Below are 115343 nucleotides of genomic sequence, written 5' to 3' on the forward strand. Positions count from 1 at the left end.
ATCTTCCACTTGAAAGAGATAATCGGCCACCTTATCTAAATCCTCTTGCCTCATACGAAACTGGTTGTCTCGCTGACAAATCAAGCCCTGCATCAAAATCCAATTCAGCTCATAGTAAAGAGGCGTGCTACTAGCTTGGGCCTTTTCCAACTGCTCCGCTTGCAAGTCTTGAAATCCCTTGATGTCATTTGAGTAGTAAAGAGGGATAATCTTACCCATCATGGCCACGTGTTCATGCTGCTGGAAATTCCGAGCTTTGTCCATAAAATTTTCAAGGGTCACATGAATATTATCCAAGAGATCTAAAAATTTCGAGAGGGTCATGTCCGACTCACCCAGCTCAAAACGAGACAGCTGAGAGGTCGAGCAAACCTGACCCGCCGCTTCCTTCAAAGAATAATGCCCATTTAAACGAAAATCGCGAAAAACTTTGCCTAAATTTTCCATTTGTTTACCACTTAAATTCTTTCAGTTGCTGTTCTGCTTCCCTAGTCGCTCTTTCAAAACTACCTTCACTGCCCCTTGTTCGGATTTTATTTTCAGACGAGACTCTTTTCGTCAAAATCTTATCGGCTGAAAATCGGAAAAGGCAGATTCTGCTAAAAGAACTCGTCAGAAAACAGAAAGTTCGGGATTTGCTCTCAGAGCAACCGTCAGAAAATCTGACAGAGCCATTTTGCTCCAAAATAGCTTTTCAGAAAATCTGACGGACTGACTTGTCTTTAAAAGAACTTAGATTACATGAAGAATAGTTTATTTTCCTCGAAAAAATAGAGATTGCGCATGCTGTCCAGAGAAATTTCCCTATGGAAATAAATAATTAACGGTATGAAATCTCGGATCGAGTTACCTCAATTTTCCTATCAATGTGTTTGATATATGGAGCAACAAAATCAATATCATCGCATTTAGGACCTAGTTTGATTTTGGAGTATTTTAATTCTTTGTCAATATAGACATATAGACCAGGAATCACACTATTAGAACTATCGCTAGTAAAAATTTCACTCTCCTTACCTTCATAAGATTTAATAATCCTATACTCATTTTCATAACTATAATCCTCCTCTTTAAATAAATAACGAATATCATCTATTAAATTCATCGCTGAAGAGAAGTATTGTTGTTTTTTAGCAGATCTATACTTTTTAATTTTATTAAATGCTGATTTTATTTTCTTGATTTCCTTTTTTAGTGATTTTGACTTAACTTTATAACAAACTTTATAAATTTCTATTCCATCATCCATTAAACTTTTAATGTAATCTGAATGATAAGTTAAATTAATTCCCTTTGCATCATCACCGTATTGTTTCCACATTGGAAGACTGTCATTTAGCTTTTGATTTTTTCCATTTTCCGTCATAGAAGCAAAGAAGAACGGCGAGGTAGCATAATCAGTTTCAGGTAGATCCTTTTTTTCAATTCCTATGAGATTAAACAAGGTATATCCTTCGTTCGGATCATTCATCTGTCTGGCATTGCTTAGCCGTAATCTAGGATAGTTTATATTCTCATCAGATTTGTTAGAATCCTTTTCCTTATTGTCTGTTTTATTAGAATCTTTTTTATTTCCATCTGATTTATAAAGCAAAAATTTTAATGTACCTAAGGAAGTATAGTGAATGAATTCTTTATCGTTTGAAGTGTATCTTAATTCTTTCTTAATCTTCTCTACACTAGTTGAGATCTCTTTTAATTCCTTATTTTCAATAGTTTCTAGTTCTGACTTTAATTGTTCAAAATCAGTCTTATCAAGTAATAACTTTAATAATTCGTCGCTTTTATCAGAGTTCGACTTATGATCTTTTTCTATACGAGCTCTAACTAACTTACTCAATGAATCAAAAGATAAATCATAATCAAAATCATAATCTTTAATAATTTTAGAAAAAAGTTCTATTTTCTCATCAGTTAATTGATCATCGTCTAATCTTTCTAAAATAAAAGATATATAATTCCCAACATTCAAACCTTCATCAATTTTTTTAAGTTGTTGACTCAGCTCTATAATCTCTGCACTTTTTGTTATGCCATCATTTCTTAATAGAGCGTGTTTAACACCCTCATTTTCTTTTATGTCATCAGGTAAGTCTATAACTGTTAAATCTCGAAATACCTTCAAATATTTGTCATAGTATTCTGCTCCGAGTTTATATAATTCTTGATAAAAATTAATATCCCAAGCCAATGAATAGTATGTATCTTTTATACTTTCAATATTACCATCATTATCTTTTCTATAGAAACTATCATTATCTAAATCTTGATCTATCAGGATAGAAATACTCTTTGGTAAAGACTTATCCTCAATCTCTGGATTGTAAATTCTATAATTTCCTAAAAGTGTCTCCTCTAAAGCTTGATTATAGAAACAAACTGTATAAGTTAAATTATAACCGTAGTCATCCCATTCGTCTTTATAGAACACAAAAGTATTCGGAGCTTTTTTACTTTTTCCCAAATTTTTATAGTATAATACATTATCCCAAGCAATATTTAACATAGTATCTATTCCTTTTCTTCTTCTACACCTTCTCCGCCAGCTCTTCCCATTCTAGCATGGCTTCGTCTTGGGCGGCGGTCAGCTGGTCGATTTGCTGCTGGCTTTCCATGAGTTCGGCGGCGTCATTGGTTGCCTGCATGGCTTCCTGAAGCTGACTGATCTGGCTGTCCAAGTCCTCGATTTGCGCTTCCAATTGCTCTAAGCGGCGGGCCAGCCGACGCTGTTCTTTCTGGTTTTCCTTTTGGATTTGATAGTCATTGGCAGGGGCAGGCTTATCAGAATCAACCCGCTCCGTCTCCTCACGCAAGGCTTCCTGCTCTGCCTTTTTCTCCAGATAGTAGTCATAATCACCCAGATAAAGGGTAGAGCCTGTCTCAGAGAGCTCGATAATCTGAGTGGCCACGCGATTGATAAAGTAACGGTCATGACTGACAAAGAGCAGGGTTCCGTCAAAGTCAATTAGGGCATTTTCCAGCACTTCCTTGCTGTCAATGTCCAGGTGGTTGGTCGGCTCGTCTAGGATGAGGAAATTGTTGTTTTCCATAGACAACTTGGCTAGAAGCAGGCGCGCCCGCTCTCCACCTGATAGCATGCCGACAAACTTCTTGACATCGTCTCCCGAGAAGAGGAAAGCGCCTAAGCGATTGCGAATCTCGACCTCTGGCGTCAGCTTGAAGTCATTCCATAGCTCATCAAGTACCGTATTGCTGGGAGTCAGTTTACTCTGGGTCTGGTCATAATAGCCCACTTCCACATTAGCTCCCAACTGCTCCTTGCCTCTGATGAAGGGCACTTGACCGATTAGTGATTTGATCAAGGTCGTCTTTCCAATCCCATTTGGCCCGACAATAGCTACCGCATTGAACTTGCGAATGTCAAGGTTAATCGGCTCCGACAGGACTTCCTCTCCGTAGCCAATAGCCCCGTCTTCCAAGGTCAGAACAACATTGCCTGAAACCTTATCCGATTTGAAGGTCATAGTAGCCGAGCGACTGCCGGCCTCCGGTCTGTCCAAACGCTCCATCTTTTCCAGCTGCTTACGGCGGGACTGAGCCCGCTTGGTTGTGGAAGCCCGAACTAGATTGCGATTGACAAAGTCCTCCAGCGCAGCGATTTCTTTCTGTTGCTTTTCATAGTTCTTGGCTTCAGTGGCCAGCTTCTGCTCCTTTTGGACCACGAAGCTAGAGTAATTGCCCACATAGCGATCCAAGGAATGCTTAGTCAAGTCCAGCGTGATGGTCGCAACCTTGTCTAAGAAATAGCGGTCGTGGCTGACGATAATCAGGGCACCGCTGTAGTTAATCAAGTAAGTCTCCAGCCAGGCAATGGTCTCGATATCCAAGTGGTTGGTTGGCTCGTCCAGTACCAGCAACTCTGGCTTTTCCAAAAGCATCTTAGCCAGAGCCAGACGGGTATTCTGCCCGCCTGACAGCTCAGAAATCTTCATCTGCCACATGGACTGGTCAAACTTGAAGCCATTCAAAATCGCTCGAATATCGGCCTCATAGGTAAAACCGCCTTTCTGGCGAAAATCCTCTGACAGCTGATCATATTGGGTCATGAGAGCAGTCAGGTCTTCCCCTGACAATTCTCCCATTTGCAGCTCCATCTGTCGCAGTCGTTTCTCCTGCTGACGCAGACTATTAAAGACCAGCAGCATCTCGTCGAAGATAGTATTCTCCGACTCAAAGCGGCTGTCCTGAGCCAGATAGGATAGGGACAGGTCTCGTTTTTTATTGATCTGACCAGAAGTAGGCTCCTCCTCGCCCACCAAAATCTTGAGCAGGGTTGACTTCCCAGCTCCATTTTTACCAACCAGGGCAATCCGATCGCCCTCATCCACCTGCAGGTTAATATTGTCAAAAAGAAGCTCCCCTGCAAAAGAGCGCTCAATCTTGCTTGCTTGTAAAATAATCATAAGACCATTATAGCAGATTTGCTTCTCTCCTGCTATCTACCAGATTTTAAAAAAGTTTCAGCAGATTCATTATCCCAGAGATTTCTCTGAACTTATAGCTTTGATATGGAAAAATTAGTAGAAGAAAAAAACATCTCAAAACTTAGATCTTTCAACTAAGTTTCAAGATGCACTATAAATTTTCGAAAGTAATAAGCAAGAAACTCTTCCAATATTGACTTTACAATCACTTAATCTTTTCCCGGCTGACCCCCAATCACGACTTTTTTAGCTTTATTATTGTTATCAAAAAGAGTAAAATAATACAACTTTTTTCTATGAGTCTCAAAAAAATGATTCTCTTATCCTATATAATATCCCTTTCGGGCGCCGGGTTTCGTTTCGTAATCAAATTCACCATAACGCTCCACTATCTCCCATTCTCTTTTACCGATAATCCACTGATCATCGTATTTCCAGTAAATGCGCCTGGAAAAATAGAGAAAAACTGAAATAGCAATCATTACCAAGAGTAAAAGAAATAGTGTAAGCTTAGCTTTCTTTCACATCGATCTTCCTTTTTAGCATTTTTTGAATAATTAAAACAGCAGTATCTCATCTTCCAGGGATTAGTCAAGGCTAGCTAGATTCTTTATTAAACCTTATTAAACCCATTTCTCCATCTAAGTAGCAAAACAAACTGCTTTACTTATGATTTCTGTCTCAAAATTTCTAATGAGTATTTCCCCTACTCCACTACAACAAATTCGATAATTCATCTTTCAAAACTGTCTTTCACTTATGATGATTTTATACAAAAAAAGACAAGCCTGTCAACGAAAAACAGGTTGCCTATAAATGGTTTTAATAGATCGCACAAGCTTTTTAAAGCTTTATCGAACTTGAGTCAGTACCCCGTCTTGCATCTCATAAATCTTATCAACCTCATCCAGCAGGCGAGTATCATGGGTAATCATGACCACGCTCTTATTGAATTTCTGAGTAACCTCTTTAAGCAAATGAACCACGCGCTTGGCCCGCTCCGTATCCAGACTAGCTGTCGGCTCATCAGCCAAGATAATATCCGGGCTATTGTAAAGCGCTCTAGCGATAGCAGCTCTCTGCCGTTCCCCACCGGACAATTCTTTCGGATATTGCTTGAGAGTTCCTTTAAGATCCAGCAACTCAATCAGACTGTCTAGATCCGTTCTTTCCTTCTTAGATAAGCGGTCAATCAGCTGGAACTGGTCTTCAATTTTCAAAAAAGGAATGAGATTGGAGGCCTGCAAAATGAAGCCGAAATCATTGAAACGCAGAGCCGCACGTTCCTTTTCCTTGAGCTGGGAAGTATCTTTCCCATGCAGCAGAATCCGTCCTTTTGAGGGAGTTTGCAAATGCCCCAGCAAGGTCAGAAAGGTTGTTTTCCCCGAGCCTGACGGCCCAATAATAGCTACAAACTGCCCCGCTTCCAGTTGGAAATCAGTTGGTTTCAGGGCTTGAACCAGCGTATGCCCCTGGCCGTATTCTTTGGTAACCCCTTTTAATTCTAAGATTGGCATTTACTCACCTCCTATTGCTGTGATAGGGTCAATTTTTAGAACCCTACGAATGGACAAGAGTCCTCCAGCCAGTGACATGAGAACAATCAAGGCAATCAGTCCTCCATAAGCTCGCCAATCACTGTAAAATGGCACAGAAGCCGGCAATACTAACTGGGTTCCTAAAAGCAACAAAACAGCTAGACTTATTCCCAGACAAGACAGGATGAAAATCTGCCAGAAAATAGAAGCAATAATCTTTCTACTGGCAATTCCTTGGGCACGCATAATACCATAAAGATGCGTCTTTTGTATGGTAATGATGTACATGAAAATTCCCAATACCAAAAATGTAATCAGAACCATGGCCCCAATCATGAAGGAAAAGGTCAGTACCTGAGCCTGATAACCTGGAATATTTTCTATCAACTCCCTCATAGAGAGTTGACTCAGGCCAGCTTCTTCAATCTTCTGATCATCTTTTACTACAAGTGCGCTGATATTCTTAACCTGACTAGAGCCGTACTTTAATTCCCTGAAATCATCTAGAGTCATAAAAATTACAGGTTGCGTAAAGAAGCTATTATCCTCTGTAAAACCAACAACCTGATAGAGGCGTTCACTACCATTGAGCTGAAGCTGGTCGCCTATTTTTACACCTTTTTGCTGTAGGCGCTTGTCAGCAATGATTTCATAAGCATTATCAGCTGATCTCCCCTCACTCAGTTTTGGAGCTAAAAAACTATTCCATGACAGACCAAAGACTTGGGCATTAATTTTTTCTTTCCCATCTTCATGATTGGCCACTACTGCCATCTGTCCCAAAGCTGCTATTAAGTCACCTTGAAGCAGGCGGCTGTACTCTTCTTCCTTGAGAGTCGACGAAACCAGATTCTTATTGGCATACTCAGATAAAACAACTGACTGCGCTCCCCACTGATCTATTGCCAAGCGATTAAGCCGAGCCAGACCAACTGAGAGACTAGATAAAAAGAAAACCATATAGGTGATGAGAAAAACCACAGCAACAACCATACGGTAACGTCCTCGACTGTAGACAATCTCTTTAAAAGCTAAAAACAAAGCTATCCTCCTTTGAAAGATTCCAAACTATTATATCATAAAGAAACAAGATACAGAAAATATCCCATCAGTCTCCCCGCATGTGCTCTCTAACAAAGCCTGCTAGACCGACAGTGGTCACCTTAGTATGAAAATCACTCATTTGTTGAGACTTATAATGAGGATGAGTCAACCAGTAAGTCAGTGTTCCCATAAAGGAAGCAGCCTGATGATTCAGGAGCAAGTCCACTTCTACCTCCTCTAAATGTGGATCAGCCAAGGAAATACTCTGCGAGAAAATCCCTCTCAAAGCTTCCTGCAACCGCCTCGAACTAGTTGGACTGCCATTTGGCCCTAAAAGAATGGCTAATTTTTCCAAGTAAGGCTCAAAAAAATGAAAAAGATTTTGTTCTTCATGGATATAGTCCTCCACTTTAAAATCCTTTTCTAACTTGAATAGTCGGTCAGATTCTAGAGCCTCTTGATAATAGGCCTGTAAATCATCTAGCAAGCGGTTTTCAATCTTCTCTAGCAGATCATACTTGTCCAGATAATGCCGATAAAAAGTACTGCGATTCACCTCTGCCAAATCAATCAATTGGCGAATGCTGATTGTCTCAAAAGTCTGCTCTTTCATCAGCTGCAGCAAGCTAGTCTCTATCCGCTTTTCTGTCTCTCTTCTTTTTTTCTCATACATGCCATTCACCTCAAAATGCAACAGTCTCTCTAAAATTGATGCTTGTATACCATCCAGCTCCCACTATATAATAAATATAAGCAGAAGACAAGAACAAGAGGATTAAAAGATGAAGATTATGATCAATCAAAAAGAAGTCAGTCAAGAAAGAATCGAGCAATGGCGGAAGCAGAGAATCCATAAAGCAGCTAAGATACTTAATCTACAGCTGCCTAATACTGACAAGACGGAGATTTTAGACCAAGCTCTACTGGAAGCAAAAATGAAGCTGACATACGAAGAGCTAATCCAAAAAATCGGAACCAAACTCAAATGGAGTCAATATTTGATGAAATTGGCAGCAAAATGGTCAAAGAAACCACGAAAAAGAGCTGTTGTAACGATTTTTGCAAGTGGACTGACTGCCGCTTCTTTCAGTAAAAGGCTAGAAAAGTTGATGTTAGAAAATACAGATGCTCATAAAAGAGCCAATCTCGGTGCCTGTCCAGACCATTATGCCTTGCAGCGGCGCGGCGACATACTTGAAGTCATTGAAACAGCAGGAAACAGCCCCCTGCCGACACAGTTTTTTCTTGATCTTGGTGGTGAGGCTGAGATAGAGGAACCTCGTGATGCGTCTTATCCCTTCCAATCTGTCGGTGTCGCCAGACTAGCGAACGGTTGCAATGTCGGTGGTATTCGCCATCAGTTTCGCGACACAGAAAAAAGCTTGGAAGCCCGATTCTGCGTCGAATTCCCCAGCCTTTGTCCAGACAGCCTTATCAAAGAACACCAGTTCCATCTAGCTACCGAATGGTCAAGGTGGATAGCCTGGTGTAGAGAACAAAAAGAATGAATTTCCTTCCACACAAAAACAGCCTACTGCCATCTTAAAGAGACCGCAGCAAGGCTGTTTTTCTTCTACATTTAATCAAAGACAATCATGGACTTAATGGTCTTGCTCTTACCCATGAGTAAATGAATCAATAGCAAGATCTTCAAGTTTAACAGTTGTTCACTTCAGTATAAATCTTTCAACAACTCCAATAGGTTCATATCTACTGTTTTTATGTCACTTTGGAATTTTCCTGAGATCCGTTTTTGTCTACTGCAGGTTGTTGCCTAACTTACTGTTTCGTAAAGTTTAGAGTATCTGGATCGTCATCCAGTTCGCTGACAGTTAACTGATTGCCATTTACTTGATAGGTTTTAACATCGTCACCAACAATCAAACGCTGATTAGCTGCATCAACCTGAACTTGCTTAATTTCCTTACTTCCATCTACTTCTGTCTCTGTCCATGTCCCAGAGGCTCCATTAATTTGAAGAAGATGTTGATCTCCATCGTGGTCAGTTGCCTTATAACTACCATCTAGATTCGAAGTTTGGGTTGGCTTAGAAGAGTTTGCTTGACTAGAAGAAGATTCTGTATTAGAACTAGATGCTGATTGGGAACTTTGACTTTTGACATCTTGAGATTGAGAGTTAGCATTGGTCCCTTGGTTGTTATTTCCTGAGCAAGCTGTCAAGAGAACAGCTGCTGTAAGGGATACAATTGCTAAAATTGTTTTCTTCGGAATAGACATATCGATTCCTCCTTTTCTACATTTGTAGTTTATACTTATATTCTACACTTGTCTGTTTTATTTGTCAAGAGAAAGAATTTTGTTTTCTATTAAGAATTCTATATTACTGATGCAATCAATCAGATCTAGATCTTTTCTTTTAAACATAAGAAAAATCCCCAGTCTAATTTGACTGAGGATATAGATTATTGTTCTTATCATATGTAATCACTAAGCCACTAGCAGAACAGGTATACGATGTCTCCTTGATAGCAAGGCATCATTCCTCATTCTGAAATAAGAGAGTCGATTTTTGCAAATATGGGTTGGGGTACTTGAGGAGCAGGTCTTTAACTGCTGTAACCAAATCTTTCTGCTCAGCCTGACCGGATTGGTAACGAAGCAAGAGTAGCATAAAATTATCTTTTTCAGCTGGGCTGGCTTTCTTCTTAAAATATCCCCAGATATGCTGAAAGGCATTGCAGACCTGACCTCGATTTTCTGGTAGGGTAACAGCTTGGTCAATCAAGGCTTGAACATGAGCTACTTCTACCGATTCACTTTTTAAATATTGACGAATTTCCAGATAGATATTACTGGAATGACTGAGGACTAGATATTTATTCCGAGCCCAAAGAGTCTGACACAGAGACATTTGGTTTAAATCTTTCATACTTACTTTTCCTGCCAATCCTTAATATTGAATTCCTTCATCATCATTCAAATCATTAGTCACATATCCTAATTCTCAGATTTTCAAAATATAAGCCCAACCACAAAACTCAACATGATTGGAAAAGAAGGATGATTTGCTAGTCTTTCTTTTATTCTGGAAAAATCCATTCGATATGAGGTGCCTGACGACTAATTTCCTTGTAAATATCATTAAAATCAGCACCAGATAAGTTATTTAAGTCAATGGAGTCTAGAGAACTACCATTCTGATCATAAAAGTAAAGCATACGATTTGTTTTCTGCATATCATCAGAACTATAGGTTTTGATTTTATATTCAATCTTCTTGACATTGTCCAGATCAAGTTCATTCATATCTTGGAAAATCGAAGATTTAATATCCAGTCTCCCTTCTGAGATTGTCATTGCTGGAGGTTGTTTAGACTTTATAAAAATAGAAATCAACAATAAAGAAACCCCAACTGCTGAACCAATCAAGACAGTTGTAGCAAAATCGTCATCTCTTTTCTTTTCCTCTTCTTTTTCCCTTTTTATCTTATCCTGTTCTTTCTTTAATTGATTATTATAAGTATCTACAACGCTTTGGAGCCTGGCTTCTTTTTTCTCTGGAGTCTCATCTTTGGGACCATCTTCTGAACCAAACATTAGTTCTGCATCTCGGATAGTTATCGGTCTTTCTTCTAGTTTGTATTCATCCATCTTGGCGTCAAAACTCACTTCAGGATCTTTAGAGTTACTTGCACTAAAGGTAGAAGACGAATTTGACCATACAGCAAAGATTGCAAAAATAGTAATCAAGATAATACCAACAATTTCACCTGCATAACTTCTCTTATACTGCATCAGACACCTCTTTAATAAATTTTAATATGACTAGAATACCATAAATCAAGCCTTTTATAAAGCTTCTTTTAGCAATTAAAAAAAACAGCCTGTAAAGACTGCTTTTTTCGACTCTTCTAACGCACCTCTGCGCCGAGTTTTTCGATCAGAGATTTTTCGATTTTTTCCATGTATTTAGCCACTTCTTCGTCAGTCAGGCTAGCTTCTGGATTTTGGAAAGTCAGGCTGTAAGCCATAGATTTGAGGCCAACACCCAGCTTGTCACCAGAGAAGATATCAAAGAGTTTAATATCGGTCAAGCGCTTGATACCAGCTGCTTGGATGGCATCAAGGACCTCTTGGTGAGTGATTTCAGCCTTGAGCAATAGTGCCACATCACGGCTGACAGCTGGGAATTTAGTGATTTCTGTAAATGGCTGTGCTGGTTGGAGCTGCTCTTCGATGGCAGACAGGTTGAGCTCAGCAACATAAGTTTCAGGAATATCGTAAGCCTTGGATGTCGCAGGATGGACTTGGCCAACAAAACCGACAGGCTGGCCATTGATAGAGATTAAAGCAGTCCGACCAGGATGCAGGCTCTTAATCTGGTTGCTAGCCACGTATTCAGCTGCCAAGCCCAACTTAGCAAAGAGTGCTTCCACTACACCCTTAGCATAGAAGAAATCAACTGCTACTGGCTTGGTCTGGAAGTCTTTTTCATTAACCAGACCTGTCAAAGCAAAGGCAAAGCTATTGATTTCATTTGGCAGGTCTTCCTTAGGATTGCCAGTCTGCTCAAAGACCTTTCCAATCTCATAGAGGGCTAGATTCTTATTTTTACGAGCTACATTGTAGGCTAGAGAGTCCAAAATGCCAGAAACCATGTTCTGACGAAGAACAGAACGCTCCACTGTCATCGGCCACATAAGCTCAGTCAAGTTGCTAGGATTGAGAGTGAACTCAACCGCCTTTTCTGGCGTTGTCAAAGCATAGGTAATGATTTCTGTCAGTCCAGCTCCCTCTGCTAAAGTCCGCACTTGACGGCGCAGTTGCTGCGTCGCAGTCAATTCACCAGCAGTCCCGTCATCTTTTGGCAGGCTAGCTGGCAATTTGTCATAACCGTAAATGCGGGCAATTTCTTCATAGAGGTCTGCTTCGATTGAAATATCCCAGCGACGACGAGGGACACTGACAGTGAACTGTTCAGCATTTCCTGATAAGCCAAAGCCAAGTCTACGGAAAACATCCTCAATATCTGTATAAAGCAAGTCTGTTCCCAGCACACGGTTGACATCCGCTAGACTAGACACCACTTCTACATCGCTAGTATCTAAACTACCAGCTGATACGATACCAGCCTGAACAGTCGCTCCTGCCAAGTTCGCAATCATACTTGCTGCTACGTCCAAACCTTCATTGACAGTTGCCACATTGATGCCTTTTTCAAAGCGGGAAGATGATTCTGAGCGCAGGTTAAGGCGACCGCTGGTCTTGCGGATTGATTTCCCATCAAAGACTGCTGCCTCTAGAACAACACGAGTGGACTTACCGGAAATTTCAGTCGTTGCTCCGCCCATGACACCAGCCAAAGCCACTGGCTTATCTGCCACAGTAATGACTAAATCGCTGACTTCCAGCTCGCGCTCTTCGCCATCCAGCGTCACCAGTTTTTCACCAGCACGCGCTTCCCGCACAACGATCTGGTCACCCTCAAACGTATCCAGATCAAAGGCATGCATAGGCTGACCAAAGTAGAGCAGGATGTAGTTGGTCACGTCCACTACATTGTTAATCGGACGGATTCCTTCGTTCATGAGGAGATTTTGCAGCCACTGAGGGCTTGGGGCAATAGTGACATTTTCCAAGATACGAGCCGCGTAGTAAGGGGCTTTCTCTGTCTCAAGGGCTACTGAAAGGCTGTCAGCTGCCTGCTTTTCATTTTCCACCAGCGGAAAATCTTTGAACTGTACTGACTTGTCATAAATCGCAGCCACTTCATGAGCCACCCCACGCATAGACAGAGCATCAGCCCGATTTGGTGTGATGGAAAGTTCGATAATCTCATCGTCCAAGTCTAGATAAGAGAAGACTTCCTCACCTGGCACTGCTTCTTCAGGCAGGATTTGAATGCCATCCGCAAATTCCTTTGGCACGACAGAATCAGAAATGCCCAGCTCACCCAGAGAGCAAATCATGCCCAGTGACTCCAAGCCCCGGATTTTCCCTTTTTTAATCTTATAATTGTCGGCAATGCGAGCACCCGGCAGAGCCACCATGACCTTGATGCCGGCGCGAACATTTGGAGCACCACAGACAATCTGACGGTTCTCCTCTTCTCCGACATTGACTTGACAGACATGCAGGTGAGTATCAGGAACATTCTCACACGATATTACCTCACCAACAACAATTTTTGACAAGCCAGCAGCTGGTGATGTCACACCTTCCACTTCAATTCCTGTCGTTGACATTTTCTCAGCCAGCTCAGCGCTCGCCACATCAATGTCTACTAACTCTTTTAACCACTTATAACTTACTAGCATATTTAAGATACCAAGGGCGTCAAAAACGACTGAAAAATAGGAGATTTGCTAAGCATTCGATGAATGATCGCAAGTCTATCTTTTTTCCGAGTTTTTAGCCCGGGTTCAATTCCTTTCTCTAATTCTATCGCTGAGGAACTCGACTTGCCAAAATTTAGGGATTTGTCTCTGAAATCCTGATTTCAGAGACAAATCATCTAAATTTAAAGCTTTTAGGTCGTATCATTTCCTCTCTTTAAATTTTCTTTTTTATTTCAATTTCTTGCGCAGTAGCCAGTCTGTGTCCACTGTCTCGCCTGTGATATAGTCATGCTGACTGAATTTTTCAAAGCCATATTTGAAGTAAAAATCTTGGGCTCTAAAGTTCTTCTCCCAGACGCCCAGCCAGACCCAGTCAAAGCCTCGTTTCTCGGCTTCATCTAAGGCAAATTCAAACATCTCCTTGCCCAAGCCTTGACCATGATAGGCTTTTAAGACATAGATTCGCTGAACCTCAAAGGCTTGTGATAGTTCTTGCTCCGTTTGAGCCTGTCCCAAGTTAAACTTGAGAAAACCAGCAATTTCACCGTCTTTGACAACAAAATAAGTCTCTGACTCAGGATCTTCCAGCTCCTTTTCAATAGTTGCAAGCGACAGCTCATTGTCAAAATAATGAGCCATATCAGCTTCTTTGATAAAAGGACCAAAAGTTTCTTGATAAGTCGCGACCTCCAACTCTCGCAAGAGACTCGCTTCTTCTTTCTTAACTCTGACTAGCATACTGCACTCCTTTCTCAGAAAAGCTGCATCTATGAATACAGATTTCTACTTAAACTGCTGAGAAAAACGAATATCTCCTTGGTAGAAGCCACGAATATCGTTGATACCGTAGCGGAGCATAGCTACCCGCTCTTGACCAAGACCAAAGGCAAATCCAGAGTATTTCTCCGCATCAATGCCACTCATTTCCAACACGCGCGGATGTACCATACCAGCTCCCATAATCTCAATCCAGCCGGTCTTCTTGCAGACATTACAGCCAGCACCGCCACACTTGAAGCAGGAAACATCCACTTCAACAGACGGCTCTGTGAATGGGAAGTATGACGGACGCAGACGGATACTGCGGTCTTCACCAAACATCTTCTGTACAATCAGCTGCAGTGTTCCTTGCAGGTTGGCCATGGAAATATTTTCCCCAACTACCAAGCCTTCAATCTGATGGAACTGGTGGGAGTGAGTCGCATCATCGGTATCCCGACGGAAGACACGCCCTGGTGAAATCATCTTGAGCGGTCCTTTAGAAAAGTCATGGGCATCCATAGCTCGCGCCTGTACCGGACTCGTATGAGTTCTGAGTAAGATTTCCTCTGTAATGTAGAAAGTGTCCTGCATATCCCGTGCTGGGTGGTCCTTAGGCAGATTCATCCGCTCAAAGTTGTAATAGTCCTTCTCCACTTCAAAGCCGTCCACGACCTGATAGCCCATCCCGATGAAAATATCTTCAATTTCTTCACTAGTCTGACTAAGAATATGACGGTTCCCTACCGGAATTTGACGGCCTGGTAAGGTCACGTCTAAGGACTCCTCAGCCAGTTTCAGAGCGACTAATTGCTCTTCCATCTCTTGTGCAGTCTTTTCAAAGGCTGCTGTCAGAATGTCTCGCGCTTCATTGACGTGCTTCCCGATAATCGGTCGCATTTCAGCTGAGATATCTTTCATCCCTTTCAGGACTTCAGTCAGCGAACCCTTTTTACCCAATACAGCTACACGCAAATCTTGCAGTTCTTTTTGATTCTCCGCCTTAAGCTGCTTGAGAGAAGCTAGAGTCTCTTCACGCAGGCTTTTCAGTTGTTCTTCAATCGTTTTCGTCATTTTCCCTCCAAAATAAAAAGCGCGCCAATCTCCATAAGCGGAGCGTTGACACGCGGTACCATCCGTTTTTTATCTGGCAAGCCAGACCTTACTTATCAATCCCAGAGCAAGTGAATTCGCCTAGCTTTCATCTAGAGAGCTTTCAGTCGATGGCTCCCCTCCCTGTTAAACTTCCCCTAGGTTACTGGTCTTGCGGATTGCTATTCAGTTACTTAATATTCTAGCAAATTTACCCTATTTTGGCAACAAAAATAAAAAGCTCCTGGCGTCCATTTAAAACGGAATAGCCAGGAGTGCGTCTTGTTTACTGATTACTAACGAAGCAACTTGAGTAGCTAAAAGCTACAGACAAACAACTTACTTAATGATTGATTCAATCTTTTATAGCCCTAAAGAATGATTTTCTTTTATATCGATCTAATAAGAAAATATATTTTATCGTACAAAAGCAATGACGATTGTATTATTCGAAGTCCGAAAACCATTGAAAAGCTTCTCTCTTCATTGTCGCTCACTGAAGTTTTTTTCTCATTTTAAACTCTTATTTTCCATAGCAACAATCTACAATCGTCACAAGAGATAATTCGGTTCAGATATTTTTTAACAATACCTCCAACTAAGACGAACAACAAATCAGTAAACAAGGACATAAGCTAAAATATAGATAACTTAAAACAGATTTGAATTTCTGAAACCCATTGGAATCAGTCCTTTCTATTTGCTAAGCCATGCATCCCTTATCAAAGGAACGAAACGTTTAAAGAAGGAAAGAAGAATATCAAAATCCTTAATTTCCCACCTATCTTTATCTACTATTAGTGTACTCCTTTATCTTTGAAAAAGCAAGCGTTTACATTGTTTTTTTATAATATTTTTTTGCAAAACAAAGAAATAAAAAAAGCCAATAGGACAGCCATTTAAAGCTCCTTATTAGCTTTGTTTCTATTCAAATAAACTATAATAATCTGAAATAGTCATTTGAGCTTTTTCTTCTTGCTTGAGATCCTGAATAATCTGACCATCCTTCATAACAATCAAGCGATTGCCGTACTTAAGTGCATCTTCCATATGATGTGTTATCATGAGAGCAGTCAGACGGTCCTTTTGAACAAAATCATCTGTTAACTCCATTAAAGCCACGCTAGTCTTGGGATCCAAAGCTGCTGTATGCTCATCTAGTAGCAAAAGTTCAGGACGTTTGAGCGTTGCCATTAAAAGACTTAGGGCCTGTCTTTGACCACCTGATAGGAACTCAATTGCTGTATCCAAATGCTTTTCCAGACCATTGCCAATTTTATCAATAGTCGCTTGGAATTCTTCTTTATAATGGTTCAATCGGCGAGGAAAAAGACCTCTTCTCTCTCCTCGAAATTTTGCGATCAAGAGATTTTCAGCAACTGTCATACGAGGCGCTGTCCCCATCTTTGGATCTTGAAAAACTCGAGAAAGGTATTTTGCTCGTTTTTCTGGTGAGTAATGAGTCACATCTTCACCCAAGATATGGATACTACCACTGGTTAAAGGTAAGGTCCCAGCAATTACGTTAAAAAGGGTTGATTTTCCGGCTCCATTTCCACCTAGAATAGTAATAAAGTCATGCTCATGGATTTGGAGAGACACATCATTCAAAATGACTTTTTCTTCATCTAAACCATTATTTACAACTTTTGTGGCATTTTTTAATTCTACAATGACTGTCATTTGCTTAATGTGACTCCTTTAAAGAATTTATTTTTAAGCGTGGGAATCATAAGGCAGATAGCCAAAATCACCGCACTGTAGAGACGTAGGTAGCTGGTATTAAAGCCTAAAGCGATAACCGCCCAAATCAGAAATTGATAAGCAATCGCACCTACCACAATTGTGATCAGTCTTTCAGCCAAAGTAAGACTCTTAAAGAGAACCTCTCCAATGATTAAGCTGGCCAAACCAATAACAATGACTCCAATCCCTCTTGAAGCGTCCGCATAACCTTCCTGCTGGGCAATCAAAGCTCCAGCTAGGGCGATCACTCCGTTGGACAGCACCAAGCCCATCAGCTCCATCCGACCAGTATTAATCCCAAAACTTCTAGCCATATCAGGATTGTCCCCAGTAGCAATATAGGCCTGACCTAGCTTGGTATCAAGAAAGAATAGCAAAGCTAGAATTACAAGAGCTACAAAAATTAAGCCTAGAAAGATTTGATTCATTTCCTCTGAAAAAGGAAGAAAGTCTTGAATTTTTTTAGCCCCCAATAAGCCCAGATTGGCTCTTCCCATGATCATAAGGATTAAGGAATGGCATGAGGTCATGACCAAAATTCCAGACAGCAGAGTCGGAATTTTTCCTTTGGTATAAAGCAAGCCCGTTGCAAAACCAGCCAAACATCCAGCTAAAATAGCAATCAAAGTTGCAATTAGTGGATTAACGCCCTTAGTAATCAAAGTGACAGCGACAGCCCCTCCCAGAGGAAAGCTGCCTTCTGTCGTCATATCTGGAAAATTCAAAATCCTAAAGGTCATAAAGATTCCTAGGCCCAAGATAGACCAGAAAAGACCTTGTGAAATAATCGAAATAATCATATTCTATCCTAACTTTGTATTAAAACTTGCCATTCAACTGAGGCTTGAGTTTTTATGTCTCCTTCCTTATTCAATCACTTGTCCAGCTTCTTTCAAGACATCATCTGGAAGAGTAATCCCAAGTTCTTTGGCATTCTTCTTATTGATGACTGACTTACCTTTGTTAAAAATTTCAACTGCTGTTTCTTCTGGTTTTGCGCCTTTCAAGATTTTAGCAGCCATTTTTCCTGTTGCAACTCCAAGGTCATGTTGATCAACAACAACTGATGCTAGTCCACCTTCTTCTACCATAGCAGTCGCACTTGGGTAGATAGGTTTTTTAGCGTCTTTATTGCTAGATACTACAGTCGCAAACGCTGATGCAATTGTATTATCAATCGGAATCCAGATAGCATCAACCTTTCCAGTCATGACATTCATGGTTGAAGCAATTTCATTGGTTGAAGGAACAGAGTATTCTTCTACCTTATAGCCTGCCTCTTCAGCTAATTTTTTGAACTCTTCTACCTGAGATTTAGAGTTATCTTCACTGCTAGAGTATAGTGCACCGATAGTTTTTACATTTGGCGTCAATTTTTTAATCAGCTCCAACTGTTGCTTAGCTGGATTGCGGTCAGAGACACCAGTGATATTGCCACCTGGTTTTTCAAGATTTTTTACTAGATTAGCTCCGACTGGATCTGTGATAGCTCCCATGACGACGGGCTTGTTCTTAGTAGCTGAAGCCAGTCCTTGAGCAGACGGAGTCGCAATCCCAATCAGCACATCATTGTCATTAGACACCAATTGCTTGCTCATAGTAGCAACCTTACTCTGATCACCCTCAGCATTCATAAAATCAATTTTAATATCATCGGCCTTGTAACCTTCTTCAGCTAATCCATCTTTAATGCCTTTATAGATTAAATCAAGTGAAGGATGACTGACATACTGTAAGACTCCGACTTTGACTGTTTTCTTATCTGTAGTAGACTTCGCCCCACCACCTTTATTCAAGCTGGAATAGATCAAAGATCCTCCAACCAAGACTACTAATACTGCTAAAACAGCGAGTAAACGTTTATTCTTCATATTTTTTCTCCATTTCTATTTTTAAGCTTTCTCATTTCAATCCCTAGGGACGCCATCGTTTAAACATGGGGAACTCTCCTTCTCTTTTTTCCAACAAAAAACCTCACACAGATATTCTGTGTGAGGGCGTAAATCGCGGTGCCACCTCAATTATGGAAAAATAAATAGCATTCTCCCATATCTCTGCCTTGTCTACCAACAAGTTGCACTGTAAGGTGTGCCAACCGAATTCTTATTGTTTCGAATTCATTTATTCTTTTAGCTTATCAGTAAATTACCAAAAGACACTCTAATCATTAGCCCAATTTCGCAAAGATTTGCTACTTGTTTTCACCACCCACAAGCTCGCTTAAAACAAAGTCGTTTGCTACTTTTCTAATTTCCTATATTTTATGTTTTTCCTGAAAGGATGTCAAGACTTTTTTGACAATTTTTGTAAAATGTTCGGATTTTTATTGTCTAGTCCATTTTCGATTAAAACTCAAATAATTTGATATCTCATTGGGAGCTTTTACCTTGGTTTTTTGTTATAATTTTCTATAGTAACTTTCAAGGAGAAAAGCATGTCTTTCGACGGATTTTTTTTACATCACATGACTGAGGAGTTGCGCCACGAATTAGTAGGCGGCCGCATCCAGAAGATTAATCAACCTTTTGAACAGGAGCTAGTTTTACAGATTCGCAGCAATCGCAAAAGCCTCAAGCTGCTCCTATCAGCCCACTCGGTCTTTGGACGCGTCCAGCTGACAGAGACCACGTTTGAAAATCCAGCTATTCCCAATACCTTTATCATGGTGATGCGCAAATACCTGCAGGGTGCTGTCATTGAAGCAATCCAGCAAGTTGAGAATGACCGGATTTTGGAAATCAGCGTCTCCAATAAGAACGAAATCGGCGATAGCGTGGCTGTGACTCTGGTCATCGAAATCATGGGCAAGCACAGCAATATCATTCTCTTGGATAAGGCTAGCGGTAAGATTATTGAAGCCATCAAACATGTCGGATTTTCGCAAAATAGCTATCGAACGATTTTACCTGGCTCAACTTATGTCGCACCGCCTCAGACAGGCAGTCTCAATCCTTTCACTATGGGAGATGAAAAGCTCTTTCAAATCCTGCAGACTGAGGAAATAGAGCCCAAACGCCTTCAGCAAATTTTTCAGGGATTGGGTCGGGATACGGCTACCGAACTCAGTGGTCGTCTGACAACTGATAAACTCAAAACTTTTCGTGCATTTTTTGCCAGTCCGACTCAGCCTAGCCTGACCGAAAAATCCTTCTCTGCTCTGCTATTTTCTGACAGTAAGACCCAATTGTCCACACTATCCGAGCTTTTGGACACTTTCTATAAGGACAAGGCTGAGCGCGATCGAGTTAACCAGCAGGCCAGCGAACTCATCCGCCGAGTAGAAAATGAGTTGGAAAAGAACCGGAAAAAGTTGGGCAAGCAAGAGGAAGAGCTCCTAGCAACGGAGAATGCAGAAGAATTCCGCCAAAAAGGGGAACTTTTGACCACCTTTCTCCATCAGGTACCTAACGACCAAGATCAGGTGGAGCTGGACAATTACTACACAGGTGAAAAGATCCTCATCACACTTGACAAGGCCCTGACCCCCAATCAAAATGCTCAGCGTTATTTCAAACGCTACCAGAAGCTCAAGGAAGCCGTCAAACACCTGACTAGCTTGATTGAGGAGACGCGGACTACGATTCTCTACCTAGAGAGCGTGGAAACAGCCCTTGCTCAGGCCAGTCTTAGTGAGATTGCGGAAATTCGGGAGGAACTAATCCAGACTGGTTTTATTCGCCGCCGCCAGAGAGAGAAAATCCAGAAAAGAAAGAAACCGGAGAAATATCTGGCAACAGATGGCCAAACCATTATCCTGGTTGGACGTAACAATCTACAAAATGATGAGCTGACTTTTAAGATAGCCAAAAAAGACGAGCTTTGGTTTCACGCCAAGGATATTCCAGGCAGTCATGTGGTCATCACAGGAAATCTTCAGCCCAGTGATGAGGTTAAGACAGACGCTGCCGAGCTAGCGGCCTACTTTTCCAAGGCCAGACTCTCCAATCTTGTCCAAGTAGACATGATTGAGATTAAAAAGCTAAATAAGCCCACTGGTGGAAAGCCAGGATTTGTCACTTATACAGGACAGAAAACCCTTCGCGTTACACCTGACGCAGAGAAAATCAAGAGTATGAAAATTCAATAACCAAAAAAGCGATTCGGATATTCCGAATCGCTTTTAAACTTAACTCAATCTGTCGAATGCGGAGACATTGATCTCTCTTAATCTTCTTCAGATTTCTTCTTCCGATTTGCTAAACCAAAGAATGTTAAGCTGGCAATGGCTGCTAAGAGGCCTGAAGCAGTCTGATCACTTGTCTGACTTCCTGTTTTTGGAAGAACTCCCTTTTCATCTTTTGGATCGACATAAACAGGTTCAACTCTCTCTTCAGCTTTTGGTGTTTGAACTGCTACCGCAGGTTCAGCTGGAATTACTGGAACCTTTGGTTGTTCTGGAGTACTTGGTCTGTTTGGAACGACCGGAATTTCTGTCACTCTCGGTGTGTAGCTTGCAGAAATTGTTTGACCATTGCGATCCTTACGGATTACAACGACTCCTTTAGCTGTACCAACAAAGTTTGGCTCTGGAACAAAGGTTACAACACCGTCTGGTGAGATGGTATAAGTGCCTTCTCCTGGAACAACTTTTTCAGTTGAGCCATCCTCAAAGGTTGGTGCTACTGTTAAGTCTACATCACCTTCAAAGATTGGTTTACCAGTCTGTGTTTGACCCTTGAGTCCATCTGAGGTTACATCTTCTACTCGTGTTTTGCCGATGACCGTTGGTGTATACTGCGCTGTAACAACGTTGCCATAAATATCCAAACGTTTTACAACCACTCCTTTGGCTGTACCAACAAAGTCTGGTTCTGGAGTAAAGGTAATGTGACCATCTTTATCAATTGTATAGCTTCCTTCTCCTGGAACAACCATAGTCGTGCTACCGTCCTCAAAGGTTGGTGGAACTGTACTATCAATATGTCCTTCAAACGCTGGGGTTGACACTTGCATTTGGCCTTTAGCTCCTGTAGAGGTTGTATCCTGTCCAGTAGATGGATCTACAACTGTTGGGCGATAGCTTGCAGTAACTGGGGTACCGTTCTTATCCTTGCGGACAATCGTTACGCCTGTTCCTTTTCCTACAAAATCAGCTTCTGGAGTGAAGGTGACTGTGCCATCTGGTGAGATTGTATAGGTTCCTTCTCCTGGAATCACTTTTTCAGTTGAGCCATCTTCGAAGGTCGGTGCTACAGTTTCATCAATTGGAACAAGTGGATTACCACCTTCAAACGTTGGAGTACCTGTTTGAACAAGTCCCTTAATATTTTCAGAGGAAGCATCCTTGCCAATTGGTGTTACCTTAATGAATTCTGGACTGTAAGTCGCAGTCACTGGGGTACCATTCTTATCCACTCGCTTCACTGTGACTAGATCTGGTTTGCCTACAAACTGCTTGTCTGGGGTGAAGGTTACTGTGCCGTCTGACGCAATCGTATAAGTTCCTTGACCTGGAATGTTCTTCTCTTTGCTTCCATCTTCGAAAGTTGGTTCGACCGTTTCATCGATTGGAACCAGTGGATCGCCACCTTCAAATGTTGGGGTACCTGTTTGTGGAAGGCCTTGAGGACCTGTGCTGGTTGCGTTAGTGCTGGTTGGAGTTACCTTAGTAAACTCTGGACTGTAGGTCGCAGTGACTGGAGTGCCATTCTTATCCACACGCTTAACAGTTACTGGATCTGGTTTGCCTACAAACTGCTTGTCTGGGGTGAAGGTTACTGTGCCGTCTGACGCAATGGTGTAAGTTCCTTGACCTGGAATGGTCTTCTCTTTGCTTCCATCTTCGAAGGTTGGTTCAACGGTTTCATCAATTGGAACCAGTGGATCACCACCTTGGAAGCTTGGAGTTCCAGTTTGTGGAAGGCCTTGAGGACCTGTGCTGGTTGCGTTAGTTCCTGTTGGTGTCACCTTAGTAAACTCTGGACTGTAAGTCGCAGTGACTGGAGTACCGTTCTTATCCACGCGTTTAACCGTTACTGGGTCTGGTTTGCCTACAAACTGCTTGTCTGGGGTGAAGGTTACAGTTCCATCTTGTGCAATCGTGTAGGTTCCTTGACCTGGAATAGACTTCTCTTTGCTTCCATCTGCGAAGGTTGGTTCAACGGTTTCATCGATTGGAACCAATGGGTCGCCACCTTGGAAAGTTGGGGTACCTGTTTGTGGAAGGCCTTGAGGGCCTGTGCTGGTTGCGCCAGTTCCTGTAGGAGTTACTTTCGTAAACTCTGGACTATAAGTTGCAGTCACTGGTGTACCATTCTTATCTACACGTTTGACTGTAACTGGATCTGGTTTGCCTACAAACTGCTTGTCTGGAGTGAAGGTTACTGTACCATCTGGCGCAATGGTGTAAGTTCCTTGACCTGGAATGGTCTTCTCTTTACTTCCATCTGCGAAGGTTGGTTCAACTGTTTCATCAATTGGAACCAGTGGATCGCCACCTTGGAAGGTTGGAGTACCAGTTTGCGGAAGTCCTTGAGGACCTGTGCTGGTTGCGTTAGTGCTGGTTGGAACCACTTCTTTCACCACCGCTTGGTACTTGACTGTAACAGGAGTGCCGTTGGCATCCACACGAGTCAATTCAAGCTCTGGTGTTTCACCCTTGAACTGTTTATCAGGAGTGAAGGTCACCTTACCATCTGCGTCCACTTCGAACTTACCAACATTTGGCACTTCTTTCACAGCTGTCCCATTGTCAAATAGTGGAGTCGAATCAGCTGGGAATGGAACAGAGTCATGACCAGGCGTGAAGGTCACTTTACCTTCTTGTACTTGACCTTGAAGCCCCTCTGTCTTATCTCCCGCACCAGTTGGTGTTACTTTCGTAAACTCTGGACTGTAAGTCGCAGTCACTTCTGTACCATTCTTATCCGCTCGTTTCACGGTGACTGGATTTGGTTTTCCGACAAACTGCTTGTCTGGAGTAAAGGTCACTGTACCATCTGACGCAATCGTGTAAGTTCCTTGACCTGGAATAGACTTCTCTTTGCTTCCATCTGCGAAGGTTGGCTCAACTGTTTCATCGATTGGAACCAGTGGGTCACCTCCTTGGAAGGTTGGGGTACCTGTTTGTGGAACACCCTGCGGACCTGTGCTGGTTGCGTTAGTGCTCGTTGGAGTGACCTTAGTGAATTCTGGACTGTAAGTTGCAGTGACTGGGGTACCATTCTTATCCACGCGTTTAACCGTTACTGGATTTGGTTTTCCGACAAACTGCTTGTCTGGAGTAAAGGTTAAAGTTCCATCTGGCGCAATCGTGTAAGTTCCTTGACCTGGAATGTTCTTCTCTTTGCTTCCATCTTCGAAGGTTGGTTCAACGGTTTCATCGATTGGAACCAGTGGATCGCCACCTTGGAAGCTTGGAGTTCCTGTTTGTGGAACACCCTGCGGACCTGTGCTGGTTGCGTTAGTGCTGGTTGGTGTCACCTTAGTCACTGTTGGTGTATAAGTCGCAGTGACTTCTGTACCATTTTTATCCACACGTTTCACTGTGACTGGATCTGGAGTACCAACATATTGTTTGTCTGGCGTAAAGGTAATAGAACCATCTGGATTGATGTTGTATTCACCTACACCTGGAACTGTTTTCGTTGACTGTCCGTCTTCGAAGGTCATTGGTTTCGTATCATCAATTGGAACCAATGGGTTACCTTCTGTGAAGGTTGGGGTACCCTTTTGCGGTTGACCTTGGATACCATTTGAAGTGGCATCCGTTGAAGTTGGTGTTACCTTGGTTACTGTTGGTGTATAAGTTGCAGTAACTTCTGTACCGTTCTTATCTACACGTTTCACTGTGACTGGATTAGGAGTACCAACATACTTCTTATCCGGCGTAAAGGTAATAGATCCATCTGGATTAATGCTGTATTCACCTACACCTGGAACTGTTTTCGTTGACTGTCCATCTTCGAAAGTCATTGGTTTTGTGTCGTCAATTGGAACCAATGGGTCACCACCTTGGAATGTTGGGGTACCCTTTTGCGGTTGACCTTGGATACCATTTGAAGTGGCATCCGTTGAAGTTGGGGTTACTTCTTTCACTACTGCTTGATACTTAACGGTAACAGGAGTCCCATTGGCATCCACTCGAGTCAATTCAAGCTCTGGTGTTTCACCCTTGAACTGTTTGTCAGGAGTGAAGGTCACCTTACCGTCTGCATCCACTTCGAACTTACCAATATTTGGCACTTCTTTCACAGTTGTACCATTGTCAAATAGTGGAGTTGAATCAGCTGAGAATGGAACTGAGTCATGGCCTAGAGTGAAGGTCACTTTACCTTCTTGGACTTGACCTTGCAGGCCTTCCGTCTTATCACCTGTACCAGTCGGTGTTACCTTAGTAAATTCTGGACTGTAAGTTGCAGTGACTGGAGTGCCGTTCTTATCCACTCGTTTCACTGTGACTGGATCTGGGTTTCCGACAAACTGCTTATCTGGAGTGAAGGTTACTGTTCCGTCTGGCGCAATCGTGTAGGTTCCTTGTCCTGGAATAGACTTCTCTTTACTTCCATCTTCGAAGGTTGGTTCAACGGTTTCATCGATTGGAACCAGTGGATCACCACCTTGGAAGGTTGGGGTGCCAGTTTGAGGGACACCTTGAGGTCCTGTGCTAGTTGCATTAGTGCCTGTTGGAGTGACCTTGGTCACTGTTGGTGTATAAGTTGCGGTAACTTCTGTACCATTCTTATCCACTCGTTTCACTGTGACTGGAGTTGGTGTACCAACATATTGTTTTTCTGGCGTAAAGGTAATAGAGCCATCTGGATTGATGCTGTATTCACCTACACCCGGAACTGTCTTTGTTGACTGACCATCTTCGAAGGTCATTGGTTTCGTATCATCAATCGGAACCAATGGGTTACCTTCTGTGAAGGTTGGGGTGCCTTTTTGCGGTTGACCTTGGATACCATTTGAAGTGGCATCCTTTGAAGTTGGTGTCACTTTAGTCACTGTTGGTGTATAAGTTGCAGTAACTTCTGTACCGTTCTTATCTACACGTTTCACTGTGACTGGATTAGGAGTACCAACGTACTTCTTATCCGGCGTAAAGGTAATAGATCCATCTGGATTGATGCTGTATTCACCTACACCTGGAACTGTTTTCGTTGACTGACCGTCTTCGAAGGTCATTGGTTTCGTATCATCAATTGGAACCAATGGGTTACCTTCTGTGAAGGTTGGGGTACCTTTTTGCGGTTGACCTTGGATACCATTTGAAGTGGCATCCATTGAAGTTGGTGTTACCTTGGTTACTGTTGGGGTATAAGTCGCAGTGACTTCTGTACCGTTCTTATCTACACGTTTCACTGTGACTGGATTTGGAGTGCCAACGTACTGTTTGTCAGGCGTAAAGGTAATAGATCCATCAGAGTTAATAGCGTACACACCTACACCCGAAACAGTCTTCGTTGACTGACCATCTTCAAAGGTCATTGGTTTTGTGTCATCCAATGGAACAGCTGGATCACCTGCTGTAAAGGTTGGCTTACCGCTTTGCGGCTGTCCTTGCAAACCAGTTGAGGTATCATTTGTACTTGTTGGAGTGACTCTAGTCACTGCAGGTTGATATACTGCTTCAGCAGTAGAACCATTCTTATCTGTCACACGAAGGGTTGCTGGAGTTGGTGTACCATAGAAATCAGGTTCTGGTTGGAAGCTAATATCCCCATTCGGTTGAACAGTATAGGTTCCTTGAAGTTTACCGCTAGCATCATGTACTGGTAAGCTGTTACCTTGTTGAACTTGTCCATTAACCACAAATTGTGGACCTTCTGGTGCAAATGGTACAGTCTCATTTTGACCATTGATAGTTGCTTGACCAGGAGTAAAGGTGAGGTGGCTATCTTGTTTTTGACCTTGAAGTCCAGTAGTTTCTGCTCCTTGACCTGTTGGAGTTGCTGCCTTAACATCTGCTTGGTAAGTAGCTGTTACTTCTGTTCCGTTCTTATCTACACGCTTAACGGTTTCTGCAGTTGGGCGTCCAGAGTATCCAGAAACTGGTTGGAATGTAACGCGGCCTGTACTATCCACCTTATAAGTTCCAACACCAGGAACCTCTTTTGTCGATTGACCGTTGTCAAAGGTTGGCGCAATTGATTCATCAATTGGAACACGGTTATCACCTGGAGTAAAGACCAAGTTCCCAGATTGTTCTGCCCCTTGAATACCTTCAGAACTTGCGTTTTGAGATGTTGGAACAACTCGGGTAACAGTTGGTTGATAAGTTGCAAAGTGATCATTACCACTTGCATCATTTACTTTTAATTTAATCGGATCAACAGTTCCTACAAATGATTTATTTGGGGTAAAGGTTACTCGACCTGTAGTTGGATCTAAGTTGAAGGTACCAACCTCTTTCCCACCTGATGTTGCAGGAATACTAGTTCCTGAGATAGGATCTCCATTTCCATCCAAGAAAGTAGCAGGATTACTTGCAGATGGTTGAACCGGTGTGTTGGCTGGATTACCATCTGTAAATGAGATGTCTTTTACTTGCGCTAAACCTTGGGCATCAGTTGAACGATGTTCAGTGTAATCAACTACTGTAGGAACATAACGAGCATCCATAGAATTTAGTGGCTGATTGACAACAGGCTCTGAATTATTTTTTGCAGTCCATTCAGTGCTTGCACCGTTGCTATCAAAGCGACGGATGTTAATACCTGATGTAGTCCCTACGTATCCAGCATTTGGAACAAAAACAACATCGACATTATCACCATTTGGCGTCACTTTGTAACGGCCTTCTGCAGTTGTATACCAACCTTCTGCATCTGCCGTTAATTCACGTCCATTATTATCTAAAACAACAGGCGCCTTATTAGTATCAATCGTTGTTCTAGCATTCTCGTCTTCTTTAGAATAACCACGAGATGTGAAGTGTAGGCTTGCTTGTTGTTGTTGATCGCGTAAGCCCTTGGTTTCCTTCTTCTCACCCTTTGGTGGGTATGTAAGGTTGACTTGTAAGTCTTCAACTTCACCACTGAAGGCTGTACCGGTAGGCTTCTCGATATCACCTTGATTCAAGGCAATACGAACACGCATCCCTAACTTCTTGACTGAGTCGTCATTCATTGGAGCATGATTTCTGAAAGTAACTGTGTAGTCTCCTTCAGAAGTGACTTCAGTAAACTCACTGGCTTCGTTCTCGTCAAATTTCCCGTTATTGTTAAAATCAATCCAAGCTCGAACATAGGCTTTTTCATTTCCATTAGCTGAAGCATGGAAACGAAGCGAATAATCACCATCACGAAGACGATCTGCTTGGAACAAGTCATGAGTCTTACCAACTAAGTCTGATGGTAAAAGCTGATCAATCCCTTCATCAGCGTGATCAGTGCTATCATCGTGAGTCCAATCGTTTCCTGAAGTTGTATCAATATCCGCAGGCTTCCGACCAAGATATGGTTGTGGATTTTGTGCTCCCGTAGCAGCATTGTAACCAGAAATAGCATGAACTGCATTTCCATAGCTTTCAGGCGCATCCCCAGTATCTACAACCATGAAACCAATCATAGCAGCTTGCTGACCAGAAGATGCAATATAAATACCTACCTCTGATGCTTCACGAGTCATCACAATTGGTACTGTATGATCCTTCGAAGTGTTAGGACCAAAGACTTGTGAACCTAAACCACCCGTTCTTTGATCCGGGTTAGTGAATTTAGTCCAGTCAATTGTTGGAGTAGTCGCGTTATCACCAATATACTGACCAAGTCTGTTAGGATTCATAGGCGCATAAGTTTCGGTAATTACTTTACCGCTTGGAGAAACACGTTTCCATTCTGCTAGATGCTCCCAGCCTTGCCCATTTGTAGTAAAGATAGCATATTCACCTGGGTTAGCTTCTTCACCATCCGCCATAACGACGGTTGCTTTAACTGGCTTGTTAAGGTAAGTTGCTTCGACCTTAAACTTCACACCATAGCTAGCACCATTTTTAGGTACTTGTAACTGAGTCTTACGGCCATTAGTATCAATCCCCTGTTCACGTAGAGATGTCCATTGGTTCATAGGAGCACCAATGATTTTTGGTCGTGCAGAATCGCCTTCTTTAACTTGTCGATTATAGTCCGCAGGCACGTATCTAAACCATGTGTTTTTGGCATCAGGATCATAACTATTTTCATACTGAGTGCCTGCTACACGGTTACGATAAATCTCTGTAGAATGAAATGGTTTTAGTTCTGTAACTGTTAATTTAACTACATAGCCCGGAGAAATTTCTTTCTCATACACACTACCTACTTTAAGAGAGCCGTCGGTATCAAGATTTCTAAACGCCTGAGAATCACCAAAATCTAGCCAGTTGATCTGTTTCACTAGGTCTGCTGGTCTCTTCTTTTCAGAATCCGCTAAAGTTGGTTTTTCAATAGTATTATTTGGATCGCCATCTCGTAAACCTGTAGGTGTAGCGTCTCGACGTGCTCGACGAGAACGTGTAGGTTGTGTAGCTTCCCTAATCGCTACTGGTTGTTCTGTAGCTGTTGAAGTACTTACAGCTTCTGAGCTAGCTACAGTTGAAACTGGATTAGCATTCTCTGCAGGCTTAACCTCTGCAGGGGCAATTGGCTTCTCAGCTGAAGGCTGAGGTGTTTCAGAAGCTACTGGCTGCTCGTCCTTTGGTTTCTCATTAGACTCTGGAGCTGAGTTTGTAGGTGCAGTATTCTCAACTGATTGTGGTGCCTCAGTAACTGTAGTTGCTAAAGTAGTTCCTGAATTTTGTGAAGCTTCAGAAACTACTGGTGCTGTAGCAGTTGATGATGGTTCAGCAAGGTCGGTTCGAGCGACCTCATTTTGGACATTAGAAGCACTTGTTTCATCAGCGCTAACCTGACTTGCCGCCCCCAAAAGAATCAAGGTTGACAAGAGCACAGAACAAACACCAATGTTTAGTTTTCGAATAGAAAACTTACGCAGGTGTGGATTAAACAAATCTTTTCCCATAATGATCTCCTAACTATTAATTATATTCCAAGCTATTATACAGCATTTTTTTCTGTTTGGCTATATAAATACACTAAAAAATTAGATTTTCGATACTTTGAAAGGGCTCAGCAAACATTATATATTACAGACCATTATAAAAAGAAATTGTCTAGCCTATACTTGACAGTATGAACATTAGAAATGAATTGATACAATTTACTTACTTGATCTATAAAATCGCATTGATTAAATCCCTATTATTCTCCTTTATCTTACAAAATAAAAGCCCTGACCAAACTAACCTAAATTTAGGCTGCTGGCCAAGGAATTTATCTTATTATTCTACTTGATCAATATCTTCTTTCATTTCATCCATATTGAATTTGGCAAATAGATAGTCACGATCCTGAACAGGGAAACGTTGATCTAACTGGTCAATTGCTCCAAGTTCAACAATACCCTCTTTGATTACAAAGTCCATGACATGTCCACCGAAGCTTAAATCGTCTGATACAAAATGAAGATGATAACCTGCTAAGCTGACTCCATGAAAAATCTCTGGTGTCCAGATACCAACGATTGTCCCAGTTACATTTTCCTTGCTGTATTCAGGTTGGTTAACAGCAACTTCTGCAAACTTTCGGTCTGACGTTGACTTAGGAATCATGCGAACTCGCATATGAGAAAAGTCGCCATGAATCTTGATGGAACGAAAAAGATTTTCCCCATCATAATAGGACTCAATTCTCTCCTCCAGCTCCTTATCATTCATTTCAAAACGCTGGCGGAAAATCACCTCTGCCTTGTGAGGGACTACCGCTGCATAAGGAACCTTCTCTGACGGATCCACCTCAACTACTTCTGGCACTTCTCCAGATCCCTTAGCTTGATAAGCCTTACCATCTAAAACAATCAGCTCGCCGTCAATAGAATCCAAAGTACCTATACCTAAATCACCATAGTGAAGCAACTCACCAATCGTCATTGTCCCACCATAAAGACCAGACATCAATGCACCCAAAGTATTATATTGAAATAATTTAACTGGTTCAAACATTTTTAATCCTCTACTCTTCTTTCATCTTCTCTTATAAAGCAAAATTAGTATAACACAAAATTTTATAATTGCAAAAAAACATATCTAGATGATATGCTTTTACAATTAATTATAAAAAATTTAACAGTCTAGGCTATCATAAAATTCTTGCATTGCACTGTCATCTGGCACCAGACTCAAATAGTGCTGAGCTTCTTGTTTGGCTCTTTCAAGCTCGCCACATTCTCTCAACAGGTAAATGTATTCTTCCAAAAATTCTGGATTATCTCTCAAATCCCTATGCAATTCTCCATAGAGCTCTCGAGCTTTTTCTATGTTCTCCAAAGCCTGATAACTTCGAGCTATGTTCCATCGAGTCAACACATTATCCCAATCCTGATCCTCCAAAGCAAGAATATCTTCATATCTCTCCTGTTCTAGATAAAGGTTAGTCAGGCGCAGAGCTAGCTCTTCTAAATCATCAGCATTATCCCAGGCATCTAATAGATAGCTCTCTGCTTTTTCAGTATCATGAAGTTCATAGGAAACTTGCGAGGCTAATAGTGCTAGCTGGCTATCAAACGGATTTTTATTCAAACCTTGCTGAGCCATGAATAGAGCCTCCTCAGCTTGATGGTCTGCATGAAGAGACAGTGCATAGATATATTCATAACCTTCGAAATCCGGTGAAAGAGTGTCCAATTGCTTGAAATAGAGATTCGCCTTCTGATAGTCTTCTTGATCGTAAAGGATCACGGCCAATTCAAATACTGCAGATTCGTCATATTCTAATTCGATAGCCTTTTGAAGAAATTCAATGGCAGCTTCAAACTTTCCTAAGCTAGCATAGCTCACCCCTATTCTCTGGTAGGTTGAGATCCCTGTCTGCTCATAAATTGTCCGATTATCAAGACTGGCATATTCCTTGATCGCCTGTGTGAAATTGCCTAATTCGAAATCTATTTCAGCCATTCCAAAGGTAATGATAGGATCGTCACTTAATTGACTGGCTTCAACTAGTTTCTCACGCGCTACATCAGGCAGACCTTCCATCTGGTATAAATCTGCCTTAATCAAAAGAGCATTGACATACCACGGATCGTTCGATCTGACTTCTTCCAAGTAGCCAAAAGCTTCCTCTAAGTCTCCATCTTCACTGGCAATAGCTGCCAAATTTAGATTAACCTGCGGATAAAGGGGAGCCAGTTTATTATAGATACGCTTGGCTTGTAAAAAGAAGCCGATACTTTCTAAATATTCTGCTAGGTCCAATAAGATAGAATCACTATCCTCTAACAAGGCTTTTTCAAACCACTGTTCTGCTTGCACTAAATCCTGAGCCTCAATGGCAGACAGCATTTTCTCACTATTTTTCACTTACTTCTTCCTCTACTTCATCATCATACAAACCACTCACTACTTTGTACCACTTAAAGATAGCTGTAATCACCACTTTTGCAGAAGCGTAGACTGGAATTCCCAATAAGACACCCCAAATTCCAAACATTGATCCAGATGTTAAGAGTACAAAGAGAATAGTAATCGGATGAATACTTAATTGACTACCTAAAATAAGAGGAGAGACAAAACGTCCTTCTATTGTTTGCTCCACAATAAAGACAATGATAACTTTCAAGAGCATAACAGGTCCCGCAATCAGTCCCAAAACAAGCGCTGGTAACATAGCTAAAAAACTTCCTAAATACGGAACCAAGTTGAGAACACCGGCCACGACTGCTAAGGTCACTCCATAGCGCAGGCCAATAATCTTAAAGAGAATCATAAACATAAAGGCAACAATGATTGCAACAGTTATCTGTCCGCGAACATAATTAGCTAACTGACTATTCACTTCAGACAAAACTTGACCAACCGGCTCACGTAATTTCTTAGGTAGGAACTGAGTTACATAGCCTTTCAAATTTTTCCCATCTCGAAGGAGGTAGAATAGAATGAAAGGCATAATAATGACAGCAACAATAACTTGAGAAGCAGCACTGACAAAGTTACTTGCCCAGTTAACTGCCCGAGCAGAAAAGTTACTTGCCCAAGTAGTTAATTGAGAAGAAATATTATCCGTAACTTGCTCAATCTGTGGACGAAACTCTTCAGACAAGCGGCTATCCAGTAAATCATCAATTATTTTTTTAGATTGCTTGAGATAAGCAGGCATGTTCCTAAAAAAGCTAACAATCTGAGTCTGAAGGTTTGGAATGACAACTGCCAAACCCCAAATCAAAAGCACAGTAATCAATACAAAAACAATCGTAATAGCTACTAAACGATTGATCTTCCGCTTTTCCATCATGTCTACCAGAGGATTGAGCAAATAATAGAGCAAACCTGCCAGAATCACTGGTAACATAATAACCGAAATAAACTCAATAATAGGGGTGAAAACAAAACTAATTTTACTCAAGACCAAGAGATTGAGTCCAATCAATAAACAAACTAAGAAAACCGTAATGGCTTTATTATCCAAAAACCATCTAAAAAACCAACTCATGCTAAATTCTTTTTCTTTAGGTTCCATCCTTCTCTCCTTTTCTTTTATCTTCTTATTGTAGCATTTTTTACAGAAAAACTCCCGATGAAACTAAAGAAAAAAAGAGAGAACAACAAATCCTCTCTTCCTTCCCATATATTCCGTCTTTTGACTATTCTATACTTTTTAGGAAATATCTTAGCTTACTTTTGCAGCTAAGCTAGCAGCGAAATTCTCCAGATTTTCAATATCATCTTCTTCTGCTGCTAAATCAACCTTAACATTTTCAGCACCTTTTGTTGCACCAGTTGAAACGAAAACAGCATCAAAGTCATCTACTGCTTTACAGAATTCGTCGTAGAAAGTATCACCTGAGCCAACGACACCATAAATCTTATCAGATAAATCCAAATCAGCCAAGTCTTCATAGAAATCCATGATTTCGTCAGGTAATTCTCCATCACCGTACGTATAGGTCGCCACAATAGCAATGTCTGCTTCTAGAAAATCTGAAGCATCAACTGTCGTACACTCATCAACATCAACATCTAAACCTAAATCTCTTAACTTATCAGCAACGATATCAGCGATTTCTTCTGTATTACCTGTCATACTTGCAAATACAATTTTTGCTAAAGCCATAGTTTCCTCCAAAATATCTTCTATTGATAATTATAGCACATATTTTTCATTTTAAAAATAGAAATCTTGTGTTACAATTAAACAATAACTCTAAGCAAGAAGGAACAATTTTTTCTATGACAATTCAACATCAAATCTTACAAAAGATAAAGGAATATAAAACGATTATTATTCATCGCCATGTAAATCCGGACCCTGATGCTTTAGGTAGCCAAGTCGGCTTACAAAAGCTCCTTCAGCTAAATTTCCCTGAAAAAATAGTTAAAGTAACTGGATACGATGAACCAAGTTTAACCTGGCTAGCCCAGATGGACGATGTCTCAGATCAAGATTATGAAAACTCCTTGGTTATCGTATGCGACACCGCCAATACAGCTAGAATTGATGATAAAAGGTATCCAAATGGATCATTTCTGATTAAAATAGATCATCATCCTAACGATGACGTTTATGGTGATTTAGCGTGGGTTGATACCAATTCAAGTAGCACCTGCGAACTAATTTCTTTATTCGCTTTAGACAATCACCTAAAAATGGATGCATATATCGCTAAACTCCTCTACGCTGGAATTACTGGTGACACGGGACGCTTTCTTTATCCCGCTACTACCGCTCGAACCCTACAAGTCGCTAGTCAATTAAGAGAATTTCCCTTTGATTTTGCTACGCTGGCTCGGAAAATGGACTCTTTCAGCTACAAAGTTGCCAAGCTTCAAGGCTATGTTTACGATCATCTTGAACTTGATGAAAATGGAGCTGCACGTGTCATCATCACTCAAGATTTACTAAAAGCGCACCAACTTACAGATGCCGAAACTGCAGATATTGTCGCAACGCCTGGTCGAATTGAAGACGTCAAGTTGTGGGGAATCTTTGTTGAACAAGAAAGCGGTCATTACCGTGTACGATTGCGCAGCAAATTCATTCCAATCAATGAAGTCGCAAAAAATCATCATGGCGGAGGACATCCCTTAGCTAGTGGCGCCAACTCCTATTCACTAGAAGAAAATGAAGAAATCTTCCAAGAATTAAAAGAATTAGCCAAAAAGCAAAGAAAATGAGCAAAAAGGCTTGTCAAAGCAAATGAAATTTGATAAACTATCAAAGTAACTAATCTATGGCTCGCAAAGAGACCATGGCAGAAAGGAATTTTTTTAAAATGAGAAAAGATATTCACCCAGAATACCGTCCTGTTGTCTTCATGGATACTTCAACTGGTTACCAATTCCTTAGTGGTTCAACTAAGCGTTCAAATGAAACAGTTGAATTCGAAGGGGAAACTTACCCATTGATCCGTGTTGAAATTTCATCAGACTCACACCCATTCTACACTGGACGTCAAAAGTTCACTCAAGCAGATGGACGTGTGGATCGTTTCAACAAAAAATACGGTCTCAAATAAGAACATCTATTCAATACATTCGATTATTGAATTCAAGCCATTTCCGATTAGTCGGAAGTGGCTTTTGTTTTGCTTTTAGCAATATAAAACTCCCCCCATCTAAAAGATGGAGGAAGTTCTCGGTTAAAGGAATAGACCATTATATTCATTTTTTTATTTATAATTAAACACCCAATAATATGTACCATCACCTGCTTGTACACAGGCAACTGCACCTTCTTTGGCATCAGGATTTAGAATCAATTCTCTATTTCCTGAGTTTAGCCATTTGTTAGCAACTACATCAGCATTTTCTTCCCGGCGGAAGGTGATACCAGCGCTACTATCGTAATTGACAGAAAGTTTCTGAGCTGTTGGCAAAGATTGATTATTATAAAGTTCACCAGACCATGTTAGTTCTTGTAAGCCAAGTCTTCTACGTTCCGCATTTATTTTTGTAAAAGCAGCTTTAGCCTTATCAATATTTGGGAAGTTAGATTCTTCAGTTTTTTCTACACGATAAATAAACTTCACATGACCAAATTCTGTTTTTTCATATCCTTTGACGCTACTTGTCAAATAAGCTGTCAAAACGTAATCTCTGGCCCAAGCATGATCCACCGCTTGATTAAAGACATCTTCTTCTTCAAGCTCATATGTGACTTTACAGTCATAGCCTGCATTATCAATCATTTTTGGTGCAAGATGTTGCTGAACATAAGAGATGAATTCTTCCTTGCTCTTGAACGGAAGAGGATCTCCTGCTTTACCAGTACCAACTAGATTCTCTGAGTATAGTTTAACTGTAGAAGCATTATCATCATAATTATATTCATCGTCCTTTGGATTAGAATGATTATTTGGGTCAAGAGCAGGATCGTCTGGATCCGTTCCATTGAATAGTTTCCAGCGGTCGCCCATCCACTTGTAATATCCATCAATACCATCAGGTTTTTCGTCTCCTAGATGGACTCGGTAATAATAGATACCATTATCATCTACAAAGCGAGGATCACTCTTCATCCGAGGATCATCAGGTCTGTAGAGAGGTTTTGGCAATTTACTATAATCTATATTTGGATTTGGTGCCCAGTCAGGCTTCTCTGGCTTAGGCGTTTCAGGATCTGGCTTAGGATCTGGAGTCGGATTTGGTTCTGGAGTTGGATCTTCTGCTTTCTTAACATAAACCCACTTACCATTTTCATAGTAATAGTATGAACCATCATCCAACACATAATAGTGATAGCCATTTTCATAACGATAATGCGGATCATTTTTCAGTTTATTAAAGCCATCCTGGTAATAGAGTTCCCACTTACCATTCTTGTAGACATAATAGTCTCCGTTCTGGTTTTTATAGTAGTAATTTCCATTCCAATAAAAGACATTATAGTTATACCATGGATTGTAATAACCAGGGTATCGACCGTAATTATAATTATTTCTGACGCGTGGATTATAATAGTTAAATCCTGGACGATAGCGTGAATAAAATACGTCATTATGTTCCTCTGCCTGAGCAGTATTTGTAGTGAGAAAAGCTAATACTAAGGCAGAACTAAACATCATCACTCTTGATAGATACTTTCTTTTTGATTTCATTACTTATACTCCTTTGTAATAAAAACAATGATAGTCTACTCCTCCTCTATATAATATATTATCCCCATCTGATCTCTTAGTCAAACAAAAACATAAATATTATCCTATTTTTTTTGTGTTTTTTTTGCATATTTACTATTGAAGTTTTAGAACAAAAATCCCTTAAGAATTTAATCTTAAGGGATTTTCTAGTTAATTAAGTGAAATCATTAGGAAAAGATTGATTATTTGTAGTTGTATGTCCAGTAGTAAACACCATTTCCGTCTACAACTGTCGCTACTGCACCTTCAGTTACGTTAGGATCAAGAAGCAAGTCTCTTAGACCGCTATTAGCCCATTTCTTAACGACAGTAGCTGCATCTTCATCACGACGTCCGACAAAGCCAGTGCTATCGTATTGACGTGAAATTTCGTTTACTTTCGGAAGTGCTTGGTTTTGATAAATGTCTTCTGACCAAGTCAACTCTTTCAAACCTTGAGCTTTACGAGTTTCATTGATTTTAGCGAAAGCTTCTTTCGCTTTTGAAACATAGTCATAGTTTGTATCGTTTGTCGCTTCAACACGGTAAACAAACTTCACATAACCAAATTCTACGTCACTATATTTCTTGTCCTCAACACCACTCTTGAGGTTTGCAATCAATACATAGTCCTTAGCGTATGGGTTTTCTTTAGTCTTCTCAAAGATATCTGCATCTTCGATTTCCCACTCAGCTTTAGCATCCCATCCAGCGTTATCAAGGAATTTAGGATTCATTTTTTCGATAACGTATTTCTTGAACTCTTCAACATTCTTGAATGGCAATGGTTGACCAGCTTTGGCAGTAGTTACCACGTTTGTTGAGTAGAGTTTTACGCTAGAATTTTGATCGCTGTACATGTACTCATCGTCAGCAGTATTTTCGTGAAGTTTTGGATCAATACCCGGATCGTTTGGATCTGTCATACCTTGAAGTTTCCATTTTTGTCCAATCCACTTCCAATATGCTGAATAACCTGTACGGTCTGAGTTAGATGGTACATAGTAGTAATGCGTACTACCATCGAAGTAGTAGTTTTTATCATTCTTAAGGGCTTTATCGCCTGGTTTTCCTGGTGGGTAAACCAATTTTGGCGTTTGTCCATTTGGTGCCCATGCCAAGTGCTCAAGTCCTTCTGTTGGTTTTTCAACATAATCAGGGATTTGGTTTTCACTTGATTCATCAGTTGTTACCAAACCTGGTGTTGTTGGAACAGCTGGTGTTGCTGGTGTTTCAGGTTTAGGCTCAGCCGGCGTTTCTGTTGATGGTTTGAATGGATCAAACTCACTATCAGCACCGTTAATTGGCGGATTTTCTGGTAAATCAAGACTTGGAGTTGTTGGTTGTTCTGGTTTTGGTTCAGCAGGTGTAGTTGGCTCTTCAGGTTTATCGCTAGGCGCTGGAGTTGGAGCCTCAGGTTGTGCTGGAGTTGGAGTTGGAACTTCTGGTTTTGGATCCTCAGCTGGTTGTTCTGTACTTGGAGTTTCCGGCTGAGCTTGAGGTGATGGAGTTGTTGAATTGTTGGTTGAAGTCTTAACCAATACCCATTTACCATCTTGGTAATAGTAATAGTCACCATTTTCTAAAACATAGTAATGGTAGCCATTTTCATAACGGTAATGAGGATCGTTTTCCAAATTGTTAGATGATGAGTTATTGTTGCTATTGTTTGTCAATGGTTTCCATTCACCGTCACGGTAAATACGGTAGCTACCATCGTTCATACGGTAGTAATGATTACCATTCCAGTAGATATAGTTTTCATCGTTTACTAGGTTGTTGTAGTTGTTCCAACCATTGTAACCATAGTTATTGTAGTTGTAACCATAGTTATTGTAGTTGTAATTTGGATAGAAATAATCCCAAATATTAGAACCTAAATAATAGTTATTGTAACCATAGCCATATCCGTAGCCATAGTTATTGTAACCATAGCTGTAGTTGTTGTAACGAGAGTTACGACGACTGCTATGACGACTAGTACGGCTGTTAGTTACTGTATTACGGCGACTTGTGAAGCCAGTATTCCAATAATTAACACCTGGTTGGTATAAGTTACTATAGCGAGAACTATAACCATAGTAGTCAGCGGCCTGAACAGTATTTCCAGAAAAAGCTGGAATCACTGCTGCTGCAGCTAATACTGAACAAGATAAAAATCTTAAACGTTTCGACATTATAATAAACCTCCAAAATCATTCATTTATCTTTTAGAATGATCTTATATTCTAGACGTGCCATGACAAAAAATAATTCTTCAGTAAATACGATATCTAGGACTTGAATCTTTAGATCAGCATCAATCATGTTTTAATCAGTCAGTTTCGCTTAAACTTCTGAGACAAATAATTTGACAAAAAGAAAAACTATCCGATATCAATATTGCTAAAAAATTCTTTTTTATGCATATTTCACATCGACCTAAACTATAACACAAAAATTTAGGCAAAGCAAGAAATTTGTTCGTGTTTTCAAAATTATTTTTTTCAATATTGTTCTTAATGTAATTCTATTTTTTATCTATGTTCGTTTTTGTTTTATTTTACATGCAATTTTTTGATATTTTAAGAGTTAACCCTATTTTTTATTTGTAAACAAGACAGTAAGCGCTTTTATGGTTTGATCTGTGAAGCTATTTCATACAAAAAGGTATTATAGCTATAAAACAGTGTTTATTTTTGTTTTATACATGAAACAAAATATGCTTTTAATATATCACTAATTTTTGAAAGATTTGTTATTTTAAATATTTATCCAAAACAGAAGAATATTACATTCTTATAAATACTTATTTTAAGGCCATCTAGATAGACTCGTTTATTTTTGCTTACAAATGCAAATAATAAATATGCTTGAATAAATTAGACATTTTTGTTTGTTTGAAGAATAAAAGAAAATATGGTATCTTAACTGCAGTAACACTTCTCTCTGTGAAATTTTTGATTTCACTTTAGCCGAAACCTTTGAAGGAGGAAAAAATGAAACGACGCACGCTATTCCTTGTACAGCTTCTATTGCTAGTTGGTCTATTAACAACTTTGGTGGCACAAGACGATTTTTCTGTTCAAGCCCAGCAGATTCGACCGCAAATCACTAATCACACAGATGGAAAGTGGATTAATGATAAGAATGGTTGGTGGTACAAATATCCAGATGGTAGTTTTCCCAGAAATCAATGGCAACAAATTAATGGAAGGTATTATTTCTTCAACGTCAACGGCTATATGCTGACTGGCTGGCAAGAGTTAGATGGTTTTGGATACTACAAAGAAAGATCTTGGTATTATTTCGACCCAGAAAACGGAGATATGAAAACTGGATGGCAGAATATTAAAGGTAAGTGGTACTATCTTGATCCTGCTGAAGGTTATATGCTAACTGGAGGCCAGCAGGTGGGTGAAAACGGTGAATGTTATTATTTCCATGATAAAAATGGGGATATGCAGACTGGATGGCAACAATTAACAGGTGCTGGTAACCATGAAGGACCAGCCTGGTATTATTTTAATCCAGCAGACGGAAGCATGCTCACAGGCTGGCAAAATATTCAAGGAAAATGGTATTATTTTCAACCGATTGATGGATATATGCTAACAGGACTTCACCAAATAGGAGATGCTGGAAAATCTTATTATCTTAATCCAGTGAACGGAGAAATGCTAACTGGTTGGCAACAGATCGCTGACGATTGGTATTACTTTGCTACTGAAGATGGATCCATGCTATCAAATGCTTGGCAGGGTTCGTATTACCTTAAAGAAGATGGGAAAATGGCTCACAGTGAAACTCTTCTAATCAATGGCAAACAATATACCTTTAATGAACAAGGTCTTGTAACTACCAATCCATAACTAGAAGATCCACTTCTCTTTATTTAATCCACCTTAGAACTCGATTAAAAAAGAAGTCTGATGTAAAACATCAGACTTCTTTTTTGTTTTTAATAAATCAATTGCTGAATGACTAGGACGTGACTTTCTTCCACACCATATAAACTGTGCAGTTCATTGGGTTCCATTGTAAGAAAAGTTCCTGGAAGCATTTGAACAGTTTCTCCTAAAGCAGTAAAATTCACCTTACCTTCCAAACAGACAACTGTCACTAGTGCATCAGCCTTATGTTCAGGAATTTCCTTCCCCTTTGCTAAATGAAGATGGCGGATCAAACGACCTTTTTCTTCGACGGGAGTTTCAACAACATCAATTGATGGATCAATTTTGTAAAACTTCATAAATTTGTCCTCCTTGTTTTATTTTATAATGACCTATAGAAAAGACGAAGCCACATTCTATCAATCTTGATAATCTCCTCCGGTAATACCAAAGTATTCTTCTAATGATTTACCTGAATCAGCAATCTCCTTGGCTTCCCGTCCAATATAACGCAGATGCCAGCTTTCTGCCATATAGCCTGTTGAAGTTTCCTTACCTTTTAAGAAGCGCACAATGAATCCATAATTGGAGGCATTATCCAAAAGCCACTGACTGGCACCGGGTTCTTCCAGCAGATTTCCTTCTGTATCAATCAGGTCAAAGGCTAAACCAGACTGGTGTTCACTGTATCCAGGTCTGGCTGAATAACGATCGGCAGCATCCTTTCCATCTCGATTGACATAATTTTGGTAAAGTTCTAGCTGAGTATCATAACTACGGAAGCCACTGTATTGGTCACTAACAGCATATCCAGCAGCTTGCATATCTGCAATCAACTTGAGTAAAGCTGCCTTGGCAGTAGGATTTTCTCCAGGATTGTAATGAGAAGAGAGGGGGTACTTTTTATTTACAATCAGGATTTCCTCATACTTTCCTTGTAGACTATAATAACTTCCGTTATAAGAAAGACTAGCATCCTTTTATTTTTCGATTGTTTTCTTGTCTTCTGCTTGATTTTCTATCTGTTGAGTGTTCGAAGTCGTTCCCGAGGTTTTGGAATTATCTTTCTTATCAGAAGAACAAGCAACTAATGTAAAAGCAGAGAGACAAAACAACAAACAAGCTGTTGTTTTTATTTTCATGGAAAAAACCTCCATTCACAAAGCATGAAAAACAAGAGAAATTCTTAACTACATTCTACAAAAAGACCACCAAAATTTCAATAAATTTTAGTAGTCTTCTGAAAATTTCTATTGCGTCAATTCATCTGGATAAGCTTCGACTCCGCCCTCCACATTGGTCACTTGATAACCTTGGCCTTCCAAAAATTCACACGCCCGTGCAGACCGACCTCCTTTTTGACAAATAACATGGTAGGAAATCTCTTTGTCCAAGCTAAGATAGTTTTCTGCCAAGCCACTAAGAGGCAAATTTCGAGCGCCAGCTATATGCCCATTTGCAAACTCATCTACTTCACGAACATCAATCAATTCAATCTTTTCAGTCTGTAAAAGACCTTGTAATTCTTTTGCACTAATCTTTTTCATCATGCTCCTCCTATTTATTTTCGTTGATAATCACAACCTTACCAAAACCTGTCTTCCCTTCAATATAAGCATGAGCTTCGGGCACTTCTTCCAAGGAAAAAACGCGCCTCGGGGAAACATCTACTTGGTATCGGTCAATATAGTCAAACAACTCATCCATCAATTCTTGGTTGACTTGAGCTGAGTGAAAGGTCGTCATAAAACTATTATTCTTTATTTCTTCAATTGGGTTAAAGCCTTCTAGCTCCCACTGTCCTCCTAAGAGACCAGTTACACAGATAATTCCGCCCGGAGCAATATGATCAAATGAATCCTTAATAGTCGATGGACCTACCAACTCTAGAATTTTATCGAACTGCTCTTCGGTCTCTAACCGACCATCCTGATCAATAACAATGTCATCATAAGCCTGGTGCTTAAGCAAAAATTGTTTAGAACCACTTCGAACCGAACCAAGGATATGAACGTCAGGAAACTGAGCCTTGACGAGGCGAGCAAAAGCTAGACCAACACCACTGGTTGCCGCCCGAACTAAAATCTTATCTTCGGGCTTAATATGCAAATTTTTTAAAGATCCAAGAGCTGTATAATAGGTCTCGGGAACTGCAGCTAACTCAGCCCAAGGCAGACTGGTTTCGATAGGATAAACTTGGTCATTTGGCAGGAGAACGTACTCAGCATATGAGCCATCGTAAGCTCGACCCATTTCTCCCATGATGGAAACTACTTTCTGACCAATCTCTAAATCTGTCCGAGTCGTCTCAGCTACCTGGCCAACACATTCAATGCCTAAAATTCTAGGGAAGCTAACACTAGGTGACAAGCCTTGCCGTGTAAAGATTTCTGAATGATTTATTCCAAATCCTCTAACCTTAACCAAAGTCCATCCTTCTCGTAATACAGGAATAGGTCTCTCTTCTAATAGAAGTTTTTCTGGTCCTCCCGGATCATAAATAACAATAGCCTTCATTTTTTTCATAGGATCACCTCCCTTTTTCTGGATAGTGTAACTAATCAAACTTAGACTTAACTTAACCGGCAATGCTTATGGTGGAAACCAGAAGCTATAAGAGACACTGGAAGGCATTTTATATTTGAATCCATCACCACTATACTAAGACTTCTTTTAAATTCCAGATAGTACTATGGTCTCGCTCATACTTCTTCTTTTTCAACTCGCTCCAAATTCAGCAGAATTTTTTCTAGACAACTTTCAAAATCTTTTGCTTCTTCTGGTAAAAAATCTTGATATATGATTTCTGTCATTTCCTTAGAAATTCGATCATAATCATCTTTCAGACTCTTAGCATGATCTGTCAAACAAATGACTTTCCTGCGCCTATCCTTTTCATGGGGACAGCGTTCAACCAGATTCATCTCCATCATCCGCTCCAACATCTTAGTTAGAGTGTTTAGTGTAAGCCCTGTCTTGTTTGCTAGTTGCGTTTGGCTCAGTCGATCTTGCTGCCACAAGGCATGAAAGATTCGTCTCTGTTCACCGTTAAAATCCTGAATCTCTTGGTCTAGTAATATCCGATTCATGAGTCGGTTGGATAATCTGTGGATCTTCCCGATATAAAAGTCACAGTTAAGCTTTTTAGTCATTTCGCTTCCTTTATAATATTAATATATATAAGTGTTTTCTAATTATATTAAATAGAATAATAGCTGTCAAAGATTTAGTTTCCACTGTAAAACACTTACAATCCTGTTAAGAAGCATTTCATTATGACAAAAAACTAGTTTGATCAGAAACTGGTTTATTACTACTTATTTTTTCTTTTAGCTTTTGGGGCGGGAAGCTCATCAAACATAGCTTTAAATAAGGTGGTTAGGTAGTCTTTGCTGTCCACATTGTCTACTAATAGCATTTCTTTAGCACCTGGGTAAGGAGACACCAGCACAGCTTCAGGTATATATTTCTGAGCCGATTTGACTGGTTTGACCAAGAGCCGATCATCATAGATACCACCAATTATTTTCTCCTTGTAATAAAGGATGTACTCCCCCATCATGGCCCGATAGCTGACCCCATCTAAATCAGATAACTGCTCCAAGATAAAAGTCAAATATTCCTTGCTCGACGCCATATTCTCAGCTCCTTTCTTGTTTCAACGAGTCCGAAATCCCAGCAAAATGCTTGGCTAAAGCTCCAGGACTTCATAAGAATATCCCAAATCTTGCAGGAACTTAAATAAATCTGTTGTCGAGATAAAGATAGTCTTTTCATTGGTATTGGGATGGAAAGTCATGATATCCTCTGATACAATGTCCTTATCAAAATAAACTTGAATGTCCTTCTCCTCATTGTTAAGCAGGCCAAAAGGCGATACCGTTCCTGGTGGCAACTGCATTTTTTCATAGAGGGAATCCGCTGAAGCCATACGAATTCGGTCGGCTGAAACTAGCTCTTTAAACAAGTCCATATCCAGACTTTTCTTGTCATCCATAATCAGAAGATAATATTGAGTTTTCTTCTTGTTGGTCAAAAACATGGACTTAGTCCGAACTCCTTCCATGCCTTCAATATAGCTATCTGCCTGCTCTGTCGTAAATGCAGGTGGGTGCTCTACCACATCAAAGGTAATCCCCAACTCTTGCAACTTATTAGCCACTTGTTGATAAGCATCCATAGTTTTTCTCCTTTATTGATGAATAATCTTTTGCACCAACGCTTGCAATTCTGGCACAACCTGCTCTGCAAACCAAGGATTTTTAGCCATCCAGATTTGGTTGCGAGGAGAAGGGTGAACTAGTGGAAAATACTCTGGCAAATAGTTCTTAAAATGACGAACCCGTTCAGTTACCTTGCCACTCACTTTCTCATGAAGATAGTAAGCCTGGGCATATTGTCCAATCAAAAGGGTCAACTCAATATCCGGACACTCTTTGAGGAGTTTAGGATGCCATTTTTCAGCAAAGCCTTTACGAGGTGGTAGGTCACCAGATTTCCCATGCCCTGGGAAATAAAAGTCCATGGGAATCACTGCAAACAAACCAGAATTGTAAAAGGTATCTTCGTCAACTCCTAACCACTCCCGCAGACGATCACCACTTTTATCCTTCCAGTAAATGCCAGCTGCTTCTGTCTTCATCCCAGGAGCTTGTCCGATGATATTGATACGGGCAGTCTTTGGTGCTGCAAAGAGCGGTTCGATTCCTTTATCCGTATATTCTTTATTTTGAGGATCTGCCATAATGGCTTGTTTAATAGTTTCAATCTTTGACATAAGAACTCCTTCTATGGAAAAACTCAGCCAGAAAAACTGGCCGAGTAGTGGATTATTTGATTAGTTCGTAGATAGCTTCCGCATAAATAGCCGCAGCACGGAAAAGGTCTTCTACATCTGTAAATTCGTTAGCTTGGTGCATAGTGTTGACATAGTCTGGGAACATAGCACCAAAGGCAACTCCACGTTTCAAGAGACGACCAAAGGTACCACCACCGATGACTTGCTCATGTCCTTTAAGACCTGTTTGTTTTTCGTAAACACTCAAAAGAGTTGCTACCAATTCATCATCTGCTGGAACATAATGTGGAGTGTGTCCGTGCTCAGACAAACTCACTGACACAACACCAGTGACTTTTTCAAGACCAGCTTGAATCGTCTTTGGATCAGTACCTTGAGGGTAACGGATGTTCAGAGCAATAGTATTGTCAGCCTTAGCACTGTCAAAATGGAAGACACCAGCATTCATGCTGAGAGCACCCATTTTAGCATCCGTATAAGCAATTCCTAACTTTTCACCAGTAAAGTCCTCGTGCAGAACTCGAGCTGCTACTTGCAGATAAGCCTTGGCATCACCACCAAAGTCAAATTGGTTCAACAAGAGAGCCAAGTAGGTCCCACCATTGATCCCGTCTTCAGGAGTTGATCCATGGGCAGATTTCCCAATGATCGTAATGGTATAGGTTTCTTCATCAACAGTTGAGATTTCGTACTGAAGCTGGTGTTCCTTGGCAAAGGCATCTAGGAGACCAGCAAGATCCGGTAATTGTCCAGATACAACTGCTGTTGCAGACTCTGGCACCATATTTTCACGGAGGCCACCTGTAAAGCTATGAAGTTTAGCATTCCCAGTGTTGTCATTTCCAAAATGGAGGTACTCAGTGATATTCCCTTTTTCTCCGTTAATAATTGGAAATTCCGCATCTGGTGAAAAACCAAAGTCTGGTTCAGGCAGACCAACATGCTTGAAATAATAGTCCATGTCTTGCCAACCGGATTCCTCATCAGTCCCCACCACAAAGCGAACGCGCTTAGATACAGGCAATCCTAAATCTTTGATAATTTTCAAACCATAGTAACAAGCCATAGTTGGCCCTTTATCATCTGATGAACCACGCGCATAAAGTTTACCATCAATGATTTCAGGTTTGTAAGGATCTGTATTCCAGCCACTTCCAGCAGGGACCACATCCATGTGAGCAAAGATTCCCAGTTCTTCTTCACCCTCACCAAAAGTAAAGTGACCAGCGTAATTGTCTACATTCTTGGTTTCATAGCCATCGCGCTCAGCGATTTCTAAAAACTTATGTAGGGCTTGAACAGGTCCAGGTCCAAAAGGATGCTCCTTGTCCGCCTTGGAGTCATCCCGCTCTGAGTTAATTTCCAAAAGGCTGAACAGATCGGCCAAGAGAGCTTCTCTGCGTTTTTCAACTTCTGCTTTAAAATCAATTGTCATTATATTACCCCAATCTCTAATTCGATTTAAATCAATACAGCTGTATCAACGTTTTTCAATGATTTCGTCAACTGGCAAACGATAGCTAGGCTCTAATTTGTCATCAGTATAACCAACCGTAATCAAGAGTTCCGGACGGAAACGCTCATCAATCTCCAAGACTTCATTAATCTTAGATTTATCAAAACCTAAAATAATGTTGGATCCTATGCCCTGGTCAGTCAAAGCCAGAACGAGATTCATAGCTACTAAACCAGCATTGAGGGCCAAGTAATCACTCTTTTGTTGGTCGCTATAGCGAGCAAACTCAGCTGGTAGATTTTGCATGTAGAATTGAAGTTGCTCGTCAGAGAAATTCTTAACTCCAGCCACACGCGCAATCTTACGAGACCGCTTGGTCAAATCTGTATCCGTAAAGAGGGCTATGGTTACTGGTGCTTCTTTAACCTGATCTTGGTTAGAGCCGAAAGCAATTTCTGCTAAGTCTTGATTGCGCTCTCGTACTACTACAAATTTCCATGGCTGGCTATTGTGGGCACTAGGTGCCAAAGTCGCAATTTCAATCGCTGTACGGACATCCTTTGGATCCACCGGCTTATCATTGAAATGCTTGGTTGCGTGACGCTTTTTATTGAGTTCTAGAAATTTCATAGGTCTCTTCCTTTTCTTAATATACTAGCTTCATTTTATCATATTTTGTAAGAGTTTGCAGAGGTTTTTCATTCTCTATAAGATAGGACTATCAGCTCTTGCCACTTGCTAAGGTTATTCTGTAGCAGAAGTTTCGCTTTCTCCATTCTGGCTACTTGAATCTCTTAAGCCCTTTATCAAATCACTATAACTAGAGCTTCTTTCTTGCTCAAAGGCCTTGTTTAGATTTTGATCAATCTTAGGTATCTCTACTTTTGGTTCAGGCTTGCGAAGGGTTAATTCAATGGCCCCTAGAAAAAGAACAATAAAAAGCACCAAGAATGTCAAACCTGTCTCCTTTTTAGGAAGACGACTTTCCTTGGTCGGAAGACCTTTCCAACGAGGATACTGCTTCAAAAATCCATTGATCTTCAAGCCAGTGATATAGAGTGTCAAAAAGCCATACACGGTAATAAAGAGGAGCGAAAAACTATGAACCGAAACCCGACTAAACTGAATCCTCATTTTAAAGGCTTTATAGCCTGCTCCAGTCATATAAACTTCTATGACAAACGCCATAATTATCAGGATAAAGAAAATCAGAAACTGCAGTTTCCACAATTTTCTCAGTCCTAAATAAACTTCCTTGTCTGCTTTTTCTTTCGCAAGCGCCTCGTTCTTTTTTCTTGCTTGAGTTTTTATTTTATGAATTAGTTGAGATTTACTCTTATTAGAACCCGATGGCTTTTGTTCCTTTTTTAGATGACTAGCAAAATATGTCTCTGCTACCTTTATCACTTTTTTGAGATTTTCCTCAGTTAACTCATAGGGATAACCAAATAAATCCCAATAATCTTTCAAGTCTGCTTTATTTGGCCTAGTCACGTGAAGATAAAAGTGCCTGCCGATCAAAGTAATAGAGAAGATTGCCGAATAAAAGTTGAATTTTGCAAAAAAATCAACCTCATAAAGACTACCATCCTCCATCATCTTGGTCGTTTCAAAAAAAGAAACGTCCTTTGTGAAGCTTGTGCTGATAATCCTCTGTACTTGTAAAACCTTTGCCCCTACAGTATCAGGCTTAAGAGGAGCAGACAAAACAAGCTCAGAGACAGACATTGAGTCAGTTACATTATCTCCACCTTCCAACTCAGCTTCTATAAATTCCTTAAATTGACTCAAGAAAGAAGCCATATTTGAGGAGGTTAAATCAATCGGCTGATGAATCTGAAAACCTTGACTTTCTATGCCGGCCTTGATAGGAAAAATGTCTTTCACGATAAAGTGTTGTTCTGCTAGCTCAAGAGTAAAAGAAGCCTGATAGTGAGGCAAGAGATTTGTAATAAGAGCTTTATAATCCCCATCCTTTTGGTCCGATTTTTCCCAGCAGTTTGTTCTCGTTTTCCCCTCAAAGACATTAGCAATCATTCTTTCAATGCCTTTAGACTTCAGATGGACATTTTTAGGACTCAGAGGCTCAGAAAAAATCAATTCTGGTTGATCTAGATAGAGCTTAATTCTTTCCAGTCCTTCCTTTAGACTTTCGCGATCATACTTATACTGAATCGCGTATTTTTCCTCTCCCCACTTTAGTATCAGATCACTACCATCAACTAAAATATCTAATCTATCCCGATAGTCCTCAAGCTTTATCTCAAATAAAAATATTGGACAATAGGGTCCCAGAATATTCTCTTTAATGTCTAGTATTTTGAATTTGTCTATATAAATACTCTGAAGTTCTTCTCGAATATCTTGTTCCAAATGATCTCTATGTTTATCAAAATTTAAGGTCATCTCTCTTTAACTTTCATTTTTTTATTTTCTGAAGGAAATCTTTGACCTCCTCCACATAATCATGTTGCTGAATCAAGGAAGTTAAAAGTTCCTTATTATGTCCTGGATAGTTATCTTCACGTCGTAGTTCTTCATACATTTCAATAAAGGGAAGTCCTTTTTCTTTGGCCAATTCTAACTCCGCTTCATAGTCATAAGCTACTTTCCTGAACTGAAGATTCACCATTTCTCCATCTTCAACCTCTATGATCGCATATTGAGCCCTATGATTTTTCAAAGCTTGCCAATCAAAATAGGGCATTCCAATCGTTCCTGGATTGATGATTTGTTGTCCTTGACTTCCATAACGAAGCAACTGCTTGTGAACATGACCGTAAACGGCTATATCCGTTTCCTCATCCAGCAAATGATCAAAATTTGAAGTCTCATTTGTCACCTGTAAAGCTCCACCGTAGTTTTTATCAGGTAAGTTATGACTAAGTGAAAAACGCAAACCATCCACTTCAATCTTGTCAAGAAGTGGCAAACTTCTCAACCAGTCGATATAGCGAGTATCAAGCCGTTCCATCAAATACTGAGTAAGGCGCAAAAGTTGTACTTCTTGAGGGTCTTCCAAGCCATAGACACCATCTGAAGCTTCTAAAACGCAATCATCCCAATTTCCACGGACTGCTACAGCGATTGGCAGTCCTTCCAAAAGGTCCATCAATCATTTCCACCAGGTCCAGGAAGAAAAAGATCACCCAGAAGCCAGTATTCGGTTGCCTCTAGCTCTTTGGCATCTGCTAAGACTGCTTTTAAGGCAGTCGTATTTCCGTGTATATCAGATAAAATGGCAATTCTTTGTTTCATGCTTGCTCCTTAAGTAAATGACTGTTTAGTTTGAATCTAGTATATCAAAAACTGACTGAAAACGTGAAAACCATCCTCTGGGTGGTTTATCTTCCAGAACTTATGGATCATTTTAGAAACGGTATAGTTTATGATTTTTTCTCCTCACCAACAATCATAAGTTCATCTACTTCTTATGTGTCACACGCTATCTCTTTTATAACTATTAATTTTAAGTACAAAAAAAGCAGGTGACAATCACCTACTTTGTTGAGATATTATTGTCCAGAAATAAGCGGAGCAAGAGATTTATAAGCACCTTCAATAGCCTGCTTCATAGCATCACGTCCTGTTTTCAACTGTTGAAGAAACAGGTTACGACTTTGTTCTGGAACTACTGTATCATCCGGACCAGCGGCTGAAAGTGTATTGTTAAATGTTTCTCTTGAAGTTTCCATAGACTCAATTGCTGGTTGGACTTGTTGATTATATGCTTCTTTTCCAGCTTCTGGAACTTTATTACCGATTTCGGTAATGTATTTCTTATAGTTGTCAATCAACTTACCAAAAAGAGCTTTCATATCGCCAATTGTTTTAGCATTGTCAATTTCTTCATCTGTCAAAAGAACAATTTCTGGAGTTTTTAGATCAGAACTAGCTGTTTTTGATGAAGTTTCAGAGCTACTTGATGAACTCTTTGAAGTAGAAGTTTTTTCTACAGAACTTGAAGCTTTATCAGAAGATTCTGAAGTTGATTTTCCAGAACATGCTGCTAAAGTTATAACCGATAAAAGCGCTACACTAGCTGTAACAATTTTTTTCATTAGTGTCTCCTATTAATAAAGAATAGGAATATTATATTATAAAATTATTTCAATGTCAAATTATTTCGATATCAAATATTCTAAGCCTTCTAATGCTTACTTCACATTGCTTGAATTTTTCTCACTATGTGACCGATTGTGATTTGAAAATTAAGTAAGTTCGATTATAAAATCGAACTTACTCTGTTGTAATACCTAGCTTTTCACTACTTGAACAATATCTTTAAAATCCTCTGAAAGAGCATCATATTGATTGTCTGCATATAGAAAATATCCTTCTATGCCTCTATGAATAATAGCGTTAACCGTCGGGTGAAATTCTTTATCAGTCGCATTAATGACAAACCGTGTCATTTCAAAGGCTACCTAGGGAGTATATTGAAGTTTCTCAATACCAATTCGAATCATCAAGGCTTGGACATTTTCTGGTGAAATAGAATCCTTTTGTGCCTTTCCGTTTAACATCCCAAAAATATAGGCTGCTGCTAACTGTCTGTCAAGATCCTCATCAAAATCAATCGTTGCTAAACTTAAAAATTTATTGACCATTTCAATAGTCTCGTTTGTAATGGTATCGTTCATAATAATTCCTTTCTAAATCAAAATCTAATTCTGTCAACTCTATATTATTTTCCATAAAACATAAAAAATAATTCTATTTTTGTATCGTGAGGTTAGATCACTCCTACCTTCATCTAAGATAAAAGAAAGAATGAAAAAGAAAAACTACTGTTTATAGTCTCTTCCATTCTAGCATTGATGTTGAATCAATGACTTGCTCACAGCCTGCGAATTCATCGATTTCTTCTTTTCTTATCAGCGTTCTGTCAATATCTGTACAAACACAAGAAAAATTCGTTATTCAGTATTCACCTATTAATATTAAAGAATAATATTTAAATCTTTTCCTTGTACCCCATCTATAAGCACAGGGTCCAGTGCAGGATTTAATTTCTTCAATTTAAATTTTTGAATTTTAGTTAACTCCGGGTTAAAGGTAATATTTCCTATTTGAAATTCTTTATTCAAAATCCTTCTCAATACAGATTTCAAAAATATTTCCCAGTCTTTTGTTAAACGATTTAAAATAATACTGTCACCTTCTGACAAGTATCTATAGCCATCCGCTCTATAAAAAGCTAGTAATGCAGTTGAAAGTGTACAATGAGGGTTACTCAATATTTCTGTAGGTACTTCAAAACCATTATCCCAATTGTAATTATCAAGTAATACAAACAATTCATCCTCATTTGAAATTGTTCTAATGATTTCAAATGTCTCGTTCTTATTTTCAGAGTTCAATATGTAAGAAATTGTTTTTAATCGCTCTATCTCCATTAAATTATACCTCAATTAAGTTTTTCGTAGAATCGTTCCCATAATTCTTGTGTTGCACCTTGATTAGAATATAAAGGTAAACCTTTACTTTGAATAGTTTTCAATTTATTTTGAAGATTAAGTACTTCATTTTGAAGTTTTTCCGGCGGTAAATCTAAGTCTATATTATCAAGTTTTGATTTGACAAAATCGCTATATGCAGAGTAATAACCTCTATGTCTTGACATTGGGCTAATTTGATCATCTAGAACTCGTAAAAAAATTCCATTAGAAGCCTCATCTAAATCCATTCCCATTTTTTAAATCACCAGACGTTTCGACATTTCAGCCGGAATAACGTGTTGAGCTTGATAACCAGTCCATTTTTCAGAACGATTACCCCCCCATTTCTTCAAGATCGACTGGGACGTCATCTACAGTCACAAAAGCAAATCAATTCTTATTCCCAAGGGAATCAAGCGTGTTGTGAATATTTTGACGGCCAGTTTCAATGGCATCGCTAAAGTTGCGGACCTTATTTGAAAGCGCCTCTGTGCTAGCTGAGATGGCTTGATTCTTCACATTTGAGACACGCTTCTTGAAGTATTCAAAACGTTCTCCCACTTGGACCTTGACATCACCTGCCTTGGTCTTAATATCCGTCCAGGCTGTGTTGGCTCGCTCTTTGATGTTGGCCTTGAAGCTGGTCGCTTCACCACTGTGAATATCGACATCCGCCACTTGACTTGCTCGGTAGGCCTTGTATTTACTACCAAGGTAACCAATGGTACGACTAGGTGGTTAATTAGAGGAATAAGTCAAGTATAACAAAAACTTTTGAGAATATAAAAAATGTGACAACACTAGGCTATCACATTTTTATAACGAACTAGCCTTATGGCCAATTGAAATTTTTTAATTCCCAATTTGTAAAATTAAGCTAGACAGAAAAAGCCATTTATGTTAGTTCCTTTCAGATAAACACCACATTTGTCTGAAAGGAACTAACATAAATGACCTATACTCATCTTACTACAAACGAGCTTGTAATGATAGAGGCTTACTATCAAGAAAACATAAAAGTTTCAGATATTGTGACTTCACTTGGCAGATCAAAACAGACAATCTACAATGTCATCAACTATCTGAAAGAGGGGCACTCTACTTATGATTACTATAACCGATATAAAATCAATAAGAAACGCTGTGGCAGGAATAAAACCAGTCTTACGCAATCAGAAAAAGAATTTATCCAATATTTTCGAGCGTCCAAGCTATGTATTTTTTATTGCTGTTATAGGGATTTTTTATCATAGTCCTAGAATTTCTGAAATTTCCAAACAAAATATTTGAAAAGTTTTGAAAAAAGAGTTAAGATACCTTTGTAATATACAAAGTAAACGCTTACTTATCAGGGAGGGCATTTTATGTCATACAAAACAAGCAATGCAGAAGGTCATGTAGATTTCATCAATACCTATGATTTGGAGCCAATGGCGCAACAAGTTATTCCTAAAGCGGCATTTGGCTATATCGCTAGTGGGGCGGAAGATACTTTTACTTTACGTGAGAATATTCGCGCCTTTAACCACAAACTCATCGTTCCGCATACTCTTTGTGATGTTGAAAATCCAAGTACAGATATTGAATTTGCTGGTGAAAAATTGTCTTCACCAATCATTATGGCGCCTGTTGCGGCTCATAAATTAGCAAATGAACAGGGTGAAGTGGCGACTGCGCGTGGTGTGCATGAGTTTGGGTCCCTCTATACAACTAGCTCTTACTCTACTGTAGACCTTCCAGAAATTACGGAAGCACTTCAAGGGACACCTCATTGGTTCCAATTTTACTTTAGTAAGGATGACGGGATCAACCGCCACATCATGGACCGTGTGAAGGCTGAAGGCTACAAAGCGATTGTCTTGACGGCAGATGCTACTGTAGGGGGCAATCGCGAGGTGGACAAGCGTAATGGTTTTGTCTTCCCAGTTGGCATGCCGATTGTTGAAGAATACCTGCCAGAAGGTGCTGGAAAATCAATGGACTTTGTTTACAAATCAGCTAAACAACGCCTATCTCCACGAGATGTAGAATTTATCGCTGCATACTCTGGACTTCCTGTTTATGTCAAGGGGCCACAATGCCGTGAGGACGTTGAACGTTCGCTTGCTGCAGGAGCTTCTGGTATCTGGGTAACCAACCACGGTGGCCGTCAAATCGACGGTGGACCAGCTGCCTTCGACTCACTTCAAGAAGTAGCAGAAGCAGTTGATAAACGTGTGCCAATCGTTTTTGACTCTGGTGTTCGTCGCGGTCAGCACGTCTTTAAAGCCTTGGCATCAGGAGCAGACTTGGTAGCTATTGGTCGCCCTGTCATCTATGGTTTGGCTCTCGGCGGTAGTGTTGGTGTGCGTCAAGTCTTTGAACACTTGAATACGGAATTGAAGACAGTCATGCAATTGTCTGGAACTCAGACTATTGAGGATGTCAAGCACTTCAAACTTCGTCACAACCCATACAACCCAACCTTCCCAGTTGATCCTCGTGACTTGAAATTGTATTGATAAAACAGATTGCCTCCACTAAGTATGGAGGTTTTTGCTTGTGTTTTAATCACTTTTGTCATAAAGAATCCCAATTTGTAAAATTAAGCTAGACAGAAAAAGCCATCTATGTTAGTTCCTTTCAGATAAACACCACATTTGTCTGAAAGGAACTAACATAAATGACCTATACTCATCTTACTACAAACGAGCTTCTAATGATAGAGACTTACTATCAAGAAAACATAAAAGATTCAGATATTGTGACTTTACTTGGCAGATCAAAACAGACAATCTACAATGTCATCAACTATCTGAGAGAGGGGCACTCTGCTTATGATTACTGTAACCGATATAAAATCAATAAGAAACGCTGTGGCAGGAATAAAATCGGGCTTACGCAATCAGAAAAAGAATTCATCCAAATTTCATTTGGAACAAAGTTGGAGCCTTGATGTCATTAAAAGAACTTATCCAGATAGGGTTTCTTGTTCTATGAGAACTCTCTATCGACTAGTAGACCATGGTATTCTAAAGAAAGAGGATCTCCCTTGGAAAGGCAAAAGAAAACCAAATGGTCATAGCGAAAAACGAGGAAAACAAGCGTTGCGCAGAGATTTACGTGAGAGAGCAGACAGTTATCCTAATTTTAAGACGGAATTCGGTCATCTAGAAGGAGATACAATTGTCGGAGAAAAACACAAAAGTGCAGTCATTACCTTAGTAGAACGCCTCTCAAAATCTATTATCACACTGAAAACCAATGGACGGAAAGCAAGTGATATTGAGGCCTCCATCAATCAATGGTTGTCTCAAGTTCCCAGTCATCTCTTTAAGTCGATAACTTTTGATTGTGGGAAAGAATTTTCTAACTGGAAGTCTATTTCGAATGCGCATGACATTGATATTCTCTTTGCGGATCCAGGATGTCCTGGTCAACGAGGTCTCAATGAACATTCTAATGGCTTATTAAGACGAAATGGACTTCCGAAACAAATGGATTTTACGAATATTTCTCAAAATTATTTATCAGCTATAGCTGATAAAAGAAATCCATAAAAGAAGAGTTTGAATTTTGAACAAAATCGACATACTCTTGAAGTGTATTTCGATTGGTCTTTAATTTACTTGACGCATTTTCTATATAAAAGTAACCACTTTTGCTATCAATCTTTTGGGTGATATCGTCAATATAATTAATGTATTCATCCATCTCCGATGTTGAACGATTATAGTTTAAATGATTATTTTCAATGCCCTGAGCAACCTTCTTGTATCGGTCTCGTTTAGCCTTGATACTATTGTATTGACTTCTTAATGCAGCATCGCTTGACATAAACTACCTTGCCTTTCTTTTATTTGTATTAGTTTACCATAAATACAGAAACATTTACACTACAACCCGGCATTATGGATCTTACATAAACATTTTTACCAGTCAGACAATTTAATTGTTCATTCCATATTTTCAATTGGCTCTGCTACTTCAGGTGATGCTGCTTTCTGCTGGTCTGCTAAATGTAGCTTTTCCAGCACAGCTTCTGCTACCGCTCGTGGTACACCAACTTCGACGATTTGGTCGACACTGGCTTCTTTAATCTTGGTTAGAGATTTGAAGTGTTTCATGAGATTTTGCTTGCGTTTCGGTCCCAAGCCTTCAATACCATCTAGCTGCGATGAAAAGGAATTTTTAGAGCGGAGCTGGCGGTGGAAGGTAATAGCGAAGCGGTGGACCTCATCTTGGATACGCTGAAGTAGGAAAAATTCCTGCGAATTGCGGGATAATTCTACCACTTGCAAAGGATCGCCAAAAAGCAATTCATGAGTCTGGTGCTTGTCATTTTTTTGCAGTCCAGCGATGGGAATATCTAGTCCCAGCTGATCCTGGATAACTTCTTTAGCGATATTCACTTGACCTTGTCCACCATCAATGACAATCAAATCAGGCGGAGTCAGTCCATCCCGAATCACCCGACTGTAGCGTCGCTTGATGACCTCTCGCATACTGGCGTAGTCATCAGGTCCCACCACAGTCTTGATCTTATACTTGCGATAGTCCTTCTTGCTTGGTTTACCATTGACAAAGACCACCATAGCTGATACAGGACTGGTCCCCATGATGTTGGAGTTATCAAAAGACTCGATGCGAACTGGCGTCGGAATGTTGAGGAGCTGCCCTAGATTCTCAATAGCACCTTGAGTCTTTTCAATTGATTTCTCCAAGAGGTCAAACTTCTGCTGGAGACTAACTCGGGCGTTTTTGATAGCCAGATTGACCAGCTGCTTCTTCTCGCCTCGCTGAGGCTTAAGCACCTTGGTATCCACCATGGCTCGGACAGCTTCTTCATCAATATCTGCCGGAATCAAAATTTCATTAGGCTTGAGGTGGGATTTTTCCTGGTAGAACTGGCCGATATAGGTCAAGAAATCCTCGTCCGGATCATTGTAATAGGGAAAAAGGTTGACATCGCGCTCAATTAGCTTGCCCTGGCGGACAAAGAAGACCTGTACGCACATCCAACCCTTATCCACATAGTAGCCAAAGACATCGCGATTCTGCAAATCCTTGGCCATGACCCGCTGCTTGGTGCGCAGCGTGCCAATGGACTGAATCAAGTCGCGGTACTCAGCTGCCTTTTCAAACTCCATAGTTTGCGCTGCGCCAGCCATTTTCCCCCGTAAATCCTCAATAATCTGGTCATCCTGTCCCTTGAGAAAGGCCGCTACCTCCTGGGCTAGTTCCTTGAAATACTGGCTGTCTACCTGGCAAATAGTGTGGGCCTTGCACTGTCCCAGATGGTAGTAAAAGCAGACCTTTTCAGGCGGATTGGTACACTTGCGGAAAGGAAAGAGCCGATCTAAGAGACGCTTGATTTCATTGGCCGCACCGACATCCGGATATGGACCAAAATAAAGCCCACCGTCCTTTTTGACTTGGCGCGTGATGATTAGGCGCGGATAGGTTTCATTGGTGATCTTGATAAAAGGATAGGACTTATCGTCCTTGAGCATGATATTGTACTTAGGCTTGTTTTCCTTAATTAGATTAATCTCAAGAAGCAAAGCCTCAATATTAGACTCGGTGACAATAAACTCAAAATCCTCAATCTCAGAAACCAGAGCCTCCGTCTTGGTATCATGGCTGCCACGGAAATAAGAACGAACTCGATTGCGAAGATTCTTGGCTTTGCCGACATAAATAATAGTACCGTTTTTGTCTTTGTGAATGTAACAGCCGGGACTGGTCGGCAACAGTTCCAGCTTTGATTGGATTAGCTTATTCATAGGTCTATTATAGCAGAAAAGAGGCCGAACCGCCTCTTCTTATTATTGTAACAACAAATCCAACAAGTCTTGATAAGATTGGAGAATGTAGGTTGGTCTAGCTTGTGTTTGGTTAATCAGTCCCTTCGGATTATACCAAGCCGTATCAATTCCTGCATTGTTTCCACCGGCAATGTCAGCAGTCAATGAATCCCCAATCATCAAAGCCTGACTCTTATCAAAAGCTGGTATCTGCTCTGCTATTTTTTCATAAAACAAAGCTTCAGGCTTCTGTGTCCCCATCTGCTCCGAGATGAAAATATGGTTAAAATAGGGTGAAATGTCGGAATGGGCCATACGGCCAGTCTGAATAGCTGTGATGCCATTGGTCGCTCCGTAAATCTCATAATCAGCAGCTGTCAGACTGTCCAAAAGCTCGCTTGCACCAGCGTAGGTTTGTCCTTGCTGAGCAATGTGCTGCTGATAGAGAAGGGCCAACTCAGCGCCATCCTTCTCAATGCCAAAATGAGCAAACAGACGAGAAAAGCGCGTATTGACCAGCTCCAGCTTGGTGATTTTCCCCTGCTCCAAATACCGCCAAAGGCCCTTGTTCATGGGAATATAATAGTCTTTGTAGGTCTGAATTTCCGTTACGCCCTGCTCCTCCAAAAACCGAGTCAAGGCGATGTCTTCTGCCGTATCAAAATCCAGCAGCGTATGGTCAAGGTCGAAAAGTAGAAATTTATATGACAAGGTCGAAATCCTTTCTGCATCTTTAGTAGGTTTATTATACCACAAGCCACAAAAACCAGCCCCTCAAAAATGAAGGGCTGGTTTCTGATATATTTCACCACTGGTATCCAGACTCTCATTTGATAGTTTGGTGGCTCTTGTTTTGATTCAGCTGCATTTCCAAACAGCATCTTCATTTTTCCCACTTTTTCTACTCTTCTTTATAGTGAATACACAAATCTCTAAATTTATAATCTAGTGCTGCAATATCATACAAGACTTCTGACAGTTTTTGGTAATCTTCCTTGATACAAAATAGATGAGCTTGGCCAAACAATTTTGCTACATTTTCTTTTAGTTCAGATCTGACCGTATCGTGGTCTTTTAAGAAGTTGCTCATGTATAGATTTCTGATAGAAGCTAATTTGAAACTAAAGTATTGATGAAGATGCTTTTGTTCTTCATTCAAGCCATTGTCCGCTACCGACTTAGCATATCTTGCTATCACATTCTCCTCGCCGTGCTCATATCGTTGCTTCATCAACATAGATGTTTTCTGATAAATCTCTTTGGAAGTTGGAGATTTGATTTTTTTGAAGTTTCCCCACATGGAGAAAGAACCTCTTTTATAGTCAATGTTTTTAGCTTCCCAAGCATTCGCAAATTCTGACAAACTCATTTTCATACAAGCAAAACCAGCTGGATCATGGAAATAGATAAAGTCATCATCTAGATCATAAACTAAAACAAAATGGTCCACCCCATACAAATGAACATGATTGGGGTTATAAGTGAGATAACCCATGTCCAAAGGGCCAAGAACAAGAGGCCCGCTGAGCAAGAACTTGCTTAAGATTTCTCTGATAGAGAGAAGAACCTCTTTATTAGAGTCCTTTATATAGTATTCATCATATGTAAAACCCAGAATGTTTAAAGAATGGCTGATAGAACTATCTGGCATCCCATTATCAAAGAAAACTAAGGGGTGTTTTTCATCTTCCTTTACAATACTGGCGCCATTTCCCATCACCATAATGGCTTCCAAAAACTCAGGGCGAACATCATAACCATACGAATGCAGTGCCATCGCAAGTGAATACGTATAACAAAGAGAAACGTCCCCAAAATACATCTGCATAGCATCATCCTCCTCTGTAATCAACGCCTAAAAAATGACTTGCAAGCACCATTTTATTTCACCACTGGTATCCAGAGTTCCATTTGATAGTCTGGGGAGTACATGTCGCCTTCGGTGTAGACTTCAAAATCTGGTGCTCCCGAGTGGCGATATCCTGTTTCTGGGAAAAAGACTTCCAAGACATATTTCCAAGCATGGTGAATGCTGGCTGGTATAGCCCCCTTGACTGGTACGATAGCATATTCAGCTTCTGCAATTTCTTTGATTGACAGACCCAGTTCTTCTGCTTTAGCTTTATCCGCCACATCATAAGCGGCCATATAGTTGATGATTTCGCCTTCTTTGACATTCGAGCAGACACCAAAGGATTGGCCACTGCCCAGACTTTCTAGGCTTTCAAAGCTGTGATTGGCATAGAGTTGCTCCCAAGCAGACGGACACTGGCTATTGTCAATAGCTTCCAATAGGACGCCTGCCACGGTAAAAGCAGGTTTCTTTTGAATCTTGATATCCATGTTCTTTCCTCCTGTAATCTTTAAGGATAATTGAAGTCTAGGAAAGACCCGATAAGGTTTTCCATTTCGAACTTCTGAGGGAGTCGCACCATGGAATTTCTTGAAGGCTGCGCTGAAGGCATCCGAAGACTCATAGCCGTATTTCATCGCTATGTCAATGACTTTCTCAGAGCTTTCCTGCAAATCCGTCACAGCCTCTGACAACCTGCGATTGCGTAGGTATTCTGCTAGAGTCATATCTGCTAGGATAGAGAAGAGCCTACTGAAGAGAGCATAAGAATAGCCCGAAAGTTGCTGAAATTGCTGTAAATCCACTTCTGCGTCTAACTTACTTTCCAGGTATTCCATGGTTCGATTGAATTGATGCATCATATTCTTTTTACCTCACAAAAGATACTAAGGCTATTAAAAGCAAAGTGAAAATTGGAAAATTGACGGAGGGGCTCCTGCTCCGAGAAAATTTTATCTTTTTCACATAGCTTTTAGGCCATGTTCAATTCTAACTATAGTCTAGCAGATCTAAGATACTTCCGCCCTAGAATTTTTGTACAAGATTTAGAGGGGGATTTTACAACCTATCCCGCAGCTTCTCCACAAAAAGATAGGCCGCTGGACAAGTCAGGGTATTTTTGATTGTCAGATGATTAATTTGATGAATCTTCTTGCGGTCTGTATGAGGGAACTCGCGGCAAGCCTTAGGACGGACATCGTAGATCGAGCAGAGATTATCTCCACCTAAAAAAGGACAAGGCATAGCCTTGAAGACCTTGTCGCCGTCTTCGTCTACCTGCAGAAATTCCTCTTCAAAAGCCGGCAGCTTCATCTTAAAATACTTGGCAATACGGACAATATCAGCTTCCTTAAAGTCTTACAGCAATTAGCACAGGCTGTACAGTCAATCTCCTCAAAGACCTCATCATGGATTTGCTGGGCAATCTTATCGAGGTTTTTTGGTGGTTTTTTCTTGAGACTGGCTAAAAATTTTCGATGCTCTTTCTGCTTTTGCAAAGCTAGCTGATGGTACTTTTCAAGGTCGATTTCTTGAGTCATATATTTTTCTTTCTGTCTTCAAATTGTTTTTATTATATCATAAAATGAGTTCTCTTAAATCTTATCAAACTCAAAGAATATTAGCTTTTTCAGCTAACAAAAAAATCTGAGAACGAGTCCCAGATTTTCTTCTTTTATAAAATAGGAAAACCATCATCTCATGCTGAGGCTTGATACTTCTTTCGCAGTCCTTGCTGCTAGTCAAATTTCTTCATTTCCTTTGCTTGTATCACTATCATCTCTCAATAAGACCATGATGGCAGAATAAAGTAATTTTCTAGAGGTATAAAATGCTAATAAGTCCTCAAGAGGACAAAAGGTCAACTAAGTAAGGAGAGCCATTGTCTCATCAGATTGCCTTTAGAATTATCCGGTCTATGCTTTTTTAGCCGCCTTACTCCACTGGTACCATCCAACCAAACTGTTAATTAAATAGATCAAATATTTCCCTTGAATCTGAAGACTTTCACCCCACCAGAGGTAAATAGAAAAAATATTGGTCGCTGCCCAGAAAATCCACTGTTCGCGATAAACTGCCGTCATCAGGATTTGCCCTACACCATTTGTCGCATCTGTGATTGAATCACGATAAGGACGATTAGCCCCCACAGACTGATAAATCAAGCCAAAGACCAACCACCAAAGCACACTGAGCGATAGATATTTTGTCCATCCTTTGGCATCTAGCTTACGAGCAACAAACTCTTATATTAAAACTTTCTTCAGACTGGCTAAAAATTTCCAATATTCTTTCTACTTTTGCAGGACTAGTTGGTGGTACTTTTCAAGATTGATTTCTTGAGACATATTTTACTTTCTAAATCTTTTTTCTTTGGTATTTATCATCAACACATCAAAAAAATGAGACAACTCTCAGTCAATCTCATTTTTTCTAAGTCTTTTAAATCTTAGCATTTGAACTTTTTTCGTCAAGACTCCATGTATCCTTCATGTTTTCCAAGAAGTCATTGATAGTTTCTTTGTCACCTTCAATGGACAGTATATAGACTTTGTCATCTTTTTGGAAAACCAATGTATTAGCAAGTTGTCCTGACTTCAAAATGATGTTAAGTTGGAATGCTTCTTGGCCAGATACGGTATTCTTAGTTCCCCACATCTTTTCAAGATTATCTTTTTGACTCCAATTATAAGCTACACGTTGAGCAATCGTTTCTGCATTGAAGGTCTCCCCATCACCTACTTCTGCCTCTTCCTTAGAAATAGCATTCATTGTAACGATATTATAGGCAGAACCATCGGTATATTGAATAAGTCCATCAACCTCCGCATCAATAAATTTAACCCATTTACTTGGGATATCGATATAGCCAAACTCAGGGGAGCCAATACGTTTTCTTTCTTGATAGTCTTTGCTCTTGCTTTCCTTAGAAGAAGAGTCAGAACTATCCTTTTTCACTTGAACACTTGAACTGGTCGAAGAGCTCGTTTGTTCACTTTTTTGCTGAGATTTAGCACAAGACATAAGTGTAAGTGAAGTCAATACAAGGACTGCACCAAGTAAGTACGATCGTTTCATGATTTTTCTCCTTTTTGGAACACGTTAACTAGGAATTAAAGAGATTATTCATCATCCATACTCAAGACACTGAGGAACGCCTCTTGTGGGACTTCGACAGAACCGATAGCTTTCATCCGTTTTTTACCGGCTTTTTGTTTTTCTAGGAGTTTGCGCTTCCGAGAAACGTCACCACCATAACACTTGGCCAAGACATTTTTACGCAAGGCCTTGATGTCTGTCCGAGCCACGATTTTCTGTCCGATAGCGGCCTGAATGGGTACTTCAAACTGCTGACGAGGAATGATTTTCTTGAGCTTGTCAACAATCAGCTTACCACGCTCATAGGCAAATTCCTTGTGAACGATAAAGCTAAGAGCATCAACCTTGTCGCCATTGAGGAGAATATCCATCTTCACCAGCTTGGACGAGCGATACTCAGAGATTTCGTAATCAAAGCTAGCATAGCCACGAGTAGAGGACTTGAGCTTGTCAAAGAAGTCAAAGACGATTTCAGCAAGCGGGATTTGATAGATGACATTGACCCGATTATCGTCGATATAGTCCATGGTCACAAAGTCACCGCGCTTACGCTGAGCCAACTCCATCACTGCTCCGACAAATTCCTGAGGCACCATAATCTGCGCCTTGACATAAGGCTCTTCGATAGAATCAATCTTGGTTGGGTCTGGAAACTCGCTCGGATTGGACACATCAATCGAAGCACCATCTGTCATATTGACCTTATAGATAACAGATGGCGCCGTCATAATCAGATCAATATTAAACTCACGCTCCAAACGCTCCTGAATAACGTCCATGTGCAGCAAGCCCAAGAAGCCACAGCGGAAACCAAATCCTAGCGCTTGTGATGTTTCTGGCTCAAACTGCAAGCTGGCATCGTTTAGCTGGAGCTTTTCAAGAGCCTCACGTAAGTCATTGTATTTATTGGACTCGATAGGATAGAGACCAGCAAAAACCATCGGGTTCATCTGCTTGTAGCCATGCAGAGGTTCTGTAGCTGGATTATCAGCCAAGGTTACAGTATCTCCGACTCGGGTATCCTGTACCGTCTTGATAGAGGCTGCAATATAGCCAACATCCCCTGTCGCTAAGAAATCACGCCCAATAGCCTTAGGTGTAAAGATGCCAACCTCAGTTACGTCAAAGGTCTTGCCATTGCTCATGAGCTGAATGGTATCTCCTGGCTTGACCACACCATCCATCACCCTCACTTGTAGAATTACCCCACGATAGGCGTCATAGACTGAGTCAAAAATCAAGGCCTTGAGTGGCGCTTCAACATTTCCAGTCGGAGCTGGAACTTTCTCCACAATCTGCTCTAGAATATCTTCAATCCCGATACCAGCCTTGGCAGAAGCTAATACGGCTTCGCTAGCATCTAGTCCAATCACATCTTCAATCTCAGCTCGCACCCGTTCTGGATCCGCAGCTGGCAGGTCAATCTTATTGATAACCGGCAGAATTTCCAAATCATTGTCCAGCGCTAGATAGACATTTGCCAAGGTCTGAGCTTCAATCCCCTGAGCTGCATCAACGACCAAAATAGCTCCTTCACAGGCTGCTAACGACCGCGATACTTCATAGGTAAAGTCCACGTGTCCAGGCGTGTCAATGAGGTGGAAGATATAGGTTTCACCATCTTTAGCTGTGTAATTAAGCTCGATAGCATTTAGTTTGATGGTGATACCGCGCTCCCGCTCCAAGTCCATGCTGTCCAAGAGTTGGGCCTGCATTTCCCGGCTGGAAACCGTCTCAGTCGCCTCCAAAATCCGGTCAGCCAAGGTTGATTTCCCGTGGTCGATATGGGCAATGATGGAGAAATTACGGATCTTCTCCTGACGTTTTTTCAAATCTTCTAAATTCATTTTTCTCATCCTTTTAGGGTATTCTATTTATTATAACACAAGACTCGCGATTTTTCCTATAGACTCAGACTTTATCAATAAATTATGCTATACTTATCACAGATTAATATTGGAGATAAATAATGATTAAATTACTTGCACTTGATATGGACGGAACTCTTTTGAATTCTCAAAAAAAGATTAGCCAAGAAAATATCTCTGCCATCCATAAAGCTATAAAGGCTGGTGTGAAACTGGTCCTTTGTACAGGCCGGCCTCCTTTTGGTGTTCGACCATATTACGAACTTTTAGGCCTCGCCCAAGAAGATGAATATGTGATTGTTGACAATGGCTGTGCCATCCACCGAACAAGTGATTGGAAGGTGATAGACTCAGTCGCCTTGGATAAGCAAGATATCCACTACCTCTATAGCTTAACCCAGAATAGCTCCATCCAGCTAACCTTATTTGACGAAGAACACTATTTCGTTGTCGGAGAGACACCAAGCCCTATCGTAGTTCGAGACACAGGCTATGTTTTTACCTCACCCACTGAAATCAGCCTTGAGGAGGCAGTTAGTGGTAAGTATACGATGTTTCAGGCTATGTTCTTAGCTGAAAAAGAGACAGTCGATTTCTTTGAAGAAAAATATGCCTCTGATATCTGCCAGCGTTTTAGTGGTGTACGCTCACAAGATGTGATTTATGAAGTTATGCCAGCAGGTGTCACCAAAGCATTTGCATTAGAAAAATTAGCCCAAAAATTAAATATCAAAGTTGAGGAAATCATGGCTCTTGGAGATGCCAACAATGACCTTGAAATGCTAAAATTTGCAGGTCTAGGTATTGCCATGGGGAATGCCAGCGACTATGTTAAATCACTCGCTGATGACGTCACTGAATCCAATGACGAAAATGGGGTAGCAAAAGCTATTGAAAAATATCTTCTAAACTAAAAAAGTAGGCGAGACCAACCAGTAAGGTAGGTCATCATCTACTTTTTTTCTATGTTCATCTGTAGTTCTTATATCCTTTATATGATTTTTTACTCAAGTTGCCTAAAAAGCCTGAAAGTCGCTTGACGACAGGCTTAGCGTTGGTTACAATATATCTACAATTTATTTCTTGATACTGTTTTCCAGTTATAAGAGAATAATATAACCTTAACCTTTCCAGGAGGAATCTATGAAGAAAATTTCACTCTATAGTTTAACTGCCCTATCATTTATCGTCTTAGCTGCATGCTCTGCGAAATCAACTGAAGAAACATCTTCATCATCTTCTTCAGAAGTTAGTTCATCAGTATCTACTGCCAAAAAAAGCAAATCAGCTGGTACTTCTCAAGAAGATGTTATCAATGAGCTGAAATCAATATTTGATCCAAATGGAAATTCTAAAGATTTTGATATTAAAGTTGAAAAAGATGTAAAAGACGAAGCTTTCCCGAATGGACATACCGTCATTACAGCTTCTATCAAAGGTGATACAGCTGCTGGTACTAAGGAAATGATGGCTGCTTTTGATAATAATACTGCCACAGAAGAAGACAAACAAATCCTGCAAGGTTTCCGTCAGACTATTGCTGACATCGCACAAAAATTACCAGATGACACCACAACCATTGCTTTTCAATATGAGACCAAACCAAATGAATATCGTGTGATTGCTCATTCTGGAAAAACTAAAGATATCATCCCTACAACAGTCAAATAAGCGACTCCTTCTCTTTGCCATCCCTAGTTCAGTGGCAAAGAGTTTTTTATTGACTTACTTTAAACGACATCCCCTTTCCAAGACATCATGCCTCCAGAAACATTCACAACATCATAGCCTTTCTTTTTAAGCTTTTTCGCTGCTAATCTACTACGAACACCTGAGTGACAAATCACATAAAGCTTCTCTTCTTTTGACTGCGAATAGCGATCGATTTGCCCTAAAGGAATATTTAGGGCTCCCCTGATGTGACCTTTGCTATATTCAGACGGGGTTCGAACATCCAGTAGCTTAATATTCGTCTTCAACCTTTTCTCTAATTCTGCTGTTGAAATACTTTCAACTTTTGTAAAAAAATGGAACATATGCCCTCCTAATAATCTTTTTTTCAATTCTATTCAATCATTTCAATACTTTAAAGTCAAGGAAACGGTTTCTCCCACCATCTTACTTATTAAGATACAGTTATCAAAATAAAAAACAGGCTCTCTGATTTCTCAGAAAGCCTTTTGTTTAGTGGTTTTATAACCTTATTTAGCGATTGGGTAAACAGAAACTTGTTTTTTATCGCGTCCCTTGCGTTCAAAGCGAACTACGCCTTCAACTTTTGCAAACAAAGTATCGTCTCCACCGCGGCCAACGTTTACACCTGGATAGATGTGAGTTCCGCGTTGACGGTAAAGGATTGAGCCACCTGTAACAGTTTGACCGTCAGCAGCTTTAGCACCAAGACGTTTCGCTTGTGAGTCACGTCCGTTAGATGTAGAACCTCCACCTTTTTTGTGGGCGAATAATTGCAAGTTAGCAAGATTCATTTTTAACATAATGTTTTTCCTCCGTGTTAGTTTTCTGTGATAACTCTTGTTTGGACGAACTCTGATGAGTTCTCCGATAGGTTTGCCATTCCTAAGAAAAAGGATTCAAAGAAAAGCTGAGTCATTTCTCTCTGGTTCGGTGCAATATCTTTTGGGATTTCAACCCGTAAGAATCCACCTTGATCTTCGTTTAATTCTAAGGTCGGTTCATAGCCCGCAAATTTTTCAATTGAATTGACAAAATTTATGGCAAGCGTCGAAACCGATGCACACACGACATCAAAGCCGTATTCGCCGCTTCCGGCGTGTCCAGTAATCTCTGCACATCTCAGTTCGCCATCCTCAGCTCTCTCAAAGACTGCGTGTATCATGTGTTCTCCTGAAAATTAAGCGTTGATCGCGTTGATGACAACCTTAGTATATGGTTGACGGTGACCTTGTTTACGGTGACTGCCTTTTTTAGGTTTATATTTGAAAGTAACGACTTTCTTTTGTTTACCTTGTTTTTCAACAGTTCCGACAACAGTAGCTCCGGCAACAAGTGGAGTTCCGACAACAGTTTTTTCACCACCAACAAGAACAACTTCGTCAAAAGTAACATCTTGACCAGCTTCAACGTTCAATTTTTCAACGTAGATTGCTTGACCAACTTCAACTTTAACTTGTTTTCCGCCAGTTTTAATGATTGCGTATGTGCTCATTATGCACCTCCTATGATTTTTTTGGGGGTTCCCCCGTATTTTTGTGAAGACTCGCCTAGCATCGTGGGACGAACCACTTTATACTCACTATGTGAGCAACGATGTTCGTGCGGTTGCACAGGAACGTGCATAGTCAACTCTCTAAGTATAGCACTTCTCTTCCCTTTTGACAAGCCTTTTCACCCAATGAAAACGGATTTTCAGGCTTATTAAATTTTTTTAATGAACAAAGATAATCTGTCCTTCTTTATTGACTTCAACATCAATCATTGTCGGTGTCTTTAATTCTGATTTTAAGGTGCGGGCTAGTGTCTGACTTGAGTTTGCGATGTTGACTGTACGCTTCTCCTTTCCTTTAAAGACTGTCAAGGTAATACTAGAGCTACCTGACTTCCTACTTCCAACATAAGTATCTAACTCAGAAAGTAAGACCGTCTTAGTAACTGTTTCTTGATTAGTAAAATAATTGTAGCGCCAAACACCATTGGTCACACGATATCCAGCATAGAAGGGGATTGCAATGAAAATAATGGGGAAGCCAACTATAAGACCTAAAATACCTCTAGCGCGCCCTCTTAAAAATAGATTATCCCAAAAGACTCCGAAAGCCGCTTTCCAAGAACCTGCTTGAACTTTGGTTTTATAGAATCCAAACAAGACTAGACCAAAAATTCCTAGAATCACTAAAAAGTTAATGCTAAGCCCTAATAAATAAGTCCAGCTAGGTTCTCCTCCAATCAAAGCATTATCTTGACCCTTTTCCCAAGAAAATGCTCCAGCAAGTCCTCTCCAAAAATAATACCAATCGCTCATTCATTCTCCTTTTTTCTACTATTTTATTAAAACTTAAATCAAGAGTATTTTACTATTCTATTTATTAATAAATTTATCTTGTAATTATTGATTGGAAGAAGCTTAAAAATAGCGTCGCACTTTATCTTGATAGTCTTGATAAGACTTTCCGAATTTTTCAAAACACCAGCGCTCCTCAGAGAGGATAATCCAATGGGCAGCAGTCTGAAACATAACTAGAATCAGAAAGAAAATCATTGACTTGGTCAAAAAAGCTATTCCCAAAAAACAAATAAAGTAAGCTACATACATGGGATTACGAGAATAGCGATAAAGTCCCTTTGTATTCATGCCGCTTGCATCCGGTCTAGCGAAATCCCTCATACTGATAGCACACAAAGCCAAACCAAGCAAGTAAATAGCCATACCAACATAAAAGAAAACAGAAAAAACAAACTTAATTTTAAGCAAAAAAGGAATGATGAACAAGGCTAGATTGCCCAATTGATAAATCACATATGCTATCTTTTCATTTCCTTGGACTGGTGCAAAATAAGCTGCGCGCGACAAAGCATTTTTGCTGTAATGACTCAATAAAGGAAAGCGAATCAGCAAAAAAGGAATTAAGAGAAAAACAGCAAGCATAAACGTCACCTTCTCTCGCTTTTACAACAGCCCTTCAATCAGCTCGTCAACTTCATCAGTCTCTGCTTGTGGTCTGATCTCAGTAATCATGATGCCTGCAACAGCGCGTTCTACCAAACCTTCAACATCTAAGCGAGCTTCGTACTGCTCTGCATTCTTGATTTTTGGATTGGTTTTGGGCCGATCTGGCGCAAAAATAGTACAGCAGTCTTCAAATGGCTGGATAGAAATTTGGAAAGTATCGATTTTTTCGGCAATCTCAATGATTTCCAGCTTATCCATAGTCACGACAGGACGGATAACCGGTGTATTGGTTACAGCATTGATAGCCTGCATACTCTCGATAGTTTGACTAGCCACCTGACCTAGACTTTCTCCGTTGATAATGACTTGAGCCCCCCGTTCCTCCCGAATCCGGTCAGTAATGCGCATCATAAAGCGACGAGTCAGGGTCATCAGGTAGGCTTCAGGAGCCTTGGCCTTGATTTCCTCTTGAATATCTGTGAAAGGCACTTCGATAAACTGGATATTGCCACCAAACTTGGTCAATTTTCGAGTCAAATCTTGAGCTTTTTTCAGAGCTCCTGGACTTGTGTAAGGCGGACTGGCAAAGTGAACAGCCTCAATATCTACACCACGCTTGAGAGCCAGATAACCAGCCACTGGTGAGTCAATCCCACCCGACAGCATGAGCATGCCTTTTCCTGAAGTACCGACTGGCAGTCCCCCAGCACCACGAATCGTCTCATAGGAGATATAGGCCGCTTCTTCACGAATTTCGACACGCAACTCAATATCCGGCGCTTTCATCTTGACCTGAACATTAGGAATGGCCATAAAAACAGCGTCTCCCAGAGTCTGGTTAAGCTCGCGGCTATCTAACTCAAAGCTGTGATCACTGCGCTTGCTGGTAATCTTAAAGGTCATGCCTTCCTGATAGACTTGCTTCATGATGGTTTGAACAGCTTCAATCAAGGCTGGTACAGACTTTTTAACCCTATAAGATGGAGAGAAATTCTGAATCCCAAAAATCTGCTTGAGTGATTCAGCGACCGGCTGATAGTCTGTTCCATGCAGATAGATATGAGTGCGGTCACGGTCAGCCTTGACATGAACCTGCGGATAGATTGATAAGACTGATTGGATATTGCGTTTGAGTTTGTTGATAAAGCGCATGCGGTTCTTGCCCTTGGTTGAGAGCTCACCGTAGCGTACCATAATTTCTGAATAATGCATTGTTTACCTTATTTTTCTAGTTTTTTCGTAAATGATTTTAAAAGTTGTCAAAAACTGCTCCATCTGGCTCATATCATTATCAAGATCCAAACTGATACGGACAGCAGTTTGAGCCAGAGACTTTTCGACTCCCATAGCGATTAGGGTTCCTGCTGGCTTTCCAGCCTTAGAAGAGCAAGCGCTGGTAGTCGAGATATAAATCTCGTAGTCTTCAAAAGCATGGACGATAACTTCGCCTCGCACTCCCTTGATACCAAAGGTCAGTATATGAGGCGCAAAATCTTCCATGTCTGAGAAAATCACCACATCTGGATACTTCTGCAACTCTTCAAGGAGAATTCTCTTCATCTGTATTGTCTTTTGAGCAAATACTTCTTGCCTTTCCATAGACAATCGCAGAGCCTTGGCTGTCGCTGCAATGCCAGCTAAATTTTCCGTCGTTGAGCGCTTGTCCGACTCCTGACCTCCACCAGTCAAAAGCGGACTGATTTTCTTACCAGACTTGATATAGACAATTCCCACACCCCGAAGACCATGAAATTTATGACTGGAAAATGTCGCAAAATCCACGCGATCCGTCAGATAAGAAGCTGTCGGAATCTTCGTAACAGCCTGTACAGCATCCACATGAAAGGAAATAGTCGGCTTGTCTGCTAGCAGTTCGGATATTTTCTGAATGGGTTGAATACTGCCAATTTCATTATTGACAGCCATGATGGAGATCAGAGTGGTGTCTGGTCGAATTAGCTCTGCTAGCTTGTCTACATCAACAAAACCAGACTTATCCACTGGGGCAAAATCTATTTCAAACCCTTGACTCTGTAGCCAAAGAGCTGATTCTTTAACAGCGGGATGCTCAATGTTAGACACGATGATGTGTTTTCCAAAAGGAACCTTTTCAAAGGCAACTCCTTTAAGCACCCAATTGTCCCCTTCTGTTCCTCCAGACGTAAAAAAAATCTCCGACGAAGACTTGCCCAAAAGCTCTGCAATTTGCCTACGTGAAGCTTCTAAGAGACGGGTTGCCTGACTGCCTAAACTGTGCAGACTGGATGGATTGCCCCAGATTTTAGAAGCAACTTCTGTGTAAGTGGCCAAAGTCTCAGGATAAGGCTTGGTTGTTGCTGAATTATCTAAATAAATCATGTTCTTTCCTCTAAAATTCAATACTCCTATTGTAACACGAAAGAGAAACAGGAACAAGAAAGAAAAAGCCCTAAATTCAAGAAGAATCTAGGGTATGTTTTAAAAGTCGTAAAATTCATGCAGCAGAGCAAAAAGTTCTTGTTGCTGAGCCATCAATATTTGACCGATACTAGTGGATTTAATCAGAGTTCGCTGTTCAACATTTTCAATAACTTTCTTTAAAGAAGTCTGGGCAAAAGGTGCTTCTACTACCTTTTGGGCATTTTGGAAGGGTTGGTGGGTTACCAGTTGAAAACCGTAAGAATTATTCAACAAAGAATATCCTGCTGTTCCAGTCTTTTCTTGATAAGCTTCACACAAACCGCCATCAATGACGAAGAGCAAGCCACCACCACGAATAGGAGACTCTCCCTTGCCTGTCTTGACTGGAGTATGGCCATTGACCATTCTAGACTCCTGGGAAAAGAGGCCGAATTCTTCTAAAATCAACTGACAAATTTTCTCAGAATTACGATAAGAAAAATAAGAATTTTCCACTTCCTTGTGGGTTTCCTTATCCTCGATAAAATAACGTTCTAAAGTGGTCATCTTATCTTTCCCAAATAGAGGGGACAATTTACCTCTCCAACAATACCAAATTAAGTCTGTCGAAAAATCATCGCCGATTTCTTTATTCTTTGCTGCTTGGCGAATATGGTATTCAAAGAAATCCAGCAATTTTCTTCCTACATAATGCGCTTGATGAATCATAAGAGGTTGAAACTCTCCAGAAGGTTCAAGAGGAATACAGCCATGAAAGAGCAAATGTTGGTTGTAAATCTTATACATTGAACCCTTTTTCATGAGCAGGTTGATATGTTCAGCCAGCTTGAGAGATCCTTGAAAGGAAGCCAACATACTGTCAACTGCTTGCGCTTCTTCTGGACTTAATTCTGATGGATTTGTTGGATCAATAGTTTGAAAACAAGTATTAATCAAAGGATGTTTTTTATCATCGATCGTCAGACATTCTTCCCAGTAATCAATTTTATCCAAGGTAACCTGGTCCTCCATCTGGAACTCAGGGCGTCTTTTTATTAATTGACTTTCTAGCTTAAACTGTATTATGGTAAGAGCTTGATGAACCTTTTCCAACTGTAAAATTTCTTCAGCAGTGAAATCGACTTCTCTATGTCCCAGAATAGGCCTAAACTTAGGATTGGTCTTATAGGTTCTATCCGCAAATAGTGTTAAGGCTCGAAGATTTAAGCCATAAGCCTTTTCGATATCCCACAGATAACCATAGCGTGCTGCGATACGCAAGGCATTGAGCATACAGGCTTTAGAACCGAAAAAGCCTCCCATCCAAATAATATCGTGATTTCCCCACTGAATGTCTAAAGAATGAAAATGCAAGAGTTCATCCATGACTTGAGGACTACCAGCCCCTCTATCAAAAATATCTCCCACTACATGCAAGTGGTCAATCAATAAGCGACGGATACTGCCAGATATCCCCAGAATAAAAGGAACAGCTTCGCGTAGCTCAATGACATAAGACAGAATATTTTCGAAGTAAGATTTTTTATCCGCTAAAGCAGTATCACTATAAACCAATTCTTCAATGATATAGGCATATTGAGGTGGCAAGGCCTTTCTTAGCTTGGAGCGACTGTACTTGGCTGCTGCAAAGGCCAGTAAGCTTAACAGCTGAGGGATGGTGTCCTTATACCAGTCTCTGCTTTTATTACCTTCTTTCAAGACAAGTTCTGGATAGGAAACCAAAGCTGATAGTCTGTTTTTATCATCTTGTGATAAAGAATCCCCGAAGCAATCCTTAATTTTTTCATTGAGAATACCAGCACAGCTTCTTAAAATATAGTCAAAAGCCTCGAATTCTCCATGAATATCACTGATGTAAAGCTCTGTCCCTTTAGGAAGGTTTAAAATTGCTTCAAGGTTGGTTAGTTCTGTAATAACCTTTTGCCGAGAGTCAAATTCTTTCAGTAAAATACGCTTATATTGCTCCATATCTGCCCTCCAACGCTCTAACCTATTTATGAAAAACAGTTAACTCTTCATTCGCTTAGTTCAGTTTCTTTAAATGCTCTTCGATCAAGAAAGCTGTCTCTTCAATTGATTTATCTGACATATTAATGATCTGAGCTCCATATTTTTTAAATACGGTTTTAGAATAGTCCAATTCCTGATAAATTTTTTCCAGATCTGTATAGCTGGTTTCCTGGGTCAAGCCTAAAGAGTCGAGACGGTGACTACGAATTTTCGCTAATTTTTCTGGCTCACAAACAAGACCAATTAAACGTCGAGAATCAACTTTTTCCAAAACCTGAGGCAGAGGAACTTCTGGGATTAAAGGAAGATTTGAAACCTTATATCCTTTATTAGCTAAGTAAATGCTAAGAGGTGTTTTCGAAGTACGGGAAACACCCAATAGGACTATATCTGAATCTAAAAATCCTTGTGGCGCTTTACCGTCATCATACTTGACCGCAAATTCAATAGCTGAAATTTTATTAAAGTATTCGCTATCTAAACGATGAAGAGTCCCAGGGACTTCAATCGGGTCAGTACCCGTCTTTTCCTTGATAATTTCAAAAAAAGGATGCATCAAATCCAAATAGGACAGACCATGAGCCTGACTAAACTCTCTAGCTACAGAGGCTAGCTTGCCATCAACCAAGGTACTAATTACTAGGGCATCATCCTTGATAGCGTCACGTAAAATATCTAACAGTTCCTCCTCCTTGTTAATAAAAGGAAAACGATAGCTGTTATTAAAAATAATATCTGGATATTGTGCCGTAACTGCTGACAGCAACTTTTGGGAAGTCCCACCTAATGAATCTGAAACACTATAAACAATCATTTCTTTTTTCATATTTATTCCTCTTCTCTATTCACCTCAGCGCTTCGAGCTTGCTGAATAATATAATCCAACAAGGCTGACTTGGTCACGCTTCCTAAAATTTTACGCTCATTCTCCTCGTCCACTATTGGCAATGAATCTATAGCATAATCTTGAAGGAGGGCAGCTGCTTCTAAAATATTCATATTCTTGTGGCATGTTTTAATATGGGGCATCCTGGTCATACAAACTGCTACAGGTGTACTATTAATATTAGAATTGAGTGAAGCCCTCAGAAGATCTTTACGTGACATAATTCCAAGGAGGAGCTTTTCTTCGTCGATGACATAGAGAACATCTGCATCATACATAAAAAGAGTAATAATAGCATCCTGAATATAAGAATCATGGCTTACCAAGACCGGAGAAGTCATAATCTCTGCTACTTCTTTTCGAAAAGTATCAAAAAAGAATAATGTTTCTAGATCAGTGCCAGAATACGTGTAACCAACTTTCGGAGTGGCCTTTAAGATTCCAACCAAGGTTAGAAAGGAAAGATCTGACCGTAATGTCGCCCGAGAAATATCCAGTAGCTCCGATATTTTCTCACCGCTCAAAGGCTGCTGAACTTTAACAATTTCTACAATTTTCTTTTGTCGTTCGCTTAATTTCAATTAACATAAAACCTTTCTGCATTCTATAAGTGATAAAAATAAATATTAAAAGAATAATTGGCTATCCTCAGCATATTTAAATTAAATTCCTTTATATATTCATCATTTTTGTTACACATTATATCAAAAAAATTAAATATGTCAACAAAAAACCTGCACGTTTTTTATTTGACAAGTATATATGATGTATATTACAATGTACTTGTCTTTTAATATGACACATATTAAATCAATTTGGAGGCAGATATGACAAAATGGATTTATTCCTTCGAGGAAGGAAGTGCGAATGACAAAGCTCTCCTTGGTGGAAAAGGAGCCAATTTAGCAGAGATGAGCAATTTGGGATTGCCTGTTCCTCCAGGTTTTACCATTACTACAGAAAGCTGCATCAGGTTTCTCGAAAATTCCGATTTCTTTGATTCCTCTTTAAAAGATCATGTTTTGAAAGCGATTACCCTTCTTGAGAGGAAAACGAATAAGTCTTTCAATGGAGAGAACTCTGACTTGCTTTTAGTCTCCGTTCGTAGCGGTGCAAAATTCTCCATGCCAGGAATGATGGATACCATTTTGAATCTTGGGCTCAATGATCATCGGACACAAATATTAGCCGAACAGACTAATCCTGACTTTGCCTACAACTGTTACCGACGTCTTCTTCAAATGTTTGCAGACGTTGTATATGGTATTCCTAAAGAACTTTTTGATACTTTATTAGAAAACTTTGAAAAGAACCAGAATAAAAGCCTTAAAGAATTGTCAATTGCTGAGCACCAAGACCTGGTTAAGAAATATAAAGAAATCTACCATCAAGAAAATAAGAATTTTCCAGAAAATCCGATAGACCAGCTTTACGCTGCTATTCAAGCTGTTTTTAAGTCCTGGAATAATAATCGTGCTAAAATTTACCGTGATTTAAATCATATTTCTCATGATTTGGGAACAGCTGTAAACGTTCAAGCCATGGTTTTTGGAAATAGTGATCAAAACAGTGGAACTGGAGTCTGTTTTACTAGGAACCCTGCTAGCGGTGAAGCTGTATTATTCGGTGAATTTTTACTGAATGCCCAAGGAGAAGATGTGGTCGCTGGCATACGGACTCCAGAACCTATAGCTGCATTAGAAAAAGCTCAACCCCAAGCCTATGAAGCCTTTAAAGACTATGCAAGCATTCTTGAAAACCACTATAAAGACATGCAGGACATTGAATTTACTATTGAGAAAGGGAAGCTTTATATCTTACAAACTAGAAATGGTAAACGGACTGCCAAAGCCTCATTAAAAATTGCGTTAGATTTAGTAGATCAAGGTATTATCAGTAAAAATGATGCCCTCTTAAGAGTATCTCCTACGTCTATTAGTCAGCTCATTCATCCTATCTTTGAAGATACAGCATTACAAAAAGCTTCTTTCATAGCTCAAGGTTTGCCAGCTAGTCCTGGAGCTGCTACTGGTGAAATAGTCTTTACAGCTGATCGAGCTAAAGAACTAAATGATTTAGGAAGAAAAGTCATTTTAGTCAGACAGGAAACTTCTCCTGAAGATATTGAAGGAATGGTGGTCAGCCAAGCTATTGTAACCAGTCAAGGTGGTATGACCTCTCATGCAGCCGTTGTCGCTAGAGGAATGGGAACCTGCTGTGTCGCTGGCTGTGGAGAACTAAGCATTCGCGAGGAAAGCAAGACACTTTCATGTGGAAGTCTTACCCTTACTGAAGGAGATATCATTTCTGTTGATGGTAGTTCAGGTTGCATTTATAGCGGAGAAATCCCAACTGTCCTAGTTGAAAATAATCAGGACCTCCAGCGTCTGCTTTCTTGGGCTGATGAAGTTGCTCGTCTGAAGGTTCGAGCAAATGCCGAGACTGTCAAAGATTTGGAAACAGCTATGAAATTTGGTGCTCAAGGGGTTGGACTGGCCCGTACTGAACATATGTTTTTTGGTCAAGACCGGATCCTAGAAATGCGTCGCCTCATTCTCGCTGACAACGAGGAGGAGATTAAGATAGCCCTCAAGCTACTTTTACATTTCCAAGAAGAAGACTTCTACCAAATGTTCCAAGCAGTTCAGGATAAACCGATGATTATTCGCCTTTTAGATCCACCAATGCATGAATTTTTGCCTAAGGATCCTCAGGAAATCAAGCTTTTAGCCGAAAAATTGCACAAGTCACCAGAAAAGTTAGCCCGTCAAATCGAGAACTTGCAGGAAAGCAACCCTATGTTAGGTCATCGGGGATGCCGTCTTGGAATTACCCAGCCAGAAATTTACAAAATGCAAGCCGAGGCTATTTTTAGAAGTGCCATTAGACTGCATCAAGAAGGACTTAAAATCAATCCAAAAATTATGATCCCTTTGATAGCGGATAAAAAAGAACTGGACTTTGTTAAATCATATCTAAATGAACATATCCAGTGTCTCTTCAATGAGTATGAACAAAAGCCCTTCCCATATGAAATTGGTACTATGATTGAATTACCACGCGCTTGTCTAACCGCAGATAAGCTGGCTCAGGAAGCTGATTTCTTTAGTTTTGGAACCAACGACTTGACTCAAATGACCTTTGGTTTCTCTCGGGATGATATAGGAAAATTTATTGGCCATTATAAAAAGAAGGGCATTCTCTCATCCGATCCATTCCAAAATATTGATAAGGATGGTGTTGGTGAGTTAATGAGAATTGCGGTCAGCAAGGCTCGCCAAGTAAAACCAAATTTATCCATCGGTATTTGTGGTGAGGTTGGTGGAGATCCTACTTCTATTTCTTTCTTCCAGGATATCGAGGTTACCTACGTTTCCTGTTCGCCTTATAGGGTCCCTGCAGCTAGACTTGCCGTTGCGCAAGCTGTTCTCCAAGAGGGAAAAAATTAAAATTCTTTATCGATATTTAAAAGAGGCTGGGACAAAGAATTCCCAGCCTTACTTTATGATAAAAGCCACGTTTCTCTAAGCAGGATTTCTTTTATTATTTTGAAAGTTTACCCAGACATCTCTTATCATCAAACTTCTTGTCTAGAGAAAAAAACTACTGACTGCGTTTTCAAATACAAAATTTTTATTTTTTTAAGACATTTTAAAATAAAAGACGTATAATGGAAAATATGAAATGAACTTGAATTCATATTTAGTTTTTGCAAAGGAGTTTGAAAAACATTATGACCAACTATTCTCGTCAAAATAAGAAAACAAATAAAGATAATCAGGAAGCTGGAAAAGCTGGGCGCCATATCAAAAAAGGCCTATCTGCTTTTCAGAAAACCTTAACCTTGATCGGTAGTGTGCTGGGTATTATCACAGCGACTATTACTATTATGAATGCAATGAAGTCCAATGAACAAAAGAAATCAGATACCAGTTCTTCTGCTCAAACGACTACTATCATCAAGGAAGTCGAAAAAGAGACGACTACTGCATCTACTTCTGAGGCCACTGAGACCTCCACACAAGAGAGTTCAGTTGCAACTAGTACGGAGACTAGTTCAAGTTCTTCAAGTAATGACACCACTTCTTCTAGCCAGGCTGAGACAAGTGCTAGTAGCAGCGAGCAGGAAAATCAACAATAAAATGAGCCAGAACATCTGTTCCAGCTCATTTTTTTATTTTCTATACATCTTAACCTGTAAATAGAGGTCATTGTAAATCCCTAACCATTTAGGACCTAGTTGCTGGTAAACTTCTAGGTGCTTCATGGTTTCTTCTGTAGGATAGAAGGCCTGATCTTCTTGAATTTCTTTTGGAAGAAGCTCTTTTGCCTTTGGAATTGGGGTTGAATAGCCAACATAAAGCGCATTCTTGTAGGCATTTTCTGGACGCAGCATGAAGTTAATAAATTGATAAGCTGCTTTTTTATTTTTAACCGTTTTTGGAATGACAATGTTATCAAACCAAAGGTTGCTGGCTTCACTAGGAACTACGTAACGCAAGTCTTCGTTCTTCTCTAGCATCTGCCTAGCTTCTCCAGAGAAAGTTACACCAATCGCCGCATTATTTTGAATCATGTAGCCCTTCATCTCATCTGCTACAATAGCTTTGATATTTGGTGTAAGCTTGTAGAGCTTGTCCACAGCTTCCTGCAAATGATCCGCATTTTTGTCATTTAATCCATAGCCCAGAGAATTGAGACCTAAGCCCATAACCTCACGCGCTCCATCAATCAACATGATAGAGTTTTTGTATTCTGGGTGCCAAAGGTCATCCCAATGTTCTGGAGCCTTGTCAACCAACTTGCTATTATAAACAATGCCCAGGGTTCCCCAGAAATAAGGAATAGAATATTGGTTCCCTGGATCAAAAGGCTGGTCTAAGAAATCTGAACCGATATTCTCCATCCCCTTGATCTGCTTGTGATCTAGCTTTTCTACCAAATTCTCTTTGATCATCTTGGCAATCATGTATTCACTAGGGATGGCAATGTCATAAGTCGTCCCTCCCTGCTTGATTTTAGTGTACATTGATTCATTTGAATCAAAGGTATCGTACTGGATTTGAACTCCCGTTTCTTTGGTGAATTGTTCTAGCAATTCTGGGTCAATATAGTCACCCCAGTTATAGATGACCAGTTTATCTCCACCACTAGTTTTGGTTTGATTTTCAAGCTGAACACTAACTAGCCATAAGATAGCGACAATGGCAACAATACCGATTAGAAAGGAATAGAGTCTTTTCATGCCTGCTCCTCCTTCTCTCGTGAAATGAAGTAATAGCCAATCACCAGAAAAATACTAAAGAGAAAGACTAAAGCAGATAGGGCATTGATTTCCAAAGAAATCCCCTGACGGGCACGAGAATAAATTTCCACTGAGAGGGTAGTGAAACCATTCCCTGTTACAAAGAAGGTTACTGCAAAATCATCCAAAGAGTAGGTAAATGCCATAAAATATCCTGCTATAATAGCTGGTGTCAGATAGGGCAACATGATTTCTTTCAACATTTGTAACTGGCTGGCACCTAAGTCGTAAGCCGCCTTAATCATATCGTCGTTCATTTCTTTAAGCCTTGGCAGAATCATCAGAACAACGATCGGAATAGAGAAGGCCACGTGGCTAGCCAGAACTGAGATAAAGCCCAGCTGGAATTTCATATTGGTGAAGAGAATCAAGAAACTGGCACCAATCATTACATCTGGCGCTACCATCAAGACATTGTTGACAGAAAGGAAAGCTTCCTGGTATTTTTTCTTGGCTTGATAGATATAGATTGCTCCAAAAGTCCCAATGATTGTCGCGATTAGAGCAGAAAGAAAGGCCAGAAAGAAGGTTTGAGCCAAAATCAGCATCAAACGCTTGTCACCAAATAGGTTCTCAAAGTGAGTCAAGCTAAAGCCGGTAAATTGATTCATATCGTCACCAGCATTGAGGGCATAACCGATCAGATAAAAGATTGGCAGATAAAGAATCAGAAAGACAAAAGCTAGATAGATACTGGATAGTTTCTTCATCGATCTCTCCTTTCTTTGGTTGCCCACATAATCAGAAGCATGGCAATAATCAGAACCACTCCGATGGTTGAACCCATACCCCAGTTTTGTGTCGTAAGAAAGTGTTGCTCAATCGCTGTCCCCAGGGTAATAACTCGATTTCCGCCAATCAGACGAGTCAGCATGAAGAGGCTGAGACTAGGGATGAAAACAGACTGAACTCCTGAGCGCACTCCATTCATCGAAAGAGGAAAGATCACTCGCCGGAAAGTTTCCCAACGATTGGCTCCCAAATCACGACTGGCGTTAATGAGATTTGGATCCAAATCATCCAACACATTAAAGATTGGCAAAATCATGAAGGGAAGCTCAATGTAACTAGCAACAAAAATGAAAGAAAAATCGGTAAAAAGAATTTGCTGAGGTCCAACTCCGATAAAGCTAAGGAATTGGTTGATAGAGCCATCCTGACCGAAAATTCCGATAAAGGCATAGGCCTTCAGCAAAAGATTAATCCAAGTCGGTAGAACAATCAACATGAGCCAGAGTTGCTTGTGCTTGAGCTGAGTCAAGAAAAATGCCGTTGGATAACTGACCAATAAGGTGACCAAAGTTACAATTCCCGCGTAAAAAATCGAATTGAAACTCATTTTTAAATAGGTCAAATTCTGAGAGGCAAAATAAGTCCGGTAGTTTTCTAAGGTGAATCCTCCTTCAATATTAAAGAAGGAATTCCAGATAATCATAGCAACCGGTGCTAGTACGAAAAGCACAATCCATAAAAAATATGGAACGATAAAGAGGTTAGAGGTTGTTTTCTTCATCTCTTTCCTCCTCGATTGCGTTAATCAGACCAGCTTCTTGTTCTTCAATTTCAACATATTCTTCGATACGAGCATCAAATTCTTCTTCTGTTTCATTGAGACGCATGATATGGATATCTTCTGGTTCAAACTGAAGACCAATAACTTCACCGACAATGGCTTTGCGGGTCGAGTGAATCATCCATTCATTACCTAGTTCGTCATAGGCGATGATTTCATAGTGGACACCACGGAAGAGCTGAGTATCAACCTTAACCTGCAGTTTTCCTTCCTCTGGAAGAGTAATGCGCAGATCTTCTGGACGAATAACAACTTCAACAGACTCATTAGGACGCATACCACCGTCCACTGCTTCAAAACGTTCGCCATTGAACTCAACTAAATAGTCCTCAATCATCTTACCAGGGAGGATATTAGACTCTCCAATGAAAGTCGCAACAAAATGGTTAATCGGCTCATCATAGATATCAACCGGTGTACCAGACTGGACAATCTCTCCGTCATTCATGACAAAGATCCAATCGCTCATTGCTAGAGCTTCTTCTTGGTCGTGAGTAACAAAGACAAAGGTAATGCCTAGGCGCTGTTGCAACTCACGAAGTTCATACTGCATGTCCGTCCGCAATTTCAAATCAAGAGCTGATAGTGGTTCATCTAAGAGGACCACTCGAGGTTCATTAATGATCGCTCGAGCAATGGCTACCCGTTGTCGCTGACCACCTGATAATTTTCGAATAGAACGGCGGTCAAAACCTTCCAGCTGAACCATTTTCAACACTTCTTTGACACGACGTTCAATTTCCTTCTTCTCAACCTTACGCAAACGTAGCGGAAAGGCCACGTTTTCAAAGACATTCATATGCGGGAAAAGGGCATAAGACTGAAAAACAGTGTGTACATCACGTTTATTGGTTGGTACGTCATTGATCCGTACCCCATCCAAAAAGACATCTCCTGTAGAGGCATCTAGGAGGCCAGCGATAATATTTAAAATCGTAGATTTACCAGACCCTGAAGCACCTAAAAGAGTATAAAATTTTCCTTCTTCTAGCTCAAAGTTAATGTCTTTTAAAACAACAGTATTGTTATCCTCAAAAACCTTAGAAACATTTTTGAATTCGATAATTGGTTTTTTCAATTCACATAAATTCCTTCTTTTTCATGTATTAACAGATTGGGGCTCTGTCAAGCCGCTACTGCTTCTCGAGGGCAACTAGTGCCCTGCATACTTGCGATATCGATAGGCGTCACCCCCTCAACTAAAACGTAGCGGTCAGAAAAAAGCAGAAAGTCGTTCATTACTAGACAACGACTAACCTTCTTATCTAACATTTCAATCACAGTAAAATTTTACTGTAAAGTCTCTCCAATAATCCGGACTTCACGCTCCAACTTTATACCAGATTCCTTTTCAACAGTTTGAATCACGTGAGCAATCAAATCTTCATAGTTCTGAGCATTTCCATCGGCAATATTGACCATAAAACCAGCGTGTTTAGTTGAAACTTCAACGCCACCAATCCGGTGCCCCTTGAGCCCCGCCTCACTAATCAGCTGCCCAGCGAAATGACCTAAAGGACGTTTAAAGACCGAACCACATGATGGATATTCTAGTGGTTGCTTAAGTTCTCGCAGATGTGTGAGTCGTTTCATTTCCTGATGAATGGCTGTGTAGTTTCCTGGAGAAAGGGCGAATTTAGCAGAAATGACAATATCGCCAGTTTCTTGAATAACCGAAGAGCGATAGCCAAACTTCATTTCCTCTGCTGAAATCGTCTTGATTTCTCCTTCTGGAGTCAGGACCTTACAAGATACTAGGACATGAGCGATTTCGCCACCATAGGCGCCAGCATTCATGAAGACAGCTCCACCTACACTTCCTGGAATTCCACATGCAAACTCAAAACCTGTCAAGCTATGATGTAAGGCTACATGAGTGGTGTCGATTAATTTAGCCCCGGCTTCGGCTTCAATCGTATAGCCGTTAACCATAATGGTATGTAGCTGGTCAAACATAATCACAAAGCCACGAATACCACCATCTCGAACAATGATATTACTAGCATTTCCTAGAACCATCCATGGAATCTGCTCTTTGTTTGCAAACTTAACAACACGGACTAATTCATAACGATTTCGAGGGAAAACTAAAAAGTCGACAGGCCCTCCGACCTTAGTATAAGTATATTTCTTTAAGGGTTCATCAAAACGGATATCAATTCCCGCTAGTTCCGACTTTAATAATTCTATATTCACCATGATTTCTCTTTCTTATCACAAATTGATTCTATTATATCAAAATTAATCGGCATTTTCGATAAAAATACAAAAAAACTGGCCTCAGCCAGTTTTCTTTTATAATTTCCTAGTGACATACTTCAAGGTTTGCTTACTTAAAGCACTATGAACCATAGAGTATGCACCAATTCCTGTAAAGAGATAGAGCAATCCAAGGTTAAGCCAGTAGGTATAATGAACTTCTCCACCAGATAAGAGATAATTTGTGAAATAAGAGAAAGCTGTGAAAACATCTGTGCCTACTTCTCTTGTAACTAATATAGCCCAGTCAAGCTGGTGAACAAATAAAATCATCACAAGCATAAAGAAAATACTGATACCAATTCCAAGTTTAGATAATTTCTTTCCTAAAAGTTCATAACCCTTAATGGTACAAACTCCCATAACTAAACCAGATACAAAAGAGACATAACCCAATTGAGCGATTCCCAATGTAACAGCTCCACCGATCAAACACCCAACAAAGGCTCCGACGATTCCGCCAATCACATTTTCATTTTGCTGATCATAGCTTTGATTCTCAATTGCAAGATTAGAGCTCAACTGTTGGAAGCTATCAGCCGATAAAATCAACAAGTTTGTCCCTACTTGATAGACTGCTGTTGGCTCTGCTTCTCCAGTGTGCTCACAAACATTGATTAACCCATGCTCTTTTAAGAAGGTGACACTAGCTTCCAAACATTCAGCAATTGTTTCTTTGGTTCTACCCTTAGTCATTCCACCTTTAACGGTAATAACAAGCTTGTAACGCGTAAGCTGAGCATTTGTCATACCCTTAGTGGACTTTTTCAATTCTTTCAAATCTTCTGCAATGGAAAGTGCTTCATCACCTTTAACTGAAAAGCAAATTCGGTAGATTTTTTCGCCAGCATCTTCAATAAAAAGAGTGTACCCATCTTTCTGACCGAAAATAATTTTCGTATCTTCATCGTACTCAAGTCCTAGCTGGCTAGCAAGATCCTGCCATTCAAGTTTATCCATTCGTGTAAAACCTCCTAGTTGGATATTCATTTGATTATATCATAATTTTTTTGGTAGGCATAGACAGTCTCATTGTCTATTTTAAAGCATTCAAAATTCTACTCGAACACCATCTCTGTCAACATCTAGTATAAAGACTTCTCCATTATACTTGCATCCCTCAATCCGTGTTTGAATTAATTTGGCTCTATCTTTTGGAGCTAAAATCATAATTGTTGGACCTGCTCCAGATAAATAAGTAGCATAAGCTCCATGTTTTTTAGCCAATTTCTTAATGTTTGGAAATTCTCTAACGAGTTTTTGGCGAAAACGCTCATGGAAACGATCCGATTCGATGGCTCGGCCTGCCTTGACAAGGTCTCCCTGGAGAAGAGCTGCAATTGCAACATTGGCAATCGAACTAGCTGCTACTGCTTCCTTATAAGAAAATTTAAAAGGCAAAACACTGCGACTATCCCGTGTCTTCAGTTCGTACTTAGGAACATAAGCAATGAAAGAACACTCTGGAAAGTCTGCCCTAACAGAAGAAACAGCCCCTTTAAAAACACTAGATATGACTAGATTTCCAAAAATAGCTGGAGCCACATTGTCTGGATGGCCTTCAATCTTGTTTGCCCAATCCAGTTTTTCATCATCCGTTAAATCCAGTTTTCCTAATTGGTTAGCCAATTCAATTCCAGCCACGATAACTGAGCTAGATGAACCCAGACCACGTGCCAAAGGAATATCGCTAGTCATCTTCAAACGATAAGGCTGAAGGTTTGGTGACAGTTGCAAGGCTACTTTGATTAGCAAGTTTCGTTTATCCTTGGGAATTCTTGGATTTAAGTCATGTTCGATTAGCCATTCATCTCTTTCCTCCAGAACCTCAATGGTCAAATACTTGCTGACAGCCACACCAACTGAATCGAAGCCTGGACCAATATTAGCACTGGTAGCGGGTACAATAATCTTCATCTTAATCTCCTAATACTTTGAAGGTGTTGAGCAAATCGAACTCAGCAACTTCTTTAAGCTTAGCAGTGACATTTTCCAGCTGTGTCTTGCTGACAGCATGGGTAATAATCACCACGCGAGCCTTCTCACCGTCTGTGCCTTCCTGTAGAATCTGCTTAAAGGAAATATCCTCAGCATTGAAAATCTCAGCCAAATGCAGAACTTGACCTTTAGAATCAGGCGCCAAGATAGAGAAGTAATAGTTACTCTTCACATCTTCTGGCTTAGCTAGCACTAACTCACGGCTATATTCATTAAAGGCTTTGCCGACTGTCCCTTCATTCAAACGACGGCTGATGCGAACGATATCTGCCACAACACTAGTAGCAGTTGGTTTTTGACCAGCCCCCGGTCCGTAGTACATAGACTCTCCGATACCAATTGACTCAACAAAGACAGCGTTCATCACCCCATTGACACTAGCCAGTGGATGCGCTTTAGGAAGGAATGTTGGAGCTACTTCTGCTGCAATACCTGATGGCGTCTCTTCGATAGACCCAACTAGTTTAACTACATAGCCCAACTCCTGAGCAACAGCTACATCTTCTGGCGTGATATTTCGAATTCCTTGATGGCCTACATCTTCAAACTTAACATTCATACCAAAAGCGAACTGACTGAGAATAACCATCTTGTAGGCTGCATCAATACCATCTACGTCATTGGTTGGATCACTTTCAGCATATCCAAGTTTCTGAGCTTCAGCAAGAGCATCTTCATAAGACCATCCTTCTTCTACCATCTTGGTCATCATAAAGTTAGAAGTTCCATTAACCACACCTAGGATACGGGTAATTTTGTCAGAAGCCAATGAATTGACCAAGGTACGAAGGATTGGAATCCCACCGGCAACAGCTGCTTCATAGTAGAGAGCCACATTTTGTTTTTGAGCAATTTCCAGTAGCTCTGCTCCATGAACAGCCAGCAAGTCCTTATTGGCGGTTACCACATGTTTGCCAGCTTCAAGAGCACGAGTGATAAAAGTTTTCGCTGGCTCAATCCGTCCCATCAATTCTACGACAATGGTAATCTCAGGATCATTCAGAATTTCTTCGACATTTGTGACAAAGTTAAAGTCATTTCCGGCTGCCAAAAGACGCTCTTTTTCAGCATCATCCTTAACCAAGACTTTAGCAACCTCAATCTCTGAATGAGCTGCTTGAAGGATTTTTTCTCCGTTTTCCTTCAGTAGAAATGGCACACCACTGGCCACTGTTCCAAAACCAAGTAAAGCTATTTTAATAGACATGAAGCACTCCTCAAATTTTTTCTGTATAAAGTCTATTATATCAGAATTTAGCACAAAATTCATACTATTCCTCTCTAGATTTGATATAATAAAAGCAAATATCTAGCCAAGGAGAAATTATGACTTATCCTAATCGCAATCGTTCAGCAGAAAAAAAGGCTCAAAAGAAAAGAGATATCTTACTTCTGTTGAACCTCATTCTTCTCATCTTTATCGTTACTGGTGGTATTTTCCTTTGGAAAGAATACAGTAATAGTCAGCAAGAAGCCAGCAAGCCTGAAGCTAGCCAAGTTAGTAAAGCAAGCCCTTCAGAAGAGGCGAGCCAGCCTTCATCTACTAGTCAAAAGAAAGAGGAAATCAAATGGGTCAAGCAAGATAAGCCTGTTAAATTGCCCATCTTGATGTATCATGCTATCCATGTCATGGACCCATCCGAAGCCGCTAACTCTGGATTAATTGTTGATCCAGAAACTTTTGAAAGCCACTTAAAGGCCTTGAAAGAAGCAGGATACTACACTCTTTCTCCTGCTGAAGCTTATAAGGCCCTAACTGAAAATGTCCTCCCAGAGAATAAGAAGGTCGTTTGGTTGACTTTTGATGATAGTCTTAAGGACTTCTATACTCAAGCCTATCCTATCCTACAAAAATACCAAATGAAGGCTACTAACAATGTCATTACAGGTTTTGTTCAAGCTGGTCGCGAAGATATTCTAACACTTGATGAGATCAAAGAAATGAAAAAAAACGGCATGTCTTTTGAAGATCATACCGTGAACCATCCAGATTTATCCGTATCAAGTGCTGATACTCAAAATTCAGAATTACAAGATTCTAAAGAGTATTTAGATCGTAATCTTTCTCAGACAACCACTACCGTAGCTTATCCTTCTGGCCGTTACAGTGAGACAACTCTTCAGCTTGCAGAAAAGTTAGGATATAAAATGGGGTTGACGACCAATAATGGCTTGGCTTCTCTCTCAGACGGACTTCTATCACTCAATCGTGTTCGTGTCAATCCAACGACCACTGCACAGAGTCTGCTAGATGAGATAGCAAATTAAAGACCATAACAAAAAGGCTCTCATTCAAGAGCCTTTTTAAATTTATTCGCATAGTGAAAATAAAGAACACCAGAGAGTACCATGATAATAAGGAAAAATCCTAAGGTAATACCATAAACTATTGCTTCTTTTAAGTAGAATATCAAGGCATAGGAACCACCAATTGCGGCAATAAAAACAAATAAGATTAGAAAAGCAATCATTGTCTTTAGAGTATTGTTAGATCGGTTGAATAATTCTGTGACGTTAGACCAGTTGGTAACCAAGAGACGATGGTCCCGTTGGAAGCCCCAGATACTCCACGCTAAACAATTACTGATCCAGACAAGGACCATAACCAAAAGAGATAACCAATGGGTGCCCAATAATAGGTTGACCACTACAAATATCAAGAGTGGTAAGATCGACTGGATCAAGAAAAGATACCAGAATTTTAAGCGAAGATAAGCTTTCATATCGAAGGGAAGAACTTTCAAATAAGAAAAATTCTCACGTTCCAAGGAAATCCCAATCATAGTTAAGTTGGTCGAACCTGCATTAAAAGTAGCAATGAACACCGTGATCAACATCAATGGTATTAGAAACTTTGGTGTTAAGAAAGGACTAAGTTCAAATCCTCCTCCCTTAATAAAGCCCATAAGTCCAGGAAGTATGAAGAGATAAGGCATAACACTAGACATAAAGACTGATTGAAGAAAGACAGAACCGTCACTAATCAAGCTAAGCTGATAGCTCCAAACAAATCGAGGGAAAGACTTCTGATTTCCAAGTTGAAATTTACGAACGCGTTGTTTCTTATTAACAGTCTCAGAAGTTTTCAAAGCAGCTTCATAAAACTCTGGTAGAACCTTCCATTTTACGATTGAAAACAGAAGTACGGCAACCAAGGCCCAGGCACCAATTCCAATAAGAGATTGGGCCTCAAAAGGAGCAACACCAAAATAATAAAAGGCTTCCATCGGTGGCAAATAACTACCTGTATCTTTAAGAAGTAATTCTCTATTTTGAGTATTGACCAAAATAATTGATCCAAAAATCAAGAGATTGGTCACTCCCAAAAGAATATTAGAGGCTACTTGCTTATGCTGACGGAAGACAGAAGTTTTAGTAATAAAATGAACAGCTGTCAAAATTCCGAAAGCCAGAACAGATCCCAAAACCACTAGCGAAATCAGAACGATTGGAATAGCCAGCCAAATAGGATTCCCACTCTGAATCTGAAGGTTAACGAAATAGGCCAAAATCGGAAGAGCTCCAAGCAAAACCGTCAGAACAACAGAGATACTCTTACCAATCATGATTTCTGCTTCACTAAAAGCATAAGGCCGATAAGACTGCAAGTCCTTACTTTCATAGAAAACATTGTAGAAAGATAAGAACCCCTGTGATAAAACCATCAGACTAAAAATAGATACCATATTGGTAAAGATTCCCGGATGGTCTGCTAAAGGATAAAAGGCACTCATCACTCCAAAGATAAGAAGATAAAGTAAACTTGTAAACAAGTGGGTCATAATCAACTGTCTAGAAACATTAATTTTCTTATCTGGCTTTTTGGCTTGCTTCTGACGAAAGCGTGTGAGACTTGACGGAGGTGTTGTATAGATAATATTCGTCCGAATTAAACTTTTTAAGGCTTTAAAGCGCATCGTGGACCACCTCTTCTTTCCGTCCAGCCAATCCCAGATAAATAGTCTCTAGACTTTGCTCAGGGTGTTGGGACTTGAGTTCTTCGATCGTTCCATAAAAAATTAACTCCCCTTTTTTTAAGATAGCCAATCGATCACAGAGCTGCTCAGCCACTTCTAGGACATGGGTTGAAAAGATAACAGTATTTCCCTTATCTGCATGCTCCCGCATCATATTTTTAAGATCAAATGCCGCTTGAGGATCCAACCCTGTCAAAGGCTCGTCCAATACCCAGATATCCGGGTCAGAAAGTAGAGCACCAATGACGAAAACTTTTTGACGCATACCATGTGAGAAGGATTCGATGACCTCATATCGATGATCTGCAAAATCAAATGTTTCCAACAAGTACTGTAAACGTTCCTCACAGTCAGCTTCATTCATATCGTAAGATGTAGCTACCAACTCCCAGAATTCATTAGCTGTTAGGCGAAGAAAGAGATCTGGTGAGTCAGCTACATAACCAATTTTTTTCTTGATGGCCAGTCGGTTAGCAGACAACTCTTGTCCGTCAACAATGATTTGACCACTCGTTGGATTAATGACACTGACTAGTGACTTGATTGTCGTTGATTTTCCTGCACCATTATGACCAATCAGACCGACAATTTCACCATTTTGAATAGTCAAGTTTAGATTTCTAAGGGCCAGATGGCCATCGTAATCCTTAGTTACATTTTTCAATTCAATCATCAGAGTTCCTCCGCTCTTATTTATAATATATTTATTATATATCTTTTAAAATTGTTTGTCTCTCTTATAACGATAATGTTCGTTTTTTCCTCTATTACACAATAGAGAGACTGAATTAGTTCCTTTTGACTTCGTCAAGGTGTTCTAAAAGGTAGATAAAGAAAGCTGGTATGGTATCTAACATATCTTTCTCATAAACCCGTTCTGTCAACTGGTGTAAGTCCTTGCCCCAAGGCCCCAAATTTACAGCAGCTACATTAATACTAGCAATTTTTTCCAAATCAAGCGGGTAAATCTCTTTTGAGACAGCCATACTGTTCAGAAGAGATTGATAGTCACTCAAAGGTTTCTCCAAAGCACAGTAACTCATGTCACAAATACCCATGAAAAACTCTTCAACTTTCAACTGGTAACTCCCCTTATTTGCTAAATAATTCTGATAGAAAGAAATGAATCGATCCATGTCAAGATCCTGTTCTTGAAGTCGTCTGCTATTCATTGTTGGGTAATAAGGCGGAGCAACGGCAAGTACAGCCAAGGCTTCTTTCTTATCGTAAAAATCAAGAACTTTTTGAACATTGGACAGAGTAACTTCTTGATAGGACAAGCCCTTTTGTAATTCTACTTTAGCTTCCTGATTGACCCCTTTTATAAAGTCTTTGAAACCAGCCTTCTTTTGGCATTCTTCTAACAAGTCTTGATAGGTTAGCGCCCGTGGTTTAGCTATTGATTTGCTTTCCTGATATTGATCCTGCAATTTGGTATACTTATCATAAAATTCATTTAGCGCTTCTTGTATCAGTCCTTGGATCAGATTCAACAAGTCTTGAGGACTTTTATCCAGATACAGAAGACTAAAATATCCAGCTGCACGTAGGACCGTTGACACATCATACTGCTCTTTTAGGTCTCTCATAAATGACCAAGAAGGCAAGGGGGACTGTTCTCCATAAGCTGCATCAGATAGCAAAGGATTTAAGTCTATTTTTTCAACAATTTTAGCTAAAAGAGAAATCGCATTCACACCTTTTAAGGGTTCTTTCATATGAGAAAGCAAACCTTGGGTCACGATCAAGGGCATCAATTTTCCAACTGTCCCAACATGTAGGACCTTTTCTGATTCAGATCTACTTTCAAAAGGTTCCGAATCAATAGCAAGAATGTAATTAAGATCAAAACGTTCTTTTAAATCATAGAGCAAACCAACAGCTAACCTCATCCCTTGAGAATACGCTTCCTCATCGCCAACAGACAAATAAAGCAAGTTTGCTTGGCCAGTGGAGACAGACGAGTATTCCTCTAAGACCCCCAACTGCAGGGCTAGGGCTGCCTTCATATCACAGGAACCTCTACCAAATTGCCAATCTCCTGAAGAAATGTCAGCCAGGACATCTTGACGTATAGACTCTTCTTTTAACTTTTTTTTCAGTGCCTGATTATCAAAAGCCAAGTCTTTCAATGAACCAAAGTCTTCCGTATCCACTGTATCATGATGGTGGAATAGAATGACTGTATCAGCAGAATCACGACGCACCAAGGCCCAATTAACACTACGTCCCAGACTATCCTCAGGAATCGGATAAGAGCCAAAAAGGTCTGGATGAGTTTGAAAATAAGGAATTTGTCCTATATAGTTCATCAAAAAATTTTCTATATCTCGTTCAAAAGCAGTGTGAGTAAAGCTTTTAATGGCCATACTTTTTTGAAATATATCAGCTATTCTTTCCTTCATTTTCTTCACCTGAACAGAGAACCTGTCTTTCTTCTATTTTGCCTATATTGTAGCACTCAGACTTTCAATTAACAAGGAAAAATAGGTATTTTTTAACAAAAATAAAAAATCCCCATCATGCAAAAATTATACTGAGGATTGTTTTATCATCGGTCTTTCAGCTTCTTAAATCTTCTACACTATAAAAGATACTAGCTCTTCTTCTACACTACAACTCTAAATAAAAGAACAATCAAATCTGCATACGTCACGAATCTATCATGACTACTTATAATTTTTGTTAACTAGCTGGCCTTTCCTCTACCATCCAATCCAATTTCTCCAAAGATAAAATAGTTTTCTTAGAAAGAAATGAAAGTTGCCTAATCTGATATCTAGCTAAAAAAAATGGATTTTAAACTCAAGTCTTCGCATTTAAAAGCCCCTCTCCATCGAAAGGAGAGGGGAATGACAATTCTTCTGAACTTAAATAATTCTGTCTTTAGTCTTGGTACAATTCATTAACAGCTTGGATATCTATGGGCTGGATACTATAGAAAGATCCTGCAGACTGCATGACGGATGCTGACTCATTGTGATCCAATCCAATGGCATGGCCCAACTCATGAGCTGCTGTGTTCACAATCCTATCATGAGAATATCCGTAGTAGCTGTTCAAAAGATAATAGGCATTCAAACGAACAGTTACTTTAGTAAAACGCTTGGTCAAGACATTTGTCTGAGACTCAGCTTCTCCAGCTGCCGTAATAGTACTATCATTCATTTCAGTAGCGATGATATTAGCTTGGCTTTTATCCTCTACAAGTTGAAAAGTAAAGGCTCCTGTTGCATTCCAAGACTTCATCGCCCCCTGATAAGCTGCTCGAAAAGTAGGATTTTCCGTCTCAATATAAACTGTCGCTCTAGCAGTTTCCCAACGTGCTCCATCCGAACTCGCTACATGTTCATCAGTTAAATGCTCTCCTAGATTCTGAACATTTTGACCAAGTCCAGTGTGAATACCTTGTTGATCTAAAAAAGTATCTAACTGATTAACCGCTGTCTGTACAGCCTGTCTTATAGCCGGTAGTCCAGTTTGACTAGGATTCGTTAAATAGAGAACGCTCACTAAGATAATAAAGGCTACGATTCCTGCCCATACAAGGCGCCAGAACATTCGCCATATAAAACGAAAAAGGTTTAAAAGGAATCTCATTCTCGCCTCCTCTCTCTCCTAGATAAAAACAGATTATAAAAGACCTTGCTTAAAGTTTTCTAAAGATACAAATAGAAGAAAGTGGATTTCACTAGATAAATCAACGACTTCTACCCACTTTCTACTAGTCTCTAATTTTATGACAAACGCTCTTCTGACTTATAGTCTATCGGCAACCACTCTAAGAGATATTCCAGCTGTTTTTCCCAATAATACCACTCATGCTTACCAGGACTATGTTTGTAATCCAGTTTTAAGCCAAGTTTCTTCAACTCTTTTACAGCTACTTGGTTGGCCTTGTAGAGAAAATCTTGCTCTCCACACCAAGCATAAAACTTAGTTTTCTTGTCTGACTCTGCTACCATACTTGTTAAAAAGTGTTGCTTCATATCAGGAGAATCCAAGTCCCCAAAGACCCCTTCCCAGTAGGCACGATTGTCACCAGGAAGATCATCAAGACTAGTCCCATCAATTCCTAAACCAAGAGCACCAGAAAAGGAAGCTGCATAAGAAAAGCGATTGGTTTTCAAAGCAATTTTATAGGCTCCATATCCTCCCATCGAAAGACCAGCAATAAAAGTTTTCTCCCGCTTACGGCTCATATTTGGAAAGAAACGCTGTAAGACCTCTGGTAGCTCTTTAACTATGGCGTCATAATAACGGTGCCCGTAGTTTGTATTTGTATACCAGGCCAAGTCAGTTGAGGGCATCACAACAATCAGGTTCGTGTGCCTCAATAAACGTTCAATATTGGTTCTCTTACGCCAGGAATTTTCATTTCCCCCCATCCCATGCAGAAGATATAAAACTGGAATATCTTTATCTTCTACTAGAGCTGGATCAATCTCACTGGCATCTGGATAGATAACATTGACATGTCTTTCCATTTCTAAAACTTTGGAATTATATTCAATTTCAAGAAAAGCCATCTTAGTCTCCTATTCTTTGATTTAAAAACAGCCTAAAGGCTGTTTTTCATTTATTTTACTTCCATTACTACTGGTAAAATAGCTGGGCGACGTTTGGTCTGTTCGAAGAGATATTTTGAAAGTACATCGCGAACGTTTCCTTTTAGTTCACTCCAATCAAATTCATCTTTTGCTAGATAGTCCTCAACTGTTTTATTAATTAATTCGGCACTTTCTATCAAAATATCACGGCTCTTTTTGATATAGATAAAGCCACGAGTATGAACTTTAGCCTTGGAAATAATTTTTTTCTCCCGACGATTCACACTGATTGCAACGATAAAGATCCCGTCTTCTGATAAGACCTTGCGGTCTCTGAGGACAATGTTACCAACATCGCCAATAGCATTTCCATCAATAAGGACATCTCCTGCTGACACTGACCCTGCAGGGACAAAATCTCCACGGTCATATTCCATAATGGTTCCGCGTTTTGGAATGAAAATCCGCTCAGGTAAAATGCCAATTTCCATAGCCGCCCTAGCATGGGCGTCCAGTTCTCGGTATTCCCCTTGAATTGGGAAGAGGAATTGAGGCTTCAAGAGATTGAGCAACAATTGCAAATCTCGAGCATTTCCATGTCCAGATACACGTAAATGCTGGGTAATCAATTTCACGATTCCACCTGCTTGGTAGATCATATTTTCTACTCGGGCAACAACTGCTTCTTTAGCAATAGACGGTGTCGTTACGATATAAACCAGGTCTCCCTCTTTGATTTCCACATAGCGGTGACGACCAATTGACATTTTGCGTAAGCCATTGATAGGTTCACCCATCCGACCTGTCTCTAAGATAATTAGCTCGTGGTCTTCAAACTTAGACATTTCTTTTGGCTTGATTAAGAGACGTTCATCTGCCAAAGAAAGCTTCTTCAAACGAATGGCTGTGCGGACAATGTTTTCAACATCAAAACCTGTCAAGACAACACGGCGTCCAGTATCCGCTGCGGCATCAAAAACTTGTTGGATCCGAGAAAGGTTGCTGGCTACTGCAGCCACAATTACACGGCCATCCCAGTCGCCAATAGTGTGCATAATTTCATCGCCCACTTCACTTTCGCTTGCTACTTGAACATTACTGTCTGCATTAGCAGAATCACTAAGGAGAGCTAATACACCTTCCCGTCCAATCTCAGCCAAGCGGCCAAAATCAGTCGCATAAGACTGGCTAGCTGATTGGTCGAACTTGAAATCGCCTGTGTAAACAATATTTCCTTCATCAGTCTTTATCACAATACCCAAGCTCTCTGGTATCGAGTGAGTTGTTCTAAAGAAGGAAACAACCACATTTCCAAACTCAATTTCAGTATTTTCATCAATCACATGGAAGTCATTAAACTTCTTGACAACATCATTATTTTTAACAAAAAGTTTAGCCAGCTCAATAGTCAGTTCTGAACCGAATACAGGCACCTTGGTTTCCGCCAAAAGATAAGGCAAAGCTCCAATAGCATCCGCGTGACCATGGGTCAGGAAGACACCCGCAATTCTGTCGCTGTTCTCAAAAAGGTAATCCATGTTAGGAATCACCACGTCGACACCTAACTGCTCATTTTCAGGATATTTTAGACCTGCGTCCAAAACAAAAATTGATTCATCTACCTCGGCGATATAGAGATTTTTACCATTCTCTCTGACACCACCTAAAGTGATGATTTTCACTTTACTCATTAATTTTGTATCCTTCCATACATTTATATTTTATTACTAACGGTCCTTGGAATCCAAGTCGAATTACAGTCTTGCAACTTTCGCTGCATATCCCCTATATTATACAACTTTTTCACTATTTTTTCAAAAATGAGGTTAGGCTACTACAAACAAAAAAGATAGAATCTCTATCTTTCTTGCTTTAGTAATCGTAGTTTTCCTTTACAGCGACCACAACGGTATTTCTTAATATCAATCCGTCTTTGTCGATAAAAATCTGCATGACATCGCTGACATTGGTAATGTAACTTGCCTTCTGGACTAGAAATACTGGGTGTATAGCGCAAGCCTCCTACCTGCTTAAGCAATTCTTTAAAATCTCTATCTTTATGACGATACCCCTTACCCTGATAATAGAGATGATAGTGAGCCAGCTCATGGCGGACAATTTTTCGGAAGGTCTCCAGCCCAAAAGCTTCATAAATTTTAAGATTGAAATCCAGATGACCGTCTTTGGGAAAGAAGCGCCCACCAGTCGTCCGAAGACGCTTATTCCAAAAGGCTTGATGGCGGAATTCCCAGCCGAAATCTTCAAGCGAAACCTGCTTGACATACTCATTTAGATTCATTTGGCGCTATCAAAGAGAGGTTAACCTTCTCCCGCTCCACATCAAGCTTATCCACCCAGACAGTAACCAAATCACCAACAGACAGGACTTGACTTGGATGCTTAACAAAGTTTTTACTGATCTTAGAAATATGGATTAGACCGTCTTCGTGGATACCAATATCCACAAAGGCTCCGAAATCGACGACATTGCGGACGACGCCTTCCAGCTTTTGGCCAATGCGTAAGTCCTTAATATCCAAGACATCCTGTCGCAGAACTGGCGCATCAAAGGAATCACGCAAATCCCGGCCAGGCTTGAGCAGGTCAGCAATAATATCTTTGAGGGTTTCTTCTCCCAAGCCTAGCTCTGCAGCCAAACTAGCAGTCTGAACAGCTTTTAACTTAGCTTGGGCAGCTTCATCCAAACTGCTGATTTCCAGACGCTTAAAGAGCTCCTCCACTGCCTTATAAGACTCTGGGTGAACGCCTGTATTGTCTAGCAGGTTATCACTTTCAGGAATACGCAGGAAGCCGGCTGCCTGTTCAAAAGTCTTTGAGCCTAGACGCGGCACTTTCTTGATGGCTTCGCGAGACCGAATCAAGCCTTCCGTTTCCCTGTACTTAACAATATTTTCTGAGATAGTTTTATTAAGACCAGCTACATGGGCCAGCAGGGCAGGACTAGCAGTGTTGATGTTGACTCCGACCTGGTTAACCACTGTATCCACGACAAAGTCCAGACTTTCAGACAGTTTTTTCTGGCTGACATCATGCTGGTACTGACCAACCCCGATAGACTTAGGATCAATCTTAACCAACTCTGCTAAAGGATCCTGCAGACGGCGGGCAATGGAAATAGCTGAGCGCTTTTCAACAGTCAAATCTGGAAACTCATGACGAGCCAGTTCACTAGCAGAGTAGACAGACGCCCCGCTCTCATTAACGATGACATAACTGACAGTTGGATGGGATTTCAAAACTTCTGCTACAAAGGCTTCGCTTTCTCGGCTGGCCGTTCCGTTTCCGATGGCAATGATTTCAACACCAAACTGCTCAATCAGCCCCGACAACTCTTTCTTAGAAGCTTCAATCTGAGCTGGCTTTGCTGGCGCTACTGGATAAATAACATGAGTCGTCAGCATCTTACCTGTCGCATCAACAACAGCCAGCTTGGCTCCTGTCCGAAAGGCTGGGTCAAAGCCCAGTACTACGCGACCTTTGAGAGGAGCAATTAGGAGAAGATGACGGAGATTATCTGAGAAGAGCTGAATCGCTCCATCCTCAGCGGCCTCAGTCAGCTCGGTCCGAATACGGCGCTCCATGGCTGGAATGATTTTCTTTTTGACTGCTTGCTGAACTGCTTCAATAATATAGGTATTTTTCACCTTGAAACGTACTTCAAAGAAGCGCAGGATTTTCTCAAGATTGTGCTCAAAACCAACCTTGAGAATACCTAGCTTCTCGCCACGGTTAAGAGCCAGGGTCCGGTAGCCTTGCATGGTCGCTACTTTTTCGGAAAAATCATAATAAATCTGGAAGACCTGCTTTTCATCCAAATCACTGTCTTTGAGACTGGATACGATAGAAGAATTGGTCTGCATCTCGTGGTAGGTCCAAGCCCTCAGCTTGGTATCTTCGGAAATCGCCTCAGTTAGAATATCCACCGCTCCAGCTAGAGCATCCTCTGCTGTCGGAAAGGCTTCACTAGTAAGTTTCTCTGCTTCTTCCTTCAGATTAGCCGCATCTTGTAGGATGAAGCGGGCCAAAGGAAAGAGACCTGCTTCACGCGCAATAGTAGCCTTGGTACGGCGCTTCTCCTTGTAGGGCAGATAAAGTTCTTCCACATCAGCCAGCTTTTCAGCAGCCTCAATCTCAGAGCGAAGAGCATCCGTTAGTTTGCCCTGCTCCTCAATCTTAGCCAAGACCGTTGCTTTACGCTCTGCCAAGGCAGTCATACTCTTATCTAAGTCAATGATTGCCTTAATCTCGACCTCATCTAGATTTCCCGTCATTTCCTTACGGTAACGAGCAATAAAAGGAATCGTATTCCCTTCAGCGGTCAAATCTAGGACCTGTGATACTTGGCTTTCTTTAAGGCCCAATTTCTGAGAAATTTTTTCAATATTTATATTTTCCATAACGTTTCTATTATACCACAAGATTGATCTTAAAAATTCAGAAAGCCAAACTTCTATTATTCTTTTATAGCTCCAAGTTCTCATTAGAGACTAAGTCCTATGTCTCAAAATATCATTTTTTTCTTTTTGGTAGTATAATAGAATTATTATTTTAGAAATGAGGTGGCCCTATGGCTGTAAAATATAATAGAACAGATGATTTAGATAAGATGTTCGAGGAATTTGCAACCCTTCCTAAGTTAGAAAAAGTAGAATTTCCTGATGATAAAAAGAAAAAAGAAGCGGAAGAAAAGGCTAAAAAATCATGAGTCTCTTTTCAAATCTGCCTGCTAGCGTTTTACAGGCTGGTGCTATCTTTCTCTCTATCATCATTGAAGCCCTACCTTTTGTTTTGATTGGAAGTATTATTTCTGGCTTTATTGAAGTTTACGTCACTCCAGAAAAAGTCTATCACTTCTTACCCAAAAATAAATGGGCTCGGATTTTCTTTGGAAGCTTGATCGGTATTGTCTTTCCCTCCTGTGAGTGCGGAATTGTTCCCATTATTAACCGCTTCTTAGAAAAAAAAGTCCCCAGTTACACTGCTGTGCCTTTTCTAGTGACAGCACCCGTTATCAATCCTATCGTGCTTTTTGCGACCTACTCAGCCTTTGGTAATTCCTTCCGAATGGCTCTGCTTCGTGCCTTAGGTTCTATGGTAGTGGCTATCGTTTTAGGGATCTTTTTAGGTTTCTTTGCAGACAGCAATATTCAAAAAGAAAACCGCAAGGCTGTTCATGAGCATGACTTTTCACATCTCAGCAAAGGACAAAAGTTTTTTCAGGTCTTTGTGCAAGCCATTGACGAATTTTTCGATACCGGTCGCTATTTAGTCTTTGGCTGTCTCTTTGCTAGCCTAGTCCAAGTTTATGTGCCAACCAGAATCCTGACCTCAATTAGCTCGACACCAGCTGTTGCTATTCTTCTGCTCATGCTGCTGTCCTTCTTGCTCTCACTTTGTAGCGAAGCTGATGCTTTCATAGGGAGCTCCTTAATTTCGAGCTTCGGCTTATCGCCAGTCCTAGCTTTCTTGGTCATTGGGCCTATGCTAGATGTCAAGAATCTACTGATGATGAAAAACTACTTTAAGACACGCTTTATCTGGCAATTTATCAGTCTAGTTACCGTCGTCGTCTTTCTTTACTCTTGGCTTGTGGGGGTGATCCTATGATTCGGTTTTTAATCCTAGTTGGTTACTTTGAGATTACCATGTATCTGCAACTGACAGGTAAGCTCAACCAATACATCAATCTCCACTATTCCTATCTGGCATATTTGTCTATGATTCTGTCCTTTATCCTAGCAGTTGTGCAGCTTATTATCTGGATGAAGAAGATGGAGGTCCACAGTCATTTGAGCACTCTCTGGGCCAAACTAGGTAGCGTGCTGCTCCTTATCATCCCACTATTTGTAGGAATTTTCTTTCCAACTGTTACCTTGGATTCGACAACAGTTTCTGCTAAAGGTTTTCATTTCCCGCTGGCTGAGGGAACTTCAACTGCTATTCAGCAGGACGAAGGAACAACCAGCCAATACCTGAAACCGGACACCAGTACCTACTTTACCAAAGGGGCTTATGAAAAAGAAATGCGGGCAGCCGCCAAGAAATATGTCAAGCAAGATACCATTCAGGTCACCACTGAAAATTACATGGAAGTTATGGAAGTTATCTATGATTATCCAGATGAATTTGTTGGTAAAACGCTTGAATTTACCGGTTTTGTCTACAATGACCCGAGCGATCAGAAAAGTCAGTTTCTCTTTCGCTTCGGCATCATCCACTGTATTGCTGACTCGGGTGTCTATGGCCTCTTAACAACTGGAAATACCCAGCATTTTGAAGACAATACTTGGATCCATGCCAAAGGAAATATTGCTGTACAATACCATAAGAATTTAGGACAGAGTCTGCCTATCTTAAAGGTCTCCAATTTTGAAAAGGTAGAAAAGCCAGCCAATCCTTATGTTTATCGTGTATTTTAGAAGAGTTAGACGAGTAATCTAACTCTTTTCTTAACCTCAGACAAAATATATTCTATTCGTAGCGTCATTTACCATTTTTTAGGCATTTGTGATAAAATAGATACATCATTTTAGAAAAAAGGATATTAGGATGTCATCTAAAGTTATTGTTACAATTTTTGGAGCTAGTGGAGATTTGGCTAAACGTAAGCTCTATCCCTCACTTTTTAGATTATATAAGTCTGGCAACCTTTCTAAGCATTTTGCGGTTATCGGAACAGCTCGCAGGCCATGGAGCAAGGAGTACTTTGAATCTGTTGTCGTTGAGTCTATCGCTGATTTAGCTGATAGTCCTGAGCAAGCACAGGAATTTGCCAGCCACTTCTACTATCAAAGTCATGATGTGCAGGATACCGAGCACTACATTGAGCTACGCAAGCTTCAAAATCGACTCAATGAAGAATATCAAGCAGAACACAATAAACTCTTCTTCCTATCCATGGCTCCGCAGTTTTTCGGAACTATCGCTAAACATCTCAAATCTGAAAACATTGTCGATGGCAAAGGCTTTGAGCGTTTGATCGTCGAAAAACCTTTTGGAACAGACTTGGAATCAGCTAGCCAACTTAATGATGACTTGTTGGCAACTTTTGATGAAGAGCAAATCTTCCGGATCGACCATTACCTAGGCAAGGAGATGATTCAAAGCATCTTTGCTATTCGTTTTGCCAACTCACTTTTTGAGAATATTTGGAACCGCGACCACATTGACAATGTCCAAATCACCTTTGCCGAAAAACTGGGTGTAGAAGAACGAGGCGGATATTACGATGAATCCGGTGCCCTAAGAGATATGGTCCAAAACCATACCTTGCAATTGCTGTCTCTTCTTGCCATGGATAAGCCCAACAGCTTTACAAAAGAGGAGATCCGTGCAGAGAAAATCAAGGTTTTTGAACGTTTGACTCAACCGAGCCAAGAAGATTTGAAAAAATATTTCATTCGTGGCCAATACAAGTCTGGAAAAGTCAATGGTAAGAAATATATTGCTTATAGAAGTGAACCCAATGTCAATCCAGAATCTATGACTGAAACTTTTGTTTCAGGTGCCTTCTTTGTTGACAGTGATCGCTTTCGTGATGTTCCCTTCTTCTTCCGTACAGGTAAACGTCTAACAGAAAAAGGGACCCATGTTAACATCGTCTTCAAACAAATGGATTCCATTTTTGGTGAAAAACTAGCACCGAATGTTCTGACCATTTTTATCCAACCAACAGAAGGTTTCTCCCTCAGTGTTAATGGTAAAGAAGTCGGTGAACTCTTCAGTTTATCCCCTATTTCTTTAGATTATCGTACAGATGCGACTGCTTCTGGAGCTTCTCCTGAACCTTACGAAAAATTAATTTTTGATGTACTTAACAATGACTCAACTAACTTTAGTCACTGGGAAGAAGTAAAGGCCAGCTGGAAATTAATTGATCAAATTGAAGAGCTATGGAGAAACAATCAAGTGCCACTTCATGAATATGCAGTTGGAACAATGGGACCAGCTGCTTCAGCAGAGTTATTGGCTCAGTTTGGAGCTGAATGGCAATGGAACCCTCAAAATTAAAGATAGAAAAAGAAATCCAAGGAATATGGATTTCTTTTTTTTGTATTTAAAGCAGTCCTTCTAAAAGGCCACGCATAAAGTTCTCTGAATTGAATTCACCAATATCATCAATCTTCTCACCAAATCCAATCAATTTAACTGGGATATCCAATTCCTGGCGAATAGCGAGAACAACTCCTCCACGCGCTGTTCCATCAATTTTAGTCAGAACAATTCCTGTAACTGGAGTAATCTTTGAAAATTCCTTGGCTTGAACGAGGGCATTTTGTCCTGTTGAAGCATCTAAAGCCAGGAAAGTCTCGTGAGGAGCATCTGGATTGACTCGCTTAATAATCCGACCAATCTTTTCCAATTCAGCCATAAGATTATCTTTATTTTGCAAGCGACCAGCAGTATCGATCATCAGAATATCGACATTTTCAGCTTGAGCACGCTCCATACCGTCAAAAACAACACTGGCTGGATCACACTTTTCAGGACCAGTCACAACAGGTACATCAACACGTTTTCCCCACTCAGCTAACTGGGCTACTGCTCCAGCCCGGAAGGTGTCTGCTGCTACCAACATAACCTTCTTGCCTTCTTGTTTATATTTGTAGGCTAATTTACCAATTGATGTAGTTTTCCCAACACCATTGACACCGACAAAAAGCATGACTGTCAAACCATCTTGGAAATTAATTTTCTCATTGTAACGACCATCTTTTTCGTAGATATCAACTAGCTTTTCTATGATAACCTTTCGTAAAGCATCAGGTTTCTTAGCATTTTCTAATCTAGCCTCATAGCGTAGCTCTTCTGCCAAATTAGAGGCCACCTGTACACCAACGTCACTGGTGATCAATAGTTCTTCCAAATCTTCAAAGAAGTCTTCGTCGACAGTCCGGAAATTAGCAAAGAAAGCATTGAGCTTAGCTCCAAATCCTGTCCGAGTTTTTTTCAAACTGCGGTCATACTTTTCCTGGACAGTCTCAGTATGAACTTCTTCCTGGTCTGACTTTGTAACTTCAGCCTCTTCACTTGTATCTAGACCTTGCTCCGCTTCATCTGGTAAATCTTGCTTCTCTTCCTCAACAGCTTCTGCTTGATTTGAGTCTTTCGCATCTTCATCAGCCTGACCTGGTTCATCGACGGTTAGAGGTCCTTGGTCTTCTAACTTGATATCTTCAAGTGCTGGTGTTTCTGAGTCAAGTTCTGATTGTTTTTCTTCAGACCCCTCTTGGACTGGGACTGATTCTTCAGCAAGCTCTTCTTCACTTGAATTGTCTATTTGAGCTTCTTCAGACTTTTCAGCAATGCTTACACTCTCTTCAGTCTCTTCTTGCTGGAGTTCATCCGCTTCTTGCTCCACGAATCTATTCTGAGTCTTGTCTTCTATAACCTCATTTAAGACCTGATCTTCAGATAAGCGTTCTTCTAACTCTTCGTAAAATTCTTGCTTGTCCTCTTCTTCAAAAGGTATGATTTCCTCTTGTGAACTTTCTTCGGGAGCATTTTCTACTTGAGATTGATTTTCATTTTCCAGTTCTTCTATTGCATCCTCTGTTTCAGAGGCTTCCGTCTGGACAAGCTCCTCTTCTCGGATGTCTTCTTTTTTTTCTTTTTTTCTGCCAAAAAGGCGGTCAAATAAGCCCATGGTCTGTCCTCCTTTTCTCTATAAAATATAGTTTTCAATCGCCCAAGCGACTGCGTCTTCATCATTGGTCAGCGGAGCAATTACCTTGGCAACTGCTTTGATTTCTTCCGTAGCATTCCCCATGGCCACACCAAGTCCTGCCCACTCAATCATGGAACGGTCATTTGCTTCATCTCCACAAGCCATGATCTGACTGGAATCTAAACCAAGATGCTGGCTTAATTTTGCTAAACCAGTTGCTTTATGAACATTTTTCGGAGACCACTCTAACAGCATATCCCGAGATTTAAAAATTTCATATCTCTCAAATAGATCAGGTGAAATCTGAGGTAGAGCCTTATCAATGCTGGATGGATCAAATGCTGAGACACATTTGTTATAGGTCACATCGTCAGATAGATCGTTCAGCGATACGTGTTCAAACTGGAGATAAGGATTGGCTTGGGCATAGAGGGATTTCTGTTCTGACTGAAGCTGGTACACAACTCCCTCACTAATAGCATCTAGTGGCAAAGAAAGCTTCTGCGTTTCTTCAAAAATGCGAAGCACATCCGCATGGGAAAAGACTGTTTTATCTATAATTTCACCAGTATTTCGCTGAACCAAGCCACCGTTAAATGTAATGGTATATTCATCCTCTAAACCTGCTGTTCCCAACTCATTTAGTAAAAATTCCATAGCCTTGAGTGGCCGACCTGTCGTCAATACAACTTTTACTCCCTTTGCCCTGGCAGCCGCTAGAGCCTTTATATTCCTCTGAGAAATCTTCTTGTCAGAAGTCAACAGGGTTCCATCTAAATCAAGCGCAATCAGTTTAATAGCTGTCATACTAGTTTCTCCATATAGGCAATTACAGACTGATCTTTGTGAGAGCCAATCACCTCAGTTGCTAATTCCAAAATCTCTGGGCGGGCATTCTCTGGTGCAATCGGATGGCCAACAACCTGCATCATATGGAGGTCATTAAGATTGTCTCCAAAAGCCATGACTTGGTTCATATCTAAACCAAGTTTCTTGGCTAATTCAACAATCGCAACACCCTTATCCACGTAATCAAGAACAATATCAATGGATTCATAACCCGTTGTCATCGCTTTGACTCCAGGAACATTTTCATTGACCCAAGCTTCTCCTTCAGCTATAGTTTCAGGTGTGAAATTAGTCGTGAATTTGAAAATTTCATCATCAATATCAGCTAAACTAGCCACCTTTACAATATTTTCATTATAGTGAGCTGAAAAATGTAGATAGGTCGGATCTACACTGTCTAAAACATAGCAAGCTTTTTTACCAGTCAGCAAGAGCTTACCAGTATTTACATATGGAGACTCCTTTAACTTTTCAAAAGTATCTAAGTAAAAATCTCGGCTCATCGTAGCCTCATATAAATCCTGTCCATGAAATTCAACCAGACTGCCATTTTCGGCGATGAAAATAATCTCATTACGAACTTCGGCAAACAGCTTCTCCAGAGACAGAATCCCTCGGCCACTAGCTACCGCAAAATAGAGACCTTTCTCTTTGAATTTGACTAAAAGACTTTTCAGACGCTCCATGTCAAATTGCCCTTGACCATCTAAAAAGGTACCATCCATATCGGTTGCGACTAGTTTAATATCCATTTTACATACCTTCTAAATCTTTCAATTTCACCGAAACAATCTTCGACACACCGGACTCCTGCATGGTCACTCCATAAATAGAGTCAGCTGCTGACATAGTTCCTTTTCGGTGGGTAACTACGATAAACTGACTCTCCTTGTCAAAGCGGTTGAGATAATCCCCAAAGCGTTTAACATTGGCTTCATCCAAGGCTGCTTCAACTTCGTCCAAAATAACAAAAGGAATGGTCTTCACTCGAATAATGGAGAAGAGCAAAGCGAGAGCTGACAAGGCCTTTTCCCCACCACTCATGAGATTGAGGGACTGGATCTTCTTGCCAGGTGGCTGCACCGAAATTTCAACTCCAGCTGTCAAAAGATCGCCTTCTGTTAAAATTAAGTCTGCAGATCCTCCACCAAACATTTGTTTGAAGGTCATTTTAAAGCTTTCACGAATGGCCTCAAAAGTTGATTTGAAACGCTCTTTGACTTCATCGTTCATTTCTTCAATGGTTGTCAAGAGCAGATTCTTAGCAGATAAGACATCATCTCGTTGCGTATTGAGGAAGTCCAAACGATTTTTCACTTCATCAAATTGTTCAACAGCATCCAGGTTTACTGGACCGAGCGCACGTATAGATCGTTCCAAGTCTTTGACTTGCCCTTCAGATACTGCTAAGTTATCGAGAGGACGAGCCTTCTGATTGGCTTCGTCAAAGCTCATTTGATATTCTTCCGTCAGACTGGTTAAGAGACGACGCAAAACATCAGTAATCTTTTCTTTTTCAGCCTCAGCCTTGGCCTGATTACGTATCAATTCTTCATTTTGCTTACGTGCCTGATCCAAATGACTGAGGATGTCTTCAGACTGACCTTCCAAGTCTTCCAATTCAAATTTCAGACGAATCAATCCTTGGTTTAATTCTGTCTTTTCCTGATTAGCAGTCTTCAACTGATCTTCTAGAACTGTAATATCCACCTTTTGGAGACTGGATTCTTTTTGTTCCATTAAGAGTTCCAGTGTTGACTGTTCTTTGATGAGAGTAGCTTTCTCGTCTTCCAGACGCTCCAAATCATTTTTCTCAAAACGTTGGAGAGAGGTCAGCTCAGTCCGAGATAGTTTCAAGTCTGACAATTTATTGGAAAGTTTATCAAAGCGTTCTTGAACAGCATCTTTATTCGATTTAACCTGCTCAATTTCCTGTGTCACATCCAATTTCGCCTGCTCAATTTCAGCTAAACGAGCCTGCAATTTTGCTTGTTCGCCAGAAATATCAAATCCAGACAACCTTGCCAATTCTTGCTCTTGCATATCTTTCAGATTCGTCAGCTCTTCCACTCGCTTTGCAATTTGCTCATAAGCTAAGCTAGCTTTTTGTTCTGCCAAGCGGGCGCTTTCGCCATCTTCCTTGATTTGATCTAAGACGTGCTTAGCTTGACTCAACTGATTATGTAGGACTTGGACAGTCTCTTCTTTTTCCTTCAATTGGAGATCTTTTTCCTTTATATCAGACAAAAGAGCGTCCAATTCCGGTTTGATAAAGATCGTATTGTTGTTTTTATTTGCTCCACCAGCGTAGGAACCACCTGTTCGCAGTTCTGTCCCGTCTAGAGTGACTATTCTGACTTGGTAACGAATCTGACGGGCCGCTGCACGAGCATTGTCTACCGTATCAAAAATGGCTGTTGTTCCCAGCAGGTTTTGAAAAATGGTATCTAAGCTGGCCTCATAAGTGACCAGTGAAGAAGCAAGACCAAGGAAACCTCTACTAGACTCAATGCTTGTCCGATGATGATCAGCCAGCTGACGGGGTTTAATCGTTGTCAGTGGCAAGAAAGTTGCCCGACCAGCTCGATTCTTCTTCAAGAAATCAATTGCTCTTGTAGCAGCTGCTTCATCTTCGACAATGATATTTTGACTGCTAGCTCCTAAAGCAATCTCAAGAGCTGTCTGATAATGCGGATCAAAACTTAATTTTTCACTAACAGCACCAACAATCCCACCTAAGCGTTCAGACTCCTGCAGTACACTTTTTACACCTGCATAAAAGTTACTATGATTTTTAAGAATAGCTTCCAAACTCGCAGAACGAGCCTTCTTATTTTTCAAATCATCCAACAAATCAAACATGGCTTTTTGTTGATTTTGGTAACTTGTCTGCAGTTCTTGTACTTTTTCCACCTGCGCCAGGTAAGTATTCAATAAGTCTTTTAGATTCTTCCGAGCTGTTTCTAACTCTTCTATATGGGCTGTTTCAGCCTTTTGGCTTTCTAACAAGTCTGTTTTAATTTTTTCAAAATCAGCCTGTTTACTCTCATTTAGTTTCAACTCATTAGCCTGACGGCTTTCCAGAGCAGTCAAATCATTGGATAAATCGGCCTCTTCTTTCATGAGTTTGACATATTGATCTCGTAAATGCTCAATCAATTGATCAGGATCCTCAGAAAAATCGGCAATCTCTTTTTCTAGCTCAGCCATTTCCTGCTGATTCTTGTCCAATTTTTCTGCAATAAGAGCCAGATTTTCAGTCTTAGCCTGACAATCTTGCTCTGTTTGCTCCAACTTCTCTACCAATGTAGCCAAACGAGCCTCATTCTCTTTACGGCTACTTGCTGCCTGACTCGACTCTAACTTAGAGAGATCAATTTGTCGCTCCAAATCACTAATCAGACGAGTTAATTCCAGTAGCTTAGCTTGGTCAGCCGCCAAGGTCTGGTTAAGCTCATGACGCTTGGATTTGAGAGCTTGGTTCTCCAGTTCCAATTCATTGCGTTTGCTATAATAGGCTGACAGCTCTTCCTGAATCTTGGCCAAATTCTCCTCTGCCTGGTTCAACTTTTCCTTATTAGCTGTCATTTGAGCAACCAAGACATCTAGGTAAAGTTCTCGCCTTTCCTGATCTAACTCCAAAAAGCGTTTAGCAGTTTGTGCTTGTTTCTCTAAAGGTTTGATTTGCCCATCCAATTCGTAAATAATATCTTCCAAGCGGTCCAAATTGTCTTGGGTTTGAGCCAATTTACTCTCGGTTTCCTTACGACGCGTCTTATATTTCAGTACTCCTGCAGCCTCTTCAAAAATAGCACGCCGCTCCTCTGGCTTACTGTTAAAGATCTCTTCTACCTTACCTTGGGAAATAATAGAGAAAGAATCCCGTCCAAGCCCAGTGTCCATAAAGAGATCATGAACATCACGCAAACGAACCTTTTTACCATCTATCTTGTACTCACTATCACCACTGCGATAAATATGACGCTCTACTCTAATCTCCTTAGCTGCATTCTTGATAAATTGGTCGCTATTATCAAGAACCACTACTACAGACGCATAATTAAGGGGCTTGCGTGTTTCTGTCCCGGCAAAAATAACATCAGGCATCTTACCGCCACGCAAACTCTTAACACTGGATTCTCCCAAAGCCCAGCGCAGACTTTCTGTAATATTTGACTTACCTGAACCGTTGGGGCCGACAACCGCTGTTACCCCTTGGTCAAAAACTACCTTAGTTTTATCCGCAAAAGATTTAAAACCCTGGATTTCAATTTCTTTTAAATACATGAATGATTTTCCTTTTCAAAGGCATTCTTAGCAGCCTCTTGTTCTGCCAGCTTTTTAGAACGCCCTTGGCCTTTTCCTACTAAACGACCATCAACTGAAACGCTAACCTCAAAATTTTTGGCATGAGCTGGCCCTGATTCAGACACGACTTGATAAAGAATCTCTACATCTCCATTAGACTGAAGCAACTCTTGCAATTTTGTCTTATAGTCTGTCACCTGCTCAAAATCTCCTGCCTCCACCTTAGGAATCATGACTTGATAAATAAAGTTCTTCACAACTTCCAAGCCTTTATCAAGTAACAAAGCTCCTAAGAAAGCTTCAAACAAGTCACCTAAAATCGTTTCGCGCTCACGGCCTCCAGATTTTTCTTCTCCCTTACCCAGCTTGATGAAACGATCAAACTGACAATCACGACTAAAACCCGCCAAACTTTCCTCACGAACAATCGTTGAACGAAGCTTAGTCAAATCTCCTTCAGGTCTCTTGGGGTATTTTTCAAATAAATACTCAGAGATAATTAATTGCAGAACAGCGTCTCCTAAAAATTCCAGGCGTTCATTGTGTGAAATTTTTAAGAGGCGGTGTTCGTTGGCATAGCTTGTATGAGTAAAAGCTGTTTCTAGCAATGAAACATCCTTAAAAACCAAGCCAAATCTATCAAACAAAAGGTTTTCTAATTTTTTCATAAACCTCTACCTGTGTTCAAACTGATAAACACAAGTCCAATCCTTTCTATCTTTATAGCACAGTAGAGTAGAAAGACACTCTTAACAAATGGTAAAAGTAAGTTCTACTGCTGTTTATATCTTCTATTAGAAAGAAGACTGCACAGCTACTATTATACCAAAAATTAAATTTTCCTGCCCTCTTTTTCTTGCTTTATACAAAGGAAAAAAGACAATTATGATAATTGTCTTTCCAATTGTTCTTACTTATCCGGAATGACCTTAAATAAGTAGTAGGTGATAAAAATTGTCAGAGCAAATAGACCGATCTTTACAAGTACAAGAGGAGCAAAAAAGATAGAAATGCCCATCAAAATGTAGATGGATACGATAATCTTTTTCTTACGCTCCTTAGCTATTGAACCTGTCTCCCGAAAATCCGCCACATAGATCTGGTACATTTTGGTATGATAGAGCCAATTTTCAAAACGTTTGGAACTCCGAGAGAAGCAAGCTATGGACAAGAGCAAAAAAGGCGTTGTGGGCAAGATTGGAAGAAGAATTCCAACAACACCTAGCCCCAAGGACACTAGCCCAACAAGAAAATAAATGGGACGCATAATTTCTCCTAGTAATTTTTCATTTTCAACATGATTAAATTGATGTCAGAGGCGTAGCCGTATCCGGCGAAGTATCTAAAACCTGAAAATCATGATTGACTGCCAAGTCAGCTTGAGCTAGCTGATTAACCATAGTCATATGAGCCAGCTCCTTGATATTATTTTCCTTACTCAAGTGCCCCAAATAAATCTTTTTTGTACGATTTCCCAAGGTTCGAATCATCGTATCAGCACCATCTTCATTAGATAAATGCCCTTTATCGGATAAAATACGTTGCTTAAGACTCCAAGGGTAAGCTCCACTACGCAAAATTTCTACATCATGATTACTCTCAATCAAGTAACCATCAGCATTTTCAACTACTCCAGCCATACGATCACTCACATAGCCCGTATCCGTCAGCATAACAAAACTTTTATCGTCTTTCATAAACCGATAAAATTGTGGTGCCGCCGCATCATGGCTAACACCAAAACTTTCAATATCTATATCACCAAAAGTCATAACCTTACCCATTTCAAAAATATGCTTTTGACTGATATCAATTTTTCCCAAAGCACTATCCATGGCTTCCCAAGTATCTTCATTAGCATAGATATCTAAGTTATACTTGCGGGCTAAGACCCCAACACCATGAATGTGATCCTTATGTTCATGAGTTACTAAAATAGCATCTAAATCTTCTGGTTTACGATTAATTTCACTTAGAAGACTAGTGATTTTTTTACCAGATAGTCCTGCATCCACTAAAATCTTCTTTTTGGCTGTTTCTAAATAAAAACAATTACCACTGGATCCAGATGCTAAAATGCTATACTTAAAACCTTCCTTAGTCATCTTTACTTTCTACTTCTTCATTTTCCCAGTCATCATCCAAAACAGCATCCTTATCATACGGTAGGACAATTGTAAAAGTCGATCCGACTTCATACTCACTCTTAGCCCAGATAAAACCATGGTGCTGCTTGATGATTTCTTTTGCAATCGCAAGTCCTAAGCCTGTTCCACCTTGCGCACGGCTTCGAGCCTTATCCACTCGATAAAAACGGTCAAAGATCTTAGGCAGGTCTTTTTTGGGAATTCCCAATCCCTCATCAGAAATAGAAATAATCAACTGATCTTCCGTCGTTTTCATTCCTACAGTAATCTTACCACCATCTGGAGAATACTTGATAGCATTATTCATGATATTATCAATGACCTGCGTCATTTTATCAGTATCAATTTCAACCCAAACAGGTGTGATTGGATAATCTCGTACAATCTCATATTTTTTGGTTTCATCCTGACTTTTAATCTTATCAAAGCGATTCAAAATAAAAGTGATAAAGGCTGTAAAATTAGTTAATTCTACATCCAAATGACTACTATCATTATCAATCCTTGACAAGCTAAGCAAATCAGAAACCATCCGCATCATTCGGTTCGTTTCAGTAAGAGAAACCTTAACAAATTCAGGAGCAACTGGTTCAGAAAGAGCTCCTTCATCCAAAGCTTCTAAGTAAGACTTAACACTTGTTAAAGGGGTACGGAGCTCATGACTTACGTTTGATACAAAAAGCCTACGCTCCCGTTCCTCTTTTTCCTGTTCTGTCGTATCATGCAGAACAGCTACCAAACCAGAGATAAAACCAGATTCTCTACGAACCAAGGCAAAACGAACACGCAGACTTAAAAATTCTCCATTTTCATCTTGAGAATCAATCGTCAACTCTGGCATCTTGGTAATTAAATCCCGCAGATCATATTCATCCGCAATATCTAACAAATCTAAAATACTTGTATTTTGGACTTCCTCTGGATCAACACCTAGTTGCTTAGAAGCCATATCATTAATCATGATAATCTGACCCCTACGATTGGTTGCCAAAACCCCATCCGTCATGTAGGACAGGATACTAGTCAAACGTTTGGTTTCTTGCTCCAGATTTTCTTGTGTTAATCTAGTTACTTCAGACAAATCATTTATACTATTGGTCATATCCGTAATTTCTGGACTGCCCTGCATATCCAGAACCTCGGAATAGTCTCCTGCGATTAAATCTTTGATCTTTTGATTGAGCAGACGAAGTTGGCGATTATCCCTTCTATTCTCTAAAAAGAGAAGGGCAACAACCAAAATAAAACCTAAAACAATTAAAACAAAAACAAAATCTACAGAAAACACAAATTGTCTAATATTTTCAATCATTGTTTCTCATATAGTAGCCAACACCACGACGAGTTAAAATATACTCTGGTCGGCTTGGCGTATCTTCAATCTTTTCACGTAGGCGACGAATCGTCACATCAACAGTGCGTACATCACCAAAATAATCATAACCCCAAACTGTCTCTAGTAGGTGTTCGCGTGTCATTACTTGACCAACATGACTGGCCAAATGGTAGAGTAATTCAAACTCACGATGGGTTAATTCTAGTTCCTCACCATGTTTCTTAGCAACAAAAGCATCTGGTAAAATTTGCAATTCGCCGACTGCCAACTCATTTGAGCCCTTTTCATTTTCTTGGGTATCTACAGCAAATTCTGAACGTCGCAAAATAGCCTTGACACGAGCTTGGAGCTCACGGTTAGAGAAAGGCTTAGTCACATAGTCGTCTGCTCCGATCTCAAGGCCGATAACTTTATCAAACTCACTATCTTTAGCCGATAGGACAATAATTGGAACATTACTGGTCTTCCGAATGGTGCGTGCTACTTCTAGCCCGTCCAATTCTGGCAACATCAAATCCAAAATCAAAATATCAGGATTTTCAGCTTCAAACATCTCAAGAGCTTCACGACCATCAAAAGCCGTAACAACTTCATAGCCCTCTTTTACCATATTAAATTTTATAATATCTGAAATTGGTTTTTCGTCATCTACAACTAATATTTTCTTCATATCTTTCACCTTTTTTTCTGTCTCTTTTATTATAACAAACTTTCTTAAAATAGACTAATTTCCCCAATTAAAAATACTATTCTTTATCTTACAATTTAAAGACATTCGTGACAATGCTGTAAAAAATTAGCTCATAAAAAAATCTAAAAATAAACTGTCAAAAAATGAGATTACAAAAAGAACCCGCAAAGCGAGTTCTTGATAATTATTTTTCAACGCGTGATTTGTTGGCGATATCAGCTAGGATAGCTTCAACAAATTCGTCTACTGCTACCGTATGTGTTTCTTTTTGGCCGTAGCGACGAACATTGACAGTTCCGTCTTCCATTTCCTTGTCCCCAACGATCAATTGGTAAGGGATCTTGCTGGTTTGTGAAGCACGAATCTTGAACTGCATTTTTTCATTACGCTCATCCACATCAGCACGGACACCGCGGTCACGGAGTTTCTTAGCCACTTCCCAAGCGTAGTCCACGTGTTTTTCGTTAGAAACTGGGATGAGGGTCACTTGATGTGGTGCAAGCCATGTTGGGAAGGCACCCTTGTAGTTTTCAATCAAGATAGCTGTGAAGCGTTCCATAGTTGAGATAACCCCACGGTGAATCATAACTGGACGGTGTTCTTCACCATCAGCTCCGATGTATTTGAGGTCGAAACGTTCTGGAAGCAAGAAGTCGAGCTGGATAGTCGAAAGGGTTTCTTCTTTTCCAAGGGCTGTCTTCACTTGGATATCGAGTTTTGGTCCGTAGAAGGCAGCTTCTCCTTCAGCTTCAAAGTAGTCTACGCCCATTTCATCAAGCGCTGCACGAAGCATAGTTTGGGCATTTTCCCACATCTCATCGTTGTCAAAGTACTTGTGAGTGTCTTGAGGGTCACGAAGAGAGAGACGGAAGCGGTACTCAGTCAAGTTGAAGTCTTCGTAAACATCGATAATCAACTGAAGGGCACGTTGGAATTCCTCTTGGATTTGTTCTGGAGTAACAAAGAGGTGACCATCGTTGAGAGACATTTCACGCACACGTTGAAGACCAGTGAGGGCACCAGATTTTTCATAACGGTGCATCATACCGATTTCAGCGATACGGATTGGCAATTCACGGTAAGAATGAACATGGTGTTTGAAGACTTGGATGTGGTGTGGGCAGTTCATTGGACGAAGGACAAACTCTTCACCGTCTCCCATGTCCATAGTTGGGAACATATCTTCACGGTAGTGATCCCAGTGACCAGAAGTTTTATAAAGCTCTACTGATGCAAGTGGTGGAGTGTAAACATGTTGGTAGCCTGCAGCGATTTCCTTGTCGACAATGTAACGTTCCAATTCACGACGGATAGTTGCACCGTTTGGCAACCAGAATGGCAGACCTTGTCCAACCTCTTGTGAAATCATGAAGAGGTCAAGCTCTTTACCAAGTTTACGGTGGTCACGTTCTTTGGCTTCTTCACGCATTTGAAGGTAGTTCTTCAAGTCTTTCTTGTCAAACCAAGCTGTACCATAGATCCGTTGCATCATAGCGTTGTCGCTATTTCCACGCCAGTAAGCACCTGCTACAT

At 40.3% G+C, this 115343-nt stretch carries 98 protein-coding genes, 6 pseudogenes and 1 other annotated feature (2 of these 105 only partly in view); of the genes and pseudogenes, 17 read left to right on the forward strand and 87 right to left on the reverse strand.

The annotated features are described in order from the left end of the window. The 6 genes from O3640_RS04610 to O3640_RS04635 form a co-directional block, all read right to left on the reverse strand. Positions 1-447: the 5' portion of a MutR family transcriptional regulator gene (locus tag O3640_RS04610; protein ID WP_268723180.1), read on the reverse strand. 417 nt of this gene lie to the left of the window's left edge; the window shows 447 of its 864 coding nt (coding positions 1-447); it begins with the start codon at positions 445-447; the stop codon falls past the left edge of the window. A gap of 373 nt (positions 448-820) precedes the next feature. Continuing rightward, complete coding sequence (locus O3640_RS04615; protein WP_223344085.1) at positions 821-2506, reverse strand: DUF2971 domain-containing protein; 1686 nt, start codon at positions 2504-2506, stop codon at positions 821-823. A gap of 22 nt (positions 2507-2528) precedes the next feature. After that, complete coding sequence (locus tag O3640_RS04620) at positions 2529-4424, reverse strand: ABC-F family ATP-binding cassette domain-containing protein (protein WP_223344086.1); 1896 nt, start codon at positions 4422-4424, stop codon at positions 2529-2531. Between the two features lie 872 nt (positions 4425-5296). Next, entirely contained in the window at positions 5297-5962 is a 666-nt protein-coding gene (locus tag O3640_RS04625; protein ID WP_125369648.1) for an ABC transporter ATP-binding protein, read from the reverse strand. After that, complete coding sequence (locus tag O3640_RS04630; protein WP_223344087.1) at positions 5963-7024, reverse strand: ABC transporter permease; 1062 nt, start codon at positions 7022-7024, stop codon at positions 5963-5965. It abuts the gene before it with no gap. Between the two features lie 67 nt (positions 7025-7091). Continuing rightward, on the reverse strand, positions 7092-7700 hold the full coding sequence (locus O3640_RS04635; protein WP_268723179.1) for a TetR/AcrR family transcriptional regulator: 609 nt from the start codon (positions 7698-7700) through the stop codon (positions 7092-7094). Positions 7701-7809: 109 nt separating this feature from the next. Here O3640_RS04635 and O3640_RS04640 point away from each other — a divergent pair, with 109 nt between their 5' ends. After that, complete coding sequence (locus tag O3640_RS04640) at positions 7810-8535, forward strand: hypothetical protein (protein ID WP_061585245.1); 726 nt, start codon at positions 7810-7812, stop codon at positions 8533-8535. Between the two features lie 271 nt (positions 8536-8806). On the opposite strand, the gene O3640_RS04645 is transcribed toward O3640_RS04640, so the two are convergent. From O3640_RS04645 to trpX, 9 genes are all read right to left on the reverse strand, one after another. Further along, positions 8807-9265 (reverse strand): SP_0198 family lipoprotein, encoded by a 459-nt coding sequence (locus tag O3640_RS04645; RefSeq protein ID WP_268723178.1) that lies wholly within the window; start codon positions 9263-9265, stop codon positions 8807-8809. A gap of 259 nt (positions 9266-9524) precedes the next feature. Further along, the gene (locus O3640_RS04650; RefSeq protein ID WP_008808918.1) at positions 9525-9917 is read right to left on the reverse strand and encodes a YbgA family protein; all 393 of its coding nucleotides are present in this window, start codon (positions 9915-9917) and stop codon (positions 9525-9527) included. Positions 9918-10068: 151 nt separating this feature from the next. Next, positions 10069-10782, reverse strand: a complete 714-nt coding sequence (locus O3640_RS04655; RefSeq protein WP_008808919.1) for a hypothetical protein — start codon at positions 10780-10782, stop codon at positions 10069-10071. A gap of 116 nt (positions 10783-10898) precedes the next feature. Then, positions 10899-13304 (reverse strand): phenylalanine--tRNA ligase subunit beta, encoded by a 2406-nt coding sequence (gene pheT / locus O3640_RS04660; RefSeq protein ID WP_371586779.1) that lies wholly within the window; start codon positions 13302-13304, stop codon positions 10899-10901. 249 nt (positions 13305-13553) lie between these two features. Then, positions 13554-14063 carry a GNAT family N-acetyltransferase gene (locus tag O3640_RS04665; RefSeq protein WP_223344090.1) on the reverse strand — a complete coding sequence of 170 codons (510 nt, stop codon included), beginning with the start codon at positions 14061-14063 and terminating at the stop codon, positions 13554-13556. 45 nt (positions 14064-14108) lie between these two features. Then, positions 14109-15158, reverse strand: coding sequence for a phenylalanine--tRNA ligase subunit alpha (gene pheS / locus O3640_RS04670; protein ID WP_002900605.1), 1050 nt, complete (start codon positions 15156-15158; stop codon positions 14109-14111). 942 nt (positions 15159-16100) lie between these two features. Then, positions 16101-16859 carry an ABC transporter ATP-binding protein gene (locus tag O3640_RS04675; protein WP_008808922.1) on the reverse strand — a complete coding sequence of 253 codons (759 nt, stop codon included), beginning with the start codon at positions 16857-16859 and terminating at the stop codon, positions 16101-16103. Then, positions 16856-17722, reverse strand: a complete 867-nt coding sequence (locus O3640_RS04680; RefSeq protein WP_125366998.1) for an ABC transporter permease — start codon at positions 17720-17722, stop codon at positions 16856-16858. Before O3640_RS04680 ends, O3640_RS04675 begins: the two co-directional genes overlap by 4 nt. A 66-nt stretch (positions 17723-17788) precedes the next feature. Beyond that, positions 17789-18793, reverse strand: a complete 1005-nt coding sequence (trpX, locus tag O3640_RS04685) for a tryptophan ABC transporter substrate-binding protein (protein ID WP_125366997.1) — start codon at positions 18791-18793, stop codon at positions 17789-17791. A 563-nt stretch (positions 18794-19356) separates the two neighbouring features. On the opposite strand from trpX, the gene fbpA reads away from it, so the two are divergent. Beyond that, a complete protein-coding gene (fbpA, locus tag O3640_RS04690; protein ID WP_125366996.1) occupies positions 19357-21009 on the forward strand; it encodes an Rqc2 family fibronectin-binding protein FbpA in 1653 nt (550 codons plus the stop codon). A 77-nt stretch (positions 21010-21086) separates the two neighbouring features. On the opposite strand, the gene O3640_RS04695 is transcribed toward fbpA, so the two are convergent. From O3640_RS04695 to O3640_RS04715, 5 genes are all read right to left on the reverse strand, one after another. Then, on the reverse strand, positions 21087-29864 hold the full coding sequence (locus O3640_RS04695; protein ID WP_268723177.1) for a CshA/CshB family fibrillar adhesin-related protein: 8778 nt from the start codon (positions 29862-29864) through the stop codon (positions 21087-21089). A gap of 319 nt (positions 29865-30183) precedes the next feature. Continuing rightward, positions 30184-30903, reverse strand: a complete 720-nt coding sequence (gene budA / locus O3640_RS04700) for an acetolactate decarboxylase (RefSeq protein ID WP_008808928.1) — start codon at positions 30901-30903, stop codon at positions 30184-30186. 120 nt (positions 30904-31023) lie between these two features. Beyond that, positions 31024-32259, reverse strand: coding sequence for a tetratricopeptide repeat protein (locus O3640_RS04705; protein ID WP_020992664.1), 1236 nt, complete (start codon positions 32257-32259; stop codon positions 31024-31026). After that, positions 32249-33415, reverse strand: coding sequence for an AI-2E family transporter (locus O3640_RS04710; RefSeq protein ID WP_008808930.1), 1167 nt, complete (start codon positions 33413-33415; stop codon positions 32249-32251). Before O3640_RS04710 ends, O3640_RS04705 begins: the two co-directional genes overlap by 11 nt. Positions 33416-33565: 150 nt before the next feature. Then, on the reverse strand, positions 33566-34009 hold the full coding sequence (locus O3640_RS04715; RefSeq protein ID WP_008808931.1) for a flavodoxin: 444 nt from the start codon (positions 34007-34009) through the stop codon (positions 33566-33568). Between the two features lie 116 nt (positions 34010-34125). Here O3640_RS04715 and O3640_RS04720 point away from each other — a divergent pair, with 116 nt between their 5' ends. Both O3640_RS04720 and O3640_RS04725 read left to right on the forward strand, forming a co-directional pair. Next, positions 34126-35070 carry a bifunctional oligoribonuclease/PAP phosphatase NrnA gene (locus tag O3640_RS04720; protein WP_268723176.1) on the forward strand — a complete coding sequence of 315 codons (945 nt, stop codon included), beginning with the start codon at positions 34126-34128 and terminating at the stop codon, positions 35068-35070. 98 nt (positions 35071-35168) lie between these two features. Further along, positions 35169-35411 carry a type B 50S ribosomal protein L31 gene (locus O3640_RS04725; RefSeq protein WP_002895374.1) on the forward strand — a complete coding sequence of 81 codons (243 nt, stop codon included), beginning with the start codon at positions 35169-35171 and terminating at the stop codon, positions 35409-35411. A 153-nt stretch (positions 35412-35564) separates the two neighbouring features. On the opposite strand, the gene O3640_RS04730 is transcribed toward O3640_RS04725, so the two are convergent. After that, entirely contained in the window at positions 35565-36992 is a 1428-nt protein-coding gene (locus O3640_RS04730) for a CAP domain-containing protein (RefSeq protein ID WP_125366991.1), read from the reverse strand. Between the two features lie 224 nt (positions 36993-37216). Then, a complete protein-coding gene (locus O3640_RS04735; RefSeq protein ID WP_125366990.1) occupies positions 37217-39190 on the reverse strand; it encodes a CAP domain-containing protein in 1974 nt (657 codons plus the stop codon). Positions 39191-39991: 801 nt separating this feature from the next. On the opposite strand from O3640_RS04735, the gene O3640_RS04740 reads away from it, so the two are divergent. Continuing rightward, a complete protein-coding gene (locus O3640_RS04740; protein WP_125366989.1) occupies positions 39992-40864 on the forward strand; it encodes an N-acetylmuramoyl-L-alanine amidase family protein in 873 nt (290 codons plus the stop codon). Positions 40865-40953: 89 nt separating this feature from the next. Here the strand turns inward: O3640_RS04740 and O3640_RS04745 are convergent, their stop codons facing one another. From O3640_RS04745 to O3640_RS04830, 18 genes and pseudogenes are all read right to left on the reverse strand, one after another. Next, entirely contained in the window at positions 40954-41244 is a 291-nt protein-coding gene (locus O3640_RS04745) for a cupin domain-containing protein (RefSeq protein ID WP_125366988.1), read from the reverse strand. Positions 41245-41304: 60 nt separating this feature from the next. Further along, a pseudogene (gene ldcB / locus O3640_RS04750) lies at positions 41305-41850 on the reverse strand (LD-carboxypeptidase LdcB/DacB); the annotation flags it as partial. A 15-nt stretch (positions 41851-41865) separates the two neighbouring features. Further along, the gene (locus tag O3640_RS04755) at positions 41866-42027 is read right to left on the reverse strand and encodes a hypothetical protein (RefSeq protein ID WP_227221574.1); all 162 of its coding nucleotides are present in this window, start codon (positions 42025-42027) and stop codon (positions 41866-41868) included. 108 nt (positions 42028-42135) lie between these two features. Further along, entirely contained in the window at positions 42136-42450 is a 315-nt protein-coding gene (locus tag O3640_RS04760) for a rhodanese-like domain-containing protein (protein WP_082245457.1), read from the reverse strand. Further along, positions 42443-43411, reverse strand: coding sequence for a zinc-binding alcohol dehydrogenase family protein (locus O3640_RS04765; protein ID WP_061601851.1), 969 nt, complete (start codon positions 43409-43411; stop codon positions 42443-42445). The genes O3640_RS04760 and O3640_RS04765 overlap by 8 nt, the downstream gene beginning before the upstream one ends. Positions 43412-43587: 176 nt before the next feature. Next, positions 43588-44037, reverse strand: coding sequence for a MarR family transcriptional regulator (locus O3640_RS04770; RefSeq protein WP_061600760.1), 450 nt, complete (start codon positions 44035-44037; stop codon positions 43588-43590). Between the two features lie 161 nt (positions 44038-44198). Next, complete coding sequence (locus tag O3640_RS04775) at positions 44199-44522, reverse strand: TfoX/Sxy family protein (RefSeq protein WP_061600761.1); 324 nt, start codon at positions 44520-44522, stop codon at positions 44199-44201. A gap of 54 nt (positions 44523-44576) precedes the next feature. Further along, positions 44577-45065 (reverse strand): prolyl-tRNA synthetase associated domain-containing protein, encoded by a 489-nt coding sequence (locus O3640_RS04780; RefSeq protein WP_125366987.1) that lies wholly within the window; start codon positions 45063-45065, stop codon positions 44577-44579. Between the two features lie 12 nt (positions 45066-45077). Continuing rightward, on the reverse strand, positions 45078-45662 hold the full coding sequence (locus tag O3640_RS04785) for a uracil-DNA glycosylase family protein (protein ID WP_125366986.1): 585 nt from the start codon (positions 45660-45662) through the stop codon (positions 45078-45080). A gap of 52 nt (positions 45663-45714) precedes the next feature. After that, positions 45715-47118, reverse strand: a complete 1404-nt coding sequence (gene pepV / locus O3640_RS04790) for a dipeptidase PepV (RefSeq protein WP_061583490.1) — start codon at positions 47116-47118, stop codon at positions 45715-45717. Between the two features lie 45 nt (positions 47119-47163). Beyond that, positions 47164-47769, reverse strand: coding sequence for a nitroreductase family protein (locus tag O3640_RS04795; protein WP_012000291.1), 606 nt, complete (start codon positions 47767-47769; stop codon positions 47164-47166). Between the two features lie 114 nt (positions 47770-47883). After that, complete coding sequence (locus O3640_RS04800; RefSeq protein WP_125366985.1) at positions 47884-49545, reverse strand: hypothetical protein; 1662 nt, start codon at positions 49543-49545, stop codon at positions 47884-47886. Between the two features lie 13 nt (positions 49546-49558). Continuing rightward, a pseudogene (locus tag O3640_RS04805) lies at positions 49559-50397 on the reverse strand (metallophosphoesterase). A 257-nt stretch (positions 50398-50654) separates the two neighbouring features. After that, entirely contained in the window at positions 50655-51200 is a 546-nt protein-coding gene (locus O3640_RS04810) for a hypothetical protein (protein WP_008808949.1), read from the reverse strand. A 195-nt stretch (positions 51201-51395) separates the two neighbouring features. Further along, a pseudogene (gene imm48 / locus O3640_RS04815) lies at positions 51396-51782 on the reverse strand (Imm48 family immunity protein). A gap of 300 nt (positions 51783-52082) precedes the next feature. Beyond that, on the reverse strand, positions 52083-52538 hold the full coding sequence (locus tag O3640_RS04820) for a DUF4274 domain-containing protein (RefSeq protein WP_008808951.1): 456 nt from the start codon (positions 52536-52538) through the stop codon (positions 52083-52085). Positions 52539-52549: 11 nt separating this feature from the next. After that, a complete protein-coding gene (locus O3640_RS04825; RefSeq protein ID WP_197711949.1) occupies positions 52550-52834 on the reverse strand; it encodes an AHH domain-containing protein in 285 nt (94 codons plus the stop codon). Positions 52835-52970: 136 nt separating this feature from the next. Next, positions 52971-53258, reverse strand: coding sequence for a hypothetical protein (locus O3640_RS04830; RefSeq protein ID WP_008808953.1), 288 nt, complete (start codon positions 53256-53258; stop codon positions 52971-52973). Between the two features lie 426 nt (positions 53259-53684). On the opposite strand from O3640_RS04830, the gene O3640_RS04835 reads away from it, so the two are divergent. The 3 genes and pseudogenes from O3640_RS04835 (at position 53685) to O3640_RS04845 (ending at position 56119) form a co-directional block, all read left to right on the forward strand. Then, positions 53685-53870, forward strand: coding sequence for a hypothetical protein (locus O3640_RS04835; protein WP_061600770.1), 186 nt, complete (start codon positions 53685-53687; stop codon positions 53868-53870). 74 nt (positions 53871-53944) lie between these two features. Further along, positions 53945-55081, forward strand: coding sequence for an L-lactate oxidase (gene lctO / locus O3640_RS04840; protein ID WP_008808955.1), 1137 nt, complete (start codon positions 53945-53947; stop codon positions 55079-55081). Between the two features lie 161 nt (positions 55082-55242). Further along, positions 55243-56119 (forward strand): annotated as a pseudogene (locus O3640_RS04845) (IS30 family transposase). On the opposite strand, the gene O3640_RS04850 reads toward O3640_RS04845, so the two are convergent. The 9 genes and pseudogenes from O3640_RS04850 to lepA all read right to left on the reverse strand — a co-directional run bounded on the left by O3640_RS04850 (position 56094) and on the right by lepA (position 65164). Further along, positions 56094-56396 carry a hypothetical protein gene (locus tag O3640_RS04850; protein ID WP_125366982.1) on the reverse strand — a complete coding sequence of 101 codons (303 nt, stop codon included), beginning with the start codon at positions 56394-56396 and terminating at the stop codon, positions 56094-56096. The pseudogene O3640_RS04845 and the gene O3640_RS04850 overlap by 26 nt on opposite strands. A gap of 119 nt (positions 56397-56515) precedes the next feature. Next, positions 56516-58345 carry an excinuclease ABC subunit UvrC gene (gene uvrC, locus O3640_RS04855; protein ID WP_125366981.1) on the reverse strand — a complete coding sequence of 610 codons (1830 nt, stop codon included), beginning with the start codon at positions 58343-58345 and terminating at the stop codon, positions 56516-56518. Between the two features lie 42 nt (positions 58346-58387). Next, positions 58388-59077, reverse strand: coding sequence for a YjjG family noncanonical pyrimidine nucleotidase (locus O3640_RS04860; protein ID WP_125366980.1), 690 nt, complete (start codon positions 59075-59077; stop codon positions 58388-58390). 190 nt (positions 59078-59267) lie between these two features. Next, the gene (locus O3640_RS04865) at positions 59268-60194 is read right to left on the reverse strand and encodes a DNA repair protein RadC (RefSeq protein ID WP_061600776.1); all 927 of its coding nucleotides are present in this window, start codon (positions 60192-60194) and stop codon (positions 59268-59270) included. A 53-nt stretch (positions 60195-60247) separates the two neighbouring features. After that, on the reverse strand, positions 60248-61081 hold the full coding sequence (locus tag O3640_RS04870; RefSeq protein ID WP_125366979.1) for an AraC family transcriptional regulator: 834 nt from the start codon (positions 61079-61081) through the stop codon (positions 60248-60250). 196 nt (positions 61082-61277) lie between these two features. Beyond that, positions 61278-61759: pseudogene (locus O3640_RS04875) on the reverse strand (YkgJ family cysteine cluster protein). A gap of 375 nt (positions 61760-62134) precedes the next feature. Continuing rightward, positions 62135-62464: pseudogene (gene pnuC / locus O3640_RS04880) on the reverse strand (nicotinamide riboside transporter PnuC); the annotation flags it as partial. A gap of 196 nt (positions 62465-62660) precedes the next feature. Beyond that, positions 62661-63296 carry a hypothetical protein gene (locus O3640_RS04885; protein ID WP_061600053.1) on the reverse strand — a complete coding sequence of 212 codons (636 nt, stop codon included), beginning with the start codon at positions 63294-63296 and terminating at the stop codon, positions 62661-62663. Between the two features lie 44 nt (positions 63297-63340). Beyond that, positions 63341-65164 (reverse strand): translation elongation factor 4, encoded by a 1824-nt coding sequence (gene lepA / locus O3640_RS04890; RefSeq protein WP_061600055.1) that lies wholly within the window; start codon positions 65162-65164, stop codon positions 63341-63343. Between the two features lie 122 nt (positions 65165-65286). On the opposite strand from lepA, the gene O3640_RS04895 reads away from it, so the two are divergent. Then, positions 65287-66099, forward strand: coding sequence for a Cof-type HAD-IIB family hydrolase (locus tag O3640_RS04895; RefSeq protein WP_061600057.1), 813 nt, complete (start codon positions 65287-65289; stop codon positions 66097-66099). 229 nt (positions 66100-66328) lie between these two features. Then, entirely contained in the window at positions 66329-66856 is a 528-nt protein-coding gene (locus O3640_RS04900) for a hypothetical protein (RefSeq protein ID WP_061600059.1), read from the forward strand. Between the two features lie 59 nt (positions 66857-66915). Here the strand turns inward: O3640_RS04900 and O3640_RS04905 are convergent, their stop codons facing one another. From O3640_RS04905 to O3640_RS04955, 11 genes are all read right to left on the reverse strand, one after another. Continuing rightward, entirely contained in the window at positions 66916-67221 is a 306-nt protein-coding gene (locus O3640_RS04905) for a rhodanese-like domain-containing protein (RefSeq protein WP_012000278.1), read from the reverse strand. Between the two features lie 165 nt (positions 67222-67386). Next, entirely contained in the window at positions 67387-67680 is a 294-nt protein-coding gene (gene rpmA / locus O3640_RS04910) for a 50S ribosomal protein L27 (RefSeq protein ID WP_003032879.1), read from the reverse strand. Positions 67681-67697: 17 nt separating this feature from the next. Further along, positions 67698-68042: a ribosomal-processing cysteine protease Prp gene (locus O3640_RS04915; RefSeq protein WP_012000277.1), complete on the reverse strand. Its 345-nt coding sequence runs from the start codon at positions 68040-68042 to the stop codon at positions 67698-67700. Positions 68043-68057: 15 nt separating this feature from the next. Beyond that, positions 68058-68372, reverse strand: a complete 315-nt coding sequence (gene rplU, locus O3640_RS04920; RefSeq protein WP_009754237.1) for a 50S ribosomal protein L21 — start codon at positions 68370-68372, stop codon at positions 68058-68060. A gap of 37 nt (positions 68373-68409) precedes the next feature. Continuing rightward, positions 68410-68497, reverse strand: a sequence feature (ribosomal protein L21 leader region). Positions 68498-68591: 94 nt separating this feature from the next. Then, positions 68592-69185, reverse strand: coding sequence for a hypothetical protein (locus O3640_RS04925; RefSeq protein ID WP_048775113.1), 594 nt, complete (start codon positions 69183-69185; stop codon positions 68592-68594). A 102-nt stretch (positions 69186-69287) separates the two neighbouring features. Then, positions 69288-69809 (reverse strand): isoprenylcysteine carboxylmethyltransferase family protein, encoded by a 522-nt coding sequence (locus O3640_RS04930; RefSeq protein ID WP_048775111.1) that lies wholly within the window; start codon positions 69807-69809, stop codon positions 69288-69290. Positions 69810-69830: 21 nt separating this feature from the next. Continuing rightward, on the reverse strand, positions 69831-71045 hold the full coding sequence (thiI, locus tag O3640_RS04935) for a tRNA uracil 4-sulfurtransferase ThiI (RefSeq protein WP_012000274.1): 1215 nt from the start codon (positions 71043-71045) through the stop codon (positions 69831-69833). 3 nt (positions 71046-71048) lie between these two features. Beyond that, complete coding sequence (locus O3640_RS04940) at positions 71049-72191, reverse strand: cysteine desulfurase family protein (RefSeq protein WP_012000273.1); 1143 nt, start codon at positions 72189-72191, stop codon at positions 71049-71051. A gap of 99 nt (positions 72192-72290) precedes the next feature. Next, on the reverse strand, positions 72291-74201 hold the full coding sequence (locus tag O3640_RS04945) for a fructose-1,6-bisphosphatase (protein ID WP_012000272.1): 1911 nt from the start codon (positions 74199-74201) through the stop codon (positions 72291-72293). Between the two features lie 55 nt (positions 74202-74256). Continuing rightward, positions 74257-75069, reverse strand: a complete 813-nt coding sequence (locus O3640_RS04950) for a pyruvate, water dikinase regulatory protein (RefSeq protein ID WP_012000271.1) — start codon at positions 75067-75069, stop codon at positions 74257-74259. A 2-nt stretch (positions 75070-75071) separates the two neighbouring features. After that, positions 75072-75710 (reverse strand): CBS domain-containing protein, encoded by a 639-nt coding sequence (locus O3640_RS04955; RefSeq protein ID WP_012000270.1) that lies wholly within the window; start codon positions 75708-75710, stop codon positions 75072-75074. Between the two features lie 246 nt (positions 75711-75956). Here O3640_RS04955 and ppdK point away from each other — a divergent pair, with 246 nt between their 5' ends. Together ppdK and O3640_RS04965 are read left to right on the forward strand one after the other, a co-directional pair. Continuing rightward, the gene (gene ppdK / locus O3640_RS04960) at positions 75957-78578 is read left to right on the forward strand and encodes a pyruvate, phosphate dikinase (RefSeq protein ID WP_125375800.1); all 2622 of its coding nucleotides are present in this window, start codon (positions 75957-75959) and stop codon (positions 78576-78578) included. 284 nt (positions 78579-78862) lie between these two features. Further along, positions 78863-79270, forward strand: a complete 408-nt coding sequence (locus O3640_RS04965) for a DUF6556 family protein (RefSeq protein WP_125366976.1) — start codon at positions 78863-78865, stop codon at positions 79268-79270. A gap of 33 nt (positions 79271-79303) precedes the next feature. Here the strand turns inward: O3640_RS04965 and O3640_RS04970 are convergent, their stop codons facing one another. The 9 genes from O3640_RS04970 to O3640_RS05010 form a co-directional block, all read right to left on the reverse strand. Then, positions 79304-80374, reverse strand: coding sequence for an ABC transporter substrate-binding protein (locus O3640_RS04970; RefSeq protein ID WP_371586780.1), 1071 nt, complete (start codon positions 80372-80374; stop codon positions 79304-79306). Continuing rightward, the gene (locus O3640_RS04975) at positions 80371-81144 is read right to left on the reverse strand and encodes an ABC transporter permease (protein ID WP_125366974.1); all 774 of its coding nucleotides are present in this window, start codon (positions 81142-81144) and stop codon (positions 80371-80373) included. Before O3640_RS04975 ends, O3640_RS04970 begins: the two co-directional genes overlap by 4 nt. Continuing rightward, positions 81141-81947 (reverse strand): ABC transporter permease, encoded by an 807-nt coding sequence (locus O3640_RS04980; RefSeq protein WP_053794788.1) that lies wholly within the window; start codon positions 81945-81947, stop codon positions 81141-81143. The genes O3640_RS04975 and O3640_RS04980 overlap by 4 nt, the downstream gene beginning before the upstream one ends. After that, on the reverse strand, positions 81928-83085 hold the full coding sequence (locus O3640_RS04985) for an ABC transporter ATP-binding protein (RefSeq protein WP_125366973.1): 1158 nt from the start codon (positions 83083-83085) through the stop codon (positions 81928-81930). Before O3640_RS04985 ends, O3640_RS04980 begins: the two co-directional genes overlap by 20 nt. A gap of 47 nt (positions 83086-83132) precedes the next feature. Next, a complete protein-coding gene (locus O3640_RS04990) occupies positions 83133-83288 on the reverse strand; it encodes a hypothetical protein (protein WP_155718659.1) in 156 nt (51 codons plus the stop codon). 9 nt (positions 83289-83297) lie between these two features. Beyond that, a complete protein-coding gene (gene murB / locus O3640_RS04995; protein WP_125366972.1) occupies positions 83298-84206 on the reverse strand; it encodes a UDP-N-acetylmuramate dehydrogenase in 909 nt (302 codons plus the stop codon). 96 nt (positions 84207-84302) lie between these two features. Next, on the reverse strand, positions 84303-85226 hold the full coding sequence (locus O3640_RS05000) for a hypothetical protein (RefSeq protein WP_125366971.1): 924 nt from the start codon (positions 85224-85226) through the stop codon (positions 84303-84305). A gap of 90 nt (positions 85227-85316) precedes the next feature. After that, positions 85317-86183, reverse strand: a complete 867-nt coding sequence (thrB, locus tag O3640_RS05005; RefSeq protein WP_118105234.1) for a homoserine kinase — start codon at positions 86181-86183, stop codon at positions 85317-85319. 1 nt (position 86184) lies between these two features. Then, the gene (locus O3640_RS05010) at positions 86185-87471 is read right to left on the reverse strand and encodes a homoserine dehydrogenase (protein WP_046165816.1); all 1287 of its coding nucleotides are present in this window, start codon (positions 87469-87471) and stop codon (positions 86185-86187) included. 119 nt (positions 87472-87590) lie between these two features. Here O3640_RS05010 and O3640_RS05015 point away from each other — a divergent pair, with 119 nt between their 5' ends. After that, positions 87591-88532 (forward strand): polysaccharide deacetylase family protein, encoded by a 942-nt coding sequence (locus O3640_RS05015; protein WP_125366970.1) that lies wholly within the window; start codon positions 87591-87593, stop codon positions 88530-88532. A gap of 20 nt (positions 88533-88552) precedes the next feature. Here O3640_RS05015 and O3640_RS05020 read toward each other — a convergent pair whose 3' ends face one another. From O3640_RS05020 to O3640_RS05055, 8 genes are all read right to left on the reverse strand, one after another. Then, a complete protein-coding gene (locus O3640_RS05020) occupies positions 88553-90181 on the reverse strand; it encodes a hypothetical protein (protein ID WP_125366969.1) in 1629 nt (542 codons plus the stop codon). Then, positions 90171-90914, reverse strand: coding sequence for an ABC transporter ATP-binding protein (locus O3640_RS05025; RefSeq protein WP_012000257.1), 744 nt, complete (start codon positions 90912-90914; stop codon positions 90171-90173). The genes O3640_RS05020 and O3640_RS05025 overlap by 11 nt, the downstream gene beginning before the upstream one ends. A 115-nt stretch (positions 90915-91029) precedes the next feature. Further along, positions 91030-92646 (reverse strand): M20/M25/M40 family metallo-hydrolase, encoded by a 1617-nt coding sequence (locus O3640_RS05030; protein ID WP_125366968.1) that lies wholly within the window; start codon positions 92644-92646, stop codon positions 91030-91032. A gap of 481 nt (positions 92647-93127) precedes the next feature. Beyond that, positions 93128-93841 carry a matrixin family metalloprotease gene (locus O3640_RS05035; RefSeq protein WP_125366967.1) on the reverse strand — a complete coding sequence of 238 codons (714 nt, stop codon included), beginning with the start codon at positions 93839-93841 and terminating at the stop codon, positions 93128-93130. Between the two features lie 137 nt (positions 93842-93978). After that, positions 93979-94770, reverse strand: coding sequence for an alpha/beta hydrolase family protein (locus O3640_RS05040; protein ID WP_125366966.1), 792 nt, complete (start codon positions 94768-94770; stop codon positions 93979-93981). A 50-nt stretch (positions 94771-94820) separates the two neighbouring features. Continuing rightward, entirely contained in the window at positions 94821-96482 is a 1662-nt protein-coding gene (locus O3640_RS05045; protein WP_111723489.1) for a ribonuclease J, read from the reverse strand. A gap of 167 nt (positions 96483-96649) precedes the next feature. Then, positions 96650-97090 (reverse strand): SprT family protein, encoded by a 441-nt coding sequence (locus O3640_RS05050; protein ID WP_118105240.1) that lies wholly within the window; start codon positions 97088-97090, stop codon positions 96650-96652. Beyond that, entirely contained in the window at positions 97077-99209 is a 2133-nt protein-coding gene (locus tag O3640_RS05055; RefSeq protein ID WP_125366965.1) for a Tex family protein, read from the reverse strand. Before O3640_RS05055 ends, O3640_RS05050 begins: the two co-directional genes overlap by 14 nt. Positions 99210-99379: 170 nt before the next feature. Here O3640_RS05055 and O3640_RS05060 point away from each other — a divergent pair, with 170 nt between their 5' ends. The 4 genes from O3640_RS05060 (at position 99380) to zwf (ending at position 102822) form a co-directional block, all read left to right on the forward strand. Then, the gene (locus tag O3640_RS05060; protein ID WP_125366964.1) at positions 99380-99517 is read left to right on the forward strand and encodes an SPJ_0845 family protein; all 138 of its coding nucleotides are present in this window, start codon (positions 99380-99382) and stop codon (positions 99515-99517) included. Then, a complete protein-coding gene (locus O3640_RS05065) occupies positions 99514-100419 on the forward strand; it encodes a permease (protein ID WP_045773776.1) in 906 nt (301 codons plus the stop codon). The genes O3640_RS05060 and O3640_RS05065 overlap by 4 nt, the downstream gene beginning before the upstream one ends. Then, on the forward strand, positions 100416-101231 hold the full coding sequence (locus O3640_RS05070) for a TIGR03943 family protein (protein ID WP_125366963.1): 816 nt from the start codon (positions 100416-100418) through the stop codon (positions 101229-101231). Before O3640_RS05065 ends, O3640_RS05070 begins: the two co-directional genes overlap by 4 nt. A gap of 130 nt (positions 101232-101361) precedes the next feature. Continuing rightward, positions 101362-102822 carry a glucose-6-phosphate dehydrogenase gene (zwf, locus tag O3640_RS05075; protein ID WP_061585230.1) on the forward strand — a complete coding sequence of 487 codons (1461 nt, stop codon included), beginning with the start codon at positions 101362-101364 and terminating at the stop codon, positions 102820-102822. A gap of 46 nt (positions 102823-102868) precedes the next feature. Here the strand turns inward: zwf and ftsY are convergent, their stop codons facing one another. From ftsY to thrS, 10 genes are all read right to left on the reverse strand, one after another. Next, entirely contained in the window at positions 102869-104458 is a 1590-nt protein-coding gene (ftsY, locus tag O3640_RS05080; protein WP_061600809.1) for a signal recognition particle-docking protein FtsY, read from the reverse strand. Between the two features lie 18 nt (positions 104459-104476). Further along, on the reverse strand, positions 104477-105286 hold the full coding sequence (locus O3640_RS05085; RefSeq protein WP_096755356.1) for a Cof-type HAD-IIB family hydrolase: 810 nt from the start codon (positions 105284-105286) through the stop codon (positions 104477-104479). Continuing rightward, positions 105283-106080 carry a Cof-type HAD-IIB family hydrolase gene (locus O3640_RS05090; protein ID WP_048778544.1) on the reverse strand — a complete coding sequence of 266 codons (798 nt, stop codon included), beginning with the start codon at positions 106078-106080 and terminating at the stop codon, positions 105283-105285. The genes O3640_RS05085 and O3640_RS05090 overlap by 4 nt, the downstream gene beginning before the upstream one ends. Before the next feature lies 1 nt (position 106081). Further along, a complete protein-coding gene (gene smc / locus O3640_RS05095; RefSeq protein ID WP_125366962.1) occupies positions 106082-109615 on the reverse strand; it encodes a chromosome segregation protein SMC in 3534 nt (1177 codons plus the stop codon). Next, positions 109606-110304: a ribonuclease III gene (rnc, locus tag O3640_RS05100; RefSeq protein ID WP_012000242.1), complete on the reverse strand. Its 699-nt coding sequence runs from the start codon at positions 110302-110304 to the stop codon at positions 109606-109608. The genes smc and rnc overlap by 10 nt, the downstream gene beginning before the upstream one ends. A gap of 242 nt (positions 110305-110546) precedes the next feature. After that, on the reverse strand, positions 110547-110903 hold the full coding sequence (locus tag O3640_RS05105; protein ID WP_045773784.1) for a YbaN family protein: 357 nt from the start codon (positions 110901-110903) through the stop codon (positions 110547-110549). Between the two features lie 34 nt (positions 110904-110937). After that, positions 110938-111741 (reverse strand): MBL fold metallo-hydrolase, encoded by an 804-nt coding sequence (locus O3640_RS05110; protein ID WP_125366961.1) that lies wholly within the window; start codon positions 111739-111741, stop codon positions 110938-110940. Then, positions 111734-113095 carry a cell wall metabolism sensor histidine kinase VicK gene (vicK, locus tag O3640_RS05115; RefSeq protein ID WP_045634631.1) on the reverse strand — a complete coding sequence of 454 codons (1362 nt, stop codon included), beginning with the start codon at positions 113093-113095 and terminating at the stop codon, positions 111734-111736. The genes O3640_RS05110 and vicK overlap by 8 nt, the downstream gene beginning before the upstream one ends. Further along, positions 113088-113789 (reverse strand): response regulator YycF, encoded by a 702-nt coding sequence (gene yycF / locus O3640_RS05120; RefSeq protein WP_045634632.1) that lies wholly within the window; start codon positions 113787-113789, stop codon positions 113088-113090. Before yycF ends, vicK begins: the two co-directional genes overlap by 8 nt. A 205-nt stretch (positions 113790-113994) precedes the next feature. Next, positions 113995-115343 carry the 3' portion of a threonine--tRNA ligase gene (gene thrS, locus O3640_RS05125; protein ID WP_125366960.1) on the reverse strand. It continues 595 nt past the right edge of the window, so only the last 1349 of its 1944 coding nucleotides appear in the window; its start codon lies off the right edge, out of view — the gene reads right to left on this strand; its stop codon occupies positions 113995-113997.

It is taken from the genome of Streptococcus sp. 27098_8_75, assembly GCF_041432475.1.
GTDB classification, from domain to species: Bacteria; Bacillota; Bacilli; order Lactobacillales; family Streptococcaceae; genus Streptococcus; species Streptococcus gordonii.

Bases quoted from the DNA above. Each gene is read 5' to 3' on its own strand.
- O3640_RS04905 (WP_012000278.1), bottom strand. From the start codon at position 67,221: ATGTTCCATTTTTTTACAAAAGTTGAAAGTATTTCAACAGCAGAATTA.
- O3640_RS04640 (WP_061585245.1), top strand. From the start codon at position 7,810: ATGAAGATTATGATCAATCAAAAAGAAGTCAGTCAAGAAAGAATCGAG.
- O3640_RS04980 (WP_053794788.1), bottom strand. From the start codon at position 81,947: ATGAAGAAAACAACCTCTAACCTCTTTATCGTTCCATATTTTTTATGG.
- O3640_RS04645 (WP_268723178.1), bottom strand. From the start codon at position 9,265: ATGTCTATTCCGAAGAAAACAATTTTAGCAATTGTATCCCTTACAGCA.
- O3640_RS04650 (WP_008808918.1), bottom strand. From the start codon at position 9,917: ATGAAAGATTTAAACCAAATGTCTCTGTGTCAGACTCTTTGGGCTCGG.
- O3640_RS04710 (WP_008808930.1), bottom strand. From the start codon at position 33,415: ATGGAACCTAAAGAAAAAGAATTTAGCATGAGTTGGTTTTTTAGATGG.
- budA (WP_008808928.1), bottom strand. From the start codon at position 30,903: ATGTTTGAACCAGTTAAATTATTTCAATATAATACTTTGGGTGCATTG.
- O3640_RS04810 (WP_008808949.1), bottom strand. From the start codon at position 51,200: ATGAAAAAAATTGTTACAGCTAGTGTAGCGCTTTTATCGGTTATAACT.
- O3640_RS05050 (WP_118105240.1), bottom strand. From the start codon at position 97,090: ATGAATCTAAATGAGTATGTCAAGCAGGTTTCGCTTGAAGATTTCGGC.
- O3640_RS04655 (WP_008808919.1), bottom strand. From the start codon at position 10,782: ATGCAGTATAAGAGAAGTTATGCAGGTGAAATTGTTGGTATTATCTTG.
- yycF (WP_045634632.1), bottom strand. From the start codon at position 113,789: ATGAAGAAAATATTAGTTGTAGATGACGAAAAACCAATTTCAGATATT.
- ppdK (WP_125375800.1), top strand. From the start codon at position 75,957: ATGACAAAATGGATTTATTCCTTCGAGGAAGGAAGTGCGAATGACAAA.
- O3640_RS04730 (WP_125366991.1), bottom strand. From the start codon at position 36,992: ATGAAATCAAAAAGAAAGTATCTATCAAGAGTGATGATGTTTAGTTCT.
- O3640_RS05020 (WP_125366969.1), bottom strand. From the start codon at position 90,181: ATGCGCTTTAAAGCCTTAAAAAGTTTAATTCGGACGAATATTATCTAT.
- O3640_RS05000 (WP_125366971.1), bottom strand. From the start codon at position 85,226: ATGGATAAACTTGAATGGCAGGATCTTGCTAGCCAGCTAGGACTTGAG.
- O3640_RS04825 (WP_197711949.1), bottom strand. From the start codon at position 52,834: ATGGGAATGGATTTAGATGAGGCTTCTAATGGAATTTTTTTACGAGTT.
- O3640_RS04930 (WP_048775111.1), bottom strand. From the start codon at position 69,809: ATGCTTGCTGTTTTTCTCTTAATTCCTTTTTTGCTGATTCGCTTTCCT.
- O3640_RS04740 (WP_125366989.1), top strand. From the start codon at position 39,992: ATGAAACGACGCACGCTATTCCTTGTACAGCTTCTATTGCTAGTTGGT.
- murB (WP_125366972.1), bottom strand. From the start codon at position 84,206: ATGGTGAATATAGAATTATTAAAGTCGGAACTAGCGGGAATTGATATC.
- O3640_RS05045 (WP_111723489.1), bottom strand. From the start codon at position 96,482: ATGAGTAAAGTGAAAATCATCACTTTAGGTGGTGTCAGAGAGAATGGT.
- O3640_RS04965 (WP_125366976.1), top strand. From the start codon at position 78,863: ATGACCAACTATTCTCGTCAAAATAAGAAAACAAATAAAGATAATCAG.
- pheT (WP_371586779.1), bottom strand. From the start codon at position 13,304: ATGCTAGTAAGTTATAAGTGGTTAAAAGAGTTAGTAGACATTGATGTG.
- O3640_RS04800 (WP_125366985.1), bottom strand. From the start codon at position 49,545: ATGACCTTAAATTTTGATAAACATAGAGATCATTTGGAACAAGATATT.
- O3640_RS04745 (WP_125366988.1), bottom strand. From the start codon at position 41,244: ATGAAGTTTTACAAAATTGATCCATCAATTGATGTTGTTGAAACTCCC.
- O3640_RS04675 (WP_008808922.1), bottom strand. From the start codon at position 16,859: ATGACAGTCATTGTAGAATTAAAAAATGCCACAAAAGTTGTAAATAAT.
- O3640_RS05025 (WP_012000257.1), bottom strand. From the start codon at position 90,914: ATGATTGAATTGAAAAATGTAACTAAGGATTACGATGGCCATCTGGCC.
- O3640_RS04665 (WP_223344090.1), bottom strand. From the start codon at position 14,063: ATGCTAGTCAGAGTTAAGAAAGAAGAAGCGAGTCTCTTGCGAGAGTTG.
- O3640_RS05070 (WP_125366963.1), top strand. From the start codon at position 100,416: ATGATTCGGTTTTTAATCCTAGTTGGTTACTTTGAGATTACCATGTAT.
- O3640_RS04755 (WP_227221574.1), bottom strand. From the start codon at position 42,027: ATGAAAATAAAAACAACAGCTTGTTTGTTGTTTTGTCTCTCTGCTTTT.
- O3640_RS04925 (WP_048775113.1), bottom strand. From the start codon at position 69,185: ATGAGCGATTGGTATTATTTTTGGAGAGGACTTGCTGGAGCATTTTCT.
- O3640_RS04680 (WP_125366998.1), bottom strand. From the start codon at position 17,722: ATGATTATTTCGATTATTTCACAAGGTCTTTTCTGGTCTATCTTGGGC.
- O3640_RS04870 (WP_125366979.1), bottom strand. From the start codon at position 61,081: ATGATGCATCAATTCAATCGAACCATGGAATACCTGGAAAGTAAGTTA.
- O3640_RS04940 (WP_012000273.1), bottom strand. From the start codon at position 72,191: ATGATTTATTTAGATAATTCAGCAACAACCAAGCCTTATCCTGAGACT.
- rnc (WP_012000242.1), bottom strand. From the start codon at position 110,304: ATGAAAAAATTAGAAAACCTTTTGTTTGATAGATTTGGCTTGGTTTTT.
- O3640_RS04915 (WP_012000277.1), bottom strand. From the start codon at position 68,042: ATGATACACGCAGTCTTTGAGAGAGCTGAGGATGGCGAACTGAGATGT.
- thiI (WP_012000274.1), bottom strand. From the start codon at position 71,045: ATGCATTATTCAGAAATTATGGTACGCTACGGTGAGCTCTCAACCAAG.
- O3640_RS05030 (WP_125366968.1), bottom strand. From the start codon at position 92,646: ATGAAGGAAAGAATAGCTGATATATTTCAAAAAAGTATGGCCATTAAA.
- O3640_RS04775 (WP_061600761.1), bottom strand. From the start codon at position 44,522: ATGGCGTCGAGCAAGGAATATTTGACTTTTATCTTGGAGCAGTTATCT.
- vicK (WP_045634631.1), bottom strand. From the start codon at position 113,095: ATGATTGAAAATATTAGACAATTTGTGTTTTCTGTAGATTTTGTTTTT.
- fbpA (WP_125366996.1), top strand. From the start codon at position 19,357: ATGTCTTTCGACGGATTTTTTTTACATCACATGACTGAGGAGTTGCGC.
- O3640_RS05085 (WP_096755356.1), bottom strand. From the start codon at position 105,286: ATGACAGCTATTAAACTGATTGCGCTTGATTTAGATGGAACCCTGTTG.
- O3640_RS04695 (WP_268723177.1), bottom strand. From the start codon at position 29,864: ATGGGAAAAGATTTGTTTAATCCACACCTGCGTAAGTTTTCTATTCGA.
- O3640_RS04885 (WP_061600053.1), bottom strand. From the start codon at position 63,296: ATGAAACGATCGTACTTACTTGGTGCAGTCCTTGTATTGACTTCACTT.
- O3640_RS04835 (WP_061600770.1), top strand. From the start codon at position 53,685: ATGATTACTATAACCGATATAAAATCAATAAGAAACGCTGTGGCAGGA.
- trpX (WP_125366997.1), bottom strand. From the start codon at position 18,793: ATGAAGAATAAACGTTTACTCGCTGTTTTAGCAGTATTAGTAGTCTTG.
- O3640_RS04945 (WP_012000272.1), bottom strand. From the start codon at position 74,201: ATGGAGCAATATAAGCGTATTTTACTGAAAGAATTTGACTCTCGGCAA.
- O3640_RS04715 (WP_008808931.1), bottom strand. From the start codon at position 34,009: ATGGCTTTAGCAAAAATTGTATTTGCAAGTATGACAGGTAATACAGAA.
- thrB (WP_118105234.1), bottom strand. From the start codon at position 86,183: ATGAAGATTATTGTACCCGCTACCAGTGCTAATATTGGTCCAGGCTTC.
- smc (WP_125366962.1), bottom strand. From the start codon at position 109,615: ATGTATTTAAAAGAAATTGAAATCCAGGGTTTTAAATCTTTTGCGGAT.
- O3640_RS04950 (WP_012000271.1), bottom strand. From the start codon at position 75,069: ATGAAAAAAGAAATGATTGTTTATAGTGTTTCAGATTCATTAGGTGGG.
- ftsY (WP_061600809.1), bottom strand. From the start codon at position 104,458: ATGGGCTTATTTGACCGCCTTTTTGGCAGAAAAAAAGAAAAAAAAGAA.
- O3640_RS05010 (WP_046165816.1), bottom strand. From the start codon at position 87,471: ATGTCTATTAAAATAGCTTTACTTGGTTTTGGAACAGTGGCCAGTGGT.
- O3640_RS05040 (WP_125366966.1), bottom strand. From the start codon at position 94,770: ATGGCTTTTCTTGAAATTGAATATAATTCCAAAGTTTTAGAAATGGAA.
- rplU (WP_009754237.1), bottom strand. From the start codon at position 68,372: ATGAGCACATACGCAATCATTAAAACTGGCGGAAAACAAGTTAAAGTT.
- rpmA (WP_003032879.1), bottom strand. From the start codon at position 67,680: ATGTTAAAAATGAATCTTGCTAACTTGCAATTATTCGCCCACAAAAAA.
- O3640_RS04635 (WP_268723179.1), bottom strand. From the start codon at position 7,700: ATGTATGAGAAAAAAAGAAGAGAGACAGAAAAGCGGATAGAGACTAGC.
- O3640_RS05055 (WP_125366965.1), bottom strand. From the start codon at position 99,209: ATGGAAAATATAAATATTGAAAAAATTTCTCAGAAATTGGGCCTTAAA.
- O3640_RS04720 (WP_268723176.1), top strand. From the start codon at position 34,126: ATGACAATTCAACATCAAATCTTACAAAAGATAAAGGAATATAAAACG.
- zwf (WP_061585230.1), top strand. From the start codon at position 101,362: ATGTCATCTAAAGTTATTGTTACAATTTTTGGAGCTAGTGGAGATTTG.
- O3640_RS05015 (WP_125366970.1), top strand. From the start codon at position 87,591: ATGACTTATCCTAATCGCAATCGTTCAGCAGAAAAAAAGGCTCAAAAG.
- O3640_RS05060 (WP_125366964.1), top strand. From the start codon at position 99,380: ATGGCTGTAAAATATAATAGAACAGATGATTTAGATAAGATGTTCGAG.
- O3640_RS04620 (WP_223344086.1), bottom strand. From the start codon at position 4,424: ATGATTATTTTACAAGCAAGCAAGATTGAGCGCTCTTTTGCAGGGGAG.
- O3640_RS04970 (WP_371586780.1), bottom strand. From the start codon at position 80,374: ATGAAAAGACTCTATTCCTTTCTAATCGGTATTGTTGCCATTGTCGCT.
- O3640_RS04765 (WP_061601851.1), bottom strand. From the start codon at position 43,411: ATGAAAAAAATGAAGGCTATTGTTATTTATGATCCGGGAGGACCAGAA.
- O3640_RS04785 (WP_125366986.1), bottom strand. From the start codon at position 45,662: ATGTCAAAGATTGAAACTATTAAACAAGCCATTATGGCAGATCCTCAA.
- O3640_RS04900 (WP_061600059.1), top strand. From the start codon at position 66,329: ATGAAGAAAATTTCACTCTATAGTTTAACTGCCCTATCATTTATCGTC.
- lepA (WP_061600055.1), bottom strand. From the start codon at position 65,164: ATGAATTTAGAAGATTTGAAAAAACGTCAGGAGAAGATCCGTAATTTC.
- O3640_RS04865 (WP_061600776.1), bottom strand. From the start codon at position 60,194: ATGCAGATGTATTTTGGGGACGTTTCTCTTTGTTATACGTATTCACTT.
- O3640_RS05065 (WP_045773776.1), top strand. From the start codon at position 99,514: ATGAGTCTCTTTTCAAATCTGCCTGCTAGCGTTTTACAGGCTGGTGCT.
- uvrC (WP_125366981.1), bottom strand. From the start codon at position 58,345: ATGAATAAGCTAATCCAATCAAAGCTGGAACTGTTGCCGACCAGTCCC.
- lctO (WP_008808955.1), top strand. From the start codon at position 53,945: ATGTCATACAAAACAAGCAATGCAGAAGGTCATGTAGATTTCATCAAT.
- O3640_RS04780 (WP_125366987.1), bottom strand. From the start codon at position 45,065: ATGGATGCTTATCAACAAGTGGCTAATAAGTTGCAAGAGTTGGGGATT.
- O3640_RS04820 (WP_008808951.1), bottom strand. From the start codon at position 52,538: ATGGAGATAGAGCGATTAAAAACAATTTCTTACATATTGAACTCTGAA.
- O3640_RS05105 (WP_045773784.1), bottom strand. From the start codon at position 110,903: ATGCGTCCCATTTATTTTCTTGTTGGGCTAGTGTCCTTGGGGCTAGGT.
- O3640_RS05110 (WP_125366961.1), bottom strand. From the start codon at position 111,741: ATGACTAAGGAAGGTTTTAAGTATAGCATTTTAGCATCTGGATCCAGT.
- pepV (WP_061583490.1), bottom strand. From the start codon at position 47,118: ATGACAATTGATTTTAAAGCAGAAGTTGAAAAACGCAGAGAAGCTCTC.
- O3640_RS04625 (WP_125369648.1), bottom strand. From the start codon at position 5,962: ATGCCAATCTTAGAATTAAAAGGGGTTACCAAAGAATACGGCCAGGGG.
- O3640_RS04895 (WP_061600057.1), top strand. From the start codon at position 65,287: ATGATTAAATTACTTGCACTTGATATGGACGGAACTCTTTTGAATTCT.
- O3640_RS04725 (WP_002895374.1), top strand. From the start codon at position 35,169: ATGAGAAAAGATATTCACCCAGAATACCGTCCTGTTGTCTTCATGGAT.
- O3640_RS04735 (WP_125366990.1), bottom strand. From the start codon at position 39,190: ATGTCGAAACGTTTAAGATTTTTATCTTGTTCAGTATTAGCTGCAGCA.
- O3640_RS04850 (WP_125366982.1), bottom strand. From the start codon at position 56,396: ATGTCAAGCGATGCTGCATTAAGAAGTCAATACAATAGTATCAAGGCT.
- O3640_RS05090 (WP_048778544.1), bottom strand. From the start codon at position 106,080: ATGGATATTAAACTAGTCGCAACCGATATGGATGGTACCTTTTTAGAT.
- O3640_RS04795 (WP_012000291.1), bottom strand. From the start codon at position 47,769: ATGAAATTTCTAGAACTCAATAAAAAGCGTCACGCAACCAAGCATTTC.
- O3640_RS04615 (WP_223344085.1), bottom strand. From the start codon at position 2,506: ATGTTAAATATTGCTTGGGATAATGTATTATACTATAAAAATTTGGGA.
- O3640_RS04770 (WP_061600760.1), bottom strand. From the start codon at position 44,037: ATGACTAAAAAGCTTAACTGTGACTTTTATATCGGGAAGATCCACAGA.
- O3640_RS04975 (WP_125366974.1), bottom strand. From the start codon at position 81,144: ATGAAGAAACTATCCAGTATCTATCTAGCTTTTGTCTTTCTGATTCTT.
- pheS (WP_002900605.1), bottom strand. From the start codon at position 15,158: ATGACGAAAACGATTGAAGAACAACTGAAAAGCCTGCGTGAAGAGACT.
- O3640_RS05035 (WP_125366967.1), bottom strand. From the start codon at position 93,841: ATGAGATTCCTTTTAAACCTTTTTCGTTTTATATGGCGAATGTTCTGG.